The sequence below is a fragment of the Flectobacillus roseus genome, from assembly GCF_030056595.1.
Taxonomy (GTDB): Bacteria; Bacteroidota; Bacteroidia; order Cytophagales; family Spirosomataceae; genus Flectobacillus; species Flectobacillus roseus.
Window position 1 is genome coordinate 1 of record NZ_JASHIF010000012.1, and the last position, 115,343, is coordinate 115,343.

Sequence of the window (115,343 nt, forward strand, 5' to 3'; positions counted from 1 at the left end):
GATAATCCACGTTTCGATTGTATTTTTACTCAGTATTCCCATTATGTGATGTTTTATGATTTAGCAACACAAAATTCTCACTTATTTGGGAATACTTTTCAAAAGTTTAAACAGCTTCAATATCAAAAAGGGGGCAGAAAGTATTTTTCGCCCCCTTTTTAAACTTAGAGATTCCCCCTAGCTTCACATTTCATACTTAGCTAAAATACTGCCCAGTAGTTGTAGCAAGCAAATCTGCTAGAGGTATATCTTCTTGTTTGATAAAACCTGTTTGAGGGAGTTTACCATCAGCTACTAATTCGACCACTGCCACAATCGACGCTGCTGTTGTCCACGAAATCGCTCGCCAATGTTTCCCATCAATCTTGATTGGTGAATAGGCTCGATAAAACTCTTCACGCTCGATACGGTCGTTTTTCCAGCCTTCTACTACCGCATAAACATACACTACATCTTCCTGAACAGGAGGCTTTGCTTCTGTAAGAATTTCCTCTATCAACTCACGACGGTCTTTCAAGATTAACTCATACAATAAAAAACGCATCAATTTGCCATGCCCAGGATAGCGAATGGTCTTGTAATTGAGCGTATCTACCTTCCCTGCATAAGTTTCGCACATCGTACCCAAACCACCAGAAGTGCTAAAGGCTTCAAATTCCATACCTTCGATATTGATGGTTTCGAGACCATCGAGCGCAGGCACAAGCTTGACTTTACCATTATGAATCACCTCACAGTCATTGATATACTCATTGATTACCCCAGCAGGCGACCATGTAAATGAATATCCCAGTAAGCCATTAGGATATTTAGGCAAAGCACCAACTCGTAGCTCAATATCTCTCAAACGAGTAAAGCGATTGGCTAAGTCAGCACCTACAATACCAATAAAGCCAGGCGCCAAACCGCACTGGGGTGCCAAAACGGCACGACTCCCACGGGCTGCCATTGCACGAATCGCAGTCGTCGTAGGAACATCCTCAGTCAAGTCAAAATAATGTTTACCTGATTGATAGGCCGTTTCGGCTATGGCCAAATTCAGATTATAGGGCATACAAGATACCACTGCATCAAAATCTGGTATCAATTTTTCGAGTAATGCTCGATTCGTAACATCCCCTTTGATTGTTGGGAAACCAACTTCAGTGGCAGGTCCATTTTTGTCGAGACCAGTCACTTCAAATCTTTTGGAAAGTAAAACACCTACCAAGGAGCCTACTTTTCCCATTCCAATTACAAGTATTTTTTTCATAGTAAATTAATGTTTGAATGAGGGGAGGGATTAGTGATGAGTTGTGAATGATGAATTGTGAATGTAAATTTTAGATTACTAACACTTTTATCAAGGAAATCAAGACGAAAAGCATTGCGTCTCTACCATCCCCTAAACCCTCTCCCCTAGTGCCTAAAACCACTTTGTGCCTTTGTGACACTGTTCCCTAAATAAAAAACTCAACCCTAACCCCTCTCCCCTAGTGCCTAAAAAAACTATCTCTTCGTCATTTCAAAAAGGTTCGTAGCCTGTTCACCTAAGAAGCCATCAAACCAAACTTGTTGTCCATCTTGCTCGATATAATTACGCTCTGCTAGTTCGTAATAGGCATACGACCATTGCAATTGCCCTTCGCTTCCATCCTCTTCTATCACAGGACAAAGTTCGTCAACTGCTTGAGTCGAACTCTGACGAAGTTTGCTTCCTTTAGCACCTTCAATAGCAGGTTTGATTGGGATACCTGCATCTTCCAGCGCTTTCATGGTTGACTCAATATCATCCCATCCTTCTACTTTTTGATAATTGATATAAGCCGTAAAGTGGTTTACCGAATTGCCGTGCAACAAAGTCCACGCTGCAAACTGAGATACTTTATTTACCTCGAGAATGGTGCTTCTTTTGGCTGGCTTCCAAGGACGACCAAAGAATTTAACTAATGCCGCCACCAAAACTTCAGCTTTGTCATCGGATAACTCTTTGCTTTCGGCAAGTTCAGCCAGATAGTTACGTGCTTCTCCAGCAAGAGCATCTTCGCCAGAAGCCACTGCTTCATTAATCAGTGCTTGGGTATCTGATGGCAATTCTGCTACTTCAAGCTGGGTAACAAAGAATTTCGGAAAATTGATATTGGTTGGATGTTGATAATGAAATGAATTCAAATGTTTTGAAGGAAAAGAATAGGGTGCAATTTTTACATAACCCAAACTTTCTAATACTTCTGAAATAGCTACAATTCCTGCTTTTTGTTCTCCTGTAAAAGTATTAAATGTACGGAATGCACAGTGGTCATTTACTACCTGACCACCTTTTGCCAAAACCATGTCGGCATACGCATGCGCATAACTTACTCGTTGGCAGTAATTTTGCCAAAGCTGTTCCATCAAAGATTGGGTTATCGCTTCTTGATTTTTCATAAATGCTTAATTAATTAATAGTTTATTAGTTTGTTATCAAATATTGGAAAAAGACTAGAAAGAGTTTCGCCTGTTTTTATCCAATACTTTCCCATTTAAAAATCAAATTTTATTCCTTGAGCCAAAGGCAAAGTTGTGCCATAGTTAATGGTATTGGTTTGGCGGCGCATATAGGATTTCCATGCATCCGAGCCTGATTCTCTTCCTCCACCTGTTTCTTTTTCACCACCAAAAGCCCCTCCAATCTCTGCGCCTGACGTACCAATATTGACATTGGCAATACCACAATCTGAGCCATTAGCTGAAAGAAATTGTTCGGCCTCACGAAGATTTAGGGTAAAAATAGCAGATGAAAGTCCTTGTGGTACATTGTTCTGAATCGCAATAGCCTCATCTATTGTGCTATATGACAATAAATACAGAATTGGCGCAAATGTTTCGTGCTGCACTATAGCAAAATCGGGTTTGGCCTCGGCGATACATGGACGCACATAACACTCTGATTCAAAGCCTGCACCTTCCAAAACCTCTGCATCGATGAGCATTTTTCCGCCTTGTTCTACCACTTGGGCGGCGGCAGACAAATAGGCTTTTACAGCATCTTTATCAATCAGTGGGCCAACGTGATTGTGAGCATCAAGCGGATTTCCGATTCGTAACTGGGCATAAGCTTTAACCAAGCGCTCTTTTACTTGTTGATAAATTGAATCGTGGATAATCAATCGGCGAGTACTCGTACAACGCTGTCCAGCGGTACCTACTGCACCAAATACCACAGCAGGAATTGCGATGTTTAAATCAGCATTTTCAGTAATGATAATGGCATTGTTTCCGCCTAATTCTAGAAGACATTTACCAAAACGTTCGGCAACTTTAGTTCCTACCGAACGTCCCATGCGTGTAGAACCTGTCGCAGAAATCAAGGCTACACGTTTGTCTGATACCAACCAATCTCCTACCTGTGCCTTGCCCGTAATAATCGAAGACAATCCTTCAGGGAGATGATTTTGACGTAATACCTCCGAAATAATATGTTGACAGGCAATAGCAGTCAGTGGCGTTTTTTCGGAAGGTTTCCAAATACAAACATTACCACAAACCCATGCCAACATGGCGTTCCATGACCAAACGGCTACAGGAAAGTTAAAAGCAGAGATAATACCTACAATCCCAAGTGGATGCCATTGCTCATACATACGATGCGAGGGTCGCTCGGAATGCATGGTCAGTCCATACAACTGACGAGAAAGTCCAACGGCAAAATCGCAGATGTCGATAATTTCTTGAACTTCGCCCAAGCCTTCTTGTAGGCTTTTGCCCATTTCGTAAGAAACTAATTTTCCCAAATTTTCTTTGTGCTTGCGAAAAGCCTCTCCCATTTGGCGTACAATTTCACCACGCTTCGGGGCTGGGACATTACGCCATTCAATAGTGGCATTTTGTGCTTTGCTCAAAACCAACTCATAGTCCTCTTGAGTAGTCTGATATACTTGGGCTATCAATTCGGCATCAACAGGAGAAAAAGAATCAATCACTGTATCGCCCGACGACCATGATTTGAGTCCTGTGCTTGTACCATGATTCAACTGGGCAATACCCAGCGACTTGAGTAATTCATGCATAGTTTACAATAGTTTGTTGTAAAAGGGCAATAGCATTCAGCCCCAATTTTTCATTAGGATATAATAAAGATTGTCAAATGATTGACAGGAATGTCGTTGAATTGAATTTTTCGAAATCTAGGGGCTATTATTCAAATTTCCAAACATTTTCAAGCGTTTTGAACTCTAAATGATATACGCAATAAAAGTCAAAAAATATTACTTTTCTAAGTCTAAAAAATTTTAGGCTATCCTAAAATTTGGAAGTATGGTATTTAACTCAGATGAAAATTATCTTTGTGGCACGAAAAAAAAATTAAAAAAATATGCAAATATCTTATCGACAAGGATCCGTAGAGGATATTTTAAGCATTTCGGCAGGTATCCCCGAGTTTGAAAATCTCTATACCAAGGAAGTTTACCAAGAACGTTTTGAGCATTCGCCAAAACACCTCATCCTTGTGGCTTATGACGAAGACATACCTGTAGGCTTCAAAGCTGGCTATCAAAAAAGCAATGATGGTTCATTTTACAGCTGGATGGGTGCTGTTTTGCCTGCCTATCGAAAACAAAAAATTGCCAAGAATTTAGCAGATCAAATGGAAGATTGGGCAAAAAAAGAAGGATATTCGAGCATTATCTTCAAAACCAGAAATTACCTAAAAGCCATGCAGATTTTTGGCATTTCTAATGGTTTTCAGATTATCGATTTTGAAAAACGTGAGCCCATCGAGCAAAGTCGAATTTTATTACAGAAGTATTTATAAAACGGTATTTTAATGATAAGTTCGTGAGCAAAGTAAAACTTAATTACTGAGCTTTCGGCTCACCGCCATGTGCTTTGGGCAAGAGCATATCTTTGATTATTAAGAAACAGTTTAAAACTCTTTACCTTGCGCCTGTTGCCTTGTGCCTAATGTTGCGCTTAAAGCAAACAACTTAAATTTGATTGTCCTCACTCACTTATTGCTCAAAGATTGGGGGTAATATCATATTTCTCTTTCTCTATTTTTACGCTATTCAACTGTTTTTTCATTTTTACAAAAAGCTACAAACAGCTGATAATCAACACACAAACCACCATTTTGCTTCTTTTTTAAAAATAGTTGAAAAAATATTTCAGCTATCCTGCAACTTTCCTTCTACCAGCTGCATCTTATGGACAAATAGACCAACCATTCATCCAAACAGATTACCACTCATCCTGTTTTCTGGAATAAAAACGGTACTATGTATTGCATAATACTATACAAAACCTATAACTTTGAATTGTAATTAAAAATCGCCTTGTGCGACTAACGATTCAAAGCACTAAAAAACTTACAAGTCACATGAAAAAGCTCATAGTATTGACCTCTTTTGTAATTGCAACTTCGGTTAATTTCGAGTCGTTAGCTATTGGATTTCCTCATAACCTTTTAGCACCTAAAAAGACCGAAAAGAAGGTTGCTAAAGAAACTAAAACAAAAAATACCATTTCGATTGCTAAGCTTAAGGAAAAAAGTAAGCTTGTAGCGATGGGAGCTACTGTTTTAGGGACAGTTTTTCAACAAAATAAAGGTTAATTTTTACAAAGAAGATTTTAGAGAAGTCCTATTGGTTTTGTGTAAATATGCTATTTCACCAAAATCGCTATGGCTTTTCGTCAAGATATTGCGCCCATATTCAAACCAATTTGAATGTTTGGGTGCTCAAAATTTTAAATTTAGTTTTGGTTTAAGGATTCTTTTGTAGCGACTTCTAATAGAGGCCGCTACATTTGTTATGATGGCGTTGAGCTTTGAGCACTCGGCTTTCGGGATTTTTACTCAAAATATGTTTACAGCTATTGGCAGCTACTTACTATCGTATGGCACAGGTATATTGATTGTCTCTCCTTTATTATGATTTAACTCTGATAACTGATATACCATTATCATAACTTCCTTTTACAACATTACATTTTCAATGTATTTCACTATTTCTGCTTCTTGTTTTGGGTCAAACCATTGGAAATCATCTTGGTTTCGAAACCATGTCAATTGGCGTTTGGCATAGCGACGAGTATTTCTTTTAAGCAAACGCACCATTTCATCACGATCATACTGACCATCCCAATGCTCATAAATCTCTTTGTAGCCCACTGTTTTTAAGGCATAATGCTCTCGGTATGGTAAAGCGCTTCTTGCCTCCTCTTCTAGTCCTTGCGCCAGCATCAAATCCATTCGTAAATCAATACGAGCGTATAATTCTTCCCGTGGTCGTTCGAGTGCGATTTTGATACATTCAAATGGTCTTTCCTTTTTTTGTTTTTTACGAAAAGCCGAAAAAGGCTGTCCCGTAGCCAAGCAAACCTCCAAAGCTCTCACAATTCGTTGTGGATTCTGTTGATCTACTTCTTCAAAATAAACGGGGTCAAGTTCTCGGAGTTGAGTTGTCAAACTATCCAGTCCTTCGGTCTCCAAACGTGTCATTAATGATTCCCGTAGCTCCAAATCTGCTTCGGGCATTTCGTCGAGTCCATCGGTTACGATTTTGATAAACATCCCCGAACCTCCAGTCAAAATGGCTACATCTTTACGCATAAATATTTCGTCCAACACCGCCAAACAATCACGTTCGTAGTCGCCAACGGAGTAATAATCAGCAATGCTATGAGAGTCGATAAAGTGGTGTTTTACCCCTTGCATTTCCTCAGGCGTAGGCTTGGCTGTACCAATTGCCAATTCTTGATAAAACTGACGCGAATCTGCCGAAACCACTTCTGTATCGAAGTGTTTAGCAAGCCTGACACATAAGTCTGTTTTGCCAACGGCGGTTGGACCAGCAATGATAATTAAGTATTTTGACGAATTTGACATACTACAAATTTACAACAAAACATTTAGTGATTTACGATTGAGAGAATGAGTGATTATTTTAAATTTTTATTCTTGTTGAAGAAACGCAATACATTGCGTCTTCAACCATGCTATATCAAGCATTATAAAACCAAAAAGCGGTCGAAAAATAATTTTCGACCGCTTTTTTGATAAAATCAGTAGAATCATCCTAGTGTAAAAACTTCGGAAATACTTGAGAAGAATTGATAAGTTTTGATTACGAATATTTTATCTCATCAATCTATCAAACCTAATCCTACAAGATTCTATATAGGTTATTTCTATATAAAAACTACCAGAATACTGTGTAAAGAACCACAAGAATACCGACAATTACTGTAGCACCAACTGCAAATGCTGTATTGGTTTTGAACATAGAAGCATCAATCTGCAAGGCTTTTTCACCGCTCTTGGTTGATGAATCTGCCAAACCTAATACTACCATCATCAACACACAGATTAAGAACGTTAAGCCCATGCGGTCAAGGAATGGAATAATATGGTGTCCTTCGCCATCTAAGAATGATGAATAAAACACTGTATCGTACATACCAGTCATTTCTGGCAAATCTTTCAATACTAATGAAATTACTACTGAACCAATTGTTGCAGCCATCGCACCAGCTGAGTTAGCACGTTTCCAGAAGAAACCTAACAAAAATACCGCGAAGATACCTGGAGATACATAACCCGTCATTTCTTGGATAAAGTCAAAACCACCTTTTTTATCAATACCCAAGTATGGAGAAATCAAAATCGCAATCACCATTGCTACCACAATCACGATACGACCTGTTTTTACCAATTGTTCTTCTGAAGCATCCTTTTTAAAGAATTTTTGATAAATATCTAGGGTAAAAATCGTCGAAATAGAGTTCGCTTTACCAGCCAAAGATGCTACGATGGCCGCAGTCAAGGCTGCAAAAGACAAACCTTTCAAACCTGGTGTCAACAAGTTCAACAACACTGGGTAAGCGTGGTCAGCATTTACTGTACCATCTGCACCAAGCATTTCTTGTTGGAACATACCGTTTGCGTGCAATACGTAAGCCGCAATACCCGGCAATACTACGATGATTGGCATCAATAATTTTAAGAAACCTGCAAACAACAAACCTTCACGAGCTACTGGTAACGAAGCACCCAACGCACGCTGTGTAATATACTGGTTACATCCCCAATAGTTCAAGTTTACAATCCACATACCACCTACCAATACGGTCAAACCTGGTAAAGAGGTAAAATTAGGATTATCTCTTTTCAAAATCATGTGGAAATGATCATCTGCCTTATTGAAGATATGACTCAAACCTTCCATTGCACCTTGTGAACCAAATTGATCTGACACCAAAGTCAAGGCCAAATATGTAGTACACAAACCACCCAAAATCAAGAAAAATACCTGAATAACGTCTGTAAAACCAATTACTTTCATACCACCCAAAGTGATGATTACTGCAAAAATTGCCAATCCCCACATACACAAGGTAAAATCAAGACCTGAGATAGTCGAAACCGCCAATGCACCAAGATATAAGATCGATGTAAGGTTTACTACAACATATAGAATCAACCAGAAAATAGCCATAACCGTACTTACGGTCGAGTTATAGCGCTGTTTCAGGAATTGAGGCATTGTAAAGATTTTATTCTTCAAGTAAATTGGCATGAAGAACACCGCTACAATAATAAGCGTAGCTGCCGCCATCCACTCATACGTCGAAATTGCCAAACCCATTTTGTAGCCGTTACCAGCCATACCAATGAACTGTTCTGCTGAAATGTTTGAAGCAATCATCGATGCTCCAATTGCCCACCATGTAAGCGAACCTTCAGCTAAGAAGAAATCTGTAGAAGATGCTTCTTTTGATTTTTTCTTTTGATAAATCCAGTAGCCATAGCCAGCCACTACCACGAAATAAATGAGAAATACCAGATAATCAATAAGTTCCAGTCCTTTGTGCATGGGTTGAATTGATTTGAATAGTTTATAATCAGGGATAAATTAAATTTTGAATCTGAAAGTTACAATTTTAATGGCAAAACAAACAAGGCAATATGTATTTATTTACTGAATACATATGTTACTATTGCTATAAAAACTTGAAATTAATTCTGATTTTATAAGAATAATCCAAATTTTTTGGATGCTCAAATGATTGCACATTCTCTTATACAGTTCTACACTGTTCTATAAAGGCAAAAATACTTGAAGCAACACAACAATTGCAACTTTTTGATAAAAAAAATAATTTATTCAAGGCACAATATGTCTCATTTTGTATTTTTTGTAGAGACGTAATACTTTACGTCTTAAGCCAAGTCATATTTTGTGCTGCATCAAAAAAGCAGTTGGAAATTACTTTCCGACCGCTTTTTTGATGAAACTATGCTAGATTTTACTCAGCTTAAGACGCAATCATTGCGTCTCTACTGCCAGAATTCAAATTTTAAATTAATCACTCATTCAATCGCTAAATCACTAAATTAGGGATGACTCATGTTTGATACTACTATGTTATGCCTAACTGGACTTGAGACGTAAAGTATTACGTCTCTACGGGTAATTACAAACTTGGCTCAATCAACACAACCTCTTCTTTATCCACAATCACCTGACCTTCTAGCAAATCTTTGGTTTTGCGAACGTATTTTTTGGGCGTGACAATCACTGGGCAAAGTGTATCATTTTTTCGCTTAGAATAATAGGCGGCAATACCTGCTGCTTTTTCAATAACATTTACTGGAAACTTCTTTCCTGCTTGTCGACGAATCACCACGTGCGAACCTGATACATCACGTGCGTGAAGCCATAAGTCCTCCTTACGGGCATATCGCTGAGTAAGCAAATCGTTGTTTCTGGAATTTTTACCAATCAAAATTTCCCAGCCTTGATAATTCACATATTTGAATAAATCCTGCACGGTAAGCACTTGTTTGTCATTTTGCTCGCTAACATGATTCTTAATGTATTTGCGCAATTCTCGTAGACTTTCGATTGCTTCCACTTTGCTGATATGCCCCTGTAATTCTTGCATCAACTCCTCTTTGGCCTCGATATTCTCCATCAACTTTTGGATTTCAATCTTTTCATTTTTGGATTTTCGATAATAGTTCTCTGCATTTTTCTGCGGAGTCAAATCTGGCTTCAATCGTACTTTAATAGGCTTATCACGATAAAAATCATATAATTCTATTACTTCAGTTCGTTCAGGAATCGCATGCAAATTGGCCATAATGATATTGGCAATTTCTTCATGCTTTACATCCTCCTCCAAACTCGAAAGTTGGGTATATGATTTATCAATATAGGTTTGGGTACGAAGTATCTGCTTTTGCAAATGACGAATGCATTGCCCTTTCTCTTTGTCAAAAACATTGATTTTAGCAAAAGAATAGTATAGCTCATTACTTGCTAAAATGGGGTCTGTCAAGGTTTTTACCAATTCGCCACCCTCCTGTACCATCGACAACACAGGCTGGTAATCGACAGTCTTTACATAAAACTGAGTATCATTTAACTCATTGAGAATTTCTTGAACTATAGCCCATTGCTGTTCGAGTGAAGGCTGTTCCAAAGCCTTAATTTTTCCCTGAATTAGCTTTACGATTTCTTTTCCAAAAGTTGGGAATATGGCATTGAGTTGTCCATTAGACGCCACAAAAGCCTCAAAACTCTGATCGATAGGACGGTCGAGCGTTTGGAGAGATAGGTTATTATCGACTACCAATTTGTTATGAAACAAATCCAATACCTCGTCACCTTCAAACAATACAATATTCGAGCGATTGCCATACATTTTGAATAACAGGGTAAAATTGTTTTCAAAATACAGCGCAAAAGCTCTTTCGTTCAAGAATTGCTGAATTCTCTCAACCCTTAACCCATTAATTTCCTTGAACAAATCCACAGAGTTGCGCCCAGCACGACGAAAGTCATCAGGAAAATTCAAACAGGCAAAATCGGGATGCAAGACAGCTTTTATATAAAAATCACGCTTTTTTCTCCACTGTTTTCCATCGGTACAAAAGCCTAAGACCAATTCATCTTTTTCTTGCGAAAAACATTCGGCAAATACCAAACCTACCAACTCCTCCTCCAATCGCTTCGAAAGCTGTCGAAGAAAATAATAATTCGTTTGCATTATAATATCTGTTAATCGTACCATCAAATATTTGATACGATATGGGGTTTCAATCTCAAAACACAAAGTTACGCATAATTATGCTTTATGCTGTAGCTCCAAACTATTCAGCAACGAAGTCAAACACGTATCATCATTGTTTACATCATTTTCTCCAATTACTTGAGTAAATTTGTGGATATTATGCACAGCGCTATCAAAAGCCATGCAACTATCAAAAATGAGATTTTATGTTATTTGAAGATACTTACAAAACCATTACAGGCTCGGCTGAAGGGCTTTTTAAAGATAAGGGCAGTAAATTTTTTGCCTATGCCTATCCTATTGAAGACGAGTCGGAGGTAAAAGATTTAGTGGACCAACTCAAGAAGGAGCACTTCAAAGCAGTACATCATTGCTATGCCTATCGTTTGGGACAAGATCGAACCAATTTTAGGGTCAATGACGACGGGGAACCATCAGGCTCGGCTGGAAAGCCTATTTTAAATGTATTGTTGTCAAAAGACATAACGAATATTTTGGTAGTAGTGGTTCGCTATTTTGGGGGTACTTTATTAGGCGTTCCGGGTCTGATTAATGCCTACAAAACGGCTACTCAAGAAGCATTAGCTGAAGCAGAAATCATTGAAAAGACGGTTAATGAAATCTACGAAGTACGTTTTGAGTTTGTTCAAATGAATGATGTCATGAAAGTGGTAAAAGAATTTGGGCTAAAAGTCAAGAATCAACTTTTTGACAATCAATGTACGTTACAACTAGAATTTCGCAGAAATATGACCAATCAAATTATTGGCAAACTCGAAAAAATCGAACCAATTGAGATTGAGCATATAGCGACAGTCTGACGAAGATCTTTCAGCCATGAGCAATCAAAAGCAATTACTAAATTCAACACTCCGCACTCAAAACTCATCACTACCCCAAATATGCCTTTAATAGAGTCATCTTACAAAGCAAAACATATCTGGAGAAACCCACATTTCTCGACTATTTACCCTTCTACGCTTCGTAAGGTTGAGGGAGTGCACTATACACGTGAGCGCATAGAATTGCCTGATGGGGATTTTCTAGATTTGGATTGGAGTAAAAGTCCTGTTCCTAGCAAATCGCTTGTCATTTTTACACATGGATTTCTGGGAAACTCTACAAGACCCTATATTTTGGGAGCGGTAAAATTGTTTAATCAAAACCATTGGGATGCCGTTTGCTGGAATCACCGAGGGCTGAGTGGTGAAAATAATCGTTTGGAACGCCTAACCACTCATGGCGATTCTCAAGATTTGGCATACGTGGTCAATCATTGTTTAGCGATGCAACAATACACTCAAATTACCTTGGTGGGATATAGCAAAGGTGGAAATATATCCTTAAAATATACTGGAGAGCAAGGCGCAAACATAGCTCAAGAAATTAAATCCGTTGTAGCTATCTCTGTTCCTACCGATATTCAAGGAAGTGTAGATGCGATGGGTGCTGAAGGCTTTTATGCCAATCGTTTTAAAAGTAAACTTCATCGTTTTTTACAAAAAAGAACTGAGTTAATTGACCCAAAATGGTTTTCATTATTTGAAAAATACAAAACCTTAGATGATTTTACGGGAGAATATATAGCACCTTTGCACGGTCTCAAAAATGCTGCTGATTATTATGATTCATGTAGTGCGATTCATGTGGTAGACCAAATAAGGGTTCCTTCTTTGATCCTAAATGCCGCTAACGACCCTGTATTATCAGAAAGCTGCTCGATTTTGGATAAAGCTAAAAAATCAGATTATCTTTTCAGTGAATACCCTGCTCATGGCGGACATTGTGGCTTTTACGCTCCGAATCAAGATGGCATTTACTGGGGAGATTATAGGACTTGGGAGTTTGTGAAGGACAACCATAACAGATAATCATTTGACTTTAAATAGTTTAGTATTATACAAAACATATCTTTACTTTTACAAGAAAAATACATCTACTTATGAATAATAATATTCCTGGCTTAAAAATCAATGAAACTGATTTTAAGTCACCCAACGGAAAGATTGGTAAAATAGCGGTCTTGTTATACACAGGTTCAGGAGAACCTTCTAAGATACTAGACTTTGCTGTTCAACAATATGTTGGAACAAAACCTTATTATGAACTTATAGACGCTCATTTGGACAATCCATGGATGCGTGTTATTATCAGTGACCATCTCAATGAGCTGAGTCAGGAAGATTTTGACATTACTAAACATAAACTAGAAGCCTAAGAAGCTTTTCAATGTGAATCAAATACTCTATTTGAAATCTTCATTTCTACCCTATTATGATCATCAATAACACTCGCGAAAATGCCATCGTGGATGCAATATGTCTATGGATGGGCTACCAACTCCGAATTGGTAGAGAACAGTTAATTCACGAAGCAAGTCTCCGTTATCCCATTGCTGATACCATTACTGCCTTTGGTACTCACATCGAACGTGTGGCACTAGAAAAACTTCATCCTTTATTCAAAAGCAGGAAAATAGATTTAGTTATTTATGAAAAAGACTTGCATGAAATAGATGCTGGTTTGTCCGACATCGAAGAAGTGTTCGAATTTAAACTTGCCAAGAAAGATACCTCTAACATTAACACAGAAGAACCTCAGAGACTATTTGATGATATAATAAGACTTGCCTACTATAATCTTTGGACGGGGAAAAATACCTATTTTCTAATTTGTGGAAAATACGATGAGTTTAAAACCTACTTTGTCGGGCAATCTAATAATGTTATTTCCTATCAATCGAAATTCTTAATACCTCCACGTTATTCTGTGGCAAATTCTACTGACATATATCCGCAAACTGACAAATGGGAAGAAGCTGGGCTATATAAAGATTTGTTTAGTTTCAGCGTTGATGAGTCGAAAATTAAGGAGTTCACCATACAAGATGATTGGAGTTTGAACAGCTTTCAAAAGAGTTATTCGATACGAGAAGGGTTAGTTAATACTTTTCAATTTACAAAAAGCTTAACGGTAAAAACTACCTGTCTTGCTATTACTCCAGCTGGTGAGAAAAATAAAACTCATGCCGCTGGTATTTGGAGGATTGAAGGATTTTAAATCTCCTATCAGAAATAATTCTATCTTTGTGAAACGCTGACACCCCATTATTTCAGTATCCTATGCAACCTTACTCAACTCAATACAACGATATTATTCATCAAGCCATTAGCAAATATGTTTCGTTCTCAACAGAAGAATTAAGCATTTTGAATGACATATTGGCTTATAAAAAAGTACCCAAAAAAACCTTTCTCCTCAAGGCTGGGGATATTTGTGACATTGAAGCATTTATCGTAAAAGGCTGTGCTCGTACCTATTACTTAGACGACAAAGGGGCTGAGGTAATCTTACAATTTGCGGTTGAAGGCTGGTGGGTAAGCGACATTGCAAGTTTTCACGAACAAGTTCCAAGTAATATCTTTATCGAAACACTTGAGACTTGTGAGATTTTATACCTTGACCATAAAACCAAAGAAACACTTCTCGAAAAAGCTCCACGGTTCGAACGATTTTTCCGTTTGCTAGTACAACGGAATTTGTCCGTTACCCAAAACAGATTAATTAATACCATTGCCAAACCAGCGATGGAAAAATACCTTGATTTTCTCAATCGCTATCCAAGTATTCCACAGAGAGTTCCTCAGCATTATATTGCTTCGTATTTGGGTATTTCGGCCGAATTTCTCAGTAAAGTCCGTGCCAAATTGGCAAAACAGTTTTAGGCTGTAAAGCCGTATGCGTTAGGCTATAAGCAAAAAATACAGGTCATTTTCAAATCTTCAAATCACCACATCTTCAAATTTAACTCCATTTCCAAATCTTCAAATTAACAAATCTTCAAATTATCCCAAAATTCTTGTCCTAGTTCAATGTTTTGAGGTTTGCGCTTCGTGCATCTTTGTATTGTTCATTTAACAAAACGATTTACAACGATGGAACGCAAGGAATTTCTTAAGAAAGGTATATTGGGAACTGGCATGTATGTTAGTTCTAAGATAATTGGAAAAGAACTCAACAATCATCAAAATGATGAATTGCAACCTTTGGAAGTAATCGGTTTGAATCATTTACCCAATCCTCAGACAAAAATCATGGCAAATACAATATTGCATAAAGCCGATACTCGCGGCTATGCCAATCACGGATGGCTTAAAAGTCACCATACTTTTAGTTTCGCAAATTACTACAATCCTGAAAGAGTACATTTTGGTGTATTGCGTGTATTAAACGATGACCAAGTGGCAGCAGGTCGTGGCTTTGGTACGCACCCACATGACAACATGGAAATTATCTCAATTCCACTAGAAGGTGACCTTGAGCACAAAGACAGTATGAACAATGTGGCTGTTATCAAAAAAGGAGATATTCAGGTAATGAGTGCAGGTACAGGTGTATATCACAGCGAATACAACCGCAATAGCGATAAAGAAACGAAGTTTTTACAGATTTGGGTTTTCCCTAACAAGAAAAATGTAACGCCTCGTTATGACCAAATGTCTCTAGATATTGCCGACCGTCGCAACCGTTTACAGCAAATCCTTTCTCCTAATCCAGAAGATGCAGGTGTTTGGATTCATCAGGATGCATGGTTTAATATTGGTACTTTTGATACTGGCACAACCGCTAACTACGACATCAAACGTGAAGGAAATGGGGTGTATGCTTTTATATTAAAAGGTGATTTTGAAATCGATGGTCAAACCGTTAATCAACGTGATGGCTTGGGTATCTGGAATACAAAATCTATCGCTTTGAAAGCCCTAACACAAGATGCAGAAATCCTGTTGATGGATGTACCAATGACATTGTAAGAGGCAAAGAGGCAAAGTTATTTTATAACAACCTAACTAGCAACCAATTAGTGACACTTCTCTTACTTTTTTGCCTCTCTTTTATTGAAAAAACACTCATTCACAATTCATCATTCACTAATTCACAACTCATCATTCACTCATTCACAACTCACTCAACCACTCAATAAACATGGAGAATATCTTAGTCATCAGTCGCCACCCCGAAATATTGGGTGTAGTGGTACGCTTGATTAATCAACAGCCCGATTGGAATGCCATCGGAACATGTGTTGATCAGGAAGCGCTACAGATTTTTCAACAAGAAAATATTGCTTTAGTACTTTTAGGAAATGGCATTTTACCAGAAGAAGAGGAAAAGCTAAGAGCTGAATTATTAGCCATTAATCCAGCAGTTTTGATTATCCAGCACTATGGAGGAGGAAGCGGTTTATTGGTTTGCGAAATCCGCCAAGCCCTTGAGCATAGGGTTATCCTTGGATGATAGTTTAGTGATTGAGCAAATGAGTGATTATTTTAGTTGAGCTTTACAGGTAGAGACACAAAGTATTGCATCTCTACCTATAAAACTTGATTTGGGATAAATCATATTAATTTTGCCAATTTTACATAAAATGAAAATTGTAAGTCAACGAAGGTATTGGCGAACCAAAAATAGTTAACTGATACGCTTTTATTCCTGCTTCGGTACGTAAATATACTGAGTAGGCATTTTTGCGACCATATAAATTATACACAGTAAAAGTCCAACTTCCCTCCCATCGGCGTTTACGCATACTTGGATTTCGAATCGTCCAAGAAAAATCCAAACGGTGATAATCACTTATACGAGCATTATTGCGGTCTTGATAAAATGGATAGGTCACGCCATCAAAAACCACAATACCAGTCGGGACTGTAAACGGTCGTCCAGTATTATAGACCATCGTAAAGCCAAATTCATGATGCGCTCCTTGTCCAATAATCAAGCTGGCGTTGAAACTATGCGGTCGGTCAAAATTATTAGGATACCATTTTCCACCATTGACTTGCTCTTCATATCGGTCGCTTTGCCTGATTTGATTTAAACTTCTTGAATAAGTATATCCTAGCCAACCCGTCAAATCTCCTTTCTTTTTACTCAACATTACCTCCAAACCATACGCCATTCCTTTACCTTGCAAGACCTGTGTTTCGAGATTTGGTTTTAAGATAAAATCAGCCCCAGGTTTGTAATCAAGCACATTTTCATTACGACGATAATATCCTTCCATCGAAAACTCATAGATATTATCTTTAAAATTTTTGAAATAGCCCAAAGAAAACAAATGACTACTTTGTGGACGAATATAGTCGTTGCTAGTGGCCCAACGCGACGTTGGCAAAGGCGTTGTTGTATTGGAAACTACTTGTAAATACTGTCGAATAAAATTATAACCAAACTTCAATGAAGAGGAATTGGTTAGCGAATACTTTGCCGATATACGTGGTTCGAGCCCGCCATAAGAAGCAATGACTTGGCCAGAACCATATTTGGTAGAGTCTGTAACGGTAAAATCTGAAAGAGGAACGCCACTTTGATAACGTCTTACAGTTCCTGCTCCCATCGCCCAATATTGGGCATACCTTAAGCCAAAGGATACACTCAACTTAGAGTTTACAGTCATTTCATCTTCTCCGTAAATACCCGCTTCGATACTATTTTCATCAGGAATGGTAATAGGATTTACACTTGTTGACGCATTCGGCACCAAATTCCCTGGACTAATTTTGTACCAAATAGACGAAATCCCTCCCGTCAACTTATGTTTTTCATTCGGATTATAATGTAATTCTGATTTGAGCTGGCGATACAAAATTGCCGATGTAATATCTACAGTATTACTCGAATTTAACTGCGGCAACATAGTCTTAGGCTGATAATTTGTATAAATAGCCGACGTCTGCCAATCGAGTTGGCTACTAAACAAATGAAACCATTTCAATGACGCATTTAAAGATTTGTAATCATACTGCGTAGACGTTGCGTTGATATTGTTGACTGTACCCAACAAATCCGTCTGGAAAAAATCTTTACTAAAATATCCTGAAAAGGTAAAGGTATTTTTCTGATTAGGTTGAAAGAAAAACTTCGTGGCAATATCATAAAAGTTTGCTCGAATATTCTTAAGCCGCTCAGAACCCAACTGAAACAAAAAGTCGTTGAATGAACCTCTGGTGGACACCAACATGCTCAGTTTATTTTTAATCAAAGGCGTTTCGATACTCAAACGATTAGAAACCAAGCTTATTCCTCCGCTTAGCTTTGTCTGTGTAAGACTAGGATTTTGTAGTGTCACATCCAATACCGAGGCTGTTCTACCGCCAAATCTGGCAGGAATACCACCTTTGTACAATTCCACGCCGCTAACGGCATCGGGCGTAAAAACGGAAAATAATCCAAATAAGTGCGTAGGGTTAAAGATGGGGGTATCGTCCAACAAAATCAAGGTTTGATCGGTAGTACCTCCTCGGATATTTACTCCATTGGCGGCCTCCCCAACCGATGTCACGCCTGGCAACATTTGAATACCTCTGAGTACATCCACCTCTCCCATAATCGCAGGGATTTTTTTGATGGTTTTCATACTCATGGGCGTTACTCCCAAGAGAGTTCTATCTACATTTTTGGTAGCACCTTGTGTTGACACGACCACTTCATCAAGTTCTTTAGCAATGTTTAACAGACTAATATCCAGTCTCAATTCAGCTTTTTTAAAAGTTATCCTTCTTCGAAAAGTTCTATATCCTATCATACTGATTGTTACCGTATATTCGCCGTAAGGTACTAAGGAAGAAAAGCTTCCATCTGCTTGGGTATATACCCCTTGATTATCAATTTTGACGGCAGCACTTTCTATGGGCTTTCGATCCAAAGAATCTATGATTCTACCCGTAAATGATGTGTATTGCTTTTTATTACCGCTTTGCGAATAACCTCCTAGCGACAAAAGCATAAATATGATGAGTAAAAAGTGTTTCATGATCATTTTGGTAGGGTTCAACAATTATTGTTGCCAACCTTTAGGTTGAATTGGCGTTCGATTTGCACTTGGGACACAGCCAGCAGATGGCGGTCTTGTAGGAGGATTAGAAGGCTCCTCCACAATAGAATGCCCCAAAATCAAGGCCATTGGCCCTACAGCATCGCTTCGGTCAATCCAAAAACTATATTTTTGAACATTGGCTACACCAAAATACCCTACTACTTTTTCATCAGGATTCGACACGTTCTGAATATTTCCAACAATAGCAGAAGGAGGTGTGTCGGCTAAGCCTCCTGTACCTTGAGTAAGCTGACGAACCAGTTGGTAAAACTTATATACCTCCAGCGAAACACTAATTTGTTCAAGATTGACCAAGCAGCCGTAATCATTGTAAAAAGGAATTTGGGCAACCAATTTCTCTTTTATCAATTTCCCCTGAGAAGCTCTATCGTCCTGAATCATGACTTTCGAATTATGTAAAATAGCATAACAAGCAGACTCGCATGGATAATCATAATACGCCTTATTTAATCCACGAGGTGCGGTGACACACGATTGAGTTTTATAATCTAATACCGAATTATTACAAGTTTTACAAAATGCCAGTTTTTCGTAATGCGTGTATCTCCACAAATAGAAATTATTTGCAGTTGGATCGTCCTGAAAATCTACGTACAATTCGGTGGCAGAGGAATAATTTTTTCCGTCGTTTGATAGTACACTTTGTAAATTAAATTGCTTTTTGACATTCAAAATCGGCGGGGTAGTATTGATTTTCTCTGGAGTTGACTGGTATTTATCACCTGTTTTTAATTCAAATGCTAGCCGATAGGAATAATTAGGATTTAGTTTGAAGTCAGGGAAAGGAATTAGTCTGCCCGAAGCTAAGATTTTCATTGGAATTTCCTGCTTAGTTTCTTCCACAATTATGGAGGCTTTTACGACATCAGCATCTAAAATTTGAGCAAACTCATTGGAATAATTAGAATAGTAAATCTGAATGGTATCGGGAGCGGCTTGATTATCATTCAAAAAGCCTTCAACAACCAAATGTTTTCCGTCTTTTTCAAAATCAAACTCATAAGGGTCTACGCAGGAACATAGCCCCACGGCAATAAGGACGACCCAAAGGTATCGTCGTAAGTAGTTTCTTTTCATAGAATGATAGTTTCTGAAGGTATTAAATTGGCAATTGGGGGTTCTTGGGAAGTCCTTTACACCAAAAATTTTATTTTGCACCAAAGTGCAATCAATTGGATAGTTGGATACAAATGTACCCGAAAGGCTTATTTTATTTTTATTTTTTATTAAAAAATCACAAAAATTGTTTTTCAACGAGTTACCGACCAAGTTTTTCGATAAAGCCTCATTTGTGAGTCTTAAATAATTTCTATTTTTACAAGTTACATGGTATTGATGCGCCACTAAACCATTATGTCAGAAGTAAAGCATTGCGTATCTACAAGCAGAAATAATTTTACTTTTGCTAAAATCACTCAATTATTAACAGCACTCATCAACAATCCTATGAAAAAAATCACTTTACTACTTTTTTACCTTTTACCATTTGCCCTGTTTGCTCAAAAATTCAATAAAGTCGAAATTGCTCGATGGGAAAAGCAAGCACAGCAAGTGCAAATTATCCGTGACAATTGGGGAATTCCACATATTTATGGCAAAACCGATGCAGATGCGGTTTTTGGTTTGCTCTATGCGCAATGCGAGGACGATTTCAAGCGAGTTGAAATGAATTATATCGAAAAGTTAGGACGTCTTTCTGAAATAAAAGGAGAAAGTCAGCTTTATGAAGATTTACTCATCCGCATGGTTATTGACTCTTCGGAAGCAATGGCTGATTATCAAAAAGCTCCCATTTGGCTCAAAACCCTCCTCAATGCGCATGCCGATGCCATCAATTATTATCTTTATAAACACCCAGAAGTAAAACCTGCCTTGCTGACTCGTTTTCAACCTTGGTATTCTTTACTGTGGACAGATGGCAGTATTGGGGCTATTAATACCGCTGATGCTACAACCAACGACCTCAAAAGTTTATATGAAGGAAAAGACGCCTTAGGGTATTTTTACAAAAAACCTGTAGAAGAAGAAATCCTGACAGGCTCGAATGGCTTTGCCTTTTCACCCAAAATCACTGAATCAGGTAAGGCTATTTTGTATATCAATCCGCACGTAACCTTTTATTTCAGACCCGAAGTACACGTAATTAGCGAGCAAGGACTTAATGCCTACGGTGCAGTTACGTGGGGGCAGCTATTTGTCTATCAAGGTTTTAATGAAAAATGTGGCTGGATGCATACTTCTAGTTATACCGATATTGCGGATACATATCTTGAAAAAATCCAAAAGAAGGGTAACACTTGGGTATATCTTTATGAAGGCAAAGAGCGACCTGTAAAAATCAAAAAAGTAAAAATCGGCGTACTGAAAAATGGCAAAATTGAAAATAAAAACTTTGATGTCATGTACACACATCACGGTCCTGTGATGGCAAAACGCAACGGACAGTGGATTAGTATGAAAGCCAATAACCGCTCGATGACAGGCTTGATTCAAAGTTGGCAACGAACCAAAGCAAAAAGTTTTGCGGAGTATAAAAAAACGATGGATTTGTTGGCAAATACCTCCAATAATACCGTTTATGCCGATGCGGAAGGAAATATTGCTTATTGGCATGGTAACTATTTGCCAATTCGTGACAACAAATACGACTGGTCAAAACCAGTGGATGGCTCTATTGCAGCTACCGAATGGAAAGGTTTGCACCCAGTAAAAGAGTCATTGCATGTGTACAACCCTACCAATGGCTGGCTTCAAAACTGTAATGCCACACCTTATACAGTAGCAGGAAGTAATAGTCCCAAACGTGCCGATTATCCGAAATACATGGCGCCTGATGGTGAAAACTTTAGAGGAATTAATGCAGTAAGAGTTTTGAGTAGCATTCCAAAGTACAATTTAGACAAAGTTATCGAAGCGGGTTATGATACCTATTTGGCAGCCTTTGAAGTGCTAGTTCCTGCTTTGATAAAAGCGTATGAAAAAGAAGGTCAAAATTCAAAATATGCCTCTATTTCCGACCCTATTGAACAATTAAAACTTTGGGATTTTCGTACTAGCAAAAGCTCTATTCCTACGGCATTAGCCATCGAATGGGCAACAAGACTACAATCTGCCATCGCCAAAGTACAAGTAAAAGATGAACTAAAGGCGGATCAAGTTGGTCGTACAGAACAGTACGTAGCCACAGCATCTGCTCAAGAACTCCTAGACCCTATGCTCGAAACTATCCAAGATTTACGTAGCCGTTTTGGCACTTGGCAAGTTGCATGGGGCGAAATCAACCGATTCCAACGCATTTCGAGCGATATTGAACAAAAGTATGACGATAGCAAAGCGAGTATTCCTGTGCCATTTGCGTCTTCTGCTTGGGGAATGCTTCCTTCTTACACTGGTCGTTATTATGGAACCAAAAAACGTTATGGCGTAAATGGCAATAGCTTTATTTGTGCCGTAGAATTTGGAGAAAAAGTAAAAGCTAAATCATTATTAGCAGGCGGTCAAAGTGGTAATCCTAACTCTATACACTTCTTCGACCAAGCCGAAATGTACACCAACGGACAATTCAAAGAGGTACTTTACTACAAGGAAGACGTCATGAAGTTTGCAGATAAAATTTATAATCCAGGAAAATAATTAAGAATTATGAATGGTGAGTTGTGAATGGTGAACTAGAGCTGTACGAAGGATTTCAAACTATTTCAGATTTAGGATTGCGGATTTCAGAAATTAGATTAAATACCCTTATTTTTTAAAGAAATGTAAATGATTACCATTCCGAAATCCTACATCCGATATCCGAAGTAAACAGTTTTAGAATTCTGACTTAATTCCCAAACATTCACAATTCTTCATTCACAACTCACAATTAAATAAAAAAAGCATCAACAAAATTTGTCGATGCTTTTTGAAATCCCTAATACTTATCTCTCTCTATGAAACTACAATTAGATGGTAAATTTTACACCCCTATTGCTTAAATATGTGTAATAAACACAGGTACTTTCAGATTTTGTAAAAGCTCCTCTGAGGTACTTTTGTGTAAAATTCTTGACAATACATTTCTACCGTACGACCCCATGACTACAATAGACGTACGGTGTGTATTGATATAATTTGCTAGCATTTCGCCTGGATTACCGTGTGGCAATACCTCAAAATTGACGGTGCTTACTTGTTTTTTCAGAAAACTCATAAATGCTTCCTCACGAGGAATCGTCATGGAGCCCTCTTTTTCAGCTACCGAAACAACCGTAAATTCTTTGTAACGTTTAGCTGGTAACAAATACAAAAATTGTTTTATCGCAAAAACTGAAGACGCAGAACCATCATAAGTTAATGTAATATGATGAATTGGGTCTGGGTCTTCTGGTACCACAATGACAGGACATTCGGCATCTTTCAACAGCTCTTTTACAAACTGATTATTGGCTTTTTGCTTTTCTTCGGTAAACGACACCTCTCCACCCACAATTATTACATCCGCAAAACGACTTTCACGAACCAAATCATAATCAGGAATTCCCATATCTTTAACGACCTCATAATGGGGATAAAACTCTTTGCAATACCACTCAAACTGCTGTACACTCTTATTGAGTTCTACCTCTTCTTCCTCTGCCAATTTTAACAAGGGACTTGCATCAAAATAGGGTTGACCTTCCAACACGGTAGCCGAAGCACCGTAGCGATAGTACAAATCGTGTAGAAATACGCCCGTAATAACCGAGCCACTATCTTTGGCCAACTGAATGGCATAATTTACTGCTCCTTTCGAGAAATGAAGACCATCAAACGCTACGATAACTTTTTTCATGACCAATGCTGTTTAGGTTGAGTTTCTATGTCAAAACTACACAGCATTAACTTGTAACTAAATGACGCTAATCACTTCATTATGAGATAGAAATTAGTCGTATTTCTGAGAAAAATCAGACATGAAAAGATTGGTGCGGGGCAGGGATATATACCTCCACAAATCCTTTTTTGATAAGTCTTCTTTTAAAATGCTCTTGTACTTCAGGCTCACCATGCACGACAAAAAACTGCTTGACCAACTGTGGATCTTGGCAAGACAAAAACTGTGACAAATCTTCATAATCTGCGTGCGCAGAAAGACTTTTTATCTCAGCTGTTTCGGCTTTTACCTGATATTCTTCTCCAAAAATAGTGACATTCGAAGGACGTAATTTGAGTCGTCCCCCCAATGAATTGGGTTCACAATAACCTGCTAATAAAATGGTATTTCTGGAATTTTGAATAGAATTAGCAATATGGTGTTTTACACGTCCAGCCTCTGCCATGCCTGATGCCGAAATGATAATACAAGGCTCTTTTTTCTGGTTTAAATCTTGAGAAGATTCTTTATCAGTAATATATCTTAAAGTCGAAAAGTCAAATGGATTTTCATCATGCTCCATATATTTCAACAATTTTTTGTTAAAACATTCTGGATGATTGTAGGTAATTCGCGTCGCTTCTGTCGAAAGGGGACTATCCACATATACATTCAAAGAAGGAATCCTACCGCTTTCAATCAAACGGTTTAAAATATAAACTAGCTCCTGCGTACGCCCAACACTAAAGGCTGGAATAATCAATTTGCCTTCTCGTTCGAAACAAGTTCTCAAAATAACTTTAATAAATTCTTCTTCCGAAACTTGCGCATCGTCATGCAAAGAATCCCCATAAGTAGATTCACAAATAATAATGTCTGCCTGTGGAAAAGGAGCTGGTGATTTCAAAATCGAGTCGTTGTACCGACCTACATCGCCTGTAAATGTCAAATGCTTAATTTCCTCATCTTCCTTAATTTTAAGGTTTACAACGGCTGCCCCAAGAATATGTCCTGCTTCGGTAAATTTGAGCTGAATATCCTCATCGATTTGGTGCCACTCATCTAGCTCTTTGGGCGCAAATCGTATCAAACAACGCATAACATCCTGCGTTTCATAAAGGGGTTTTAAAGCTGATTTGTTGGCATCTCGGCGTTTTTTGTTGATAAACTTAGCATCTGTTTCTTGTATATGTGCAGAGTCTAACAAGAGAATTTGAGCTAAATCTTTGGTGGGATAGGTACAATAAACTTTGCCTTTGTAGCCCTCGTTAACCAGTTTAGGAATCAGACCAGAGTGGTCGATATGAGCATGAGAAAGCACCATGTAGTCAATTTCGGCAGGGTCAAATCCAAATTCTCTATTGAGCGAATCGGTTTCGTTTCCTCGCCCTTGAAACATGCCACAATCCAATAAGAGTTTCTTGCCGTTTTTTAGCGTAATTAAGTGCTTGCTTCCTGTAACAGTCTGAGCAGCACCGTGAAATGATAGTTTCATAGCTTTAGATAAGTTTGTTTTTGGATGAAAACTTTATATACTAAAGGTAGAACGAAACATCACATATTATTCTTAGCACCGTCAATAAAAAAGATGATATAAATCAAGTAGGAAGTCTGCTTGGGGAGGATAGGATTTGGGGTAGCATTAGGGTGATTAAGCCAAGTTTCACTCAAATCCCATATAAACTATTTTTTTTTGTTGAGTGATTTTCTCTCTAAAAAAAGGATTTTTGATTGCTTTTTCTTCAAGCAAATCAACAGGCTTTTGAAGGAGCGTTTGTAATGAATACTTTAAATCGAAATAATTATCAGCATAATCTTCTAATGCAATGTTCTCAAAATCTACGATTAAGTCTATATCACTATCTGAGTTAAAACGACTTGTCAAAACTGAGCCAAATACATACAATGATTTTACCTTATGTGATTTACAAAGGTTTACAATCGAATCTATATGTTTTTCTATTGGAGTCATCTCCTTCAAAGATAGTAAACTAAGGCAAATAAATAGACCAAATTTTATTTCTTATTTCACAACAGCTTTCACGATATATCCTTCTTTTCTCAATAAACTAATCACCCCATTTTCGCCAGGCAAGTGCCCTGCTCCTACGGCAAAAAAAGTAGATTTTTCATGAATTATTTTTTTGATTCTTGGTACCCAATTTTTATTTCGGTCATTCAATAAGTTCTTTTCAAACTCCACATCCATCGTTGACGATGAGGTCATATCTTTTAGCAAACCCTCTATGTTTTGTGATTTATAATCCTTGACCATTTGGCTAAAGGTATTTTTATCGGTATTCCAGTTTTTTACCATTTTGACCAACATCAAATCTGCTTGCTGCTCATATCCCATTTTATCAATGGCAGACATTTGTTCTTCTACCGTCTCTAGTCCTAACACTTCTTTTTTCTGAGCTTTTGCCATTTCTACAAAAGTCATTTCGTAACTTTTGATAGGACAGTTAAGCATTTTCATCACTGTCATCGAACTCAAAGCAAAGGGTTTTAACTTTTGTACTTTATCGACATTTACCCCTATCGAATCTTTAAAAAATTGCGCTACCAACTGATAATCGCCCTCTTTCATGAGTGACTTAAGGGTTGTTCCTTCTGGCATAAACATCATTTTTTGCATATCCATCATCATCGAAGGCTCGTCCATGTCTAGCTCCAAATACACTTGGGATGATTTTGTGACACTATGTTCAATGCTCTGGTTCATGACAAAATCCTTTGGGCAAATCGCATGAATAGTCCCAAAAAGATAAGAAGGCTTGGCAAGTCCATTTCCAGAAATTTCCCACAGCAAAGAATGCTGTTTTTCTTGTGCATACAAGCGCGGAAGCAACAATGCACTAAAACATAAAACTATCGTAAAACATTTAGCCAAATAAGTCATGTTGAGTTATGAATTTTGAGTGAGGAGTTTTGAGATTTTACTTTCTTTAATCATTATCTTAGTTTTTCTTCACGTTATTCAGAGAGGTATAATAGAAGAAAAAAGCAACAAAAAAACCGATTGGTAACCCGAGCCAAAAACTTTTAATAATCCACCCTAATACGATTCCAAAAAGTAAACCCACCAATAAATAAATCGTTGCCTTTGCTTCAGGATCATATTTGTACTCCATAAAGCAATGCTGGCGTAATGCTTGGTAACTACTCAAAAACTCGTCTGAAGGTTCAGGGTTTCGAGGAGATATAGCATCAATTGTTTTTTTCAAAAGCCTCAAAGCAGTTTGTTGCTGATCACTGTTTTTCAAGGACTTACTAAGTTTATTAATGATTTTATAAAGCTCAATTACCTTATATTGCTTTTTTTGCTCAGTCGAAAAACTTTCTACTTTTTGTGCGAGTAAATTTTTGAGTGTATCTGTTTGCATGATTGATGTTCTATTTGAATCACAAAACTAAAACTATTCATTCAATTCTTGCAAAACTCTTTCCAATCGTGTGAGGTGCTGCCCATAAAGACGATTGATATACCAGCGCATCAACCACCACATTGAGGGAGCCATGCCAACAGCTATCATCGCAGAAGTCTTTAGACCATCTTCCAAAGGACTAAAAATGAGATATGCTCCTAAAAAATTGGCAAATGGTATCAACAAAATATTCAGCCATGTGTAGGCTTTGATATAAAGTTTAAACTGTTTAATCAGTTGTGTCAAAGATTCCTTTAACGAAACATCAGCCATTGAAATAGACTTTAAGCGAAACAAACCCCACAGGTAAAATCCTAAACTTGCTATCATAAAAATACCCATCGTTAGCCCTCCTATTCTCCAATGTTCTTCAGCATGAAACAAGGTATAATAGAACCATGCGATGACCACGAAAATAGAAACCAACAGTTCATACCAGATATTTCGGACCAAACGTTCAATGATATTTTGAGAACGTTGTCGGGTTATCAGTAATAAGGCTTCAGCATTCATCGCAGGCTGAGATGCCTCTCCCGAATTTTGCCAAATATGTTTTAAATCATCTAGTTCCATATTGGATATTGTAATTTAAAATGGAGTGATTTAACGGAATAAATTACTATTTCCGACCTATTTCAGTTCTTAGTTTCTCTCTGATTCTCGTCATTTTCACCCTGACATTATTGGCTGTAATACCCATAATTTCGGCGATCTCTTCATTTTCTTTTTCTTCAAAATATAGCATCAACAAGGCTTTTTCTACAGAAGAAAGATGTTCCATTGCTTTGTATAATAGTTGTAATTTTTCCTCTTGACCTGTATCAGGTATCCAATCAGGAATGTCGTGATTAAGCTCGTCAAGTGATTGAGCAACAGGCTTTCGTTTTATTTTTCGTAAATCAGAAATGGCAACATTCAAAGCGATTTGATACACCCAAGTCGACACTTTTGATTCCTGTCTAAACTTGGGGAATGCCTTCCATAGCTGTATCACTATTTCTTGAAAAAGGTCTTTTCGATCGTCAAAGTCACGGCAATACATCCCACAAATTTTGTGGATAATAGCTTGATGAGCCTGTAATGCTGTAACAAATTGCTTTTCGATAGACACGTATGCGTTCTGAGTTTTGAGTTGAGAGTGATGAGTTGTCCTTTGTCCTTGCCTAAAATAGGTTGCCATCAAACTCATTTTAAGGAATTTATGACATTAGTCGTTACAACTACAATAGAATTACAGGAGTGGTCTATTTTTTTGTAAAATGGACAAAAAATACCCCGAAAGACTCAAATTCCTTCGGGGCATATCTCTATTTATTTTTAACCCTAACTAAAACACTCAATCAACAAAATACGAGTAGTTTTATCCGTTACCTTAAAACGGTCATCTACACGCTGGTTGACAACCCACATCGTTGAGCCATTGGAGGTAAGCAAATAGGTTTCTTTTTTCAGATTCAAAGGCACTTTTTGGTCTGTCAAGAAGTCGCTGATGAGCTTTTTCTTATTCATCCCAAGTGGACAAAACCAATCTCCTTCTTTGTATTTGCGCAGTTGCAAAGGAAAACGAACTTTGTCCGCATCCAAGCAAGCGTACTTTTTGGCTGTTGGTACTTTATAATCTTCTGGGCGGTCAAAAACCTCAAAATCTAATTGGAAACTATCTGTTCTAACCTTCGTGTCATTTGCTTCAATGACGCGACTTTCGAAGCTAGTCAAGTTTTTGAGCGTAATAACTAATTCGGTTCTATCCTTTACCAACTCATGCGTAGGCGATAAGAAAGTCCGACCAGGTTCTTTGTCAAAGCTAGCAAAAATCTCTTGACACTGTTGGTAAGTAAAGTTGAAAGGCTTGAGCAACTCCGTTAGTTTCACGATCGGTTGTGAAAGTGTCTGTATCGCTTTATAATTCACAAAAAATGCTTTGCCATCACTCCAAACGATTTGCTTACGAAGCATTTCGATTTCTTGGTAAAAAATTTCCTCTACCGCCGCAATACGCTCAACAGTTTGTTGAATCGTCTGCTCCAGATTTGGATTGATTTGCTTCAACAAAGGAACCACTTCATTACGAATCAAATTACGTTGGTATTTGTTAGACTCATTGGAAGAATCTTCACGCCAAATAATTTGATTTTCAACTACATAATCAAATATCTGCTCTTTTTCGGCAAACCAAATTGGGCGAATGATTACACCATTTTTAATTTGAATCCCGTGCATTCCTGCAATGCCTGTGCCTTTCGTCAGGTTCAAAAGTACCGTTTCAAGTACATCATTCTGATGGTGCGCTGTTGCGATATAGTCAAATTGGTGCTGCTTACGCAATTTTTCAAACCACTGATATCTCAAAATTCTTGCCGCCATTTGGATTGAAACCTTCTCATTTTCAGCAAATTCGGCTGTTTGAAAAGTGGTTACAAAGAATGGCACCTTGTATTTTATAGAAAGCTTTTTTACAAAAGTCTCATCTTCGTTTGATTCTTCACCACGAAGTCCAAAATTACAGTGCGCAATCGCAAAGTCTATTTTGGCTTTGCTAAATAAATCACACATTACTACTGAGTCCATTCCACCACTTACAGCCAAGAGGACTTTGTCGGAAGAATTAATCAGATTTTTGTTGTTAATAAACGTTAAAAACTCGTCAAGCATGGTTTTATTGGCTAATTTTGTAGCTCTAATATTATGCGACAAAGTTACTCTAAAATACAGCAAATCGGGTCATTTATTCGCTCGATTCCTTCATTTGAGACAAAGAAATCTTTTTTTGCCTCAAAACCGTATATCCTTTTGTTCATGATTTTCAGCCTCTTGGGCTTTCAATCAAACTCTTTTGGACAAAGTCAGGTCGAAATCATTAAAGCTGATAGCTTGGTGGGTCAAAATACGCCTTTCATGCAAATTCGGAAGCTTTTGGGCAACGTGGCACTACGTCAAGGCACTACTTTGGTGTATTGTACCCAAGCTATTTTGAACGAAACTACCAACGTTTTGGAGGCTTATGGTAAGGTAAAAATCATTCAGGCTGATACCGTAACTATTACTGGTGATACTGCCTATTACTTTGGTAACGACAGATTGGCAAAAATGAATGGACGCGTCAAGCTCGACGATGGCACCATTATTTTGACTACTAAACAAATGGACTACAACCTCAATTCACACGTGGCATATTACAATACCAACGGGAAAATTGTGGATAAAAAAAGTACTTTGACTAGTCGTGAGGGTTATTATAATACAGTAACGAAGCTTTTTGATTTTAAGCATAATGTAAAAGTAGTAGATAAAGATGGCTCACTTACCGCCGACTCTTTGCGCTACAGTACTTTATCAAAAGAAGCATTCTTTATTGCCCCAACCACGGTTGTCAACAAAAAAGATACAACCTACGCCAATCCTGGAAGTCAATATAATACCATTACCAAAATCGCGAATCTCAAAGGACGCTCAACCGTCAAGACGGATGACTATGTTATGACTGCCGATACGATGATTTATGACCCTCCTACCGAAATTGGGATTGCCAATGGTAATATCGTTTTTGTTTCGAAAAAAGATAAGGCCATTCTTACAGGAGAACATGGACGTTACGCCAAGAAAACAGGTGTAACGAGAGTCTTTGGTAGAGCTTTACTGAAAAATGTATTTGAAAATGATACGCTTTTTCTAACTGCCGATACGCTAGTTTCATTGGATAACAAAGAAACCAAGACTCGCAAGCTTTATGCCTACAAGAAGGTTCAAGTGTATAAATCTGACCTCTCGGCAAAATGCGACTCACTGAGTTATAACGTGTCTGATTCGACGATTTATTTTTATCAAAAACCTATTCTGTGGAATAATAAAAATCAATCTGAGGCCGATTCTATCAACATTTTGTTGAAAAACAATAAGGTACACGTCATGAACATGAAAGGTAAATCTTTTGTAGTCTCGGTAGATACCCTCAATAATTTCAACCAAGTGAAAGGTCGTAGGATTGTAGCCAATTTCACGAAGGATTCGAAAGTAGAAAAGGTAAGTGTCGATGGAAATGGTGAGAGTATTTATTTTGCCATAGATGATAAGAATAAGCTTACAGGGATGAATCGTGTTCAGTGTAGCAAAATGAATATGTATTTTGGGAAAAGTAAAATTAGCAAAATTGCTTTCTTAGCTAAACCTGACGGCAAGTTCATGCCTCCAAAAGAAATCAAAGAAGACGATAAAGAGCTAGATGGCTTTAGATGGAAAATTGCCGACAAGCCTAGTAAAGAAGGTATTTTGAAAAAAGTAGCCTACATCGCACCTATCGAGACTAAACCTGTGCCAAAAGATTCTGTCTCACAGAAGAAAAACACCGTTAAAACGCCTGCAAAGCCGTTAGCTAAAAAAAATATTAAAAAATAGTTAGTGATAGTATAATTGAAATATTTTACTATATTTTTGTGTAATAGTGATTGTATAAATTTATTGTGCAAATCATAAAAAAAATTTTACGTTTGGAGCAACCTTTTCATACATTTATCAGTCTATAGTATAAAGTTTGTATGATTATTGCTCGAAAATAGAAAACACCAAGCATCATTAAACTTATCGTTGTAAACTTCCTTATTTTTTGTTTTAAAAATTTATTAATACCAACTAGATGAAATGAAACTTCTACAAAAATACATATTGGGTAGTTTGTTAATGCTCACAGCAGTGATGTCGAGCATTGATGCTAACGCCCAAACTGAAAATAAATATAAAAGCCGTTTGGATATTAAGCCTAAGCAAAAAACTAGCACTTCAACATCCACGGTTTCATCTTTAAGAAAATCAACCTTTTCTTATTTTCAACCTTATTCGAATACACTTGACCGTGTTGATCGTGGTATTCATATACAGCGCTCTACTGCCATTAATCAATATTTTTCTAACTCATTAATGTCTCAACAATCAGTTAAGACTGTAGCAAAAAATGAGGTTACGAATAATAACGCTATAGCAGAAACAGTTCGTACAGAAGAAGCAGTAAGCTCAGAAGAACATTTGTTCTCTAACGATAAACTTTGGGTATCTAATATTTTCCCGAATCCAGCAGACGATCATGCAGATATCAATTTCAATATCTCGTCGCAGGTAAGTGAAGCAAAAATTACTTTCTATAATATTTTGGGTAGTGAAGTAAAAGAAGAGATTTTAGAAAAAGATCAACGTAAGTCTAGAATTTCGACAAAAGATTGGCCTAACGGCATTTACTTGTATCAATTGACAGCAGACGGACGCTCATTGGTTACCAAAAAATTACTAGTGAGACACCAATAAAATATTGTAGTGTTAAAAGGTTTAAAAAGAGGCTACCCTATCGGATAGTCTCTTTTTTTGTACTTTCCGAAAAAGAGAACAATCTTATCATTTGAGCAAACTTTGATGAATCTGCAAAATCTGAGGAATCACTGGAGTCTTGTCGTCATTTTGAATAAGCCAATCCGAAAACTTGATTCGTTCAGCATCTGGAAGTTGCCTTTCGATAATCGCTCTTATTTCTTCCTCCGTACGATTATCTCTCAATTTGACACGTTTTACCCTTAAATCAATCGGAGCTATAACACTAATCATTTTATCACAAAGATTACCATCACCTGCGCCCTTTAGTAAAGCCGCTTCATATAACACATAAGGGACATCCTGATGTTGTATTACCCAGTCTTGCGCATCTTTTCGTACAGCAGGATGCACAAGAGCATTGAGCTTTTGAAGCAATGCAGGTTGGCCAAAAACTTGTGAGGCTACCCATGCACGATTATAGCTACCATCAGGTAAATATGCCTCAGAACCCAACAAAGCAATAATTTCCCTTTTCAGCTCTTGATTTTGGATAATAATCCATTTCGCTCTCGAATCGGCTTCGTAAACAGGTACACCCAATAGCGAAAATACCTTGGCTACGGTACTCTTACCTGAGCCAATACCACCTGTAATGCCAACAACAACGGGTTTTGTTTTCATGTGATAAAAAGACAAAAAAATAGCCGATAGAAAACTATCGGCCACTAATTTATGAATTACTTCAATAATTCTGCAACTTCAAAACTCACCGAAACACGTTCTTTATTGGCTTTGAGATAAGAATTTTTAGGAAGTGGAATTCTTATTTCATCGTCATAATTATCTTGAATTCGGCGACCTGGCACTTTGACATTAAGTGTCTCTCCTAGCTCATTTAAGGTACTTTCAGGACCTTCCACTTCAATTGTACTAGGATTAAGATTAATCACACTAGAAACAATGTAGCGTTCCTGTAAAGGAATACTAAGGCTATCGACACGCAACCTGATGATACGTTTTACTTTTTTGTCAAACTCCAATTCAAAGCGGTCGGTAACAACATAATTTACACGAACATCTTTGATATAATCTGAAAGAGAGTCGGCTAATGAACCTGTATTTAAAAACTTAGTTTTTAAGGGCTTATTAATCGAGTAATATACGGGTGCTACATCTAAAGCTAAGGCCTTTCGTAGCAAACTCCATCCGTTACCTGTTACATGAACTGTAATTTTTTCGGGTAATGGCTGAGTCGGGATATACAGAGAATCGTTGTACGTAAAACGAAGCGGAAACGAAATCTTTTGGGAATAACCGTCTTTATTCAACGCATTCATGATCCAAAAAACTGTTGCAGCCAAAATGCTTAGAAAAAACGCACGATAGTCTGTTTTTGAAGTATTTGGTTTCATCGAAAATAAGATTTCAGTCAGAAAAGAGAAATGTAAATCTTCACACCCACTCTATTTCCTTAGATGAATGGCTCTCAACTACTTATTCAGCAGTTAATTGAGAAGAAGCATCTTTAGAAATGGCTGTCTTTAGAAATACAATACGTACACCTTTGCTAGCATCAACTTCAACTACAACTGTTTTTTCACGAACCGAAACGATTGTTCCATGTGCACCACCAATTGTAACTACTTTGTCACCAGCTTTAAGTGAATCTACATAAGCTTGTTGCTCTTTTTGTTTCTTTTGTTGAGGACGAATCATGAAGAAATACATGATAACAAACATCCCAACAATCAAAAACAATGATGACATATTACTACCTGCTACTTGTAAAAGAATTGAATTCAACATAAAATTTTTACCAATTTGAAGATTTAACATTTGAAAATATTCCCAAATATGGGAATTATTGGGATTCTTTTGTGCTTAGAAATTCTTATTTTCTTTTAAACACTTCTACTTTAAAGCTAAATGTATTTTCGGAAGGCACCGTATTAGCATAAGCCGTAATGGTCTTATTTTGCTTGCCTTCTTTATTTTTACTATTAAACTTTACCGTAATAAAGCCTTGTTCACCCGGAGCTACTGGCTGTGTTGAATAAGAAGGTGTAGTACAACCACAAGAAGTACTAACATTACTAATTACCAACGGCATGTTACCAGTATTTTTGAATTTGTAGGTATGAACGACAGAATCGCCTTCGGTAAGTGTGCCAAGATCGACAAATGGTGTATCGATTTGCATCACTGGGAAGCTGTCGGCTGTAGGGCGAAGACCTGCCAATGAATCGGCTAAAGCTTCGCTAGGTGATTTTTGTTTGTTTTGGCAGGCCGCCAATGTTACGATTGCCGCAACAACGATAAGAATCTTTTTCATGATGATAAAGGCAAAAAGAAGAACAGACGATTGGGGTGTGTATTGACCAACCGTCTGTATTTTTGAGTTCTATTAAGCTTTTGCTTTGATTTGATTCATCATATTCTCAACATCTTCAAGTAGTCTCTCAGCTTTTTCACGAGCCTCGTTTACTACTTTTTTCCCTTCTGATTTTGCCATAGTTTCAGGAATTTCTTTTCCTTCGATCAAATCAGTAATAAGGTTTTGTAGTTGATCACGATATTTTTGCAATTGGAACAACAATTTGCTACGAGTATTTTCTCCTTTATCTGGAGCATACAAGATGCCCAACACCGCACCAACAGCAGCACCTGTCATAAATGCCCAAAAGGTCTTTGATGATTTGCTCATGAGTTGTTTTCGTTAATTAGATTTATAACTGAACCAAGTGTTAAGACGTTAGAAAAGCGGTAGACTATGGCAAAATAGGTTTGATGTCAGCTAACACGTTATCATCTAATTTTCAAACATTCATTGTAAACATTGCTGTTTACAATCCATTTCGAACCATAACTAGGCTACTAATCGCCTATTTTTATTATTCAATGAGTTGCGAATATATACATCAACATCCACAACTCATCAATCAAAAATTATTTATTATCAATCAAACCACGACCAGACTTACGAACGATACCGTCCTCAGCAAGTTTTTGAGAAAGTACATCTAACAAACCGTTCACAAATTGTCCCGATTTTGGTGTCGAGTAATTTTTAGCAAGCTCGATATATTCGTTGATAGATACTTTTACTGGAATACTTGAGAAATGAATCATTTCGGCCAAGCCCATTTTCAAGATAATCATGTCGGTCATTGCCAAACGGTCAGCTTCCCAGTTTTTGGTTTGCTCAATGATGATTTTTTCATATTCATCGTCATTGTTGAGCGTTTGGTCAAATAGGTCTGTAAAATAAAATTTATCGTCGTCCCAATTCAAAGCTAATGGCTGTAACACCAATTCAGCGATGTTTTGGATTTTGAAAGTCTTCGTTGTTAAGCTTTTCAAAACATCTTTATTTTCGCCCCAATTTAAGTCTTTTTCTTCAAAATATGCCACCACAGAGTGATGTTTCAAGATGAAAGTCTTAAGAAGGTGGACAACAATGGCTAAATCTTCTTCAAAATTATGCTTTGATGTACGAAGGTACGATTGGAATTGCGTATCTGGCAAAACCGCATCCAAGAAAAGTTTACGGATAAAGTTTTGGTCATCTTCTGTCCAACGAAGATCACGTCTGATGATTTCGTTTTCGAAGTTAGGAAGATTACGAAGGGCAAGAATTACTTGGTTTTCGCCAAAACGAGAAGTTTTGTGTTCACTTTCCAAAAGGCGACGTTGTTCGTCCCAAACTGCCACGTCAGCAAGTTCGACCAACAACAAAAGTAATTTCAAGTAATTATCATAGATTTTTTCTACTTCTTCAATCATAGCGTGCTTGATACGCACACGGTCGCGTTTTACCGCATCGCGATAAATGGCCAATGCTTGTCTTCCTGCATTTTTTGAATCAGCAGGAATATCTTCAGCTTTAACCTCACCCTTGAATAATTCTTCGAAATAGAGTTCAGCCAGCTTGCGTAAACCTTCAAGTTTAGGCATCTGTTCTTCTTTCGGAATCATTAAATCAAGATTTGGTAAAAATTGCTCGGCAATATAATCGAAGGCTAATTGATAATTGGCACGTTCCACTGTGCGGAAGGCATAGATAGTTTGGAATGCTTTTGTACGGAGTAAGCGTCGGTTGACCATTGGATATGCAAAGAACGTTTTTGTAAATTTTTAACTGCACCATACCTTGGCGCTGAAAATCAGTGTGCAAAATTAGTATTTTTTTTAGAAACATACATTAGTAAAAAGAAAAAAAGCTTCGATTTTAAAGCGATACTTTTCGATTTCTGAAGCAAGGGCTTGAAATTGTCCATTCTTTTCGCAATTCTTTCTAAATCAACCCAAAACCTCAAGAAGTGCATGACCAATAATGACTTGTAAGCAAAAAATTAAAATCAAATATCCAAAATCCACAATCATCTAATTATGTTTGTGGAAGATTGTACAATAGACCCAAAAACATATCAATGTATCGACATCGCTGGAAACTATTGCGAATGTACATTGGTTAATTATACATGAAAGCATTAAAACATCTCAATAAGTATTTCTTCCAATATAAGTGGTATTTGATTCTGGGTACGCTATTTACATTTATCTCCAATTTGTTTGGAGTGGTACCTGCCCAAATTGTTCGTTACGCTTTAGATTTAGTAAAAGAAACTATTTCTCTTTATTTTCTATATGATGGATTTGGTGCGCAAACCGTTGTATACGAAATCTTTGCTTTCTCGATTTTGCTCTATGGCTCATTGATTCTAATTATGGCTTTACTCAAAGGGATTTTCTTATTTTTTGTAAGACAAACCCTCATTGTAATGTCACGCCATATTGAGTACGACCTCAAAAACGAAATTTATCATCATTACCAAACCTTGCCTTTGAGCTTTTACCGTAAAAACAATACTGGCGATTTGATGGCTCGTATTTCGGAAGATGTTGGCAAAGTGAGAATGTACGTAGGGCCGAGTTTGATGTATGGACTCAACCTTATTTCGGTATTTGTTTTGGTGGTTGGATATATGCTTTCGGTAAATGCTAAGTTGACTTGGTATGTATTATTGCCTGTGCCATTCTTGTCAGGAAGTATCTATTTTGTTAATACCATTATCATTCGTAAATCAGAAGAGATACAAGCAAACCTTTCCAAAATATCCACATTTGTTCAGGAAGCTTTTTCAGGAATTAGAGTGCTAAAAGCTTTTGTACAGGAAGAGCCATCTACTGTGGCTTTTACCAAACAATCGAATATTTATCGTGAAAAATCATTAGACTTGGTAAAAGTAGATTCTCTCTTTACACCGCTGGTTTCTATTTTGGCAGGGTTAAGTTCGGTTTTGGTTGTATATATTGGTGGACAAGAAGTAATGTCAGGCAGACTAACGCCTGGTAGTATTACCGAATTTATCATGTATGTGTACATGCTCACATGGCCAATGATTGCCTTGGGTTGGACTACCTCTCAAATTCAGCGTGCAGCAGCTTCGCAGCAACGTATCAATGAATTTTTGAATATCAAAACAGATATCGTTTCAACAAAAGATATCTCTCAGACCATCAAAGGAGCTATTGATATTAACCGTGTACGATTTGTATATCCAGACTCAGGAATTGAAGCGCTACATGATTTTAGTATGCACGTAAAAGCAGGTGAATCTGTAGCGATTTTAGGCACTACAGGCTCGGGTAAAAGTACCGTAGCCAACTTGCTTTGTAGAATGTACGATACCACAGAAGGACAAATCAAAGTGGATGGTTTTGAGTTGAAAGAATGGAATGTACAAAGTCTCCGAGGTCAAATCGGCTATGTGCCTCAAGATGTATTTTTATTCTCTGATTCTATCAAAAACAATGTACGTTTTGGTAGCTTGGATATGTCTGACGAACAGGTAATTCAAGCCACGAAAGATGCCGATTTATACAATAACATCATGGACTTCCCTGAACAATTTGATACCGTGTTGGGCGAAAGAGGCGTTACTTTATCGGGTGGTCAAAAACAGCGTTTGTCTATAGCAAGAGCCATTGCAAAAAGTCCGAAGATTCTTATTTTGGACGACTGTCTTTCGGCTGTAGACACCAAAACAGAGCATCAGATTTTGAATAACTTACAAGAAATTATGAAAGGCAGAACATCTGTCGTAATTTCTCATAGAGTATCTTCAGCAAAGCTAGCTGATAAAATTATCATGCTTGATGGCGGTCATGTTATCGAGCAAGGAACGCATGATGAACTTATGGCTAAGGAAGGCGCCTATAAAGAACTTTTTGAGAAACAACTTCAAACAGAAGAAACTAATTCGTAAATTGGAGCTAACCTTTATAAAATTTTGGAGTGACGATTTAGCTTTAATATATTCAGCAAAACGCTCTGCTTGTAAAGGCAGGGCGTTTTTTGCGTTTGTGCATTTTAATTTATTCAAATCAGATTCCTAATCAGTCATTATATTCTTGAAAACGATAAGTGCTTATGCAGCATACATTCAAACACAAAGTATATCACGTCTTAGAGGTAGCGCGGGGGAAAAAAAATGGGGTCAATTGGCTAGTCAATATCCTTATTATGAGCATTATTGCACTCAATACCGTGGCCATTATTCTCCATTCTGTCCGAAGTATTAGACGCGAATTTGATGAAGTTTTTGTTGATTTTGAATATTTTTCAGCTGTATTTTTCACTATCGAATACTGCTTACGATTATGGGTTTGCACCGAAAACGAGAAATATAAACATCCTATTTGGGGGCGTTTACGGTATATGACCTCAACAGGCGGTATTATTGATTTGCTGGCTATTCTACCGTTTTACGTATCTCACTTTACTTCGGATACTGGACTAATCCGTATTTTGAGATTATTCAGGGTATTTAGACTATTCAAATTTTCTCGATATGTTCATGCCTTAAGAGTTATTGAAGGTGTGATTAAGGAAAAAAGAGAAGAATTAGTATTGAGTTTAGTTTTTCTAATTTTCCTACTACTCATTGCATCTTCGGTCATGTATTATCTTGAGAGTCCAGCCCAGCCAAGAGTTTTTTCGAGTATTCCTGCAACTTTATGGTGGGGTATAACCACCATAACATCAATTGGTTATGGCGATATTTACCCAGTTACTATTTTGGGAAAAGTATTCGGCGGGATAATCGCAATTTCGGGAATTGCTATCATTGCACTACCAACAGGTATTTTAGCGTCAGGATTTGCAGAACATATCAATATTCACAAAAAAGAGCGAGAAAAACATAGGTTTTGTCCACATTGCGGCAAAGAACTACCATAAACTCTTAACAAAAGTCAATATTTTGATTTTCTATGCCTGAAAACTACGTATAGTATGTATCTTTCTGAAAGATTTATGGAAGAATAATCGCTTTTATAAGTTATTGAAATCAAAGGCATTCAAACTTTTTGATAGCCCTCAAAGAAAGAGTAGCAGTAGTACCAAAATAGAAGAACAATTCAATAATTTTTACTTTGATAAACCATAATTAATTGCGACTGTGCGGGTAAATTTTTGCTAGAAAGTTAATAAAACTTCATATTATCGAGCTAGTTTAGTCTAAAAGCTTCAAAATTTGTGTATTTTTGACAATTACTAATATTGAATTTACCATCCTAATCCAAACGAACCAGTTCGCCAGAAAATTTACAATCTGCCTATGGCAAAACTATTAATAATCGACGATGAAAAAGCCATCCGTGGCGCCTTACGTGATATTCTTGAATATGAAGGGTATAGCGTAGAAGAAGCAAGCGATGGAGAACAGGGACTAGAAATGGTCAAAAACAATGACTATGATGTAGTTCTTTGTGACATACGAATGCCCAAAATCGAAGGTTTGGATTTGTTGCTACGAGCCACAGAAATGGGCAAAGGGACTCAATTCATTATGATTTCGGCTTTTGGTAATGTGGAAACAGCCGTTGAAGCAACCAAACGTGGGGCCTTTGATTTTATTTCGAAGCCACCAGATTTGAACCGCCTATTGGTGACAGTACGAAATGCCTTGGAAAGAGGAAAAATGATCACTGAAACTAAAGTACTCAAAAAGAGAGTATATAAACTCAATGAAATTGTTGGAGACTCGGATGCTATTCGCCGAGTAATTGACACTTCTGACCGTGTAGGACCTACCGAAGCTCGTGTATTAATTACAGGACCAAATGGTTCAGGAAAAGAAATGGTTGCCAAACGTCTTCACGAAAGAAGTAATCGTGCCCACATGCCTTTAATCGAGGTAAACTGCGCGGCTATTCCTTCTGAACTGATTGAGTCAGAACTGTTCGGACATGAAAAAGGAGCCTTTACTTCTGCCATCAAACAACGAATCGGGAAGTTTGAGCAAGCAGATGGTGGGACTTTATTTTTGGACGAAATTGGCGATATGAGTCTTTCGGCTCAAGCAAAAGTACTTCGTGCTTTACAAGAAAATAAAATCACACGCGTAGGTGGCGATAAAGAAATCAAAATCAATGTACGTGTTTTTGCCGCTACCAATAAAAATTTACAATTGGAAATAGCAGAAGGACGTTTCCGTGAAGACTTATTCCACCGTCTGAACGTAATTCCTATCCACGTTCCTGCTTTGAATCAGCGCCCTACTGACGTACCATTATTGGTAGATAAATTCTTACAAGATATCGCCGATGAATACGGTCAGCCAACCAAAGAAGTAACCGATGATGCCATGAAGTATCTTCAGTCTCTTCCATGGACGGGTAATGTTCGTGAACTACGCAACGTAGTGGAACGCTTGGTCATCATGTGTGGTGATATCATTAATCTCGATGACGTAAAACTCTTCGCTATGCCAGTCATTTAGATTGGAGATTGTGGATGCTGGAATTCGGATTTTCTATATACAAAAAGAGATGGTCTTTCGACCATCTCATTTGTATTACATGCTATCTTATTTAAGTTTTAATATACTCTTCGATATTAAAATCTGTAAACCCTGAAGCATAGGGTGCATAAAGAGGATGACGAGGATGCCCTATTTTTGTTAACTCTCCTATTTTATTCCACCTTATATTATAATCTTTGGATAGTATATAAATAGCTTTAATACAATCAGTAAAGTATTTGCGTAGCTTTATCTTTTCGCTCCAGCTTGCCAAAATCACAAATGACTCTCTACTATTTAATAATTTTGAGATTTCTTCAATATTCTGAGAAAATAAATTTTCATCCATTTCTAAATGTAAATCATTAGGATATGTAGCTCTTTGTGGATAAAGATTTAGCATAATAAAGCTATCAAAACCATTCCCCTCTGCAAAGCCCATTACTCTATTAATAGTACGGTCAGGAGTTTTTTCATCAGCCGTACTTGGATTTAACCCAACAACAATTCAAGGTTTTTCTAACATACTTCCCAATATGAAACGTGCTGTATTATCACTAGTCTTTTCATAAATCTCAATATTATATTTTATCTTTTAAATGTTTGAACTTTTTGACAATATACAGTTCAATATTGTAATCATTAGATGATTAATAAGTTAGAAATTCTCCTAAGCAATTTTTGAAATCCCGAAACTCGCCTTCGGCTCAAACAGCGGGATTTCTTGACTTTCTTTTGTTACTTTTCTTGCGTCAAGGCAAGAAAAGTAACAAGTGGCGAATAGAAATATAGTTACTATTACACAACCCTATTTAGTTTAACATTTGATCAACTTTTACTCTATTTATCCTCTCATTTACATTCTCTTAGACCAAAAATACGTTATTGCCCCAACCAACAAAATCCCTAAGCCAATAAAGCTTTCTTGAGGTTTATCATAAATGATAAATAATAAAACAATCATACTAAAACCCACATACAAATACTGAATATAAGGGCTTAAAGGACTTCTGAAACGGTCGCCCTCGTGAGGAATTTTCAAGAAACTTGCCACAGCGATTGTTCCCATCAATTGCAATACAAAGGACGAATAGAGTAAAATCTGCTGCAAACTTCCAGACAACAACAATATCAAAATCACTGCACATAATAGCCATATTGCTCGAATTGGCACATCGTGCTTGTTAGTTGGACGAATCCATTTCCATAAAGTGTAATGTTGTGCCATCGAGTGTACTATTCTAGAACCTATCCAAATATAAGAACTCATTGTAGCTATCAATTGAAATCCAATCCCTGCACTAATCCACTTATTGGCGGTAGGACCTAGTATATTTTGAGTTGCTAAAATCGCTACCTCGGCTTGTCCTTTCAACTGTGCATAAGTTCCAAATTTCAAGAATACCAGCTGCAAAAGTACGTACACTACAATGACGCCCAAGGTGCCAAAAATCAAAGCCTTGGGTAAATCTTTGCTAGGATTGCGTATTTCTCCTACGATATACGCTGCTGCATTCCAGCCTGTGTAGGCATACGTTACATATAATAGTGAAACAGCAAAACCTGTCTTGGTAATTTCATTCCAAATTGGCACTTGGACATTAATAGCATTTTGAGGAATAGGTGCATACCAAATGCCTATTCCTAATAAAAAACCGATAAATAGTACTTTTACCACAGTGGTAATATTCTGAAAAACGCTACTATGCTTGAGTGAAAAGGAGTGCAATAAACTGATCAAAATAATCAATAAAACGATATACCAACGCAAATTAGGTATGTCAAACGGGCTCAAATAGGCTTCCATGGCAAGCGCTGCAATGGCTACGGGCGACGAAAAACCTACAATCAAAGAAGCCCAAGCGGTGAGATAACCCCAGAAAGGGTGAAAACCCTTACTAACAAAAATATAATCACCCCCAGATTCATTGTAATGCGTTCCTAGTTCGGCGAATGTAAATGCGCCAATCAATGCTAAAACACCTCCTAACACCCACAGCAATACAATACTCCAAACATTTTGTACATCGACTAATTGATATCCCAAACTGGTAAAAACACCCGTTCCAACCATATTGGAAATAACTAACATAGTGGCGGTTTTCCATCCTATTTTGTGCGACATAGGGCTTTTCTTTAAATAATTGCGAATATTTCTTCAAATATAAAGGCACAAAGCGTTTTACACTTTGTGCCTTTATTCCTTTTTCTAAATACTTTTTACAAAGTAAAATTCAGTCTTGCAAAAACATATCTGCCTATTGTACCCATCAGTGGCTGAGACTATTACTGTTTCTTTTCTGACTTAGCTGAGGGCTTTTTATCTTTTTCAGGAATCGGTAATTCTTCTTTGACAGAACTTGTTGAGGCTGGCATACTGGTATGATTTACCATTTTCCATTCGCCTTTAATCAACTCTACAATTCTTAACTCTTGAGAAGTTTCTTTTTTACCATCTAAGGTTTTTATTTGTTTAAAAGTCACCCACACATAGGTAGGATTTACTTTTCTGAAATTTGTTTTTTCTCTAGCAAACGTAGGCTTTGCCCCTTTTTTGCCCTCATTAAACCAAGTAGTTGCCCAAGTGCTCAAGGCATCCCAACCATCTTTCACAATTAATTGACCTTTTTCGTATTGAGCAAAGTAAGTTTGTGGCGTTTGGCGATAAAGCGTCATCCATGTTTCATAATCTTTAGCATAAAAAGCTTTGGTCTCGTCAGCTATCAATTGTTTGATTTTGCTTTGGTCTTCGGGACTAACGGTGTTTTGAGCTGTAACAGTACTGACAAAAAGTAGTAAAGTAACGCAAAGGAATCCTAGTGTTTTCATAAGTAAGAATGAGTAAAATGAAACTTTAATCGTGAGGCTTTAGAATAAAGGTAATAGGTTTTAAGTAAAAAAAACATCCTTTTGTTTGCCAAAACCTGAATCGTTTAGTTTGAAATTAAAAATTAATATCATCTAACTAGAAACGATTGATTCTCAAAAATGTCATTCTTAACATCTATTTTTTCTTACAAACATGAAACATAACTAATGTAGCGATTTAGTGATTAAGCGAGTGAGTGATTATGTGAAAATTTGTATTCCATCAGTAGAGAAGCAATGATTGCGTCTTAAGCCATTCATATCTAGCTTAATAGCATCAAAAAAGCGGTCGAAAAATATGTTTTCGACCGCTTTTTGATATCACTATGCCAATTTTAGAAAAATCACTCATGCACTCAATCACCAATCACTAAATTAGGGATGACTCATGCTTACTTTCTATAATCCAAGGCAGGTTTTCTGTCTCCGAGTAATGCTTCATATTTAAAGTCAGCTCCTCCACGTTTTTCTAGCCACTCAGCTTTCGCTTTATCAATAGTCGCTTGGTCATTCATCAAGTCAAGCGCTGTGATTGCTAGTGTTTTTGCGGCTACAATCATCCCTTTCTGTCCAATCGACATACCACTTGCAGCAGTAGATTGCCAGCTATGCGCCGACGAGCCTGGCACCCAAGTCGCAGTACCTAAACCAACCGTTGGTACTACCCAACTTACATCCCCTACGTCGGTCGAACCTCCTGATGTGGCACTTTCTGATGCATCAGTAAAATTTTTAATCTTAGCAGCATTGTTGATATCCTGCTTTTGCTCCCCTAATGTTTCTGCAATTTTCTCTGCAAACTTTTTCTCTTCGTCATTATACATAACCCCTCCTACTTTCTGCATATTTTGATGAACAAGCGTTGCTAATGTTACATTGGGTAAAAGGTTGTAAACACCCCCTAACACTTCCCATTCAACTTTTGTGCCTGTACCTAAAGCTGCACCTTGAGCTGCATTTTCGATACGTTTCCAAATACTTTGTAAGATTGCTCTGTCTTTATGACGCGCATAATAATATACCTCGGCATAGGCTGGCACTACGTTAGGAGCCTCACCTCCTTTGGTGATTACATAATGAATACGCGTATCCTGAGGGATATGCTCACGCATCATATTAATCATATAGTTCATCGACTCTACGCCATCGAGTGCCGAACGACCACGCTCAGGTGCGGCCGCTGCGTGCGATGCGATGCCTTTAAAACGGAATTTAGCATTTTTATTCGCCAATGACGTACTTGCATCCGCCGCATTCGCAGAACTTGGGTGCCAGTGCAATACCACGTCTACATCGTTGAAATACCCTTCACGAACCATATATACTTTGCCTGAACCACCCTCTTCGGCTGGACAGCCATAAATTTTGATGGTTCCTGGCTTACCTGATTTTTGCAACCAATTCTTTACTTCAATAGCCGCCGCCACCGACGCCGTACCAAAAAGGTTATGTCCACAACCATGTCCTCCTTTTTGATTAGGAATAGGTTTTATTTCGGGAGTAGCTTCTTGTGCCAAGCCTGGTAAAGCATCATATTCGCCTAAAATACCTATTACAGGTTTCCCTGCACCATAAGTTGCTACAAAGGCCGTTGGTATCCCTGCAATACCTGCTTGTACCTGAAAGCCCTCTTTTTTCAATTGCTCTTGCAATAAAAGAGAACTCTTTTCTTCCATGTAGCCAAGCTCTGCATAATCCCAAATTTGTTTTGAAATCTTGGCATATTCATCGAATCGTTTGTCAAGATTACCAATCATCGCTTGCTTCTCAGCTTCCAAAGGACTTGCTGTAGCAGCTTTCTTTTTTTGTGCCATACTTGCGAATGATAACATCGAAAGCACTAGCAAAACGCATTTCTTCATAAATAAAGGTAAGTTTTAGTTTTAGTAAAGTGAATATTGTGGACTTTGGTATTAAGTGCGTGGCAAAATAAAATTTAAGATTGTACTTTGGGCTTGCAGGTATCGGCTTTCGGCGGTGGGCTTGGGAAAAATGCATGTCTGTGGTCATTAAAAACATTTTAACACTCTTTGCCTTGTGCCTGTTGCCTAGTGCCTAAAACACAAAACTTAGCTCTAATTTTTGCCCACTAACATACTATATTTTCCGAATGATCTCCTCTGATAGCACTCTTGTTCTGGCTGCATAGACGCCATCGTCTGCTCCCTTTCCACAAGCTACAATCATACACACCTCGGCTCCTGCTGGAGCGTCAATCAATTTTTTGACCAAACGACTATCAAAACCTTCCATCGGACAGGTATCATATTGATGCGAGGCCATACTTAGCATAAATGTTTGTGCAGCCAAAGCACATGACTTATGCACCATCACTCGTTGGTCGGCATGGGACGAAACTCTCAAAAACGGTCGATTAAATCCTTTGACTAAAATGATAAGTTTGCGAAGTAAAGTCATAAAGCCAAACCAGTCATTGCGGTAAAACAAGGGCATCAGTTTGCCATAATAATCCATAGCTCGCTTGTCACGACCCGTGAGTTCTTTTCCCTGAAATTGTTTTTTGATATTGTCCAAGTTCCATTGAGCCATATTTTTCCAACGGTCTTGGCGGGTTAAAAATATGATAAGATGAGGGGCTGTTCGAGCAGCAGACTGATTGAAACAAGCCTTGGCTATAGCCTCCTTTTTCTCTGGACTACTCACCCACACAAATTCCCAAAGTTGCATATTACTGCTATTGGGCGAAAGTGTGGCTAACTCCAAACTTTTTTGGATAACCTGCTCGTCTATTTCGGCTTGAGCATCATATACTCGAACCGAACGGCGATAGTTAACAATCTTGGCAAAAAAATCTTGCTGCATGAGTCGTGTGTTGATGAATCAAATTGGGCTGGTTTTACAAAGTTAAAATTCTCAGCCAAAAATCAAAGCAGAAAGGCAGGGAATACCAAGGAATAAATCATTTTGATACAATTAAGTTTATGCTTCAAACTTTGTTTTCTTCTGACTTTTAGGCGAATAAGCATTGACAAATATATTTTTTAGTCTATATTTGTTTAAATTTTTAGATTAACCTAAAAATTTAATAAACCAAAACTAAACTATTGTCAATAGTTAGATCTATCTAAGCCCTACAAAACTCTTGTTTCACTCTCATGAAAAAATTATTACTACTTTTAGGACTATTGTACTCTGTGATGTGCCAAGCACAGGTACAAATTCAAGGAAAGGTTATTTCCTCCGATAATCAAGAAGAAATCATCGGGGCTAATCTCTACCTTGTTGAATTGCGTCGCGGAAATTTGAGTCAACAGCATGGTAAATTTTACTTCAGTGACCTTAAAAAAGGCACCTATACTCTACAAATAAGTCATATTGGGTATAAAACCTATACTCAAAAAATCGATCTTCACACTGACACTACGCTACATATTAAGCTTACGCCAAGTGCAGTTTCGCTCGAAGAAGTTATTGTTTCTGGCTCGGCAAGTAAGACGGTCGTTAAAGAAAGTCCTATTCCTATTGCGGCACTCTCCAAAACACAATGGCTACAATCGGGTAGTACCAACCTTGTCGATGCAATTAGTAAACTCCCTGGCATGTCGCAAATTACCACTGGCGCTACGTTGTCGAAGCCTATTATTCGTGGACTGGGTTTTAATCGAGTAATTACGATGCATGATGGAGTACGGCAAGAGGATAATCAATGGGGCGAAGAACATTCATTACATATCGACGAATATTCAATCGATCGATATGAGATTATTCGAGGAGCTGGTTCGTTGATGTACGGCTCGGATGGTATTGGAGGGGTCATGTCCGTCATTTCTATTTTACCACCAGAAAATACCTCATTAGCTGGAAATATTTTATATAATTATCAGACTAATCAAGGATTTCATGGAGTATCTGGCACTTTGGCACACAACCAAAATGGCTTACTCTGGCAGGCAAGATTTAGCCTAAAAGATGCTCAAAACTATCAAAATAAGTATGATGGTCGAGTTTGGGGTTCAAACTTCAATGAACTTAATTTTTCAGGAATAGTAGGTGTACAAAAGAAATGGGGATACTCTCGTTTGTACTTTTCAAAGTTTGGACAAAATATCAATATCATCGATGGACAGCGCGATACACAAGGACGTTTTGTAAAAGCTATTTTAGAAAATGGAGAAGAAAAATTGATTCCTGTATCTCCTCAAGAACTTGAAGGCAGAACCATTAACCCTAGTAACTCACAAGCATTGAGTAATTACAAATTAACCAGTAACTCTTTATTTCAACTAGGGGCATCTTCATTGAGTTTTACATTCTCATATGCCCAAAATCATCGTCGTGAATATGGGAATATCTACAAGCCTTTTGAGCCAGATTTGTATTTCTTTTTGCAAAACTATTACTATGATATTCGCTTACATTTGCCCGAGCGAAATCAATGGGAAACTAGCTTTGGAAGTAATGGTTTATGGCAAAACATGAATAATAAAGGCAATGAAACGCTATATCCCAATTTTGATTTAGCAGATAAAGGAGTTTTTATTTTTTCGAAAAAGAAATGGAATAATTTGATTGTGAGCGGAGGACTTCGCTATGACTATCGTCAATTAAATATCGCACAACTTTACGTAGATGCGGATGGCAAATTTCAGACCTCTCCTAACGGTGCAATCGAAGAACGTTTTAGTGGTTTAAGTAGCTCTTACAGTAACATAACTGGTAGCTTGGGACTAGTATTTAAATTCAACTCCAATCTAAGTATGCGTAGCAATATGGCGAGAGGATTTCGGGCGCCATCTGTTCCCGAATTATCATCCAACGGCGAACACGCAGGGACTTTTCGTTATGAAATTGGGAATAGCAATCAAAAATCAGAAGTTTCGCTACAGACAGATATTGGTTTTACATGGGAAAACCGTCAATGGTATATTGATGTAAGCTGGTTTAGAAACCAAATTCAACATTATACTTATTCTGAAAGAGTTCAGGCGCCAAATGGCAAAGATTCCTTGGTCAATCAAGTGCCCGTGTTTAGATATGTACAAGGCAATGCTCTACTGCAAGGTTTGGAAGCAACTGTCAACTTTACTCCTGTACCTTGGTTAAGTCTCAACCAAAGTTATTCGATGGTAAAAGGTATTAACCAACAAGCTACTAATGATTCGTCAAAATATCTACCGTTTATGCCACCTGCACGATGGATTAGTCAAGTAAAATGGAATAAAAAAACTTGGGGGAAATATGTAGAAAATGTGTATTTCTTAGCAGAATTAGAACATCATCAAACCCAAAATCAGGTCCTGTTGGCTTACAATACCGAAACGATTACGCCAGCTTATTCCCTGGTAAATTTAGGAACAGGTATGACTTGGCGGAACAAAGATAAAAAGACTATTGCTTCTCTCTATATCAATGTCAACAACCTCTTTGACTTAGCCTACCAAAACCATCAAAGCCGACTCAAATACCTCGACACCAACCCCACTACACAACGACGTGGAGTTTATAACATGGGAAGGAATGTCAGTATAAAATTGGTAGTACCGATTCATTAATTGTGAATTTTGAATGAGTGAATTGTGAATTATTTTTTGAATTAGCATAAACCTTCTACCATTTTCTAGTCTTGTTAAAATAATTCACAATTCTTCACTCACAACTCACAATTCCACTAACGCCACTGCAAGGTATTAATCAAGCGAATGACGTCGGTTTTGAGATAGTCAATGACAGGAGCTAAAGAATCACTTTTGGTGGCAGTATTGAAATATAAAGCACCACGTAAGTAATGCTTTGTTGAATCAGTCGTATAAAACTGCACATACGTTGGTACCTCTCCTTCTAATTCTATCAATTTAGCCGTTTTGCCCGACTTGGTTTTCATCACCAAATCTTTGATAGAATAGGCCTTAATATTATGTCTTGCAGCCAAACGGTGAGCATCATCAATCAGTTTAGCCAGCTTTTGTTGGTCGCCATCCAAAGATTTATAGGTCAACTGAATCATTGCTTTCATCTCTGGATAATAAATATAAATCCAGTGTGGCTCCGCCCATCGAACAGTATCGGGTTTTATGATTGCATGTTTAGAATATTCAAAGCTATATGGATGCTTTTCGGTTAGCATTTGATATTCAGCTTTGGGCAAATCAATACGATTATAGCCTTTAGGTTTGGGCGTAAAACCATCATCCTCCTTCTTTTGACGACAAGCCGATATGCTCATCAAAAGGAGTACTAACAAAGCAGAAAACCTCACAGCCATCAGACCATGAGGTTTTCTTTGAATCGTATATGTATGAATTTTTTTGAGATTCATTACAAAAGTAGTTATTGGTGAGTGTGCCCTATTCCAAATAGCTAGACGCTTCAGACAGGCTGATAATACTTGCAAAACTACATCATTCAAGTATAAAATCTAAGAGGAAACGTTCTTATGTAAACTTTATTGCAAAATTTACACTTACGATTAATCTTCGAATAAATTACCTAATCCACCCAATACCGAGCCACCTTCCTTATTAGTATTTTGACCATAAGGCGAAAGTGTACGAATTAATTTAGAAAGTGGCATTGATTGAATCCAAACACGCCCTGTACCACGCATTGTAGCTAAAAATAGCCCTTCTCCACCAAAAACCATTGATTTCAAATTACCTGCACGTTGAATGTCATAACTCAAAGTTGGCTCAAAAGCTACGATACAACCTGTATCAATTCTTAAGGTTTCGTTGTTCAAGTACTTTTCTACAATTGTACCGCCAGCGTGTACAAACGCCAAACCATCGCCTTGTAATTTTTCAAGAATAAAACCTTCGCCTCCAAAGAAACCAGAGCCAATACGTTGGTTGAAAGTAATAGATACTTTTGTACCCAATGCTGCACACAAGAAACTATCCTTCTGAGCAATTAAAGTATTGCCTGGCATAGTTGCCAAATTAATAGGAACGATTGTACCTGGGTGTGGTGCAGCAAAAGCTACCTTACGTTTACCGTAACCACGGTTAGTAAAGTGCGTCATAAACAAGGATTCTCCTGTCAACAAACGACTACCAGCTTGGAAGATTTTACCCAAAACAGAGTTGTCAGCGTTAGAGCCATCACCCATTTTAGTTTCAAAAGTAATACCATCTTCCATATAAACCATGGCGCCTGCTTCGGCTATCACGGTTTCGTTAGGGTCTAATTCAATCTCTACAATTTGGATATCTTCACCAATAATCTTGTAATCAATTTCGTGTGAGTACATAGTTTGTTTTAGTTTTTAGATTCAGTAAAACGCTAATCTTATGTTGCAAATTAAGATAAAGAATTAGTTCTAAAAATAACATTTGTGGATAATTGGCAAATTTGTTGAGTAATCGGTGCTAAAAACGGACGACCTTGTCTCATTCAAATATCCGTACTTCAAAAACTAATGAATATTATGTGTTGTATGCCAAAAGCGTACTTTGAATTACTTGAAATACTTCTTCTTTCAAGGCCTCAATATCTTCCTGAGTTTTTCCAACCGTTGAAATAGGCTCATGCACAACCACACGCAAAGGCATACGAGTCAACGAAGGATTACTATCGAACATGATTTTGTAGTTATTCACAAACGTCACAGGCACAATAGGAACCTGCTGCTGCACTGCCATCACAAAAGCTCCATCTTTCAAAGGTTTGTGCATCAATGGTGGCGTTTTAGATTTAATGCCACCTTCAGGGAAAATCACGATACTTCTACCATTTTGCAAAGCTCTTACCGAACGAGTCATCGATTTGGCACGACTACTACGGTCTTCTCTGTCTACCTGAATATGCAGTTTTGAAAACATATACCCAAAAAGAGGCACCTTCTTAATAGCACTTTTACCCACAAATGCGTAGTAGTTTTTCAACACAACTCCCATAGCGGCAATATCCAAATATGAAAAGTGATTAGCACAAAAAACATAAGCTTGTTGTGTATCAGGTTGAAAACGATATTCAACACGAATAGGCACTCCAATCATTGGGAAATACAGTTTTCCCCACAAACGATTTAGATAGTGAGCTTTAGGTTTCCATGATTCTTTTTGAAGAAATAACCAGAAAAACGGAAACAGAAGCAAGAAAATAAATAGCAACCAAAACGCTGCCCAGATATTGTAAAGAGTTTTAAAAATACGCATAGAGACAAAATTAGAGAAAAGTCTTCAGTTGTGAGAAGATAATTGTCAGGAAAGAATTGAGAAAACAATAAAAAAGCTTGATAGCAATAGCTACCAAGCTCTGGAAATATTGTATTGCAAGAATCACATTTAGTCTCTGTATATTGCTATAATCATAGATGTGAGTTGTCAATATTAAACTTAGATTCCCATCATTTCTTTGAAGGCTACTGAGTTTCTGGTCGAAATTTCTAATTCGATACCATTATTCAACACCACTTTCATACCACCTTTGTAGTAAGAATCTATATCGTGGATATACTCAGTATTAATAATTTGCTGACGATTTGCTCTAAAGAAAATCGTAGGATCGAGGCGTTCTTGGATTTTATTTAATGAACGGTGAATCATCGGGCGATTGTTGCCAAAATGGAAGCGACAATAGTTACCAACAGATTCAATCATGAACACTTCAGACAATCTCACGAAATAGCACTTTTCGCCATCTTTCAAGAAAATACGTTTATCTGGTGACAATCGACCTTCTGAAACAGCTGCTGTAGCTCTTTCTTGCTGAATTTCTGAGCGTACTTTCTCAATCGTTTTAGCCAAACGTTCAGTTTTTGTAGGCTTCAGAATATAGTCCATAGCCTCAGATTCAAATGCTTGAATCGCATATTGATTGTAGGCTGTTACAAACACCACTTTCGGAACAAACTCTAATTCTTCTAGCAAATCAAAGCCATTTTTTTCTGGCATTTCAATGTCTAGAAAAATCAAATCAGGTTGAAGACGGTGTATTTTCTCCAAAGCCTCATCTACGTTCTCAGCTTCATCAATGATTTGAATGTCTGAAAACTCTTGTAATAAGTACTTTAGCTCTTGGCGCGCGAGTCTCTCGTCATCTACCAAGATAGTTTTAATTTTCTTACTCATCGGTTGTAAATTTAACAAGTCGTGATAATGGCGGTTACCAGCTCTTGGAGAATAAGGCAGTCTATTAGCCATACCTGAGTAACTGATTTTCAATTAATTAACAACAACAGTTCAACACCTGTGAACTAATCAGGATTGATATTTTAGTAAATACCTCGGATTTATTGCTAATATAGCAAATTCTATTGCATTTTGTTTGTGTCCTCATTGATTATTTCGAAAAACTCAGCCCTATTTTTAGTCAAATAGATTCGAAAAATCGTCTTTGCTCAAAATGTTAATTTTTTCTTCAAATGATTAAAAATTAACACTAAAAACCATGAGGATTGCTAAGGAAGTTTTACCAAGTTGTATCAGGAATAACTGTGTTAAATCCCATTTCTCACGACTATCATGTATTTTATGGATAAAATTAACAACTTTCTTGCCAACTATACCTACCGTCTAATAAGAAATAACGACAGTCTCTTTATTTCCCCTCTTACAACTGATTTTTTACAAGACTCAATTTTTAATAGTATATTCTCATAAAAATACAATCATTACCTCCTCATCTCCTAATAAGCTCCATAAATATTAGATTTACGGCTTAAAAATTACCATTTGGTAATTCAAAAATCTGTTATTTTGAAGGAGATAATAATAAAAAAGACGTACCCGAAGGATACGCCTTTTTTATTATGGGAGGGTAATATTACTCAACTACACCTAATTGTACGGTGTTAGTTTTCAAATCTTTATTTGAAGGAACGCTCAAAGTAGTTACATATGTATCTCCTTTTGCAAGTAATCCTTTCGCCACCAAGATGTCAGTCATACCATTTACAGTAGCTTCTACATCTTTTCCGTCAGCTTCGTAATAGAACACTTTAGCACCCCACAACAATCCCATCACAGTCATGATAGCTTTGTTTGATGTGAATACATAAAGATTAGCTTTAGGACGGTGAGCAGACAAACGGAACGCTGTGTAACCACTGTTTGTGATGCAAAGAATCGCTTCAGCTTTCGTATCACGAGCCAAACGACATGCACTAGCAATCATTCGGTCGTTCAAAGCGTATTTAGAATCATTGTTAGCCAACGAGTGATTTTTGAAGTAGATAGCAGCCTCGTCACCTTTTACGATTTCGATTTTGTTTTGTTGCTCTTCAACCACCTCTTGGATGTGTGCCATTGTTTCTACCGACTTCACAGGGTAAGTACCTGAAGCAGACTCAGCACTCAACATCGTTGCCGAAGCACCTTGTAACACTGCGTTCGCAACGTCAGAAGTTTCTGCACGGGTAGGAACTGGATTAGTAATCATTGATTCCAACATTTGAGTTGCAACGATTACTGGCTTACCAGCTTGAGTACACTTCTCTACCATTACGCGTTGTAGGTGTGGTACTTCAGCACCATCCATCTCAACACCCAAGTCACCACGCGCTACCATGATCGCATCAGTAGCAGCAATGATTTCGTCTAGGTTATCGATAGCTTCTGGTTTCTCGATTTTAGCGATAACTTTAGTATCTTTTCCGTAAGCAGCGATTTTTTGTTTGATATCATAAATATCATCTGCCTTACGTACGAATGAAAGCGCAACCCAGTCAACACCATTGTCCAAACCGAAGTACAAATCCGCTTCGTCTTTTGGAGTCAAACATGGCAATGAAACTTTTGTACCTGGAAGGTTAATACCTTTTTTAGACTTCAAGATACCACCATAAATTACTTCGGTAACTACCTCTTTTTTCTCTTTGTCTACTGCTAATACTTTTACTTCTAAGTTACCATCATCCATCAAGATACGCTCTCCTGGATTCACGTCTAAGTACATTGAAGTGTAAGTAGTACCTACTCTTTCTGATGTACCTACCACATTTTCGTCCATCACGAAAGTAAGCGTTTTACCAGCAATCAATTCTACGCCGTTGTTTTCAACAAGCTGAGTACGAATTTTCGGACCTTGTAAATCTTGAAGAATCGTTAGGTTTGTACCTAATGCTTCAGAGACAGCTCTGATGTTCTTTACTCTCTGAAGGTGGTCTTCATGAGTACCATGCGAGAAATTAAGTCTGAATATGTTTGCACCTGCTTGGGCAAGCTTGGTCAACATCTCTGGTGATTCTGATGCTGGGCCAATCGTAGCTACAATCTTGGTCTTTCTTTGATAAGACATCTTTCGGTTACAGTTTAAGGGATATGATTGGGGAAAGTTATCGAATTCTTCTACTTTTTACAGCTATTGAGCTCTCGACAACTCGACAAAAAATTCAAATGATGTTGCAATTTACAATTTATGAATCGAAAATAGAATCTTATTTTGAGTATTTATTACGAACCCTAGCTTTAGGCATCATAAATTGCATCTAAATTAGGCAAATTTGGAATAATATGCACCAAACCGAAGAAAGTTTGCAGTTTATTTCTTTTTGGTTAACATGATTCCGAATGTATTCTTACAAAAAGAATATATTTTGGTTAGATCTATCCTTGTTTCTCTACTAGCGTTTTTTCGCTTTTTACTTCACTGACCTTTATAAGCATTTTTTTTGTATCTTGCCAAGTTGCCTTTTTGGCGACAAGGAGGTATTACTGTCTACGAGCTGGCAGTTTTTTAGCGCTCAAGCAGATATTTATTTAGCATAAATATCCATTCATTCCCTTACTAATTTCATTAAACAAACTCTTTAGATTTTATGCAAAAAGAAAAATTTATGCAGGAAGCTATCATGCTTTCTTTGAAAGGTTCGGCTGGTGGAAAAGGTGGTCCATTCGGTGCGGTTGTGGTCAAAAATGGAGAAATTGTGGGTAGAGGTTTTAACCAAGTAACTTCTTCAAATGACCCAACGGCGCACGCTGAAGTAGTAGCCATCAGAGATGCTTGTAACAACTTAGGAACATTTCAATTAGAAGATTGTGAAATTTATACCTCATGCGAACCCTGCCCAATGTGCCTTGGTGCTATCTATTGGGCTCGACCTCGTAAGGTATATTACGCCAACACACGCGAGGATGCCGCAGAAATTGGATTTGACGATGCCTTTATCTATCAGGAAATTCCTTTACCACTACATCAACGCAAAATCGAAATGATTCCGCTCGGTCGTGAAGAAGCACAAAAAGCTTTTCAATTCTGGAAAGATAAAAGTGATAAAACAGAATACTAAGCTAAGTGTAAATTCTGAATCATTAAAACTGTTTATTTCGGATATCGGATGTTGGATTTCGGAATTGTAATCTTTTATGTTTTGTAAAAAATAGAGGTATTTTACTTTATTTCCGAAATCAAAAATCCCAAATCTGAAATAGTTTAGAATCCTTCGTACAGCACTAATATCGGATGTTGGATTTCGGAAGTATAAGCTTCTCTATTTTGTAAAAAATAAAGGTATTTTACTTTTAAACTTTCAGTCGTTAGCTATAGGCATTCGGCAAAATATTCTTTGGGCAACCATAAAACACTTTGCCGAATGCCTATAGCTAATTTCCGATAGCCTAATAATTCAATCTTGTTTTGCATTAATTTCTAAAACAAGAAAAGTAGTTAATTGTATTTCAGTACTATTAGTCATTGTGCTTCTTGTACCTTCAATTTTCAACTCTTCAACCTTTCAAATTCTTTTAATTCTCCCTCATTACAAGTATATTCGAAGCTACTATCCAATTTTTTCTAATCAACTATGTTTAAGTCAACTTACCTCGCTTGCGCTATCGCAGCTATTGGACTTTCTTCTTGTAGTCCCAAAACTTTATTTCAAGCACAAGATTTCACGAAGGAAAATCTTTTTACTCAAAACATCGAAGGCCCCAACTTTGACTCCAAAGGACAATTGTATGTGGTAAACTTCCAAAAAGATGGTACTATCGCTAAGGTAATGCCTGATGGCTCTTGTGAATTATTTCTTACTTTACCACAAGGAAGCACTGCAAATGCTATTCAATTCGATGATAAAGGTGCTATGTATTTGGCAGATTTCTCAGGGCATAATGTATTGAAGGTAAATATGCAGACCAAAGAAGTATCGGTATTTAGCCATAATGACCGTTTTAATCAACCAAATGATATTTGTATTACTCGTAAAAATGTACTTTTTGCAAGTGATCCCAATTGGAAACAAAGCACAGGTCAAATCTGGAGAATAGATACAGATGGCTCTTCACATTTGTTGTCGTCAGACATGGGTACAACCAATGGTATTTGTTTGAGTCCCGATGAAAAAACGTTATATGTCAATGAAAGTATCCAGCGAAATATCTGGGCATTTGATGTGGATGCACAAGGAAATATCAGTAATAAACGTCTTTTTACCTCATTCAATGACGGCGGTTTGGATGGTATGAAATGTGATAAATCAGGGAAACTGTATGTAACTCGTTGGGGATTAGGTAAAATTCTTATTTTCAACCCTTCGGGACAACTGATAAAAGAAGTCACTACCAAAGGCAAACAAACGAGTAATCTGGTATTCAGTCCAAATCAAAAAGAAGCATTCGTGACTTTACAAGATCGTAAAGGCATGGAGAAGTTTAAGATAAGATAAATAATTCTTTTAAGTAATCGAGCAGAATAATTTTTAAGTTATGTGTTTAGGGACAAGGCAACAGGCACAAGGCACAGAGTGTTAAAATGTTTTTATTAACCACAGCCATGCTTTTTTCCAAAGCCCACCCCCTGCTGTTTCAAGTTTACCAACTTGGAACAATAAATCAAGTGCAGTCTGCGACTGCACCACTAGCATATTCAATACCAAAGATTGAATACTTTAGGATATTCGGTTTGAGCAAGGTCGCAGTCAGAGACTGCTTTTTATTGGGCGTTCCAAGTTCTTAAACTTGAAACAGCTAACATATCTATTGTTACTAAAAATAGATATATTTTTGCCGAATGCTAAAAGCCGAAAGCTAAAGAAATATAAGATACTTTAACGACTTTTTACCTAATAGTACAGCTTACTGATAGCCGTAAGCCAAAAACCAACAGCTATAACAAAACAAAACCCAAGAAAAAGATGATTATTAGAATGGTAAGAATGACTTTTCAGGAAGATAAAGTAGATGATTTTCTTGAAATTTTTAATACGTCCAAAAATAAGATTAGGCATTTTGAAGGCTGCCATCATCTCGAATTTCTCAAAGATGCCAACCAACCTAATGTCTTTATGACGTACAGTTATTGGGAAAGCGAAAAACATTTGAATCAATATCGTGATTCAGAACTTTTCCAAAAAACTTGGGTGGCCACAAAGGCGTTGTTCAAGGAAAAGCCTATTGCTTTTTCTTCAGAAAGAGTGGAAATCATTGAGTGATTTGCGATTAAGTGAATGAGTGATTATTATTTGAATATAGATAAAAATCACTCATTTACTCAATCATCAATCACTCAATTTTGAATAACTCATGTTATATCGTTACTCGAAACGTTTATTCGAAAATCGATTTTAATTCGACAGCATCCTGAGCTTTCATACGTCCAGCCAATACCAAACGCAATTGACGACGACGTAAAGCTCCTTCGTACAAAGCAATTTCATCTTCTGTTTCAGGAACAGCCTGAGGCACATCAATAGGGCGACCAGATTGATCTACTGCTACAAAAGTAAAAAAGGCTTTATTGGTCGAAACTCTTTCTTTTGCTGGGATATTTTCGGCCCACACATCAATCACCACTTCCATCGAAGAACTAAATGCACGAGTCACTTTGGCTTGTAGTGTTACTACACTTCCAAGTGGAATAGACTCCTTGAACGACACGTTGTCAACAGAAGCTGTTACTACGATTCGGTTCGAATGTTTTTGTGCACAAATAGCCCCTACTACGTCCATCATTCTCATGAGGTTTCCACCCATCAAATTTCCGAGCGTATTGGTATCGTTTGGAAAAATCATTTCGGTCATGGTAGTAAGCGATTCTGATACTGGTTTGCTCTTTGCCATTGTTTAAATAAAAGTAATTTCTACCTATTACTAGATTGATGAAGTTATATATACCAGACCTGGGCAGACAGGCTTGAATGCAAAGGAGAAAAGGACAATTGAAAGAATCTATTTCTTTAACTCATTTATCTCGTCGAGATTAACGGTTTTGAAATGTTCATAAACCTTCAAAACAATCGCCAAAGCAATGACTGCTTCACAAGCTGCCACAACGATTACGAACAAAGAAAATATTTGTCCCTGAAGACTAGGGTCATTTTTACTAAAAGCCACCAAATTAACATTGACAGCATTGAGCATTAATTCGATACCCATCAGTACCACAATAATGTTTCGTTTGACAACTACCAAAGCAAGTCCTATGCTAAACAACAAGGCACTTGTGAGTAAGTAGTAAGGCAAAAAGCTGTTATCCATGGATTGATTAGTTTTTAGTTTTGGTACTTAAATAAGCTGCTCCAATCAGTACTGCCATCAATAATATACCTGAAACTTCAAAGGGTAATACATAGTTGGTCATTAGCTCTACTCCTATCGTTTGAGTAGTAGAAGTAGGTTCTACAGCCTCAAATAGGTTATCTTGAATGGTCAAAAATCTTGCTCTACCAAAGGTGTATAGCAAAGTAGCACTAAAACCCAACATCACAAATACCCCAAGAACTCGGTTGGAACTTTCGGTGGTAATATCATTGCGTCCACGGCTTTTATTTCCTTGTTGATTGGTTAGCATTACCCCAAAAATAAGGAGTACTAATACCCCTCCAACGTAAACTAAGATTTGGGCTACAGCCAAAAAATCTGCCCCTGCCAATACATACAATGCCGATACTCCTAAAAATGTACCAAGCAAACTAAAGGCCGCATACAAGACATTTTTGGTAAGTAATACGACCAAAGCCGAAGCTAAGGTCAGTACCATGAAAGCTATAAATACAAATTGTATCAAAACTCTTGAGATTTATGGTTGGTCAAATATCTAGTTCAAAAACCTTATTCTGGTCTTTTAAATTTTGGTCGAAAAACAGGACGAGGCTTGGGCGCTTCTTCACTTGTAGTGCTATCCTCCTGCTTGGCTTCTTCTGTTTTTATCTCTTCTTGTTCGACTTTAGCAACAGGCTCAGATGTTTCCTCTTCTGCTTTTGCTGGAACTTTAAACTTCGGTCTAAAAGCTGGACGAGCAGGCTTGACTTCCTCCGATGGTGTTTCAACTTCTGTCGATACCTCTGCGCTAGCTTCTACAACAGGCTCAGATACCTCATCGGCTGGCTTTGAAGCTGGCTTAAACTTCGGTCGAAAAGCTGGACGAGCAGGCTTGACTTCCTCCGATGGTGCTTCAACTTCTGGTGATACCTCATCGGCTGGCTTTGAAGCTGGCTTAAACTTAGGTCTGAAGGCTGGACGAGCGGGCTTGACTTCCTCCGATGGAGCTTCAACTTCTGGCGATACCTCTGTGCTAGCTTCTACAACTGGCTCAGTTACCTCATCGGCTGGTTTTGAGGCTGATTTAAACTTCGGCCTAAAAGCTGGACGAGCTGCTGGCTTGACTTCATCAACCGCCGTTGTAGCATTTTCATCGGTACCTTCTGTCGTATTTTCAACAGGCGATTCGGTTGAAGGTGAAACCTTCATTTTTGGCTTAAATGCTGGACGAGCTGCTGGTTTTGGCGTGTCTTCCGTAGAAGTTTCGTCTGTAATAGGTTTAGGCTCATCGCTTTCAACCTTCATTTTTGGTTTAAAAGCAGGTCTTGGTGCTGGTTTTGGGGCTTCGGCAGTATCATCCGCTGAAGACTCAGCAGGAGTCTCGGTATTGGCTACAGGACGAGCAGCAGGCTTAAATGCTGGTTTTGACGCAACTTTCGGTTCTGCTTTTTGAGCAGCTGTTTCTTTTTTGAATGCTTCTTTCTCAAGCATATACTGCTCATATAATTTTTTCTTTTCGTCAGCTTGTTCCTCTGTAAGGTTGCCAAAAGCAAAATTGTGTTCAGTGATGTCAAATACTGAAAAATCATACTCCTTTTTCATGGTAAGACATTCGGTAGGACATACCGTCGTACACAAGCCACAGAAACAACATTTTGACATATCGATATCAAACTTGGCAGCATACAAACGAATTGCCGAGCCATCCGAAGCATAACTCACCACACCAGTTGCTTTGATGGGCTCAATTTCGATACAATCAACAGGACAGATTTTTGCACATTTATCACATACAATACAATCATCCATTTCGTTGTGCAATTGATAACGTCCATTGTCAGGTACGGGTAATTGCTCATAAGGATATTGTGTAGTGACAATCCCTGTTTTTTGATCGAAATACTGTGGGTCATCTACAAATATCGGTTTGCGACTTTGACGAGCATCTTTAAAGTGCTTAAACGACAAAGACAAACCTTTCAGAGAAGATTTAATGCCCTCTTTGATATTTCCCCAATATGTACTGTTTGCTCCTTTTTGCATAATTTGGTACCGAATAATATCATTTGGAGAGTTTTTGATAAAATTTTATCCTTGAAATTTTACCTCTCCAGACAATTACCACAAAACTACTCTATAAAATACTGATTTTATAGAGTAAACCATTTTTTTTGGAAAATGAATCCGAGGGGACGGTTTTTAGTAACAAGTTGAGCCTGTGAAGCGGGTATTTGCTATAAACATGACTCATCCCTAATTTAGTGAGTTGAGATTGAGTGAATGAGTGATTATTTTTAAAATCTCTATTCCTATACCTTGCGCCTAAAGCTGAATCAGCTAGCAATTAGTATCAAAAAAAGCGGTCGGAAATTGTTTTTTCGACCGCTTTTTTGATGAAACGTTGGAGAATAATCCTAAAATTCGGAATAACTCATACTACCATTGATATTTTTTCCAAAATGTAATCCCTAATATAAATCAGGAAAACGACTTGGTTGAGCTTCAGACATCATTTCATAAACGGCATCGAAAACTGTGTCAACATTAGGCTTTGAGAAATAATCGCCATCAGATGTATAAGCAGGACGATGCGGTTGGGCAGCAATACAAACTGGTTTTGAATCGAGCCAACGATAGGCATTTTGTTTGTCTAATACCTCGCCCATCATATAACCTGTACCTCCGCCTGGCATATCTTCGTCAGCAAAAATTACTCGATTCGTTTTCTTGATTGACTCTACGATTTTATGTCCTAAATCAAATGGCAACAAGGTTTGAATATCTACAACTTCCACCGAAATACCTACTTGCGCCAATTGAGCTGCTGCTTCCATCACAATACGACACATAGAACCATACGTAACAATAGTAACATCGCTACCTTCAAGAAGGATATCAGGAACACCCAGAGAAACACGCGTATCATACAAGTTTGTAGGTAATTTTTCTTTGAGACGATAGCCATTCAAGCATTCAATTACCACAGCAGGGTCGTCGCTTTGAAGCAATGTATTGTACATACCTGCCGCTTGGGTCATGTTGCGAGGTACACATAAATGAACCCCTCTCAAACCATTTAATAACACTCCCATTGGCGAACCTGAGTGCCAGATACCCTCTAAGCGGTGTCCACGAGTACGCACAATCATCGGAGACTTTTGTCCACCTTTTGTACGGTAATGCAAACAAGCCAAATCGTCTGAAAGTGTTGCAAATGGATAAAATATATAATCTAAATATTGAATTTCAACAATCGGACGCAGTCCACGCATTGCAGCACCAATTCCCTGACCTACAATGGTCATTTCACGGATACCAGTATCGGTAATTCTCAACTCCCCAAACTTATCTTGCAAGCCTGAAAGAGTTTGGTTAACGTCACCGATTTTTCCAACGTCTTCACCAATGATAAAAACACGTGGGTCTGTAGCTAACCAATGATCAAAGTTTTTATTTAAAATTTCACGACCATCTACCAGTGGCGCACCTTCTTCGTAAATAGCTGGTTGTGCTGAAACTTTGAAAGCCGATTCGTCTGAATTCGAAAATTGGAACGAGTTAAAGCGATCAAAATTAGCCTCTTTTGACTTTTCAAGCCATTCTATTAAACCACGTTTAGCAGGAAACTCTTCGAACCTTAACAAACGTAAGGCTTTCTTTACTGCCACTACGCTATCACGGTGGATAGGATTCATGGTTTTACGAAGTTCTTCTACTATTTGTTTAATGGTAGAGCCATTTTTACTTTCTGCTGCTGCTTGGTTCATCAAAGATAGAGCATCCTCCTTCTCAGGCTTAATTGAATCCATATAGGCCTGCCAAGCATCTTTCTGTGATTTACGAGCAATTTTTACAGCTTCCTGATCTATGGCTAATAACTCTTCTTCTGTGGCAAACTCGTTATCAAGAATCCATTTTCTGAAGTGAGTATTACAGTCAAAGTCTATTTCGAATTGTAAACGTTCGGGAGATTTATAGCGCTCATGCGAGCCAGAAGCCGAGTGTCCTTGTTGTTGGGTCACCTCTTCTACGTGAATCAAGGAAGGAATATGGTTTTCACGAGCCAACTGAGCTGCCTTGTGAAAAGCCTCCATCAAGCCTACATAATCATAAGCTTTTACGGAAATAATTTCAAGACCAGCTTCATCTTCTGTGCGTTGATAACCTGCTAGCGCCTTTGAAATAGAATGTTTAGTAGTTTGATATTGAGTTGGCACCGAAATACCATAACCATCATCCCAAACTGCCATCACTAGTGGTATTTGTAAAACGCCTGCGGCATTGATGCACTCTAGGAACATACCTTCCGAAGTAGAAGCATCACCAATCGTCGAAAAGCATACTTCATTGCCTTGTTTCGAAAACTTTTCAGCGATTTCACCCTGAAGTTCAGGTACATTTCGATAGAGCTTCGAAGCATAGGCAATACCAATAGCTCTTGGTACTTGTCCAGCGGTAGAAGATATACCAGCAACCGAATTAAATAATTTTGTTTGGTCTACCCAATGCCCATTTTCATCTAGCCATTGTGTAGCGTGGTGGTTGTTCATGGTACGTCCGCCAGTGTGGGGGTCGTGTGCTTTATCAGGATGACCATATAGCTGTGCAAAGTACTGTTGCCAAGTCATATCGCCGACGGCTGCCACAATCGTTTGGTCACGATAATACCCAGAAATAAAGTCACCTGCCTTCATAGCTCTTGCAAGAGCAATTTGGGCGAGCTCTTTGCCGTCACCATAAATACCAAACTTGGCACGTCCAGCAAATACTTCTTTCCTTACTAATAAAGAGCATTCGCGGCTAATACGTGCAAGACGGTAATCCTCGATAACCGACTCTTTTTTAAATAAAATTGTTTCTGACAGTAGTTCGTTTTCCAACACGGCAATTTCGGGCTGATAAAAATAGAATTAAAGATACAGTTGATGGTGTGTTTAAGTTTTCTAAGTTAGAATCAAAATCATCTACCCCCCAACTTAAAGCTGTATCAAAAATAAGATAATTTAATTAGTATAACAAACAGTAGAAATTTTGGAGAGTTGTTAATAATTTGTTAAAGGTTCTCAAAGATTTTGCCAACCTTTTGATGTAGTATACTTTTGTTTTGGAATAAATCAATTCACTCAAGAAAAACTGAAGTATTATTTTGATTCTGTATTATTTTATACTTTTTTCAAAAAAATATAATTTTTCAGCTTTTTTTTAGAATAAAATCCGCTTAAAGCTCATTAGTTTGGTCCTTTAAATAAGTTTTGCGGAAACAAATTCCTTACTTTTTCGTATATTTATTACGAAAGCTTGTAAAGCTATTTAATAACAACTAAACATTCTGTTCAAATGAAAAAACTATTTTTCTTTTTCGCATTTTTGTTCACTGCGACATTGGCAAATGCACAAGGAGTAATCAAATTCAAAACTGAAAGTCACGATTTTGGTAAAATCGAAGAAGGAACACAGGCTACTTACACATTTGAATTTACTAACACTGGTACTGCACCTGTAGTAATTTCTAATGCTCAACCTTCTTGCGGATGTACAACTCCAGATTGGACTAGAGAACCAGTACTTCCAGGAAAAACAGGTAAAGTAACTGCTTCTTTTAACTCAACTGGTCGCCCTGGTGCTTTTAACAAAACTGTTACAGTTATCAGTAACTCAGAAACTCCAACAATCGCTTTGACAATCAAAGGTGAAGTAGCTCCAAAAGGAACTGCAACTGAAGCTGCTCCTGCAGTGGCTCCAGTACCAACAGTAACTAAAAATGCTGCTCCTGCTGCTCCAGCAAAGCCTGCTAAGAAAAAATCTGGTAAATAATCGGAAGATTCTTTAGCTGAGGCTCCATCGGTTTTCTAGAAAATATTTGATAGAAATCCCTTTTAGCCTCTTAATCATACAATAAGGGTGTCGAATTTTCGACGCCTTTTTTGTTTTATAGAAGTAGTTTGAAAAAAGGCAACAGGCACAAGGCAAAGAGTGTTAACATGTTTTTAATAACCCAAGACATGCTTTTTTCAAAGCCCTCCGCCGAAAGCCGATACCTGAAAGCTTAAAGCACAATCTTAAATTTTATGTCTATGCAACAGGCACAAAGCAAGGAGTGTTAGCATGTTTTTAATGACCATAGACATGCTTTTTTACAAAGCCCTCCGCCGAAAGCCGATACCTGAAAGCTTAAAGCACAATCTTAAATTTTATGTCTATGCAACAGGCACAAAGCAAAGAGTGTTAGCATGTTTTTAATGACCATAGACATGCTTTTTTACAAAGCCCACCGCCGAAAGCCGATACCTGAAAGCCTTGAGCATATTTTAGGCAAGCACAAAGCACAACTCCTCACTCAGCACTCACAACTCCAAACTCCACTAGTCTCCATATCGTTGTTTGATGCGTAATCCCATTTGGAAACCATACCAAAGTGTAAATCTTTCTGTAGAACGAATCGCCTGATAAGTTGGCATATTTTTGAAGGGTTTGCCATTGGCATACGATGAATTGGCAGGGTCGATTACCAGCGCCTTGATGGATGGACCAAAGGTAAGCGTTGAATTACGTGCTAAGAATTTTTCAAAGCCTAAATCAAAGCGCCATAAAACCCCTTGGTTAACCTCTCCGTACTGATTGTACTCAACCATCAACCCACCTGTAACGTCAGTATTCATCATCCACCTACCTCCTAGTTTATAGGCTCGTCCGAAACCATAGCCAATATTTACCAGTTCGTAGGCACGCACAAAATTGGAACCAAGGGTCAAGATATTATAAAAGGCAGGAACGCCCGTTTTGAAAGTGATATTAGCGGATTGTATCTCATCTATAGCCACTTCAAATCGTTTATAGCCATTTCCTTTACCAACAAAACTCAAAAAGCCGATTGGTGCTGTGGCGGATGAATCACTAAAGTTCAAAAAACCAATTTGATGTCCTCCTTTCGAGATTTTATGGGAAAAGTTGAGAAGCCCAACTTGCCATCCTTTTGACTCTTTTAACACCACATTCAAGACTGGCGCCATTTGAAGTCCTTTAGAGAGCTTCCCTGTCACATTTAACACACCTGATAATTGTGCACCTTTGGTTTCTTTATGAGTAATATTGATAAGACCAGCGGCTTGTAAACCCCTCATATTTTTCCATGTATGGTTCCAACCAAGTGTCATAGCCACACCTTGGGTTTCGCCCAAAACCGTATTGAACACCCCACCCATCTGTACACCTGTTACATTCTTTCCAACAATATTTCCTACACCAGCAAATTGAAAACCGTTGACATTTCGGCGTACACCATTCAGACCACCCCCAAATTCCATTTTGCGTACTCCTGCCGAATAACCCATCACAATATTGACCGAAACTCTGTTCTCGATACTTCCAGAAAGAAGCTTATTGGTTCCTAAAAATGGTAATACTGATAGTTGAAAAGGACGAGATAAGGTATCTGTTACGTTTTTATCGTGAATTCTTTGGGTACGAGCAATCATCATTCTACTAAATCTCGACTTGATTTCTTCCCAAAATCGAAACAAGCGATTAGAGTCTTTTCGATAAATCGGGAAAATATTATCCGTAGTATCTGCCACGCTATATTCAGAAAGTAGCAAACCTGTCATAGGCACTCTAGGTACCAAAATAGGAACCTCCTTTGGCACCGCAATGGTATCTATCAAGTTAGGAAAATGAGGTGAATTGTCATCAAAAGGTAATTCTGGCTGTTTGACTTTAGGCTGAAGTGCCCAATCTTTAGATTCTGACTGTAAAATCTTGATAGTCAAGGTCTGTGATTCATATTGAGGACTCGATACCGATAACTTAAAAATCGTTTTTGTATGATTGAGCTTTATGCGATAATAACCATTTTGGTTGGTAATGGTGGAGGCTAAACTGTTACGTTCATAAATACTGACATTGGGAAGTTTTTTGCCAGACACAGCGTCATATACCACGCCACTGATATACACAGGGTCGCGTTCGGCTTTGAGCAATATCACATATTGACCTTGCACCTTGTAACGAATCGTTCCTTTGAACAACAAACCAATGGCTTCGCGAATCGTCTTATTAACAAGAATTAATTCAACCGATTTGTCTTCGTCGATCAATGAAGAATTGTATGAAAACTTAAAATTGCCCTGAACAGACAAATAGGACAGTACTTCCTCTACAGAAGCATCCGAAAAACGAGCAGTTACTACTCGCTCAAGATTAGCAGATTGTGCAAGGGTATTGGAGTGTACCAACAAGCATACAGACAAAGTCCAAAACGCTATTATGCTTCGTACACTAAAGGACATAGATTCAAATTGTTTAAAGAGAGTTTTGAGGTTCCAAAATTAGGAAATTATTGGCAACCTTTTCCCTCTAAAACGAAATTTTGACCTTGCTTTTGTACATTTATGTCGAAAGTTGTAGCAATTACGGCAAGAATATTTTCCAACGACTCCTTTTCAAAATTTACGGTCAATTTACAATGGCTCATCGCCTCGTTGGCTAAGGTTACCTTTACGCCATACACTTGACTTAGGGTGTTTACAACAGAAGATAATTCGGTATTTTCAAAATTGAAGCTTTGAGAAAAATAGGCAGCTTGATTAGCATCCACATACGTCGAACGCACCACCTCGTCGCCCTGTACTTCTGCTTGTTCGCCTGGGAGTAATTGTATAACTGAAGAGGATTTTTTGACTTGAACTTTACCTGTTTTCACCCACACTTTTACCTGTTTCGAATAAGCATTAACATTGAACGACGTTCCCAATACTTTTATAGCTGCGCCTTGTGCATGAATAATAAAAGGGTGTTGGGCATCGTGCGCGACATCAAAAAAGGCTTCTCCTTGCAAAGTAATCTCACGTGTTTGTCCTTCGAAGGTAGAAGGGTACGAAATTTTTGAACCACGATTTAGGGTTACTTTAGTGCCATCGGGCAAAGTGTAGTTGAGAACTTTTTCCTGTGCAACTGACTCTTGCAGTGGAGCTGACTCAGATGTTGGTTTCCAAAAGAGAAAAAGCATTAGTCCCATCAATACAATTACACTTGCTGCAATACTTATCACTCTCTTGAAAGGAATTACTCGTTTTTCGGATAATGGACGAATAATAGTTGACGCTTCGTTGAGATGAACAATTGGCGTATGATCCTCCAATTTGGAAGGACAGGACATTTGCTTTTTAACTTTTTGCCAAGCAGCATTTATATCACAAGGCTTTTTTTGTTGAAATGCAGCGCTTGCATCCCAAATGATTTTGGAATGTTCAAAGACGGTATTTCCATCAGGAAGCTCGTTCAGATGGTTTTGGATTTCGGGGAAATCCTCCTCTGGGCTTTCTTCTGCCAAATACTTTGCTAAAAGTTCGTCTATGTTTTGATGCTCTGCCATATTTATTCAAAGCCAAGTGTACGCTTGGCACAAGTAAGAATCTTTTTATCAGTGGTGAAATAACAAAAGTCCGAGCCAAAGAATACTTGGCAAATACTCGGCTAGCTCTTGTCTTAATATCTTGAGTGCTTTTCCAATTTGATTTTCAACAGTCTTTACCGACAGCTGAAGTTCATTGGCAATTTCTTGGTATTTTAGTTCTTCAAAACGACTCATCCGAAAAATCAATCTACATTGCTCTGGAAGTTTTTCGATGGCCTCGGCTATACGCGCTTCTAATTCTGCTTTATATAGTTCATCGGTAGCTGACACGTGGTTATTTTCCATAAAATCCCCCACATGCTGGCGATAGGTATCTTGAATTTTGAGGTGCTTAATACGATTTAAGCAAGTATTATGCACAGCTCGATATAAATAGGACTTCAGCGAAACAGTGATTTCTAAGTCCTGACGCTGATCCCATACCTTCAGGAACATCCCTTGTACAATCTCCTCGGCATCGTCCATATCTTTGAGAAGGCCAAAGGCATAATTACACAAGGCTTGATAGTATTTTCGAAAGACTACTTCAAAAACACGTTCATTTCCTTGTCGAATTGCTTCGAGTATGTCGGTATCAGTAAGTTGCAAGGCCAAGAGCTTGTGATGGATTTAAGTTTAAAGAAAATCAATTTGATTAAAAAAAACAATTTTAATCAAGACATCACAAAGTTACACAGCTTCAGTTTTTAATCTTAAGCAATTAGTTTTAAACGGCATCTATTAATTATAAAAGGTATAGTGTATTTTAAAAAAGCCCTAGGTTTTGAAATGATGTACAAAAATAATATTCTCATTAACTAACCTTAATTACTTCTATGACAACTATTTAGTATATATCCCCTATCTTTTTTCAATTTTTTTAAAAATACGCTATTGATTTACCTTTGTAGCATTGCAAGCATTTTGAGTACAACATACATCACAGCTCTTTGCTGCGATTTCATCAGGTACCTACTATTCCGATATTTCTCTACCTTTTACAATCAAATATTGGGCAACGATATAGGTTAGCATCACGCAAAAGCCACTGTAGGCAAAATCTGAACCAAATTTGGTAATAGCAATCAAACTATCGGATACCATAAACAAGACCGCACCAAGAGCAATCATTAGAGCATTTGGCACCTCTCCTATTCGATTGATAGCCGCTAAAACCATGATACTTATGACGATGGAGTATACCAATACTGGAATCTGCATAGCTCCTAAATAAGGCCAAACAGGCAACATAATCATCAAATGATAGCCTACCAATAACAACAAAATCCACAGATGACGAAAAACAAAACCCTTTCGAGGGGTTACACAATCTTGCCAGAAAATCTTACTATATAATACCTGCATCACCAAAAATGCCAGTAGGCCGGGCACAAAAGCATTGGGTAACATCAGAAGTACATCGCCAAGCCATGCAAAGGCAAGGGCAATTCGAAATGTAGAGAGGAATGGCTTTCTATCTTGTTGGCTTAGATAATCATAGAATATCAACAAAGGCAAAAGTAGAGGTTTGGTAAAATACCAAATGGGAAAGTTTTCAGTTGGAAAAATTAAGAAGAATAATTCGAGAATAGATATGATACCAAAGAGTATCAGTATCCTTTGGGCATAATGGTTTTTCATAGTCAAATATAGGAATCAAGTATTTTGTGAAGTTGCGATTTATTCGCTATTCAAACAAAAACCTCGCAAGAATTTTCCTGCGAGGTTTTTACACTCAATTTATTTTCAACTTTAAACCTATACATTTCCAAGTACAAAGATTTCGCCTTTTGGTCCTGCTTCGGTAGTACTACCACCTTTAGCTTCTAGCGAAATCGCAAATGCCTGAGCATTGCCTAATGACTTCATTTTTTCAAAAGTCTCTGGATTATCCAGCAAACCTGCATCTACAGGTTTTCCATCTACAATTGCCCAAAGCTGATATTGTTTTCCTTCAGGAGCAACAGGCAATTTTACCGATGACAAATACACTTCTTGCGTAGCAGAGTTCCAATAAACAATTGCTTGAGCATCTGGCGCTGTTTTTTGGCCGCCCAACTGCACTCGTTTTGTTTCTGGATTCAACAAGATGTTAATATTTTCCTGATAACTAGCTTTTAAGGCACGTTCGCTACTTGCCAAAATCTGTGTTTGTGACTCCAGAGCAACCACCTTATCTTCAGATTTTTGCCAATTGCTATACAAAAACCAGTTAGCGGCTATACTCAATGCGAGTAACGCCCATGAGGCTGCATAACTAAAAGTGAAAGGCGACTTTTTACTTTCAGGAGTAAAACTTACCACCTTTGTCTCTGGTGCAATGGCCTGCGTATTTACTTTTTCAGCTTCCTCCAATTCCAATAGTGCGTTCATCACTCTTGATTTTAGCTCTGGAGGAGGTGTTTTAGCAAATTTTAGGGCATATTCTTCAATACTGTCTCGGACAGCGTCTATTTCTAGCTGAATGATTGGGTAGGATTGGGCTAGACGCTCTACCTCTGCTGATTCTTCGGCAGTGGTAGTTCCGAGAACATAGCTTTCCAAAACACCTGATGCTATATATTCTTGAATATTCATTTTTAAAAAAATTTTATAGTGGGAAAGATCCAACTTTTAATACTAACTGAAATGGCTGTTTCGATTTTCTCTATATAAGCCACGTCAGAAGCATCAATGAAAAACTTACAAAGTAATCTCTCAAATGATTGATAGCTGACTTAACACGTGTTTTCACTGTTCCTAATGGAATTCCGTACTCTTTTGAAACCTCTTCTTGTGTGTAGCCTTTGAAATACAACAAATCAATTACTTGACGATGCTCTGGTTTTAATTTTTCTACAACTTTGCCTAAGCCAATGGCATCTATATCAAACTGACTAGAGCCCTGACTGTCAATCAAATTTATGGTTGAATCTAAGTCTTGGTTTCGCTGAGAGTTTTGATACTCTTGAGAGCGAATTCTATCAATGGCAGTATTGCGCGCTACATTCAGAATCCAAGTAAATAATGTACCTTTCGCCTGATTGTAACCATCGATATTTTTCCAAATTTTCACAAAGGAATCCTGCATAACATCTGCAGCTATTTCATCGGAGTGTACAATTTTGTGTATAACTCCAAACAAAGCAGTCGAATAGTTATCATACAGAATCGAAAAACCACGCTGGTCTTTATTTCGCAATAAAGCCACCAATGAGTCTTCAGATATGACTGTTTTTCGCTTTGACATAGGGGTGTGTTTAATGGTCTCTAAATTAATAATGGGACGGAGATATATAGTAAGATTGTCAATGATATGGAATAATAGAGTATTTGATAGGGTCAAAACAAAGATAGAAAAATGTCTTTGAATTAACTATCTAAAAACAAAGGACTTTCAGATTTGAAAGCCCTTTGCACATTACCCATTATTAAACCACACCTATTTATTTGGTGAGATGGAATCTTACAATTTTTTCAAAATGTAGTATTCTGATAGTCATTGGATTATTCCATCTCTCCAAATCTCACAAATATCTGTGGACACTGGCAAGCAGGCCTATATATTTTACAATTACTTAGAATCAAGGTTATTCGAAAAATTATACTATTGCAAATGTTCAATTTGATTGCTCAACTACTCAAATGAAGTTTCTCATTAATACGTTCATTTCAGAATTACGACCGATTAGGTAGCTTGCCTTTTCGGGATTGGTTGCCTGCTTACATTTCCTGATAGCAGGATTTTCGTTCGGCCAAAAACTGCAGTATTTTGAGTCTGAGCAGAAAATACAGCATGTGTTCGTGACAAAACCGTGGAGAACATAAGCTGTTTCATAAATAATTATTATTGATTGATGTCTTTAAACAGACTTACGAGAACGGTTTAGGTTTGGATTGTTTGAAACTACTATTTTTTACATTTATTTTACAAACTAACATTTGCACACTACCTATAAACAAACCACATCACCTTTTTACATACCTTATATAATACGAGTATATCAACTTTTATGACCTGCTTACAAACACGATAGTCCTATGAAAAAAAATGTTTTATCCTTTCTATTAGTATCCCTTATTCAGACCGTCATCTTTGCTCAATCTAAAATTGATTCCTCTAGCTATCCAGTTCAAGTTTTTCAATTATTAACCAAATACAATTGGGAGAAAAACTATGTGGATATGCAGGATGGTAGCATTTTGCAAGACCCAGCAGCCGAACGCAAAACAGTGATGTGCTTGATGTTTCGAAAAAATGGCACTGGCTCATTTATTCAGGGTGAACAAGCGTCTTCGTTTCGTTTTCGTATCATCGATTCGCTGGTTACCATCAATGAGGCTATTTATAAAATTGACAAAATCAATGATTATGAAATGACATTTAGTGTATATGCAACAAACTTGGATGGAGACGAAAAGTTTAGATTTCACTATTTGGCAACAAAAGATACTCCAAGTGACATTTATTTACGAAAATTAATCAAGCCTAATATCGTTTTTGATGCTCCCAAAAAGGATACTATATTTTTATTTAACCAAGAAGTATATCCAAAATTTAGAGGTAACTCCGAATGGTTACGCAATGTGCCAGATTTTGAACAGGCGTTTGATGATACTTATGGGGTTTCTTACAATTTTATTGAGGATGAGTTTGTATCGCATATACCCAAAAATATCAATACTCGCTTTGAAGTTTCATTTGACGTGACGACTAGAGGACTCGTTGAAAATATTGTAATTACCTCAAGTACAAATCCAGAATATAATCCTTATCTAATTGCAGCCATACAAAACACTAGCAGAAAATGGCTTCCTGCCAGATGGAAAGAGAAAAATTATAAATCAAGAATCCAATATGCATTTCAAACCGAAAAAGAAGATCCCAACGCCATAGCCTACGACCCAGAGATTTACGACAATTTCTATAACCGAGCTATGGGTCTTATGGCTCGCAAAAAATATGATAAAGCTGTTGGGCTATTAAGTAAGTGTATCTTGATGACCGAAGATTCCATCGATGCACTCTACAAACGTGCCGAGTGCTACCAAGCCGCAGGAATCATGAAATATGCTTGTATGGATTGGAGTTTCTTGTCATCTAAAGGTCTCAAACGTGCTGAGAAATTGTATTGGCAAAATTGTAAGCAATAGAGTTACACCAACTTGAAAGCCGAAAAAGTTAATGAGTCTTTCGTTCTTCCGACTTACACCTTTACCTAATTAAGCATATTATTTCTCAAAAATATTCAAATTTTCGAGAAATGTCCTTTATCTTTACCAATATAGAACAGTGTAGAACTCTACAAAACCATGGCTATATTTGGTTATTAGAAATAATATAAATATAAATCCAACAATCCTCAACCGTCAAAAGGCTCATCGGAATACGTTCTTTGTGCCTTGAACTAACTAGCAAAACTACTATCCACCCTAATGTTGAAGCGACTATTTTTTCTCCTATTCCCAGTTTCGGTGTATGCACAAACCGAAATACCGCTCAATGATTTGAGCCAATTCCAAAAACCTAGTGCCAACTGGTCTATCGAAGGACAAATCGTAGGAACACCACAAGGCGAAGCACTGGTGACCACCCCAGGAAAAGGGATATTGGTCAATACCTTGAAAGCAGCCAAATACCAACGCACCGATGACTTGGTATTTGCCTTGGAGCATGGCGACATTCGTTTGTCATTGGATTATATGATTCCGAAAGGTTCAAATTCGGGGATTTATTTGCAAAGCCGTTACGAAATTCAAATTTTGGATAGCTGGCTAAAGCTTCGTCCAAGCGATGGCGATGCAGGTGCTATTTACCACCGTTGGGACGAATCACGTGGCGCAGGAAAAGAGGGTTATGAAGGACATCCTCCACGCCAAAATGCTATCAAAGCTCCAGGGTTATGGAATCATATCGAGATTGATTTCCAAGCGCCAAAGTTTGATGCAAATGGCAAAAAAATTGCCAATGCTAAGTTTGTCAAAATCACGTTAAATGGTGTTCTTCTTCACGAAAATGTAGAACTTTTAGGGGTAACTCGTGGTGCTGTTTCGACTCAAGAAACAAGCAAAGCGCCATTGATGATTCAAGGAGACCATGGACAAGTTGCTTTCAAAAACATTCGTTATGAGGTTTTTGATAAACCATTAGTGCAAATGGGTACTGCCGAATATGCCTATTACAAAGGCAAATTGGCTGACCTTAAAGTAAAAGACCAAAAGCCAGAAGTAACAGGAACTACCAAAGAACCATCTATGAAACTAGCTCAAGCAAAATCTGACTTTTTGCTGAGATTTGATGGAACAATTACTATTCCAGAAAAAGATACATATACTTTCACAACCAACTGGACAGGAACAGGTGCTTTGTTGGTAGACAACGATACAATTACTACAGGTAGTCACTGGTATAACGAAGATGTGCAAGGCAAGAGAACCTTATCGGCTGGGGTTCATAAATATACCTTATATTATGCTAAGGACTTCGGTTGGGGACCTAGAGCTCTAGGCTGTTTTGTTGAACGTGTAGGTACACATCGTCAGTCTATCACTGAGCGTACGTCATTGCCAGAACCAGAAGCTACTCCATTGGTAGAAATCACGATTGACCAAGAGCCAAAACTACAGCGCTCATTTGTGGTTTATAACAATCGCAAAAAAACACATGCTATTAGTGTAGGCTTACCGGGAGGATTAAACTTCTCTTATGACCTAAATCAAGGAGGTTTCTTAGAATGTTGGAGAGGAAAATTCTTGGATGCAACACAGATGTGGCATGACCGTGGTGAGCCTCAAACAGCGGCACCAATGGGTGTTACGGTACAATCAAATGGTAAATTCCCTCTAGCATTTATTGCAAGTGCCAATGCTTCTTTTCCAGATTCTTTGAATAAAACTGAATTGAAATACAAAGGTTACCAACTCGTAAAACAAGAAAATGGCGTGGCATATCCTGTATTTACTTATGAATACAATGGTTTGTCTATTAAAGATCAAACGATTGGTTCTGCGAAAAACGAAGGCTTGGTTCGCCGTTTACAAATTGGAGGCAATGCCATCAGCTCACAGCCATTATATGCGCTTGTGGCGGAAGGCGAGGTTATTAAGAATGTTGGTAAAAATTTGTATGCCATCAATAACCAAACGTATTATGTAGAGCTTCTGGGCGAAACTGCCAATCAGCAAGCTGTGGTTCGTCAATCAAATGGCAAAACCCAATTATTGATTCCTGTGAGTGGATTAAAAGAGGTAAGTTATCAAGTTACTTTCTAAGCAATCATTGTATTCACAGATTTTTCAACATTTCTATTTAAGCATTCAATATTTATGAAAAGATATTATCAATTACTCCTCAGCCTAGGACTCTTGGGACTTGGAGCATCTTCGGGGATAGCACAAAACAAACCAAAGCCTTTAACAGAAGATGATTTTTATGAAATAAAGACCGTTGCCATTCCTGATGGTATTCGCCTAGAAGCAGGCGGTTTGGCACCAATGCCAGACGGTCGCTTGGGTGTTTGTACCCGTCGTGGTGAAGTTTGGATTATCGAAAACCCTTACCAAACCAACGGTACTAAGCCTAGCTACAAACTCTTTGCAAGTGGCTTACACGAATCTTTGGGTTTGGCTTATCGCGACGGTTCTTTTTACTGCACACAACGTGGTGAATTGACCAAATTGACAGATACTGATGGTGACGACAAAGCTGATTTGTACGAAAATGTAGCCAATTGGGACTTATCTGGTAACTACCATGAGTACTCTTATGGACCAGTTTTTGATAAAAACGGCGATATGTATCTTACTTTCAACGTAGCATGGGTAGGTTATGGAGAAGGTAAATTAGCCAAATGGCGTGGCTGGTTGGTAAAAGTTACCAAAGAAGGTAAACTAGAGCCAGTTGCAACAGGATTACGCTCACCAGCAGGCTTTACAGTAAACTCTAATGGTGATGTTTTATTTGGCGAAAACCAAGGTGACTGGGTTGGTTCAGGACGTGTGACACATCTTGAAAAAGGAGATTTTGCAGGAAATGCAGGTGGTTTGTATTGGACTAAAGAACCAGATTCTCCTTTAAAATTAACCAGAGAAGACCTTCCTGATACTGGCGAGCCAATGTATGAAGCTGCCAAGAAAGTAAAGGCTTTGAAATTACCAGCAGTATGGTTCCCTCATGCAATCATGGGTATTTCTACTGCCGATATGATTGAGGATGAAACTAATGGCAAGTTTGGTCCATTCCAAGGACAATACATTGTATTTGACCAAGGACAGTCAAAAGCCATGCGCATGAGTTTGGAAAAAGTAAATGGCAAATACCAAGGTGCTTGTTATCCATTCCGTGAGGGTTTTCAATCAGGTACGGTACGTGCACGATGGGGTAACGATGGATCTATTTTCGTCGGTATGACTTCACGTGGATGGGGATCTACTGGAAAAGATTTATACGGTTTACAGCGCCTAGTTTGGAACGGTCGTTTGCCTTTCGAAATGAAAACAATTAGCGCAAGACCCGATGGTTTTGAGATTGAATTTACACAACCTGTAGATGCTAAAACTGCCGCTGATGCAGCAAATTATGAACTAAAAAGCTTCACATACAAATATCACCACAATTACGGTAGTCCGATTATTAATCAAGAAAAGACACCATTGAAAGGGATTATTGTTTCGGCAGACCGTAAGAAAGTTCGTTTGGTGATAGACAACTTGCGTAAAGGATATATCCATGAAGTTCGCCCGTCGGGTATTTTGAACGAGGAAGGACAGCCGCTTTTACATGAAGTGGGGTATTACACACTCAACAATATTCCTGATGGCGAAGCAGCACAACTGACAGAAGCACAGAAAGTAAAAGCTAGCACTACACCAGCGCCTAGCACAAGCACACCTGCCAAAAAGACGACTCCTGTTAATGGTACTAAAAAGTTAGCAGATGCAGGTTTGATTGATAGCAAACAGGTAGCAGCTCTATTGAAAAAACACGCTTGTACAAGTTGTCATGCAGAAGCTACACGTGTGGTAGGGCCTCCTTTCACGGAGGTGGCAAAAAGAAATTATACTAATGAGCAAATTTTGGAATTAGTGTATCATCCAAAACCAGAAAACTGGCCAGATTATGCTACAGAAATGGCTTCGATGACACACGTGCCAAAGGCTGATGTACTAAAAATTGCGGCTTGGATTAATGCGCTTGGAAAGAAGAAGGCTCAAGCAGATTTGAATAAGTTGGAGAATCACGATTAAATAATGTAAAATGGTGAATTATGAATTGTGAATGAAAGAATTTATTCACAATTCGTAATTCACCATTCTAAAATTAAACCTCACTACTCTCCCGCGACAGCTTTACTGGTATCTTGTAGCGCGATGGTAGATTTTTTTACTTTCTTGGTATATGGCATTTTGTAGTTAATAGGCTCCGTCGACGACGTTTTCTCTATTACTAAACCACTTTCTACCGTTTTACTTCCTAAACTCTGCTTGTAATTCCTGTTCGAAACTACCTGCTCTGTCTGTGTAATGTATTTTGCTTTTTTGGCTACTGCGGCCGCCTTGTTTGGATGCTTGTAGTTGCCAGTGTTGTAACCAGGGTCACCCGCTGGGATTTCTTGGGCGAGTGCTCCAAAGCTTGCCATCAACAACAAACTCGCCCCAAAAACTGATACTTTCATGATTCAATAAATTTTAATTGTATGTGATTTGTTTCAGAAAATTCACATCAAGAAAAACTTATGCAGCCATTCCATAATCATCTACATCAAAACGTTTTTTGTATAATGCTCTGAATGTAGGAACCATACCCAACATCTCGTCAAGTTTGTACTGAGCCTTGCGATAAGTATAGTTATTTTTATTAGACGCTACTAAGTTTCTGAAAAGATGAGACATCATATAGAGCTCTTGTTCGTGCATAGTAAAATCTAATATTTCATACATTAAGAAACCCTTCTGTCCATCTTCGCGTACCATAAATAGTACTAGGTAAAAATTCTCATCTTTTACAAATGAGATCACTTGGTTTTGGCTGAATTCTTTTGGCATATATCCAAAGTCAATCAAACAATCTAATATCTCTACCTCGTTTATGCTTGTATATAAATTAGGAGTCAAAAACTGATTTGCTTTCATCGTCGCTTCCATATCTTTCCTTATTTTATTGTGGTTTTATTTTGTTTCGTTTGTTGTTCTAGTAAGAATTACGACCGAAAGTTTACAATAAAAAAAATCAATGTCAAGCGACCCTTTTTTTAGTAAAAAGTTGATTTTTAGCCCTTTTTTAGGTGATTTTAGGCTTTTTTTTCATACAAATACTACTTTTAAAATACCCTTTATCAACAAAAATCACTTTTTATTTCAAAACCAGCATTTTTTGAATGCCTTCTTCTCAAAAAAGATAAAAACTAAATTTTTCAAATATTTTTTTGTACTTTAATTTCTTGGAAGTTGATATTTAGCACTCTTTCAACTGAATTTTATTTCTTTTTTCAAAAAGTAGATATAAAAACTATTGTCATGGCAATTATTTATCTAAAAAATGACAAATGTAGGTATAATTGAGGGTACTTTAGTCAAAAAACAAATAAGCATTTTTACTTATAAATATTTTAATATTTTTTTGCACCAAACAAAAATCCCCTGCATAGTCTAGCTACACAGGGGACTTTGGAGCATTTGAATTACTAATATTTACTTGCTTCAAATTTAGTTATCCGACCTTTCTTTCTGCTAATAATATATAGATTGTCATACTCGGTATCTGGTAAAATTTTAGTTTCAAAATTTACCCCAAATTTTCGAATGATGTCAGGCACGGTATTGCTATGACCAACAATCAAAACAGTCTTATTTTGAACACCTGCTTTTTCTAAATTGTCTGACAAAACAGCATCTTTGGCGCTATACCAAAGTGTATCTATTTGGTTTTTGATACGAAGCGAATCGGCAGTCTGTTGTACACGCAAATATTCGGTCACAAAGATTTTTTGAATACCTGCTTTTGCCAGTCGTTTATTTAATGCCCCAGCTCGTTGATGACCTTGAGCATTGAGTGGACGCATACGGTCATTTCCCTGAAAAGCCACATCCTTTTCGGCATGACGAACCACATAAATCTTTTGGGTAGTCTGACAAGCCGTCAAACTCAACATTCCCAAAAATAGAGAAGCGAAAATGATTTTTGGTAGCATAGTATTTTAAAAGGGAACAGGCACTGAGGGACAAAGGCACAAAGGGTATAAGATGTGTTTATATATCCTCGAAACCCACTTTATATCTCTGCACTTTATCAATGATTTTAAAAAAAGGGTACAGGTACTTAGGGACAAAGGCGCAAAGGGTAAATACTAATCCTTAAAACTCACTTTGTGCCTCTGTGCCTTTGCCCCTTTGTCACTGAATTACAACTTCTTCGGAACGAAGCCCATGTTATAAAACAAAAATGCGTAAATATCTGCTGTTTGTTCGATGCTTTTGGCAGTATTACTTGCCCCGTGACCAGAGTTTACATCTACACGAATCAACAAAGGATTACTGGATACAGCCCCTGCTTTTGCTTGAAGCTCGGCAGTGTATTTGAATGAATGCGCTGGAACAACACGGTCGTCATGGTCGGCAGTCGTTACCATAGTGGCTGGGTATGCCACTGATTTGATATTATGCAAAGGAGAATATTGGTACAGATTTTTGAAATCAGTCGCATCGTCTGAGTTACCGTATTCAGGCGACCAGTTCCAGCCAATCGTAAATTTATGATAACGCAACATATCCATTACTCCCACTTGTGGGAATGCCACTTTACATAATTCTGGACGTTGATTAATTACTGCGCCTACCAACAAGCCTCCGTTTGAGCCTCCTCTTAGAGCCAAATGCTGATTGTCGCAATATTTCTGAGCAATTAGGTATTCGCCTGCGGCAATAAAATCATCATACACATTTTGCTTTTTAAGCTTCATACCTGCCTCATGCCATTTTTCACCATATTCAGCTCCACCACGAATATTCGCCAAAGCATATACTCCACCCTGCTCCAAGAAAGGAATTAAAGTAGCACTAAAAGCTGGTAACGAACTTACATTGAAACCTCCGTAGGCATATAATAGCGTCGGATTTTGACTATTGAGTTGAAGCCCTTTTTTGTAGGTAATAAACATAGGAACTTTGGTTCCGTCTTTACTGGTATAAAAAATTTGCTTCGTTTCAAATGCTGAAGGATCAAAACTTAACTCTGGTTTGGTAAACACCGTACTTTTCTTGGTAGCAATATCATAACGGTATATTGTCGGAGGAAAAGTGAATGATGTGAAGGTATAAAACACAAACTTATCGTCGGCATTACCTCCAAAGCCTGAACAAGTGCCCAAGCCTGGCAATTTCACTTCGTTTTCTAATTTACCATCCATCGAGTGCACATATACACGAGTAGTTACATCCTTGAGATAAGAAAGGAATAATTTTCCACCAGCAGTACGAGCTCCCTGAAGCGGTTCAGCCTTTTCAGGAATAACTACTTTCCAAGATTTATTGGCAGGATTAAAACGAAGAATTTTAGAATTTTGAGCATTTTCATTGGTTTCTATCAAAAACTCATCGCCAATATTATCAATTACTGAATAACTAAATTTATCCACTTCTGCCACAATAGGTTGGAAAGACTCCTGTCCTGCTTTTTTGTAGAAAAGTGCATTGCCTTCTTTGCCTTTGCCACGGTCAGAGACAATCAAAATGGCAAACTTTTCGTCTTCTGTTACTTGTAAATAATGGAAGCGTTGTAAGTTTTTCAAATCTTGATAAACTAGTTGGTCATCCGACTGAGAAGTTCCTACACGGTGAAACCACACTTGGTGATTTTCATTTTTGGCAGCCAATGCACTTCCTTCTGGCTTAGGATAACGGCTGTAATAAAAGCCATTGCCTTGCCAAGATATGGTAGAAACCTTAATCCATTCGATTTTTTCAGACAAATTAGTTTTTGTCGTCAAGTCCATTACATAGCCATCTTGCCAGTCTGAACCACCTTTTGAAAGTGTATAGGCAGCGTATTTGCCATCTTTCGAAATCACAAAGCTTTGCAAACGAGTAGTACCGTCGGGCGATAATTGGTTGGGGTCAAGCACTACTTCAGGAGCACCATTCAACCCTTTTTGACGATACAAAACTGATTGATTTTGTAAGCCATTGTTTTTGTAGAAATAAAACCATTCACCCTTGCGAGAAGGAGCCGAAAGCTTTTGGTAGTTGAAAACTTGCTCGATACGTTTTTTGAGGGCGTTTCGGTAAGGGATTTTTTCAAGGTAGTCAAAAGTCAACGTGTTTTGAGCTTTTACCCATTGTGCCGTTTCGGCAGAACGGTCATCTTCGAGCCAACGATACGGGTCAGCTACTTCTGTACCATGATAATTGTCGACTTGATTAACTTTTGCTGTTTCGGGGTATTTCCACTGCGCCATACTTAACATTGGAGCCAGTACCAAGGCTGATACTAGCGAAAGGGATTTGTTCATTTTCGATGAAGAATTAGGTTTGTTGAATAAGCGTTTTCCGAAAATACGGATAAATTTTGAGTTTTGGATAGCGGTAGCTTAATTGTGAATGCTGAATGGTGAGTTAGGACTGTACAACTATTGCGGATTTTGGATCTGGGATTTCGGAAGTGTCGCCAGTCTTATTAAGTGACTTTTACATGTAGAGACGTGGTACAATAAGAATTATCAATGAGTGCATCAGCTACGGTCTAGCTACTCCCATATTTAATTATGATTTTGCTAGTGTAACCCTCGAAATCAAACAAAAGGAAATAATTGTGTCGGAGAAAATGTCGGAGAAGGTTCTTAAACTAATTAATCTCAACCCTCATATTACCACAGTAGCCTTAGCAAAAGAATTAGGAAAAAGCCAAAGAACTATTGAAAGAGCCATTAAACGCTTGAAAACAGAAAACAAAATCGAAAGAGTTGGTGGCGATAACGGTGGTTATTGGGAAGTCATTGTCTTAGGATAATCTAACAAACATATTTACACATCTCTCCCCTAGTTATAGCTTCATTAAAATGAGCATCTGATCCTTTTGTTGTCTCGAAAAAAAACATTTTCGTCGTTGAAATACAATACTTTACACTTCTCTTTTGGGAGGGAAGTGTAAAGTACTTATGTTTGTAAAAAAAACGAAGTGTGACTATTTCTATCAAAAATATCAACAAACAACAAGTGCTTTTCCACATTATTGGGTGGATCTGCTTCTTGTCATTGCCTTATTTATTAAGAGGAACGACTCCAGATCCTCCCAAAATTAATCCTAACCTGCCTCCTCCCAACGCAAATGCCACTTTGTATTTTACGTTGCTGAGTATGCTTAATATCCCTTTCTTCTATCTTAATTCGCAGATTTTGATTCCAAAAATTTGGACAAAACGTAATAACGTGTGGTTGTATATCATTGCGCTACTTGTGGCAATGACAACACTTTTTTACTTGAATGGCTTAGGAAAGGTATTATTATTTGGACCAAATGCAACAAGATTCCCTCGTTTGGGTACTATATTCCAAACATTGTTTGTCTTGGCAATTAGCACCAGCTACCGCATTATGGCCGATAATATTCATAAAGAAGAAGTCCGTAAAGAACAAGAAAACGAAAGACTTAAATCTGAGCTTTCGTTCTTGCGTTCTCAGATAAGTCCACATTTTATGTTCAATGTACTCAACAGCATTGTCTCTTTATCAAGACGCAAGCCTGATATGGTTGAACCTGTGGTAATTAAGCTCTCCGAACTCATGCGTTACATGTTATATGAGTCTGAGGGCACAAAGGTTTTATTAAGTAAAGAAGTACAATATTTACAGAGTTATATCGATTTACAAATGATCCGTTTCGGGGATGATGTAGTTGTTTCTTTCCATAAACCTGAGAAAGAATCGACTATCTTACTCGAACCCATGCTCATTATTCCATTCGTCGAAAATGCCTTCAAACATGGTATTGGTATGATTCTTAGCCCAGAGATTCATATTGCTATGGAGGTAGATGATAAAGGCTTGGTATTTTCGGTAAAAAATAAAATCAATCCAAAACCAGAAGCCAAAGACCACGCTTCAGGTATAGGTCTCAGTAATGTAAAACGTCGTTTAGCATTATTATATCCAGAACAACACCAACTCATCATCACACAGGACAGTCATTGGTATGACGTTCGTCTACACATTCAGGTATAAGTCGGAGGATTCTTGTATTTTAGCCTAATCTTGCTGTTGTTAGGCTATAAATGTATTGTGTCTAGGTCACACAAGGCTAATAAACTGCCGTACTTTTTATACTTTCGCAAAGCTTAAGGCAACTCTTTTCGGTAACTAACAGTCTTAATGCAATAGGCAATTAGCAGTAAGCATTAGGCTAAAAGTAGGTATTGTTTCAACAGAAATTAGGCTCAACTTTTGGTCAATGGTATAACGCTTATAGCCTAATGCGGGCAAAATCAATGTCATTTTGCCCATTAGCCTATTAGTTGCTTTTTGATTTTCAAATACTTCTCAAAAATATGATAAAACTAAACTGTCTAGCGGTGGATGACGAGAGCCTAGCCCTAGATTTACTGGAAGATAATATCAACAAAGTTCCCTTTCTAAACTTAGTAAAACGTTGTAAAAATGCCTTTGATGCTATTGAAACACTACAAAATGAGTCTATTGACCTAGTTTTCTTGGATATTCAAATGCCTGGAATTACGGGAGTTCAATTCTTACAAAGTGTCAAAGAGCCTCCTATGGTAATTTTTATTACGGCTTATCAGCAATACGCATTAGAGGGCTTTGATTTGGATGTGGTAGACTATCTGCTTAAACCTGTTTCTTTTGATAGGTTCCTAAAAGCGGTAAACAAAGCTTACGATTTACATAACCTGAAATTAAAAAGCGCTCAGGTTACAGAAGTTGAGGAAAAAGAAAAAGGGCTTATTTATGAAACAGATTCTCTTTTTGTCAATGCTGACTATTCTTTGGTAAAGGTCAAAATCTCAGATATTACGTATATCGAGGGACTAAAAGATTATATCAAGATTCATTTGGAAGGCTCTACCAAGCCCATCGTGACTCGCATGACCATGAAGGCTATTGAAGAGAAGCTTCCGACGGAACATTTCTTCCGTATTCATAAGTCATATATCGTTGCCATGCCTAAAATTGAGTCTATTCGTAATCTCAAAATCAAAATAGGCAATATGCAAATTCCTGTAAGCGAGCATTATTCTGAAGAATTCTTCAAAAGAATAGGGCAAAGCTAAAAAGTGCTGAATTGTGAGTTGTGAATTGTGAGTATACCCAAAAGCGCCGTAGGAGAGAGAAAATTCAATCTAACCGATATTCTTTCTCACCTACAGCGCTCTTTTTTTACAATAAGTATACTTTTCTCCATAAATAGCCTTCTAAACTTTGGAAAATTGCGGAAGGTAAGGCAACCTATGTTGGACAAGTATAACTACTTCTTACCAAAATAACTTGCCTACCCAAAAACACCCTCTGTGCCTTTGCCACTCTGTCACTTTGTGCCTCTAATAACAATATCGCCGAAATTCCCACTTCCATCTACAAACCTATGCGATAGAGCGATTTCTTATATTGAAATGGCAACGTTTAACGGTTCTTCTTTAGTCCCTGATATTGGGAAAATGCAAAAACTGCATCATAAAAGCTTAACCAATTTTATTCGTTACACTATCAAGCATGAGAAAAATACTATTACTGTTCGCATTGATTTGCATTCAATGGTCTTTTCAAGCATGGGGTCAACAGACACCCATTCCAGTCAATACGACAGGAATTACCATTGCCGATGAATTCTACAATAATGCTCTTCTTTCTGAAATTTGTCAGGATTTAACTAAAAAAACAGGGCTAAAAATAGATGCAGACCCTACCCTTCTGAGTAAATACCGTATAAGTTATTGGTTTCAGAAGATCAAAGCAGAAACTGGCTTTAGTAATGCGCTAAAAAATACAGATTTAAAAATATATGTCGACGAAAATAGTGTCCTTCATATCGTACCAAAATCACAAAAAGTTACTGTAGCCAAAGCTATTACCGAACAACAGTACAAAGGCAAATCAGAAAAAACAAACTTTAGTATTTCTGGTAAAATCGTAGATGCGCTCACTGGCGAATCACTGGCTTTTACCACTGTTACTGTAAAAGGTAGAAAAACTGGTGTGCAGACCAACGTGGATGGGCTTTTTACAATACAAAAAATACCTTCCGATACCAGCGCCTTGGTGATTAGCTATATAGGTTACAGAACCTTGACTTATTACCTGAACCCCCAAACACCAACTAGCAACCTTCGTATTGATCTAGTACCCGCCAACGAGGAATTAGACGAAGTAAAAGTAACAGGTGAAAAAACCGAAATCATGAAGGTAAACGAAACCGTTGGGATGTTTATGATGACGCCTAAAAACATCGCGAAGCTCCCCAATGTCGGTGAAAAAGATATTTTTCGAGGTTTCCAGCTAATGCCAGGGATTAGTGCAGCCAATCAATCGTCCTCGGGCTTGTATGTACGTGGTGGTACGCCAGACCAAAATCTTGTATTGTACGATGGTTTTACGGTGTACTATGTCGACCACCTTTATGGCTTTTTTAGTGCCTTCAACTCCAATGCCATCAAAGACGTGCGTTTGTTCAAAGGTGGTTTTGAAGCAAAATATGGTGGACGTGTATCCAGTGTGGTTGATATAACCAGTAAAGACGGTAATCAAAAAGAGTTTAACGCCACCGCTGATGTTGGTTTGTTGAGTGCCAATATTTTGGCGGAAGGCCCTATTACAAAAAAAATGACCTTCGTAGTAGCAGCTCGCCACTCATGGGCTGGACCGATTTACAACAAAATCTTTAATACTTTTAAAGCCCAACAAGCGGCAAATAGTAGCAACAATGCAGGCTTTACAGGCGGATTCGCTCGTAGATTTCAGTCTGGTCAAACGGTGTCTTCTTATTTTTATGACCTCAATGGTAAAGTAACCTACCGTCCAACCCAACGAGATAATATTACACTGAGTTTTTATAATGGTGAAGACTTTTTGGACAATTCTCAGAACCTTTCGCTTCCATTTGGTGGCGGTCGTGGAGGTGGTTTTGCCAATACCGATGTCTCAAATTGGGGCAATACAGGCTCAAGCTTGAAATGGTCACGTCAATGGACTGAGCGTTTTTATACCAATACATTATTTAGTTTTTCAAACTATTACAGTAACAGAGATAACACCAACCAAAATACCATTACTCGTACTGACGGCACTACCCAAAATGTCAAATTTGGTTCTTTGGAAAACAATGATTTGAAAGACATTTCTTTTAAATCAGATTTTGAATACCGTCTATCTGCGCACCAATTGATAGAAATGGGAGTTCAGGCTAGTCATTTGCAAATAGATTATACATATAGTCAAAATGATACCACGGTGATTCTTGGCAAAAATGACAGAGGAAATTTGATTTCGGCCTATCTCCAAGACCAAATCAAATTCGGTGATAGCAAATTGGTTTTAAAACCAAGTTTAAGAACCACTTATTACGATGTAACCAAAAAGAACTATTTAGAACCTCGACTTTCTGCGACTTTTTCTTTAACCAAAAAACTCATGCTGAAAGGTGCATTGGGTCAATACTATCAGTTTGCCAAACAAGTGGAGCGTGAGGATATCACTAATGGTAGCCGTAGTTTCTGGTTGTTGGCCAATGACAGCTACTTACCTGTCACATCTTCTAAGCACTATATTATTGGGGCTAGTTATGAAATAGACGATTATGTATTTGACGTAGAAGCCTATTACAAAGATATCGACAATGATACACGCTATACACTGCGCTTTGTGCCTACGGTAGGTAGAGGTTTATCTGCTAGCGAAACTTTCTTTACAGGTACAGGAAAAGTAAGAGGGATTGACTTTTTGATTCAGAAAAAGTTTGGGGATTACACAGGTTGGGTAGGCTACACTTTAGCCAAGTCAGAAAAGAGCATTGCGCAGTTTTCAGCAACGCCATTTCCTTCAAATTACGACGTTCGTAATGAATTCAAAAGTGTCAATATGTACAAAATGGGGCACTGGGATTTTTCACTTACATGGATATATGCCTCTGGTATGCCATATACCTCTATTACAGGTGGCTACATCATCAAGTTATTGGATGGTACAGAAAAGGATTATACAAGCCCATCTACGACCAATGCCAATCGTTTGCCAGACTCACACCGCATGGATGTGGCAGCCACTTACAACTTCAAACACGGCAGTATTGGGCTATCTATTTATAATTTATATGGTCGCCAGAATGTTTGGTACAAAAAATTCCAAACCATTACCGACAGCGATACCAACGAAAAGTATTTGTCTGTGACCAATGTGAATTACTTGGGCTTTACACCAAACATCACCTTTACTTATAAATTGAAATAATCCGTAAAAGCATTTACATATCATGAAAATATATTATTTCGTAATAGCCCTTTTGCTAGGTGCTTTTTTATCGAGCTGTAGTAATGAAGGTTCTGTCGAAGTTACCGACAATGCAGTAATAGAAGCTTATCTTGTGGCAGGTCAATACATTAGTATGCACGTCAAAAAAGAAATCCCTTATAGTGACCAAAGTATCAGCTCAGAAGAACCAATAGATGGATTGAAGATTACTGTCACTGGGGATGGAAAAACTTATACCCTTGAATCTTTGGGTAATGGCGACTATCGTTCAGATACAACGGTAAAACTCAAGGTTGGCGTGAGTTATAGTATGAGCTTTGTTTATAACGGAAAAACCATTTCGGCAACGACAATCATTCCGACCAAACCCGAAAATTATGCCCTTGACCAAAGTTCGATTTATTTATCGCAAATTGATTTGAGTAGTGGCGGTAGACCTATGGGTGGCATGGGCGGAACCAACATTCAGGTGACATGGGACAATACCACGAGCGACTATTATTTTGTAGTGGTCGACAATATCGAGACAGACCCAACACCCATTTACATTTTGGCCGACGATGCTGACTCTACTATGTTTACACGACGTTTTAGAAGTCAACCCGTTCAAGGAACCTCTACAAGTGTAAACCCTAACGAGTTTCAATACTTTGGTATGCACAATGTGATATTGATGCACGTAAACCCTGATTATGCTGCCTTGTATCGCAGTTCTGGCTCAACCTCACAAAATATCAGCACCCCTCCTACGAGTATTACAAATGGGCTAGGTGTGTTTACAGGAGTTAATGCCGATACACTCAAATTTGAGGTAAAACAACGATAATAATCTGAGCTAGCATTACAGTATTAAAAAGGGGGGCGAAAAACAATTTTCGTCCCCCTTTTTCTTATTAGATATTAGCACTACTTTACTTTTCCAAATTGGTATCCTACGCCCAACCAAGAACGAATAATGCCACTTGTACCTTGAATGTTATTGATGTAAGGTGAAATTTCATAATTAACACTCAATTGAGGAAGTTTTTCTAAAGGATATATACGAGTACCAACAGAGCCAAAGTATCCTTTTATCAAATCATCCTTATTAACAATAGCGCCAACAAATCCAAAATTCACGCCACCTCCAACATAAAAATTAGCTTTCCCTGCCTTTGCTACATTCAGCATCAAAGCTGGTTCTGTATTCAATGATGAAGAGAAGGAATTTAATTGAAAACGACAGTCTACCCACAACCTTTTGGTAGCATTGCTCGATACCGAAAGGATATTATTCCAAGGGTAATAACTAACAGCTTGCGCCTGAAGCTTTATCGTACTTGATAAAGCTAACATCAAACCTAATAACAAGAGGCTTTTCCTCATAATTTTGTTTTTTAGTATAAATAAAATGATTCCTATAAGTCAACAAACTAGGGTGACAGCTCGAAATAAACGAGCCGATTTGTGTCAAAGATAAAAGAAGTCTTACGGCGAACCAACAATAAATCCTCAACTCTCTGTAACTTTGCCCCATTGATAAAAAATACACTGAACTCTCTCTGATATGTCAGTTTTAAAAAAATTGGCGGGCGAAACCGCATCTTATGGAATTTCTACCATTTTGGGGCGTTCGCTCAATTTCCTGTTAGTATTTATTCATACAGCAGCATTTTTACCTGAAGATTTAGGGATCAATGTCAAGCTATACAGTTATGTGGCCGTAGCCAATATTCTTTACACTTATGGCATGGAAACGGCTTTCTTTCGCTTTGCCGCCGAAGACAAGACTCGTTACTACAATCTCATACAAACAGCTTTATTGGTTACCAGTACCATTTTTTCAGGAGTATTAATTCTGTTTTCGTCCTCAATCATCTCAAGTTTAGGCTATCCACATCGTGAGTTAGACCTGATTTGTTTGGCTGTACTTATTTGGATTGACTCAATTACTGCCATTCCGTTTGCACGCTTACGATTAGAAAAAGCCACTAAAAAATTTGTTACTGCCAAGATTATCAACATCCTACTCAATGTTGGGCTCAACATATTTTTCTTATTAGGTCTGAAAAAAATCTCAGAGGGAGACTATCTAACATTTTTACAGCCTCTAGCTCAAATGCTATATATTGCCTCGATTGGTGCAGGCTATATCATTATTGCCAACCTTTTGGCCAATATGTCGTATATCTGGTTATTAAGAAAAGAAATCTTTGATTACAAATTTGAATTTGAGTGGCCACTTTTCAAAGAACTTTTGGTATATGCTTACCCTATTATGATTATGGGCTTGGCAGGAATGGTCAATCAGGTTTTTGACAGAATTCTGTTAGAGCAATTTTTACCCGAAAACTTTTATCCAGGCCGTACCTCGCGCCAAGCCTTAGGAATTTATGGCAATGCTTATAAACTTTCTATTTTTATGGCTTTGTCTACACAAGCCTTCAGATATGCAGCCGAGCCTTTTTTCTTATCAAAAAATAAAGATAAAAACTCTACTGAAACTTTGGCTGAAGCTACCAAATGGTTCACCATCGTTTGTATTTTTATCTGGCTGGGCGTATGTCTTAACCTTGACTGGCTCAAAAAGTTATTCTTACGCAAGGCCATTTATCAAGAAGGCATTACGGTTGTTCCTTTGTTGCTCTTGGCAAATTTATTCTTAGGAGTATATTACAATATTTCTGTTTGGTTTAAGTTAAATAACAAGACCTATTTTGGCACGATTATTACTTTTATAGGTTTGGCAGTCACGGTGATTTTAAACATTGTTCTAATTCCCAAACTTGGATACATGGGATGTGCATGGGCTTTTTTGATTTCATGCTTTACAATGACCCTGCTATGTTATTATTGGGGACAAAAGTATTACCCTGTTCCATATAGAATCAAATCGGCAGTTGGGTATATTGTCAGTGCGGGGGCGCTAATTTATTTTACATTATCAATACCAATCGCAAACCTTTGGATTTCTATCCCCTATCACGCCTTGCTATTGGTTTTATATACAATTGGAGTAATTGTTGTGGAGCGTAAAACTGTACTTCCTGAAAAATGGCAAAAACGCTTTAATTTGAATTAAAATGGTCATTTTACCTAGAGATTTTGGGCATTCAACCCAAAGAAAAACCATTCAATAAAAAAAGGCTGATAATTGCTCAATTATTTAAGAGAAAATTAAGAAATTTGTATTAGTTTTAGTTTTTTGTAATACATAAGACTATTTTCTTCATACAACCCGATTAACACAGTAATTCTTACTTTATTCAAAATCCATTTTGCACATGACCGAATTTCAGATAAGAACCATTATTGATTCCTTAGAAGTAAAGCTAAGGAAATTGGTCATGGCCTACACTGAACTCAAGGATCAGTTGAAAGAGTCGCAAAAGGAAAAAGAATTACTCAAAAAGAAGATAATTGAGATGGAAAGAGATCATTTGGAATTACAGAAAAAATTAAACGAACAGTCTAAAAACTTTAAAAATTCAGATAAATTTACTAAGATTGTAGCAAACAATCTCAAAAACGCAGGTGACCCTGCCGAATTGAAGGAAAAAATCGACGAATATATTTTGGAAATAGATAAGTGTATTAGTCAACTAAGCGTTTAAAAATCTCTAGGTAACTGGATATAGCATATATCAATTTTATAGCTCAGACAAAGCCGAGACGGTATGAGTCATTAAAAATCCTAAACCAATGGCAGATAAAATCCCTTGCAATATCAATGTAGGTCTTAAGGAGTTCAACCTAATGGTAGGACGAGAGGAGGAAGAGTACGTTCGCAAGGCGGCAAAGTTGATTAATGAAAGAATGGATTTTGTGAGAGAAAAAGTTGGTCTCTCTGAATCATACGAACTACTCGCTTTTGTGGCATTAGATTACGCCATCGACAATCTAAAGTTTGACAATAAGCACTCTGATCTCCAAAAAACTGTAATGACCAAAATGTCAGAAATGGATACTCTTGTTGATTCCATTTTAAAGTAAAGTCTTAAAGTATATTCGTGTGCACTAAATGTTTTTGCTTTTATATACCTAATATTTCAAAAAGTATCCTTAAGCCAAAACATCAAGATAGATTATTTAATTAGAATATTTTGATACATTACCTTGCTTTACAGTCAGGGAATCAAGATATATTGTATTTTAATATCCCTATTTCATGGATATTGACTAATCTTCAGCTTTGATATTCCCCATCTTCGGTAATTTGCCTGTTTTAGTATTTTTTTTCACAATCGTTATTTAACTATTGATTAATGCTCGTTACTGAGCTTGATCCTCTAAGAAAGCGATTCTAAAACGGTATTCTAAAATGTTAACTCCAATCATTGCTGCTGTAGTTTCTCTTGTGGCAGGTATATTTCTTGGCAAAGTGATTTTTGCAAAAAATACACAAAAAATCGAAGATGAAGCTATCGCCAAAGCTTCAGATATTGTAAAAAATGCTGAGTCTCAAGCTGAAAATATTAAAAAAGATCGTATCCTCGAAGCAAAAGAGAAGTTCCTTAAGTTGAGAGCTGAGTTTGAAGATGACTCTAACAAAAAGAAACAAATTCTTATTCAAAACGAGCAAAAACTTAAAGAAAAAGAGCGTAGCATCCAACAATCAATGGAGCAAACTAAACGCCTCGAATCTGAATTGAGTAGTCAACGTCAATCGTTGAACGCAAAAGATGAGAACTTGAAGCGTAAGTTGGAAGAAGCAGATCGTAAGCGTGATGAAGCTGAAAAAATGTTGGCTTCACAAGTAGCTCAATTAGAGAAAATCGCTGGGCTTTCTGCCGATGAGGCTCGTCAACAATTGATTGATGCTTTACGCGGAGAAGCCGAAACAAAGGCCTCTTCTATTATCAAAAATACCATTGAAGAAGCGAAGCTGACAGCTACAAAAGAAGCTAAAAAGGTTGTTATTGAAACGATTCAACGTACTGCTGCCGAAAATGCAATTGAGAACTGTGTATCAGTATTCAATATTGAGTCTGACGATGTCAAAGGTAAAATCATTGGTCGTGAAGGTCGTAATATTCGTGCATTAGAATCGGCTACAGGTGTTGAATTTATTGTAGACGATACTCCAGAAGCGATTATCATTTCAGGTTTTGATCCTGTTCGTCGTGAAATTGCTCGTTTGTCACTACACCGTTTGGTACAAGATGGTCGTATTCACCCAGCTCGTATTGAAGAAGTTGTAGCTAAAACGAAGAAAAATATTGAGGAAGAAATCATCGAAATCGGTGAACGTACTGTAATCGATTTGGGTATCCACGGTTTGCATCCAGAGTTAATCAAGATGGTTGGTCGTATGCGTTTCCGTTCTTCTTACGGTCAGAACTTATTGCAACACTCACGTGAAGTAGCCAAACTTTGTGCAACCATGGCAGCTGAGTTAGGCTTAAATGCGAAGTTGGCTAAACGTGCAGGTTTGTTACACGATATTGGTAAAGTATGGCCAGAAGAAGCCGAATTGCCACACGCTATTTTGGGTATGCAATTGGCTGAAAAATATAAAGAGAACGTAGAAGTTTGCAACGCTATTGGTGCTCACCACGATGAAATCGAAATGACGTCGATGATCTCACCAATCGTTCAGGTATGTGATGCTATCTCTGGCTCTCGCCCAGGTGCTCGTCGTGAAATGATGGAATCTTATATGCGTCGTTTGAAAGAACTTGAAGAATTGGCAACAAGCTTCAACGGTGTTCAAAAATGTTATGCTATCCAAGCTGGTCGTGAACTACGTGTATTAGTGGATTCTGAAAATGTATCGGATGAAAAAGCAAGCATGTTGTCTTACGATATTTCTCAAAAAATCGAAAAAGAAATGCAGTACCCTGGTCAAATCAAGGTCACTGTAATTCGTGAAATGCGTGCTGTAAATTACGCAAAATAATTTCACACAATAAATTCATAAAAGCCTCATTAAACTATAAGTTTGATGAGGCTTTTTTATGCTAAACGACTTCACCCCAAATCCATGTAATTATTACTTCCTATGAAAACACACTTTCAATCATTATTTAAAAACCTAACCATTTTCATTGCTAGTTCGTGGTTGTTCTATTCATGTGTGAGTGTTTACACACCAAACAATACGAATACCAACACAAATACCAATACCAACAAGACCACTAATGTAGTTAAGGTGGTTAGTAATTTTCCAGAAAACTTTGACCAAGTAAGTAAAAACAAATATGAAACTGCAACCATTACTACCAACTCTGGTGACTGGTATTTTGAAAATGCCATGATGGGCAGTACTGATAATGACATCAAAAATGGAGCAAAAGCGATTCGTATCAAAGAGGATGGTTTGGTTCGTTTTGATACAGACTTGACATCAGGTATTTACCAAATTAAGCTCAAAGCTGGTCTTTATCAGTCGGACAAAACTGCTGCTTTTGAAGTTCGTATTTCAACCAACCGAGGAAATACTTGGAACAAAATCGGTAACACTATTACACTCGCTGATAAATTCCTCAAAGACTTTACCTTTACAGTAAACACTACTATTCCAACCAGATTTGAAATAGTAAAGGTGGATGGAACAAGTGGAAGATTAAACATCGACGATGTAAGCGTTTCAGCTTATTCGGGTAGTGTTACTCCTACTCCCAACCCATCACCTACTCCTACTCCAACGCCCAATCCGAGTCCAAAACCTAATCCAAAACCAGCTCCAAACAACGTAGCGACAAAGGACAACAATTTGTTGCTGGGCAACCCAAGCAATGCCATCAGCAATACCAGCTATTCGAATAATTTCTTGATGTTGAAAAACTCATATGCTTTATCTTACAACAAATCGAAAGCAACAGCCAATTGGGTAAGCTGGCATGTAAGTGCGGCATGGAAAGGCGACGCTCAAAGACAAAATGATTTCAGACCAGACAGTTCCCTTCCACAAGGTTGGTCTGCAGTCAATACCAGAGATTATACAGATTCGGGGTTTGATAGAGGACATATTTGTCCGTCAGATGATAGAGATGGAAGTGTAGAAGAAAATCAAGAAACATTTTTGATGACCAATATGATGCCTCAAGCACCAGATAATAATCGTGGCGTTTGGAAAAACTTAGAAGAATATGGACGCAGACTCGTAGAGCAAGGTTATGAATTATATGTCATTGCGGGTCCTTATGGACAAGGTGGCTCTGGTTCAAATGGTGAAGCTCAAACCATTGGAAATAAAAATACCATTGTAGTACCCAAATCAGTCTGGAAAATCATTGTAGTACTACCTGTAGGTCAAAACGATTTGTATCGAATTGGCACGGATACTCGTGTGATTGCTGTGAATATCCCAAATACCAACCAAGCTGGTGCTACTAATTGGCGTGACTATCGTGTATCGGTAGATGCCTTGGAAAAACTCACAGGTTTTGATTTCCTTTCAGACGTACCAAAAGATATTCAAAGTGTAATTGAAGCGAAAGTAGATAATAACTAAGCTGGCTTTAGGCTGTTTAAAGGCATGAGTGCTGATTACTGGACAAAACGAGAAAGTGTCATTCAGGTGTTTGTGCTTTTTCAATGATTTTTTAAACAGTTTCAAACTGTTTAAAAAATGAGTCCAAGACAAAGTCTTGAACTAGTAAATTCAATGTTGTTCAGTTAACAGGCATGAGTGATTTCTTTTAACCTAAGGTAATCACTCATGCACTCAATCACAAATCACTCAATAACAACGCTCTTCTCCCCCTCTCTTCCAAAAAATACAGGGAAATACATAAGCTCTATTTTGGCAGGATTCAGACTAAATTTGCCTGCAAAAGTGCTGGTTAGTTCTATCTCGTAGCGATATTTTCCTGCACGGATTTTGGTAAAATAATAGTTCTGCTTATTCTTATATTGCTCGATATAATAGCTGTTGTTAAACCAATAATTTTGCACTTCTTTAGTATAAATACAACCTGCAGGAATAGGCACTTCGAGCATGACATAGTCGGCATCTTTCTTAACTTCTATCTCTACAATCAACTTGGTTTTTTGAGCCGTTTTTAGTCTGGTTTTATTCCCTTCAAAATAGGTATTTACCACAAAATCAGATTCAACCTTTTGGGGATGAGTATTTTGTTTTTGCTCAAATACACTCACAAATACTGGTGCTGACGACAAACTCTTCACTTTGACTTTATCTTTTACCAGCATCTCTTTTTGGTATGGAAAAGTAGTTTCTACAGTTGTTTTTCCATCTATTTCTATTTGTAAGCTTGGCTTTGAAACCGTACCATCCACTTTTACATCTTTGCCCAAAATATCAAGTACCAAAGCACTCTCATACGTATTACGCCAGTAGCCTGTGTTATTTCGCACCTCATAAAAATACTGGCGAATCTTATTGAGTTTGCTTTCGTATCCACCTATTTGTCTGAGTATTTGATATACTTTTAAGGTATTCAAAAATTCATTTTCGTAAACAAATACTTCTCTTATACCGTAATAAATACCTCCCAAAATAGTCGTTTTTTCTTCTTTGAAAATATCCACCAAGTCTACTTTTTGACCTTGTGAAAGTAATAGCAGTTTGTAGTTAATTTTATCGGTCAGTATTTTTACAGAGTCGTATTTAGGTAAAAAAGCATTTACTTTCAGCAAGGTGTCAAGTTTTCTGAGTAAAAGAAGATTCTTTAGTTTTTCAGAAATAGACTTGTTATCTACTTGATATAATTCTTTTTGTGCATATAACTTAAAGTCAAACTTGACCTCAAACCCTTGTTTTTGCGCCTGATATAGTGTTTCTACTACGTGCTCAGAAATCCATAAAGACGTTGGTGCAATACCCCACCAACCCCATTTTTGCTCGGTATTGACATTGTTTAGTAGCTGAAAAACAATCTTCCTTACATCTTTTTCATAACTAAAAGCCTTTCCTTTTTGTATGTCTATGCGTTGCTGAAGCAAATAAGCTTTGAGCTTCGAAGCCAGTTGTTCATTGCAATAGTATTGGTAATTATGCAAATGCTTGATTTCTTGCTCATACACTTCCAGCGAAGTTGCCAAAGCCGAAATCTTCAGGCTAGATTGTTTGGTATTATAAGTCAAACTAGAGTCCTTTTCCAGTACCTTGAAAGTTCCTGTGGTTTCAATCGTTCCTTGTGCATATACGGGAACTTTGCGTTCCTCCGCATCTTGGATATTAGTTTGGGTTTTGATACCAAAATATAATGCAAGGGTATCTTTGGTAAATGCCTTTACAAATACTGAGTCCATTTTTGAACCTAGTACACTTATTTCGCTTGACTTGAGGGCTACTTCTTTTTGTTTAAACTGCGTTTTAACTTTCAAAGAGTCCGTCCTATAGTTTTTTACTTTTCCATAAACCTGCACGGAATCACCCTCTACCAAAAATCTAGGTACAGTAAGATTGGCTGAAACCGCCCTAAAACTTTTAATGACAGTCTGCTTCATCCCTGTTTGTCGATTGGCGCTTGTGGCAGCTATATGTGTGTTCCAAGTGGTAAGGTCATCAGGAAATTTCACTTTAAAATGAGCCTTTCCTTGTTGGTCAGTGGTTAGTTTAGGTTGCCAAAAGGCATCATCTTTAAAGTTTTTACGGATAGCTGGTGTTGCTTCTACTGCACCTTTTTTCTGTAATACATATACGCCTCCTTGGGCTCGTGAGCCATATAAAGCGGTAGCCGTTTGTCCTTTTAATACTTCTGATACTTCATATTCTCGATCATCATATTCATTAACTAGTTTGCCGTTGAGTACATACACAGGCGGAAAAGCTTGCATATCGCCATCAGTTTTAATTTCAGGGGGTAAAAATTTAAGACTTGAAGTACCTCGGATAGATATTCCAACTACCGCAGCCGTGAGTGCTTTTTTTAACTGAGCACCATACCCCACTACAACAACCTCATCTAAGTGTGTTTCACTCTCGAGAAGAGTAATATTATTCAAAATAGCATTTTTGACAATATATTCGGTAGAACCGTAGCCAATCGCAGATACCACTAAAACAGAGTTACGAGGACATATTAATCGATACTGGCCATGCTGATCTGTCATTACACCTTTTGTAGTACCTTTTATATTAATCGAAACTCCTGGGATAGGTTGGTTTTCTGAATCTGTTATGGTTCCAAAAATTGAATATTCTACTGTGTCAAATCTGTAATTAATGGGTGTCTCTAATTGATATATCTGCTTTAGTTGGTTAAGCTTATTGGTTTCAAATCCGTATAAACTTTGTAATACCAGACCATTCATTTTCTCTGATTTCTCGTTAGATTTTTGAATATCGTTATCTGAGATAAGTATAGCGTTCAGACCTCCTAAGTGCAGTTTTCGTACGGGTATTTCAGAAAAATCATTATTATTCCAAAGTAAGTAAAGTGTATATTCACACTGTTCTAGCTCATGCATCACCGATGTGCTTGCAGGATAAACACGAATAAAATTGGGTTCGTTATCTTTGAAAAGAATAATATGTTTTAGATATCGATTTTCTCTAAACGCTTTGTATAAGAGGTTTAGCTTCGTATGATTTTCAGTCGTTGTGGAGGGAACTTTGTATTGAGCTACAGGTTTAGCCTCTTTTTCCTTCTCTATTTTGTCTGTCAATAAAATTTCTTCTTCGGTCCATGCCACTTCGTCAAAATCTATATGAGTAGGTACGTCTTGAGCTTGATTAATATTTTCAGAAGAGTTAAAATTATAGCTTGTATAACTTTCATTTGGTTTCATTTTGATAATAGGAGCTAATACTTCATAGCGATATCCTTTTTCAAATTTGAACTCTAGTGAAGAAATGTTAGGTGCTAAAAAGTCAACTTGGGTTTCAAATACGGGACCTATGATTTGTTCCTCAGGTTGTCTCTTATCAATATAAAATACTCTTTCTTTTTGTTTGATATAGCTATTTTTAGGCAATGAAACCGTTTTTCTGATTGGCATCAACAAATCATTCAGCATAGCTAGCTCAGGTGGCGTGGCCATCGAACTCAAAGGCGTAACTTCTATATTTGGATGACCTTTAGTAGGGTCTATTCCTAAAATCGTTTTATGATTGGGTTTAAAGACCACATTGTTTAGCTCAACAATTTTGGTTGAGGTACGAATCAAAAGGTTGTGAGGCTGGTTGTCTGTCTGAAAGCTATATCTCTGTGACTGGGCAGCTAAACCCAAATACACGGGAACGTGGTCAACTACCAAATACTTGATGTCTTGGTATTCTCCATTTTCTATGATATATGGTGCAAACTCCGTTCGGTTTTCGGCAGGAATAGTAGCTGTAAACAAGCCATTTTGGGGAAATAAAAATTGGTAAAACAAGCTATCTCTCACAGCAAAGCGCTCCAGCCAATCTGGCTTTTTGATAATAGTGTTACGATACTGGACTCTATTATCCTTGGTAAAAAAATTATTAAAGACTTTCCGAGCTTTATAAGTTTTGCTATAATTCTTCAAATAGGTATCCGATGACTCCTTAAACTTATTCGTGAAAGCAAAGGCGGTAAGGTCAACATTAGGTTGTGGCTTGTCAAAAGCATCTTTAACCGAAACAGTCATATCCACCTCCTGCCCAGGCGAAATCACAGAGGAGGCGTCTAAGTCAAGTTGGAGTAATTTGTCTGAGAACCTGAAAACATCACTGGCTGTTTTGACTTTATCATTTGCGAGATAGTGATAAGCAATAGAGTAATCCCTTTTTCTTTTAGCATGAAAAGAGATACTTTTAGATGTCGTGTCGAAGCGTTCTTCCAGCTTTCGATTTTTGTAGTACAAAGCGTACCAATATGGCTTATGCTCAGGGTTTTGAATAGTTACTTGTAAAGAGTCTATATTTCTTGAGGCCGTAACACTAAAAGGTATTGCTGCTTGCCTTTGTTGTTTACTGCGAAGCTCTTCAGGAGTCCTATTACGAGAATAATAGTTTAAATAGGCTGTTTTGGAAAATACCTTATTATCTGCCGTTGTAAAATCGACTATGATTTGAAAACTTCCAGAAAAGTTTTTCTTCAAAGAATCAGGAAAAGTGATAGTTTCTTTGCCAGAAGCGGGCATATTTCCCGATTTTGTCCAATACAAGGTAGGGACAAATACCTGTTGAGTATCTATTTTAAAGATATGTTGCGTCTGAACTTTTAAGCTGTAGCGGGCGTCACTTATGGCGATACCATTTTCATCAAAAGCCGAAAGAGCCAATTGAATCGTATCGCTTTGATAATACGCATTTTCATCAATCTTTATCTCAAATAACTCAGCATTAAGAGCATAATCTGCAAATTGAAAGGATGTTGAAGCTAACTCATCTTCATCATCCATAAATCGTAAATATTGACTTTGGTCTAGTTTAAGCTTGAGACTATCTGCCAATACAAAGTATCCTTCAAACAAACCTTTGCTATAGGGCTTAAGATTAGTAATAACCTTTTTTGAATCCCCCCCGATTTTTACGTCCAAAAAGGGCTTATTGAGATAGCGCCCTTTTTTATCCATCAACACCACCTTAAAGCGAACAGTATCTTTGGGTAGGTATTTGGGTTTGTTCAGAAACACTACAGCGTTTTGTTGCCACTCTTCATATTTTCGCGCTAGCTTTTGCTCTTTTTTCTCCTCAAAATAGTCACTAAATCCCTCACGAAACATTGCCTTGATGTTTCGAACAAAAGTGGGTGGATTATGATACTTTATCCAATTGACAAGTGGAACGGTAAGATATTTCAGAGGAAAAGAATAGATTATACGATTTTTGAGTTTTTTGGCATAAGAAGGATAGTTTGTTGTTATGATTTCATAATAACTTTCACCTTCATAATCAATTTGTAATAAGCCTTTATTATGGCGTTTGGGAAGCTGATAAAGCCCTTTTTCAGTTGAAAATTTCACTTTTTTACCTTCCAAAAATACCTGCGCATTATTGAGAAAACGATTATTATCCTCAATCAATACCACATTAAAATCAGATTGATTGTTGAGTATTTGTAGCTTAAAAGGGCGATTTTCTAGGAGCTCTAATCTCAATCGATCGTGGTCGAGTGAAGCAATGAGGTAGTTTCCTGATTTCTTAAAAGATTCATCCAGAGCTACGGTATCTACACAATTGTTGAAATAAGATGAATCTACTGTACCCAAGCCATTGAGGGTGATATTCTTGATTTGCAAGCTATTGAGCGCATAAACCAGCCGATAATGACTTTCTTTCGAAGTCTTGTGAAGTAATTGAGCCAGTCCAATCTGAGAAAATGATAGGATTAGACATAGAACTGTCAGGTGTTTTTTCATAGAGATTTTGGTATATTGTATGTGTTTTCAAAGATAATCAAAACGAACAAATAGGTTTAAAATCGTTTTTTTGATAAACTATTTGAATTTAAAGGCTTGCTTTTAGAATGCAAAAAATAAAGATATTTTAGCAATATAAGTTATTTAGGGAGTGTAAGCTATCAAAAATAGAAATAGATTTTTCAATAAACATTCATCAACTATGATTGAAATAAAGGTGCCTCAGAGTGCAGAACAGTGGGAAAAATATTATGATTTGCGTTTTAAAATCTTACGTGAACCATGGGGACAGCCCAAAGGCAGCGAGGTGCTCAAGGACGAAGACGAAGCAACTCATGCTATGGCTGTAGATACTGAAAGTGGGCAAATTTTGGGCGTAGCTCGTTTGCAAAAAAATAGCCCGACCGAAGGACAAGTTCGTTGTGTGGCAGTATCCAACGAAGCCCAAGGCAAAGGAGTTGGTAAACTTTTGATGGCTTATTTGGAAGAAGCTGCTCGTCAACAAGCCATGACGCAGATTGTACTGGATGCCCGTCAAAATGCCGTTGCTTTCTACAAAGCCATTGGTTATACCATTATTGCAGATTCGTATTTGCTTTTTGGTGAAATACCTCATTTTAAGATGACAAAGGATATTTAGTATTATTGAAGTCCATAAAGACGCAATATATCAACGCCAACAAGTGGTATCTATTCTGTAATTTTTCAAACTAAACCAAAAACTAGTTAACTGAAAATCAAAACAATAGCAATTATATTTTTAGACTATTTCCAAGAAATAATCTTCACTCAGAATAGCTTTTTACCAAAGATATATCGTAACTTTGTAAAAATTAGTACTTCATAGCTCGGCCAAGGTCGAGCTATCGACTTTTACAACCATGACATTCGAAGATTTAAATATCAATACGTTCTTATTAAATGCCCTCAATGATCTAGGGCTCACAGAACCCACTCCCATTCAAGAGCAGGTTTTCTCGGTAGTAATGTCGGGAAGAGATGTTTGTGGAATTGCCCAAACTGGTACGGGAAAAACCTACGCTTATTTGTTGCCCGCTCTACGACTTTATCAATTCTCCAAAGAAAAACACCCTCAGATTATCATTTTGGTGCCTACTCGTGAGTTGGTTGTGCAAGTGATGGAATCTGTAAAAGCGCTTACCACTTATATGACGGTGCGTACTGTGGGGATTTTTGGTGGGGTAAATACCAAACCTCAAACGGCAGAATTACTCCAAGGAGTAGATATCTTGGTAGCAACACCAGGGCGTTTGGTGGACTTTTTGATGAATGGAACCATTAATCCAAAAAATGTAAAACGTTTGATTATTGATGAGTTTGATGAAATGCTTAACTTGGGTTTCCGTGCTCAATTGACAGTAATTTTTGACAAATTACCTTCAAAACGTCAAAACTTGCTTTTCTCAGCTACGCTTACCAAAGATGTTGAAACCTTGGTCGAAACGTTCTTTAACTCCCCTGTTCGTATTGAAACAGAAGCGGTTGGCACGCCACATCAGAACATTACACAGTCTTATTACTTTGTTCAGAGCTTTTACACGAAAGTAAACCTTTTGAATCTTTTGTTAAAAAATGAAAAAAGCATGACGAAGGTATTGGTATTTGTGGCCACCAAAAAGTTAGCAGACACTTTGTATGAACAATTGGAAAAAACCCTTCAACACAAGGTAGATGTCATTCACTCAAACAAGAATCAAAACCACCGTTTCAATAGCGTTGGCTTATTTGAGTTGGGCTATTGCCAAGTATTGATTGCAACTGATATTATTGCCAGAGGTTTGGATATTGATGAAGTTACGCACGTAATCAACTTTGATATGCCAGATATGCCTGAAAACTATATTCACCGCATCGGACGTACAGGTCGTTATGACAAAAAAGGGATTGCGATTTCTTTTGTTACTAAAAATGAGGTTGAATACTTGAAACAGGTAGAAACGCTCATGAACACAGAGTTGCCTATTTTAGATTCGCCAGAAGGTTTAATGATTTCAGAAAAATTGCTAGAAGAGGAAATACCAAAGGCAAAAATGAAGTTTATTACCAAACTTCCTGAGATTTCTGACAATAGTGCTTATCATGACAAGACGGATAAAAATAAAAAGGTAAACGTAAGAAGAGACCACAAAGCCGAAATGAAGCGCAAATACGGTAAGTCTTACGAAAACCGTTCTCGTAAATCGTAAGAGAGAGAGCGTTTTATTCTCCAAGTTTTTAATCAAAAAAGGGTTCGGAAAATATTTTCCGAACCCTTTTTTGATTAATAGCCAATGAACTTCTATTGCTTAAAGCAGGCAGTTCTATTTTTGAATTTTTACGTCAAAAACTACTTTTCCTTGGGCGTAAGCCGCTGTCCCTTTCGTGATTGACTTTACGCGAATCAAGCCTTTCTTCACTTTGGTTCCTGAGCCTTTTGAGTAAGCGTAAATTTTACCTTCTTTTACCAAAACTGATTGTTTGGTTGAAGAAATACTTAAAGCTTGTAAAGTAGTGTTATTTGCTGCATCGAAGTCGATTCCTACAGGAGCTTCTTGGAAATAAGTAGCATTGCCACCCGCTGTCGAAGAGCCTCCACAATCAGTATTTGATGCAGGTACAGTGGTCGAATATCCTTGTAAAACTCTTTCTGGATTTGACAAAAATTGTGGTTCATCGGCAGTACGAGTCGAAGCATAAGTAATATCCACAAATTTGATATTTGAATCAATGTCACACACTTTGTACACAACGCCTGTTGAAGAAGCAAAACGTGAGCCTAAATCATTGCTTTGTGCACCGAGCTCGATATTATTCCAAGAAGCAATTTGTTCTTCTGCTCCAATAGAAATTTTAAGGGTTTTACGAGAAATTGCACCACTATTATCTTGTACATCAAAATGAATATAGTTTACACCAGTACTCGCCGAAACGGTATATTCAAACGTTTGTGTTTGTTCGTCTACATTTTTCAATTTTACCTCAAATAAAGGTTGGTCGGTAGTACCACGATAGTTAGCTTTGTCGGCTACATATACACGTGCTACACGAGGCTTACCACCATCTGGTGATTTTTTGATTAATAGCGTTACGGTTACGTTATCGCCCGAGCCTGCCAATACTTCTGGATTCGCATTGAGTGTTGGGTCGGTAAAGCTTACATCCAATTTACCTGTAGCCGCAGGTAGTTCATTGTTTGGGCCAGGTGCTACCACATCAGGAATGGTATTACATGAATAAAGAACGGCAAAAGAGGCTAAGAATAGAATTAAGAAAGCAATTTTTTTCATGATTTTTGAATTGTGTTTTGAATGAGATTGCTGAATAATCACAGCAGTATGTAAACGGAAAATTTTCAATGTAGACAACTATATAACTGCAAGGTCACGGGCAAATGCATAGATAGTTGATTAAACGGCAAAAAAAATAGGACTTTCCTTAAAAAGTCCTATTCATTACTAAGTTTATTTCAATCTTGATTTTGAGTAAATATGGGCTTTACAATAGCACAAGGCTATTTCGAAGTTTTTTTTACTCATTATCAATATTAAGAAATTACAACTTCTTCAATACCCAAAGCTTTTCCTGCTGTTGGAGTTACTTGGAATTCAACTGGAGCTTTTTTCTCATCTTTGAATGCTTTGCGAGGCTTGATACTCAAGATTTGGAATAACTCTTTATCCGAATTCACATTAGGGTTTGGCGTTGTCAACAACACGTCTCCAGAGAAAACTGAGTTAGCACCAGCCATGAAACAGAAAGCTTGCCCTTCGTAAGAAAGCTCCAAACGACCAGCCGACAAACGAACCATTGATTTTGGCATGATAATACGAGCCGTAGCGATTGTACGAACCATATCCCAAACCGAAGCAGGATCTTGTCCTTCAAGTGGTGTACCAGCAACTGGTACAAGGTTGTTGATAGGTACTGAATCTGGATGTTTTGGTAAGTTAGCTAATGTCTGAAGCATACCAACACGGTCTTTAGACGATTCGCCCAAACCAATGATACCACCCGAACAAACGGAAAGATTTGCTTTACGCACGTTTTCTAGCGTATTCAAACGATCGTCGTAAGTTCTAGTAGAAATAATATCATCATAATGTTCTTCTGAAGTATCTACGTTGTGGTTGTACGCGTACAAGCCTGCATCTTTCAACTTTTGAGCTTGTTCTTCTGACAACATACCCAAAGTACAGCATACTTCCATACCCAAAGCATTTACGCCTTTCACCATTTCCAACACTTTGTCGAAATCACGGTTGTCACGTACTTCACGCCAAGCCGCACCCATACAGAAGCGAGAGCTACCTGCATCTTGTGCTCGTTCAGCAGCAGCCATTACCTCCTCAACTTCCATCAATTTCTGAACTTTTACGTTCGTGTGGTAGCGAGCCGCTTGCGAGCAGTAAGAACAATCTTCTGGACATCCACCAGTTTTGATTGACAACAATGTACTTACTTGTACTTCTTGTGGGTCATGGTGTTGACGGTGTACAGTAGCTGCACGATATACTAAGTCTAAAAAAGGAAGGTTATAGATTTCTTCAATCTCTTCTCTTGTCCAGTTATTTCTAATCATATCCATATTGTTTGCAAATTGATACGATGCGACACATCGCAATCGTGTTACACAATACCAAAATTAAAAAGGACTTCCCGTTCCACCAAACGAGAAGCCCTTTTGTGTAGCATATTTAGCAAAATAACTATTTGAATTCAATTGCAAAAGGCATCAAAGCCAAATAGCCTTCTTGTGTCTTAACTTTCTGAACCTGTTTTACATAAGATGCCATTTCACCAAATTGTGCTTTCAAGAATTTAGCTTCCATTTCATCTTCTTTCTTATCCATAAGTTCTTCGAAGAATGATTTTGGTGTTGGATAATATCTTACTTTGTAGTCATCTGTTTTCACTTTAGCCATTTTGGCAGCAATTTCGATAGCCTTGTTTAAGTCTCCCAAAACATCCACCAAACCATTGGCTTTGGCTTGCTCGCCTGTCCAAACACGACCTCCTGCCAAAGATTTCAATTTGTCGATATTCATGTGACGACCTTGAGCCGCTTTTGAAGTAAAGGTTTCATAACCTGCATTTACACGAGCTTGGAACCAGTTTTTCTCGAAATCAGTCAATTCTCTTGTTACCGTAGGAAAATCTGAATGCGCATTGGTATTCACACGATCGTGAGTGATTCCTAATTTATTTTTAAAGAAGTTTTCAAAATTGAAGAACTGCGCAAAAATACCGATTGAACCCGTAATCGTAGTTGGCAATGCCACGATAGTATCAGCGCCCATAGCCATGTAATATCCACCCGAAGCAGCATAATCGCCCATAGACGCCACTACAGGTTTTACTTTTTTGGCTAACTGCACTTCATGCCACATCACATCCGAAGCCAATGAGGAACCACCTGGGCTATCAATACGCAATACAATCGCTTTTACTTTTTTATCGTCACGTGCTTTGCGCAATTCGGCTATAAAATCATCTGAGCCAATATTACCCGAACTTGCTTTAGCTCCTTCAATCGTACCTTCCGACACGATTACGGCAATACGGTTTTCTGAATCGTTGAAAGGAATGGCAGATTCAGCTTTCATGAATTTACCTAAACCAACATAAGTCAATTTGTCGTCGGCATCGATATTCAACTTCTTTTTCAAGGCTGTTTCAAATTCATCCAAGTAGCCAACATTAGTCACTAGCTTAGACTGCAATGCACCTTTAGGTTCGTAAGCCGTTAGTTCATCCGCTACTTTCTTCAATGCCTCAGCACTAATTCCTCTCGACGTAGCAATTTGAGACATGATTTGATCATTGATAGAACCCAATAACTCATTGTATTGAGCACGGTTTTCCTCACTCATATTTTCACGAATGAATGGCTCAACCGCTGACTTAAATTGTCCTACACGAAATACTACTGGCTTGATATCTAGTTTATCTAGTGTACCTTTAAAAAAGGATATCTCGGCACTAATACCATTAAAATCTAACCCACCAGCAGGATTCAAGAAGATTTTGTCTGCCACCGAAGTAAGGTAATAGCCTTTTTCAGTAAAAGACTCTCCGTAAGCATAGATAAACTTCCCTGATTTTTTGAAGGCCAACAAAGCATCTCTAATTTCTTGTAACTGAGCATATCCACCCATAGGATAATGCGCTTGAAGAGAAATCCCTTTGATATGTGTATCGACTGCCGCACGCTTAAGCGCTTCACGAATTTGTACCAAACCGATTTCGTCGCTATTATCGGCAAAAGGACCACCTAAGTTCTTCAAAGGATTTTCGTCCTCTGCTACATTTTCAACGATAGGATGATTAAGGTCTAATTTTAAGACAGTATTCTCTTTCAAGGCTGTTTTGTCCTCGCTACCGCCAATGGCTGCTGCGATGCCTATCAAAATAAAAAAGCCAAAAAGGAAGAAGAGAAAAAGACCAACAATGGTCGCAAATACATTTTTGAGGAATCCTAGCATACTTTTAAAAGATGTTAAAGAAATACCTTACAAGTAATTCTTTGAAAATGTGTTATTACGTTTTGGTTTTGTTTTGTATTAGCGGTCAACTTCAGAGTAAGGTAAAATTAAAAATCTCTGAAAACCTTTTTAAGTCAAGAACTGCAAAGTTAATTTTTATACGAATTGTTACACGCTTTTGTTTAAACTATTGAGTAAGCGACATTCTTGGACTTAATCATTCAAAAATAAAATAGAGCTAAGGTATCTCTAGTAATTTGTGTTGTGTGGAAAAAGACAGGGATAAAAGGTGTAGGTAAAATTTAAAAATAAAAGCCCAAGCAACAGTGTTGCTTAGGCTTTCAGGATATTAGTTTTGAGACATAAAGTACTCAATCAATTTCGATGCGCTATTAACGTCTTTTTCAAGCACCTGTAACTCAAACTGAGCATCTTTCGAAACTTCCGATTTGATACCTGCCAACGACAAGCGCGACTGAATATCTTCGGCAGAACCGAGTGTTTCAAACTCAGCAATTGTTACAAGCTCTAAGCTTCACCCGAACATGTTACGGTAATCTTCACGAGATTTCAAGATTACTTGGTGAGCCACTTCGCTACCATAAACATCGTCGATATCTACAGCTACTTTTTCTTCACCTGGGATATTTTTGTAAGTCAAGAAGTAGTGAACCAAACGGTCGATGATGCTTTTTGGACAATCTTTGATGTCTTTCCATTTACCGTACATTGAGTCGTCTTTCAATACAGCAATGATTTTGTCATCAGCTTCACCTTTGTCAATCATACGGATACCACCGATAGGGATAGCTTCGCAAATGATGTCACCATGCGTGATAGCACGTTCAGAAAGAACCAAAATATCAAGAGGGTCACCATCTCCTTTTTCGATTTCTTTACCAGATGCGCTACGAGCCAAATCAGCCGTCAATTCACCACAGTATGTTTGAGGCACAAAGCCGTACAAAGCAGGTACAATGTTAGAGAATTTTTGAGGACGGTCGATTTTCAAATACCCTGTTTCCTTGTCGATTTCGTATTTTACTGTATCAGTTGATACGATTTCGATAAATGAGTTCACAACTTTTGGCATATCCTTTCCGATTTGGATACCATGCCAAGGATGGGCTTTATAAAAATTACGTTGCATAAGTAATAATTGCAGTCTCCACTGCGGGTTGTTGGTGAGATTACTCACGGTCTTTCATCAAGGATAGAGGGCAAGGAGTTTCCTCCGCTTGTTACTAATTGATAGCCTTGATGTTAGACTATTAGTTTAAAATTAGCGTATATTTTTTCTTGTAAATATTCAACTTCAACCTCTAATTGCTTAGAAGCAGCCACAAAGATACTTGATATTGTGCAATTCTTATCGTCTGTCTCAAGAAATAACTGCTTAATTGGGATAGATGTGATTAAACGGACAGCATTTGATTTATCTTGTAAAAGCGCCGCTCCCAAAGATATATACATTTGATGATGAAGAAGTTGCTTTAAAATTTGCTCATTATTATTAAAGCCATGAATCAACCAAGGGAACTTGGGACGTAACAATTTTTTAATTTGGATTATTTCCGAAAAAGCTCGCACACAATGAATCACCATAGGCTTCTGGAATTCTTCAGCGATTTGGATTTGTGTTTTAAAGACATTTATTTGAAAAGTCCAATCTGTTTGACAGATTTTGTCCAAGCCACATTCACCTAAAAACAAGACTTTGGGATGGGATAAAATCCTTTTTAACAAAGCTAAATCCGCTTCTAATTGAGTTTCTTTCAAATACCAAGGATGTAAACCCGCCGAAAAATATTGATTGGGTAATGAACTCTCAAGCTGTTTTATCCAAACTTCGTCAGGTATCGCCGAATCTATTATCAGATTTTGCACCTGAGTAATAGATTCGTCTGGCTCGAAATGATGCGTGTGGATATTGAGAAACATGTTTTTATTGAGTGATTGGAGATTGAGTGCTTGAGTGATTTTTCCAAAAATCTATCTTGGTGATTCGCGAAACATGGCGTCTCATCACTTCAAAATTAAAACAATTCTTCCACAAATTGATTTATCATAGACGGGTTACCGTATTCGGCAATGAGCTATGGTTTATGCTTTTCACTCATTTGCCCATGTTAACAATGAAATATTATTTAGGATGTCATCTATATCGGTTATTTGGTTCAAAAGAGATTTACGTTTGCTCGATCATCTACCTTTGCAAAAAGCAATTGAATCGGGGAAGCCACTTTTACTTTTGTATATCTTCGAACCAAGTTTAATCCAAGATGTACATTATAGTCCTCGGCATTGGCAGTTTGTATGGGAATCCTTAATAGATTTACAGAAAAGACTGTCCCAAATACACCCCAACGCCAAACTTTGGGTAGTTCGAGAAGAAGCCTTATCCTTTTTTGAAAAACACCTTTCCTCCTATCCCATTCATTCGCTTTACTCTTACCAAGAAACAGGAATTTCAAAAACTTTTGAAAGAGATAAAAATCTTTCAAAATATCTACAATTACAACATATTCCTTGGCACGAATATCAGAGCAATGGAGTCAGAAGAGGACTTATGCACCGAGGAGATTGGATGAAATCGTGGTATGCTTTTATGCACGAAGCACAGGCAATGCCCAACTGGTCAAAAGCAATTTTCTCAGACCTAGATTTGTCTGCTTTTGAAATAAACAGTTTTCAAGCCATTTGCCCTGATTATACTCCTACGCACCCTATGCAACCCGGAGGAGAATCGTTTGCTCAAAAATATATGCAGAGTTTTTGGAAAGAACGGTGCAGATTTTACTCCAAACATATCTCAAAACCACTCGAAGCGCGCAAATCTTGTAGCAGGCTTTCACCTTATATTGCTTGGGGAAACCTTTCTATCAAACAAGTGTATCAGGGATGTTTACAACAAAGTAAGAAAAGTCCTTCCCTAAAAAGGCCTCTCGAAAACTTTAGCTCAAGACTGCGTTGGCATTGTCATTTTATCCAAAAATTTGAGTCGGAGGATCGTATTGAGTTTGAAAACCTCAATCGTGGCTATGATGATTTATTTTTTTCTGATAATCATCAACATTTCGAAGCTTGGACTAAAGGACGAACAGGCTATCCGCTGGTAGATGCTTGTATGCGCTGTTTGGTAAGCACAGGATATCTCAATTTTAGGATGCGTGCTATGCTGGTTTCGTTTTTGACTCATAATCTAGCCTATCATTGGAAGCCAGCAGCCTTGTTTTTGGCTCAACAATTTCTAGACTTTGAGCCTGGCATTCACTATCCACAAATTCAAATGCAAGCTGGGGTAACTGGCATCAATACCGTCAGAATTTATAATCCTACCAAGCAAGCCCAAGATCATGACCCTGAGGGGGTTTTTATCAAACAATGGGTTCCAGAACTAACCAATTGTCCCGTAGCTTTGATTCATGAGCCTTGGAAATTAACCCCTATGGAACAGCATTTATATCAAATAGAAATCGGGAAAACATATCCTTTTCCATTGATGGACATAGAAAAGGAACATCAAAAAGTAAAGGAGCGGATTTGGGGACACAAAGCCAAATCGGAAGTTAAGCAACACAAAAAGGCTATTTTGACAAAACATGCGATACCTTTTCAACAAAAGTCTTGATTTAGGCTCAGGTAGATTGCAAAGAAGTGTAGTGCAAAGCTGGTTTTTTCCGTACCTTTGCAACCAAATTCTGAAATAACAAAGAAGTCCTCAAGATAGGACCTATACACAAAGCAAATTAGCACAATGATTTATCCGATTATACCTTACGGCGACCCCGTTCTCAGAAAAGAAGCTGAAGATATTGAAAAAGGCTCGATTGATGTTAAACAATTAGCCGAAGATATGTTCGAAACCATGTATGCGGCTTCTGGCGTAGGTTTGGCTGCTCCACAAATTGGTATGAGCATCCGTATGTTTGTCGTAGATGGTCGCCCATTCAATGAAGGCGAAGACCTTGACGAAAGAGATAAAGACCCTTCTGTGGTAGATTTCAAAAAGGTATTCATCAATGCTGAAATCTTAGAAGAAGATGGCGACGAGTGGGGTTTTGAAGAAGGATGTTTGTCTATCCCAGGTATTCGTGCAGATGTTTACAGACCAGAATTTGTAAAAATCCATTATTACGATACCGACTGGAACGAACACACAGAAGTATATGAAGGTTTGGCAGCTCGTATTATCCAACACGAATACGACCATATCGATGGCATTTTGTTTACTGACCACCTTAGTCCCGTGAAAAAACGTATGCTTAAAAATAAGCTCAGCGACATTTCGAAAGGCAAGGTAAAAGTTGACTATAAAATGAAATTCAAATAACATCTATCCCAAATCTAGTAATGCAGATTTGGGATTTTTTGTAGATACTCATGAAAAATATACTTGCAGGATTATTCTTTGCGATGTTGTGGGCTTCAGCATCGGCTGCTACCAAAATTGGACTATTAGATGCCCAACCATTCGTAATTGGTAATTGCCGATTCTTTATTGCTGGATTCATCATGTTGAGCGCTAGTTTGATTCTTCAAAAATCTCGACTCCCACAAGGCAAAGAGTGGAAACAACTAGCCATTTATGGCTTTTTGAATGTAACCCTCTATTTGGGTTGTTTCGTCTTGGCTATGAAAAAAGTTTCTGCTGGCATTGGCTCGCTTTCTACGGCTACCAATCCTTTAATTATCAGTGTCATTTCTGCAATTTGGATGAAACGTGCTATCAAAAAAGGAGAACTCACTGGGTTAATTCTTGGGATTTTAGGGGTAGCTATTGCAACTTATCCATTATTAGTAAAAAGTTATGCCAGCGTCGATGGACTATTGATTTTGGCTACTAGTATGATTTCCTATTCGGTGGGCACGATTTACTATTCTCAACAAAAATGGGATTTACCATTGTTGACAATCAATGGTTGGCAAGTACTTATAGGAGGTATTATGTTGTTACCTGTTACATTCTTCATGACAGACTGGGAAAATAATCACTATACAGTACGCTTCTGGAGTTCGGTATTTTGGTTGGTTGTTCCTGTGTCTATTGCAGCAGTACAGCTTTGGTTGTATTTGCTTAAAACAGATGCAGTCAAGGCTTCACTTTGGTTATTCTTGTGCCCTATTTTTGGTTTCTTATATGCCTCTGTCCTTCTCGACGAGCCTATTACCACTTATACTTACATAGGAACGGCATTGGTAATTTTGGGTCTTTATGTAGCACAACGAGAAAAATTTCAGTCTAAATCATCAACCTAGGCTCGAATTGAATTAATTTGGCTAAAGAAATAATGTTGAATGGTGAACTAGTATTGTACCAAGGGTTTTAAACAATTTCAGATTGGAAATTTCTGATTTCGGAAATAAAGTAAAATACCTTAATTTTTTACAAAATAGAGGAGTTTACATTTCCAAAATCTCCAAAAGTAGTTAATTCATCCACAATCTAGTCCCCAAAACAGATATTTTTTGTCGAATACTTACAGCCTAATGCACATAAAAAACCGAAAGCCCATTATAATCCCGATACACTATTTATGTTAAGAATCCCTAAACTATTATTGCCTTTACTATCTCTTTCATTACTTGCCTGTAGTTTTTTAAAAGATTCTGTAGAAGATGCCACATGGCAAGACCTTGGCTGTGATACCACACAAAAGGTCAGTACTTTGGCTATTTATGACATGGTACATCCTTTTTATGAATCCGATACTTTTTTACAACTCAATATCAAACCCACTGCTATTTACGTAGCTACGGTGGGGGTACGTCAAGAGGTGGAAATGACCGCCTACAAGCTTGACTCGCTCAATCAAATAACGTCGATACCTAATCCTGCAGGAACAATCGGAGTAACACCTACTTGGGTCGAGCAGGCTTATTTAGGTTCGCTTATTCATACGCCTCATTATTTGTACGACCGTTGGACAAGGATTCTTGAAAATGACCGCGCAACCTTTCTGGCCAAACGAGATTCTATCAAAACCACAATGGCCGAAAAGCACAGTAGTATCAAGGTTATTTCTGATTTACGCTCTATTGCCAACCAACGCAAATATCTATCTCGCAAACGTACTGCCTCGCCTGTATCTATGCATAACTTTGGTTTAGCTGCAGATTTTGCCATTTTTAGAGGTCACCGAATCTCGAATACGCTTGCGAGCTACAAACCTTTGGATACACTCACTGCTCATTATGGACTCACTTGGGGAGGTAACTTTGTCGGTTTTATGGACCCTGGCCATATTCAGTATTTCAAAAATGGAGCAACTTTGGTTCAAAAATATCCTGTATTAAGATTTGAATTTGAACCCTACCGAGAGTTTTATCTCAATACAGTCGAAAAAGCAGTGAAAGCAGGAAGAATTAATCGAGTAGTTGATACAGCGGATTTATTGACCTTACTTAATGAGCTTCGCAGAAATCAACCCTGTACTTGTGGAAAAATCAAAAAGCAAATAAATACCAACACCTTAGAAAAGGTAAGGGCATTGCTTCAAAAAACGCCATATAACGCATTAAACGATATTGTATTGATTGGAGATTTGGGTTATCAAACGCTTTCACTTATATCAGCAAAAGGCATTATTACCCTAGAACTAGGAAAATGGAGATAACAGAATGGCTTTGCAACTTTGTCAAAGACTACACTTTGACAAAGTTGAGCCTAGTGTAATTAGGTATTTATCGCTAAAATTAGTGAATTAAGCAGAGGAAAAATCCTCAAAGTTATGCTTGCATAACTTTATCTCTTGCAAATGTAAGACGCTTTATCACCGTAAACAATCTTTTTAAGAGAAAACTTTTGTTAACTATTTATATAACAGCATACTTACAACTTATACCCTCTCAAGAAATCTTGGATACCCATACGCTTCTTCATTTCTAATTGAAGTTCCTCAATCGCTAACCACCCTTCGGCGCATTTAAAGTATAGATAGCTTTTATGATCACTTACCCACTGCCCTACAGGAATATCCTCATTGGATTCAAAACTGGTCACAATACTTGTTTTGTATACCTTACAAGACTTGTCACCAAGGAAAGTCCATGCTGCAGGATAAGGCGACAAACCACGCACAAAATCGTACACTACTTTAGCGGGTTTTTCCCAATCAATTTGACAAGTTTCCTTAAAAATCTTTGGTGCATGATGTAGTACCTGATTTTCGTTTTGCGGGTCTTGCGGATAACTCCCCGATTCGATGGCACGTACCGTTTTGAGAACCAGTTTTGCACCTAGATTCATCAATCTTTCAT

The 115,343-nt window shown here is 37.7% G+C and carries 94 protein-coding genes (1 of these 94 running past the window's edge); 39 read left to right on the forward strand and 55 right to left on the reverse strand.

Annotation, left to right across the window (positions count from 1 at the left end):
* Window positions 1–196 precede the first annotated feature (196 nt).
* The 3 genes from QM524_RS15300 to amaB form a co-directional block, all read right to left on the reverse strand.
* Window positions 197–1,252 carry a saccharopine dehydrogenase family protein gene (locus QM524_RS15300; protein WP_283345244.1) on the reverse strand — a complete coding sequence of 352 codons (1,056 nt, stop codon included), beginning with the start codon at window positions 1,250–1,252 and terminating at the stop codon, window positions 197–199.
* A gap of 236 nt (window positions 1,253–1,488) precedes the next feature.
* Window positions 1,489–2,406: a DUF1338 domain-containing protein gene (locus tag QM524_RS15305; protein WP_283345245.1), complete on the reverse strand. Its 918-nt coding sequence runs from the start codon at window positions 2,404–2,406 to the stop codon at window positions 1,489–1,491.
* Between the two features lie 95 nt (window positions 2,407–2,501).
* Entirely contained in the window at window positions 2,502–4,028 is a 1,527-nt protein-coding gene (gene amaB / locus QM524_RS15310) for an L-piperidine-6-carboxylate dehydrogenase (RefSeq protein WP_283345246.1), read from the reverse strand.
* 305 nt (window positions 4,029–4,333) lie between these two features.
* Here amaB and QM524_RS15315 point away from each other — a divergent pair, with 305 nt between their 5' ends.
* Both QM524_RS15315 and QM524_RS15320 read left to right on the forward strand, forming a co-directional pair.
* Complete coding sequence (locus QM524_RS15315; RefSeq protein WP_283345247.1) at window positions 4,334–4,774, forward strand: GNAT family N-acetyltransferase; 441 nt, start codon at window positions 4,334–4,336, stop codon at window positions 4,772–4,774.
* A 564-nt stretch (window positions 4,775–5,338) separates the two neighbouring features.
* Window positions 5,339–5,572, forward strand: a complete 234-nt coding sequence (locus tag QM524_RS15320; protein WP_283345248.1) for a hypothetical protein — start codon at window positions 5,339–5,341, stop codon at window positions 5,570–5,572.
* 363 nt (window positions 5,573–5,935) lie between these two features.
* Here QM524_RS15320 and miaA read toward each other — a convergent pair whose 3' ends face one another.
* The 3 genes from miaA to QM524_RS15335 form a co-directional block, all read right to left on the reverse strand.
* On the reverse strand, window positions 5,936–6,847 hold the full coding sequence (miaA, locus tag QM524_RS15325; RefSeq protein ID WP_283345249.1) for a tRNA (adenosine(37)-N6)-dimethylallyltransferase MiaA: 912 nt from the start codon (window positions 6,845–6,847) through the stop codon (window positions 5,936–5,938).
* A gap of 313 nt (window positions 6,848–7,160) precedes the next feature.
* Window positions 7,161–8,834 (reverse strand): sodium/sugar symporter, encoded by a 1,674-nt coding sequence (locus tag QM524_RS15330; protein ID WP_095166983.1) that lies wholly within the window; start codon window positions 8,832–8,834, stop codon window positions 7,161–7,163.
* Window positions 8,835–9,435: 601 nt separating this feature from the next.
* Complete coding sequence (locus QM524_RS15335) at window positions 9,436–11,013, reverse strand: NFACT RNA binding domain-containing protein (protein ID WP_283345250.1); 1,578 nt, start codon at window positions 11,011–11,013, stop codon at window positions 9,436–9,438.
* A 230-nt stretch (window positions 11,014–11,243) separates the two neighbouring features.
* Here QM524_RS15335 and QM524_RS15340 point away from each other — a divergent pair, with 230 nt between their 5' ends.
* The 7 genes from QM524_RS15340 to QM524_RS15370 all read left to right on the forward strand — a co-directional run bounded on the left by QM524_RS15340 (window position 11,244) and on the right by QM524_RS15370 (window position 16,335).
* Complete coding sequence (locus tag QM524_RS15340; RefSeq protein ID WP_095166981.1) at window positions 11,244–11,858, forward strand: IMPACT family protein; 615 nt, start codon at window positions 11,244–11,246, stop codon at window positions 11,856–11,858.
* Window positions 11,859–11,939: 81 nt separating this feature from the next.
* Window positions 11,940–12,908: a YheT family hydrolase gene (locus QM524_RS15345; protein ID WP_283345251.1), complete on the forward strand. Its 969-nt coding sequence runs from the start codon at window positions 11,940–11,942 to the stop codon at window positions 12,906–12,908.
* Between the two features lie 71 nt (window positions 12,909–12,979).
* Window positions 12,980–13,255: a hypothetical protein gene (locus tag QM524_RS15350; protein WP_095166977.1), complete on the forward strand. Its 276-nt coding sequence runs from the start codon at window positions 12,980–12,982 to the stop codon at window positions 13,253–13,255.
* 56 nt (window positions 13,256–13,311) lie between these two features.
* Window positions 13,312–14,097 carry a hypothetical protein gene (locus QM524_RS15355; protein ID WP_283345252.1) on the forward strand — a complete coding sequence of 262 codons (786 nt, stop codon included), beginning with the start codon at window positions 13,312–13,314 and terminating at the stop codon, window positions 14,095–14,097.
* A 62-nt stretch (window positions 14,098–14,159) separates the two neighbouring features.
* Window positions 14,160–14,762, forward strand: coding sequence for a Crp/Fnr family transcriptional regulator (locus tag QM524_RS15360; protein WP_283345253.1), 603 nt, complete (start codon window positions 14,160–14,162; stop codon window positions 14,760–14,762).
* 369 nt (window positions 14,763–15,131) lie between these two features.
* Window positions 15,132–15,851: a pirin family protein gene (locus QM524_RS15365; RefSeq protein ID WP_445451911.1), complete on the forward strand. Its 720-nt coding sequence runs from the start codon at window positions 15,132–15,134 to the stop codon at window positions 15,849–15,851.
* 172 nt (window positions 15,852–16,023) lie between these two features.
* The gene (locus QM524_RS15370) at window positions 16,024–16,335 is read left to right on the forward strand and encodes a response regulator (RefSeq protein WP_095160152.1); all 312 of its coding nucleotides are present in this window, start codon (window positions 16,024–16,026) and stop codon (window positions 16,333–16,335) included.
* A 121-nt stretch (window positions 16,336–16,456) separates the two neighbouring features.
* On the opposite strand, the gene QM524_RS15375 is transcribed toward QM524_RS15370, so the two are convergent.
* Together QM524_RS15375 and QM524_RS15380 are read right to left on the reverse strand one after the other, a co-directional pair.
* On the reverse strand, window positions 16,457–18,853 hold the full coding sequence (locus QM524_RS15375; RefSeq protein WP_283345254.1) for a TonB-dependent receptor: 2,397 nt from the start codon (window positions 18,851–18,853) through the stop codon (window positions 16,457–16,459).
* Window positions 18,854–18,877: 24 nt separating this feature from the next.
* Complete coding sequence (locus QM524_RS15380) at window positions 18,878–20,014, reverse strand: DUF4249 domain-containing protein (protein ID WP_283345255.1); 1,137 nt, start codon at window positions 20,012–20,014, stop codon at window positions 18,878–18,880.
* 276 nt (window positions 20,015–20,290) lie between these two features.
* Between QM524_RS15380 and QM524_RS15385 the strand changes: the two genes are divergently transcribed.
* Window positions 20,291–22,570 carry a penicillin acylase family protein gene (locus QM524_RS15385; protein ID WP_283345256.1) on the forward strand — a complete coding sequence of 760 codons (2,280 nt, stop codon included), beginning with the start codon at window positions 20,291–20,293 and terminating at the stop codon, window positions 22,568–22,570.
* Window positions 22,571–22,910: 340 nt separating this feature from the next.
* Here QM524_RS15385 and QM524_RS15390 read toward each other — a convergent pair whose 3' ends face one another.
* From QM524_RS15390 to tilS, 8 genes are all read right to left on the reverse strand, one after another.
* A complete protein-coding gene (locus QM524_RS15390) occupies window positions 22,911–23,750 on the reverse strand; it encodes a universal stress protein (protein WP_283345257.1) in 840 nt (279 codons plus the stop codon).
* A gap of 115 nt (window positions 23,751–23,865) precedes the next feature.
* On the reverse strand, window positions 23,866–25,266 hold the full coding sequence (locus QM524_RS15395) for an MBL fold metallo-hydrolase RNA specificity domain-containing protein (RefSeq protein WP_283345258.1): 1,401 nt from the start codon (window positions 25,264–25,266) through the stop codon (window positions 23,866–23,868).
* Window positions 25,267–25,434: 168 nt separating this feature from the next.
* On the reverse strand, window positions 25,435–25,743 hold the full coding sequence (locus QM524_RS15400; RefSeq protein ID WP_283345259.1) for a nucleotidyltransferase family protein: 309 nt from the start codon (window positions 25,741–25,743) through the stop codon (window positions 25,435–25,437).
* A 51-nt stretch (window positions 25,744–25,794) separates the two neighbouring features.
* On the reverse strand, window positions 25,795–26,673 hold the full coding sequence (locus QM524_RS15405) for a TraB/GumN family protein (protein WP_283345260.1): 879 nt from the start codon (window positions 26,671–26,673) through the stop codon (window positions 25,795–25,797).
* Window positions 26,674–26,731: 58 nt separating this feature from the next.
* On the reverse strand, window positions 26,732–27,157 hold the full coding sequence (locus tag QM524_RS15410; protein ID WP_283345261.1) for a hypothetical protein: 426 nt from the start codon (window positions 27,155–27,157) through the stop codon (window positions 26,732–26,734).
* Window positions 27,158–27,190: 33 nt separating this feature from the next.
* Complete coding sequence (locus QM524_RS15415) at window positions 27,191–27,772, reverse strand: hypothetical protein (protein ID WP_283345262.1); 582 nt, start codon at window positions 27,770–27,772, stop codon at window positions 27,191–27,193.
* A gap of 46 nt (window positions 27,773–27,818) precedes the next feature.
* Entirely contained in the window at window positions 27,819–28,379 is a 561-nt protein-coding gene (locus QM524_RS15420; protein ID WP_283345263.1) for an RNA polymerase sigma factor, read from the reverse strand.
* 143 nt (window positions 28,380–28,522) lie between these two features.
* Window positions 28,523–29,851, reverse strand: a complete 1,329-nt coding sequence (gene tilS / locus QM524_RS15425; RefSeq protein WP_283345264.1) for a tRNA lysidine(34) synthetase TilS — start codon at window positions 29,849–29,851, stop codon at window positions 28,523–28,525.
* A gap of 144 nt (window positions 29,852–29,995) precedes the next feature.
* Here tilS and QM524_RS15430 point away from each other — a divergent pair, with 144 nt between their 5' ends.
* Both QM524_RS15430 and QM524_RS15435 read left to right on the forward strand, forming a co-directional pair.
* Window positions 29,996–31,591 carry an OstA-like protein gene (locus tag QM524_RS15430; RefSeq protein WP_283345265.1) on the forward strand — a complete coding sequence of 532 codons (1,596 nt, stop codon included), beginning with the start codon at window positions 29,996–29,998 and terminating at the stop codon, window positions 31,589–31,591.
* Between the two features lie 243 nt (window positions 31,592–31,834).
* On the forward strand, window positions 31,835–32,491 hold the full coding sequence (locus QM524_RS15435; protein ID WP_095160165.1) for a T9SS type A sorting domain-containing protein: 657 nt from the start codon (window positions 31,835–31,837) through the stop codon (window positions 32,489–32,491).
* A gap of 87 nt (window positions 32,492–32,578) precedes the next feature.
* On the opposite strand, the gene coaE is transcribed toward QM524_RS15435, so the two are convergent.
* The 6 genes from coaE to nusB form a co-directional block, all read right to left on the reverse strand.
* The gene (gene coaE, locus QM524_RS15440) at window positions 32,579–33,175 is read right to left on the reverse strand and encodes a dephospho-CoA kinase (RefSeq protein ID WP_283345266.1); all 597 of its coding nucleotides are present in this window, start codon (window positions 33,173–33,175) and stop codon (window positions 32,579–32,581) included.
* A 56-nt stretch (window positions 33,176–33,231) separates the two neighbouring features.
* On the reverse strand, window positions 33,232–33,906 hold the full coding sequence (locus tag QM524_RS15445; protein WP_095160169.1) for a YbbR-like domain-containing protein: 675 nt from the start codon (window positions 33,904–33,906) through the stop codon (window positions 33,232–33,234).
* A gap of 82 nt (window positions 33,907–33,988) precedes the next feature.
* Window positions 33,989–34,300, reverse strand: a complete 312-nt coding sequence (gene yajC / locus QM524_RS15450) for a preprotein translocase subunit YajC (protein ID WP_176464326.1) — start codon at window positions 34,298–34,300, stop codon at window positions 33,989–33,991.
* Between the two features lie 85 nt (window positions 34,301–34,385).
* Entirely contained in the window at window positions 34,386–34,826 is a 441-nt protein-coding gene (locus QM524_RS15455; protein ID WP_205749701.1) for a DUF1573 domain-containing protein, read from the reverse strand.
* A gap of 72 nt (window positions 34,827–34,898) precedes the next feature.
* Window positions 34,899–35,198, reverse strand: a complete 300-nt coding sequence (locus QM524_RS15460) for a YtxH domain-containing protein (RefSeq protein ID WP_095160170.1) — start codon at window positions 35,196–35,198, stop codon at window positions 34,899–34,901.
* A 242-nt stretch (window positions 35,199–35,440) separates the two neighbouring features.
* Window positions 35,441–36,598: a transcription antitermination factor NusB gene (gene nusB / locus QM524_RS15465; RefSeq protein ID WP_283345267.1), complete on the reverse strand. Its 1,158-nt coding sequence runs from the start codon at window positions 36,596–36,598 to the stop codon at window positions 35,441–35,443.
* A gap of 377 nt (window positions 36,599–36,975) precedes the next feature.
* Between nusB and QM524_RS15470 the strand changes: the two genes are divergently transcribed.
* The 3 genes from QM524_RS15470 to QM524_RS15480 all read left to right on the forward strand — a co-directional run bounded on the left by QM524_RS15470 (window position 36,976) and on the right by QM524_RS15480 (window position 41,280).
* Window positions 36,976–38,763 carry an ABC transporter ATP-binding protein gene (locus QM524_RS15470; RefSeq protein WP_283345268.1) on the forward strand — a complete coding sequence of 596 codons (1,788 nt, stop codon included), beginning with the start codon at window positions 36,976–36,978 and terminating at the stop codon, window positions 38,761–38,763.
* Window positions 38,764–38,927: 164 nt separating this feature from the next.
* Window positions 38,928–39,737, forward strand: coding sequence for an ion transporter (locus tag QM524_RS15475; protein ID WP_166580364.1), 810 nt, complete (start codon window positions 38,928–38,930; stop codon window positions 39,735–39,737).
* Window positions 39,738–40,116: 379 nt separating this feature from the next.
* Entirely contained in the window at window positions 40,117–41,280 is a 1,164-nt protein-coding gene (locus tag QM524_RS15480; protein WP_095160173.1) for a sigma-54-dependent transcriptional regulator, read from the forward strand.
* Window positions 41,281–41,371: 91 nt separating this feature from the next.
* On the opposite strand, the gene QM524_RS15485 is transcribed toward QM524_RS15480, so the two are convergent.
* The 5 genes from QM524_RS15485 to QM524_RS15505 form a co-directional block, all read right to left on the reverse strand.
* A complete protein-coding gene (locus tag QM524_RS15485) occupies window positions 41,372–41,809 on the reverse strand; it encodes a DUF1643 domain-containing protein (RefSeq protein ID WP_283345400.1) in 438 nt (145 codons plus the stop codon).
* Window positions 41,810–42,157: 348 nt separating this feature from the next.
* Window positions 42,158–43,426 (reverse strand): APC family permease, encoded by a 1,269-nt coding sequence (locus tag QM524_RS15490; RefSeq protein WP_283345269.1) that lies wholly within the window; start codon window positions 43,424–43,426, stop codon window positions 42,158–42,160.
* Between the two features lie 161 nt (window positions 43,427–43,587).
* Window positions 43,588–44,130 (reverse strand): nuclear transport factor 2 family protein, encoded by a 543-nt coding sequence (locus tag QM524_RS15495; RefSeq protein ID WP_283345270.1) that lies wholly within the window; start codon window positions 44,128–44,130, stop codon window positions 43,588–43,590.
* Window positions 44,131–44,561: 431 nt separating this feature from the next.
* A complete protein-coding gene (locus tag QM524_RS15500; RefSeq protein ID WP_283345271.1) occupies window positions 44,562–46,031 on the reverse strand; it encodes an amidohydrolase in 1,470 nt (489 codons plus the stop codon).
* A gap of 235 nt (window positions 46,032–46,266) precedes the next feature.
* Window positions 46,267–46,992: a nitroreductase family protein gene (locus tag QM524_RS15505; protein ID WP_283345272.1), complete on the reverse strand. Its 726-nt coding sequence runs from the start codon at window positions 46,990–46,992 to the stop codon at window positions 46,267–46,269.
* A 293-nt stretch (window positions 46,993–47,285) separates the two neighbouring features.
* On the opposite strand from QM524_RS15505, the gene QM524_RS15510 reads away from it, so the two are divergent.
* A complete protein-coding gene (locus tag QM524_RS15510) occupies window positions 47,286–49,682 on the forward strand; it encodes a TonB-dependent receptor (protein WP_283345273.1) in 2,397 nt (798 codons plus the stop codon).
* 116 nt (window positions 49,683–49,798) lie between these two features.
* Here the strand turns inward: QM524_RS15510 and gldD are convergent, their stop codons facing one another.
* The 5 genes from gldD to pyk form a co-directional block, all read right to left on the reverse strand.
* A complete protein-coding gene (gene gldD, locus QM524_RS15515; protein ID WP_449757798.1) occupies window positions 49,799–50,392 on the reverse strand; it encodes a gliding motility lipoprotein GldD in 594 nt (197 codons plus the stop codon).
* A 204-nt stretch (window positions 50,393–50,596) separates the two neighbouring features.
* Entirely contained in the window at window positions 50,597–51,376 is a 780-nt protein-coding gene (locus QM524_RS15520) for a TIGR00266 family protein (RefSeq protein WP_095160179.1), read from the reverse strand.
* A gap of 175 nt (window positions 51,377–51,551) precedes the next feature.
* Window positions 51,552–52,283, reverse strand: a complete 732-nt coding sequence (locus tag QM524_RS15525) for a lysophospholipid acyltransferase family protein (protein ID WP_283345275.1) — start codon at window positions 52,281–52,283, stop codon at window positions 51,552–51,554.
* A 180-nt stretch (window positions 52,284–52,463) separates the two neighbouring features.
* Entirely contained in the window at window positions 52,464–53,270 is an 807-nt protein-coding gene (locus QM524_RS15530) for a LytR/AlgR family response regulator transcription factor (RefSeq protein WP_229241890.1), read from the reverse strand.
* A gap of 622 nt (window positions 53,271–53,892) precedes the next feature.
* Window positions 53,893–55,365, reverse strand: coding sequence for a pyruvate kinase (gene pyk / locus QM524_RS15535; RefSeq protein WP_095160181.1), 1,473 nt, complete (start codon window positions 55,363–55,365; stop codon window positions 53,893–53,895).
* Between the two features lie 520 nt (window positions 55,366–55,885).
* On the opposite strand from pyk, the gene QM524_RS15540 reads away from it, so the two are divergent.
* The 3 genes from QM524_RS15540 to QM524_RS15550 all read left to right on the forward strand — a co-directional run bounded on the left by QM524_RS15540 (window position 55,886) and on the right by QM524_RS15550 (window position 58,495).
* The gene (locus QM524_RS15540; RefSeq protein WP_095160182.1) at window positions 55,886–56,356 is read left to right on the forward strand and encodes a nucleoside deaminase; all 471 of its coding nucleotides are present in this window, start codon (window positions 55,886–55,888) and stop codon (window positions 56,354–56,356) included.
* Window positions 56,357–56,869: 513 nt separating this feature from the next.
* Window positions 56,870–57,730, forward strand: coding sequence for an SMP-30/gluconolactonase/LRE family protein (locus tag QM524_RS15545; protein WP_283345276.1), 861 nt, complete (start codon window positions 56,870–56,872; stop codon window positions 57,728–57,730).
* A 468-nt stretch (window positions 57,731–58,198) separates the two neighbouring features.
* Window positions 58,199–58,495 carry a putative quinol monooxygenase gene (locus tag QM524_RS15550; RefSeq protein ID WP_283345277.1) on the forward strand — a complete coding sequence of 99 codons (297 nt, stop codon included), beginning with the start codon at window positions 58,199–58,201 and terminating at the stop codon, window positions 58,493–58,495.
* 115 nt (window positions 58,496–58,610) lie between these two features.
* On the opposite strand, the gene QM524_RS15555 is transcribed toward QM524_RS15550, so the two are convergent.
* The 5 genes from QM524_RS15555 to QM524_RS15575 all read right to left on the reverse strand — a co-directional run bounded on the left by QM524_RS15555 (window position 58,611) and on the right by QM524_RS15575 (window position 64,426).
* Window positions 58,611–59,123 carry an acyl-CoA thioesterase gene (locus QM524_RS15555; protein WP_095160185.1) on the reverse strand — a complete coding sequence of 171 codons (513 nt, stop codon included), beginning with the start codon at window positions 59,121–59,123 and terminating at the stop codon, window positions 58,611–58,613.
* 108 nt (window positions 59,124–59,231) lie between these two features.
* Window positions 59,232–59,540: an NADH-quinone oxidoreductase subunit NuoK gene (nuoK, locus tag QM524_RS15560; protein WP_095160186.1), complete on the reverse strand. Its 309-nt coding sequence runs from the start codon at window positions 59,538–59,540 to the stop codon at window positions 59,232–59,234.
* Between the two features lie 7 nt (window positions 59,541–59,547).
* The gene (locus tag QM524_RS15565) at window positions 59,548–60,042 is read right to left on the reverse strand and encodes an NADH-quinone oxidoreductase subunit J family protein (RefSeq protein ID WP_095160187.1); all 495 of its coding nucleotides are present in this window, start codon (window positions 60,040–60,042) and stop codon (window positions 59,548–59,550) included.
* Window positions 60,043–60,113: 71 nt separating this feature from the next.
* A complete protein-coding gene (locus tag QM524_RS15570) occupies window positions 60,114–61,586 on the reverse strand; it encodes a 4Fe-4S binding protein (RefSeq protein ID WP_283345278.1) in 1,473 nt (490 codons plus the stop codon).
* Between the two features lie 425 nt (window positions 61,587–62,011).
* Window positions 62,012–64,426, reverse strand: a complete 2,415-nt coding sequence (locus QM524_RS15575; RefSeq protein ID WP_283345279.1) for an alpha-ketoacid dehydrogenase subunit alpha/beta — start codon at window positions 64,424–64,426, stop codon at window positions 62,012–62,014.
* 454 nt (window positions 64,427–64,880) lie between these two features.
* On the opposite strand from QM524_RS15575, the gene QM524_RS15580 reads away from it, so the two are divergent.
* Window positions 64,881–65,357, forward strand: a complete 477-nt coding sequence (locus tag QM524_RS15580) for a DUF1573 domain-containing protein (RefSeq protein ID WP_095160190.1) — start codon at window positions 64,881–64,883, stop codon at window positions 65,355–65,357.
* A gap of 548 nt (window positions 65,358–65,905) precedes the next feature.
* On the opposite strand, the gene QM524_RS15585 is transcribed toward QM524_RS15580, so the two are convergent.
* The 6 genes from QM524_RS15585 to QM524_RS15610 all read right to left on the reverse strand — a co-directional run bounded on the left by QM524_RS15585 (window position 65,906) and on the right by QM524_RS15610 (window position 72,163).
* Window positions 65,906–67,828 (reverse strand): STN and carboxypeptidase regulatory-like domain-containing protein, encoded by a 1,923-nt coding sequence (locus QM524_RS15585; protein WP_283345280.1) that lies wholly within the window; start codon window positions 67,826–67,828, stop codon window positions 65,906–65,908.
* Window positions 67,829–67,875: 47 nt separating this feature from the next.
* Entirely contained in the window at window positions 67,876–68,913 is a 1,038-nt protein-coding gene (locus tag QM524_RS15590) for a FecR family protein (protein ID WP_283345281.1), read from the reverse strand.
* A gap of 48 nt (window positions 68,914–68,961) precedes the next feature.
* Window positions 68,962–69,543: an RNA polymerase sigma-70 factor gene (locus QM524_RS15595; protein ID WP_095160236.1), complete on the reverse strand. Its 582-nt coding sequence runs from the start codon at window positions 69,541–69,543 to the stop codon at window positions 68,962–68,964.
* Window positions 69,544–69,909: 366 nt separating this feature from the next.
* Window positions 69,910–70,575, reverse strand: a complete 666-nt coding sequence (locus QM524_RS15600; protein WP_283345282.1) for a lysoplasmalogenase — start codon at window positions 70,573–70,575, stop codon at window positions 69,910–69,912.
* 117 nt (window positions 70,576–70,692) lie between these two features.
* Window positions 70,693–71,511 carry an anti-sigma factor gene (locus QM524_RS15605; protein WP_283345283.1) on the reverse strand — a complete coding sequence of 273 codons (819 nt, stop codon included), beginning with the start codon at window positions 71,509–71,511 and terminating at the stop codon, window positions 70,693–70,695.
* 70 nt (window positions 71,512–71,581) lie between these two features.
* Window positions 71,582–72,163, reverse strand: coding sequence for an RNA polymerase sigma factor (locus QM524_RS15610; protein ID WP_217903369.1), 582 nt, complete (start codon window positions 72,161–72,163; stop codon window positions 71,582–71,584).
* 791 nt (window positions 72,164–72,954) lie between these two features.
* Here QM524_RS15610 and QM524_RS15615 point away from each other — a divergent pair.
* The 3 genes from QM524_RS15615 (at window position 72,955) to QM524_RS15625 (ending at window position 78,159) form a co-directional block, all read left to right on the forward strand.
* Window positions 72,955–74,067 carry a hypothetical protein gene (locus QM524_RS15615; RefSeq protein ID WP_283345284.1) on the forward strand — a complete coding sequence of 371 codons (1,113 nt, stop codon included), beginning with the start codon at window positions 72,955–72,957 and terminating at the stop codon, window positions 74,065–74,067.
* A gap of 282 nt (window positions 74,068–74,349) precedes the next feature.
* Window positions 74,350–76,185 carry a family 16 glycoside hydrolase gene (locus QM524_RS15620; RefSeq protein WP_283345285.1) on the forward strand — a complete coding sequence of 612 codons (1,836 nt, stop codon included), beginning with the start codon at window positions 74,350–74,352 and terminating at the stop codon, window positions 76,183–76,185.
* A 54-nt stretch (window positions 76,186–76,239) separates the two neighbouring features.
* Window positions 76,240–78,159, forward strand: a complete 1,920-nt coding sequence (locus QM524_RS15625; protein ID WP_283345286.1) for a hypothetical protein — start codon at window positions 76,240–76,242, stop codon at window positions 78,157–78,159.
* A gap of 83 nt (window positions 78,160–78,242) precedes the next feature.
* On the opposite strand, the gene QM524_RS15630 is transcribed toward QM524_RS15625, so the two are convergent.
* The 4 genes from QM524_RS15630 to QM524_RS15645 all read right to left on the reverse strand — a co-directional run bounded on the left by QM524_RS15630 (window position 78,243) and on the right by QM524_RS15645 (window position 82,418).
* On the reverse strand, window positions 78,243–78,587 hold the full coding sequence (locus QM524_RS15630) for a hypothetical protein (RefSeq protein ID WP_283345287.1): 345 nt from the start codon (window positions 78,585–78,587) through the stop codon (window positions 78,243–78,245).
* A gap of 58 nt (window positions 78,588–78,645) precedes the next feature.
* Entirely contained in the window at window positions 78,646–79,056 is a 411-nt protein-coding gene (locus tag QM524_RS15635) for a hypothetical protein (protein ID WP_283345288.1), read from the reverse strand.
* Window positions 79,057–79,595: 539 nt separating this feature from the next.
* Window positions 79,596–80,102 (reverse strand): SixA phosphatase family protein, encoded by a 507-nt coding sequence (locus QM524_RS15640; RefSeq protein WP_283345289.1) that lies wholly within the window; start codon window positions 80,100–80,102, stop codon window positions 79,596–79,598.
* A gap of 210 nt (window positions 80,103–80,312) precedes the next feature.
* The gene (locus QM524_RS15645) at window positions 80,313–82,418 is read right to left on the reverse strand and encodes a prolyl oligopeptidase family serine peptidase (RefSeq protein ID WP_283345290.1); all 2,106 of its coding nucleotides are present in this window, start codon (window positions 82,416–82,418) and stop codon (window positions 80,313–80,315) included.
* Window positions 82,419–82,729: 311 nt separating this feature from the next.
* Here QM524_RS15645 and QM524_RS15650 point away from each other — a divergent pair, with 311 nt between their 5' ends.
* The 5 genes from QM524_RS15650 (at window position 82,730) to QM524_RS15670 (ending at window position 89,206) form a co-directional block, all read left to right on the forward strand.
* On the forward strand, window positions 82,730–82,915 hold the full coding sequence (locus QM524_RS15650; RefSeq protein ID WP_283345291.1) for a winged helix-turn-helix domain-containing protein: 186 nt from the start codon (window positions 82,730–82,732) through the stop codon (window positions 82,913–82,915).
* Between the two features lie 170 nt (window positions 82,916–83,085).
* A complete protein-coding gene (locus tag QM524_RS15655) occupies window positions 83,086–84,126 on the forward strand; it encodes a sensor histidine kinase (RefSeq protein ID WP_283345292.1) in 1,041 nt (346 codons plus the stop codon).
* 323 nt (window positions 84,127–84,449) lie between these two features.
* Entirely contained in the window at window positions 84,450–85,190 is a 741-nt protein-coding gene (locus QM524_RS15660; protein ID WP_166577178.1) for a LytR/AlgR family response regulator transcription factor, read from the forward strand.
* A gap of 439 nt (window positions 85,191–85,629) precedes the next feature.
* A complete protein-coding gene (locus QM524_RS15665) occupies window positions 85,630–88,359 on the forward strand; it encodes a TonB-dependent receptor (protein ID WP_283345293.1) in 2,730 nt (909 codons plus the stop codon).
* Between the two features lie 22 nt (window positions 88,360–88,381).
* Complete coding sequence (locus QM524_RS15670) at window positions 88,382–89,206, forward strand: DUF4249 family protein (RefSeq protein WP_283345294.1); 825 nt, start codon at window positions 88,382–88,384, stop codon at window positions 89,204–89,206.
* A gap of 80 nt (window positions 89,207–89,286) precedes the next feature.
* On the opposite strand, the gene QM524_RS15675 is transcribed toward QM524_RS15670, so the two are convergent.
* Window positions 89,287–89,745 (reverse strand): hypothetical protein, encoded by a 459-nt coding sequence (locus QM524_RS15675; RefSeq protein WP_095160208.1) that lies wholly within the window; start codon window positions 89,743–89,745, stop codon window positions 89,287–89,289.
* A gap of 181 nt (window positions 89,746–89,926) precedes the next feature.
* Here QM524_RS15675 and QM524_RS15680 point away from each other — a divergent pair, with 181 nt between their 5' ends.
* From QM524_RS15680 to QM524_RS15700, 5 genes are all read left to right on the forward strand, one after another.
* Window positions 89,927–91,441 (forward strand): oligosaccharide flippase family protein, encoded by a 1,515-nt coding sequence (locus QM524_RS15680; RefSeq protein ID WP_283345295.1) that lies wholly within the window; start codon window positions 89,927–89,929, stop codon window positions 91,439–91,441.
* Window positions 91,442–91,643: 202 nt separating this feature from the next.
* Complete coding sequence (locus QM524_RS15685; protein WP_095160210.1) at window positions 91,644–91,973, forward strand: hypothetical protein; 330 nt, start codon at window positions 91,644–91,646, stop codon at window positions 91,971–91,973.
* An 88-nt stretch (window positions 91,974–92,061) separates the two neighbouring features.
* Window positions 92,062–92,352 (forward strand): cell division protein ZapA, encoded by a 291-nt coding sequence (locus QM524_RS15690; RefSeq protein WP_095160211.1) that lies wholly within the window; start codon window positions 92,062–92,064, stop codon window positions 92,350–92,352.
* Between the two features lie 328 nt (window positions 92,353–92,680).
* Window positions 92,681–94,258, forward strand: coding sequence for a ribonuclease Y (gene rny / locus QM524_RS15695; RefSeq protein ID WP_095160212.1), 1,578 nt, complete (start codon window positions 92,681–92,683; stop codon window positions 94,256–94,258).
* 102 nt (window positions 94,259–94,360) lie between these two features.
* Entirely contained in the window at window positions 94,361–95,815 is a 1,455-nt protein-coding gene (locus QM524_RS15700; RefSeq protein ID WP_283345296.1) for a DNA/RNA non-specific endonuclease, read from the forward strand.
* 224 nt (window positions 95,816–96,039) lie between these two features.
* Here the strand turns inward: QM524_RS15700 and QM524_RS15705 are convergent, their stop codons facing one another.
* Window positions 96,040–101,601, reverse strand: coding sequence for a carboxypeptidase-like regulatory domain-containing protein (locus QM524_RS15705; RefSeq protein ID WP_283345297.1), 5,562 nt, complete (start codon window positions 101,599–101,601; stop codon window positions 96,040–96,042).
* Window positions 101,602–101,803: 202 nt separating this feature from the next.
* On the opposite strand from QM524_RS15705, the gene QM524_RS15710 reads away from it, so the two are divergent.
* Both QM524_RS15710 and QM524_RS15715 read left to right on the forward strand, forming a co-directional pair.
* Entirely contained in the window at window positions 101,804–102,241 is a 438-nt protein-coding gene (locus QM524_RS15710; protein WP_283345298.1) for a GNAT family N-acetyltransferase, read from the forward strand.
* 241 nt (window positions 102,242–102,482) lie between these two features.
* Window positions 102,483–103,808, forward strand: a complete 1,326-nt coding sequence (locus QM524_RS15715) for a DEAD/DEAH box helicase (protein ID WP_283345299.1) — start codon at window positions 102,483–102,485, stop codon at window positions 103,806–103,808.
* 114 nt (window positions 103,809–103,922) lie between these two features.
* On the opposite strand, the gene QM524_RS15720 is transcribed toward QM524_RS15715, so the two are convergent.
* The 5 genes from QM524_RS15720 to QM524_RS15740 all read right to left on the reverse strand — a co-directional run bounded on the left by QM524_RS15720 (window position 103,923) and on the right by QM524_RS15740 (window position 110,024).
* Window positions 103,923–104,888 (reverse strand): hypothetical protein, encoded by a 966-nt coding sequence (locus tag QM524_RS15720; RefSeq protein ID WP_095160217.1) that lies wholly within the window; start codon window positions 104,886–104,888, stop codon window positions 103,923–103,925.
* Between the two features lie 257 nt (window positions 104,889–105,145).
* Window positions 105,146–106,186 (reverse strand): biotin synthase BioB, encoded by a 1,041-nt coding sequence (gene bioB, locus QM524_RS15725; RefSeq protein ID WP_166577170.1) that lies wholly within the window; start codon window positions 106,184–106,186, stop codon window positions 105,146–105,148.
* A 121-nt stretch (window positions 106,187–106,307) separates the two neighbouring features.
* Window positions 106,308–108,083: a signal peptide peptidase SppA gene (sppA, locus tag QM524_RS15730; RefSeq protein ID WP_283345300.1), complete on the reverse strand. Its 1,776-nt coding sequence runs from the start codon at window positions 108,081–108,083 to the stop codon at window positions 106,308–106,310.
* 535 nt (window positions 108,084–108,618) lie between these two features.
* On the reverse strand, window positions 108,619–109,233 hold the full coding sequence (locus tag QM524_RS15735) for an inorganic pyrophosphatase (protein ID WP_095160220.1): 615 nt from the start codon (window positions 109,231–109,233) through the stop codon (window positions 108,619–108,621).
* A gap of 113 nt (window positions 109,234–109,346) precedes the next feature.
* Window positions 109,347–110,024 (reverse strand): TatD family hydrolase, encoded by a 678-nt coding sequence (locus QM524_RS15740; RefSeq protein WP_283345301.1) that lies wholly within the window; start codon window positions 110,022–110,024, stop codon window positions 109,347–109,349.
* 211 nt (window positions 110,025–110,235) lie between these two features.
* Here QM524_RS15740 and QM524_RS15745 point away from each other — a divergent pair, with 211 nt between their 5' ends.
* The 4 genes from QM524_RS15745 (at window position 110,236) to QM524_RS15760 (ending at window position 114,700) form a co-directional block, all read left to right on the forward strand.
* Window positions 110,236–111,714: a cryptochrome/deoxyribodipyrimidine photo-lyase family protein gene (locus tag QM524_RS15745; RefSeq protein ID WP_283345302.1), complete on the forward strand. Its 1,479-nt coding sequence runs from the start codon at window positions 110,236–110,238 to the stop codon at window positions 111,712–111,714.
* A 126-nt stretch (window positions 111,715–111,840) separates the two neighbouring features.
* Window positions 111,841–112,416 carry a peptide deformylase gene (def, locus tag QM524_RS15750; RefSeq protein WP_095160223.1) on the forward strand — a complete coding sequence of 192 codons (576 nt, stop codon included), beginning with the start codon at window positions 111,841–111,843 and terminating at the stop codon, window positions 112,414–112,416.
* Window positions 112,417–112,466: 50 nt separating this feature from the next.
* Window positions 112,467–113,342 (forward strand): DMT family transporter, encoded by an 876-nt coding sequence (locus QM524_RS15755; protein ID WP_283345303.1) that lies wholly within the window; start codon window positions 112,467–112,469, stop codon window positions 113,340–113,342.
* A 278-nt stretch (window positions 113,343–113,620) separates the two neighbouring features.
* Window positions 113,621–114,700: a M15 family metallopeptidase gene (locus QM524_RS15760; RefSeq protein WP_283345304.1), complete on the forward strand. Its 1,080-nt coding sequence runs from the start codon at window positions 113,621–113,623 to the stop codon at window positions 114,698–114,700.
* Window positions 114,701–114,915: 215 nt separating this feature from the next.
* Here the strand turns inward: QM524_RS15760 and fmt are convergent, their stop codons facing one another.
* Window positions 114,916–115,343, reverse strand: partial view of a methionyl-tRNA formyltransferase gene (gene fmt, locus QM524_RS15765; RefSeq protein WP_283345305.1) — the 3' end only. 496 nt of this gene lie beyond the right edge of the window; the window shows 428 of its 924 coding nt (coding positions 497–924); its start codon lies beyond the right edge, outside the window; it ends in the stop codon at window positions 114,916–114,918.

Coding starts and splice junctions, on each gene's coding strand:
- tilS (WP_283345264.1), bottom strand. CDS start 29,851: ATGCTTGACGAGTTTTTAACGTTTATTAACAACAAAAATCTGATTAAT.
- QM524_RS15300 (WP_283345244.1), bottom strand. CDS start 1,252: ATGAAAAAAATACTTGTAATTGGAATGGGAAAAGTAGGCTCCTTGGTA.
- QM524_RS15680 (WP_283345295.1), top strand. CDS start 89,927: ATGTCAGTTTTAAAAAAATTGGCGGGCGAAACCGCATCTTATGGAATT.
- QM524_RS15415 (WP_283345262.1), bottom strand. CDS start 27,772: ATGGAACTAGATGATTTAAAACATATTTGGCAAAATTCGGGAGAGGCA.
- QM524_RS15555 (WP_095160185.1), bottom strand. CDS start 59,123: ATGGCAAAGAGCAAACCAGTATCAGAATCGCTTACTACCATGACCGAA.
- QM524_RS15445 (WP_095160169.1), bottom strand. CDS start 33,906: ATGAAACCAAATACTTCAAAAACAGACTATCGTGCGTTTTTTCTAAGC.
- QM524_RS15430 (WP_283345265.1), top strand. CDS start 29,996: ATGATTTTCAGCCTCTTGGGCTTTCAATCAAACTCTTTTGGACAAAGT.
- QM524_RS15745 (WP_283345302.1), top strand. CDS start 110,236: ATGTCATCTATATCGGTTATTTGGTTCAAAAGAGATTTACGTTTGCTC.
- def (WP_095160223.1), top strand. CDS start 111,841: ATGATTTATCCGATTATACCTTACGGCGACCCCGTTCTCAGAAAAGAA.
- nuoK (WP_095160186.1), bottom strand. CDS start 59,540: ATGGATAACAGCTTTTTGCCTTACTACTTACTCACAAGTGCCTTGTTG.
- QM524_RS15675 (WP_095160208.1), bottom strand. CDS start 89,745: ATGAGGAAAAGCCTCTTGTTATTAGGTTTGATGTTAGCTTTATCAAGT.
- QM524_RS15480 (WP_095160173.1), top strand. CDS start 40,117: ATGGCAAAACTATTAATAATCGACGATGAAAAAGCCATCCGTGGCGCC.
- QM524_RS15470 (WP_283345268.1), top strand. CDS start 36,976: ATGAAAGCATTAAAACATCTCAATAAGTATTTCTTCCAATATAAGTGG.
- QM524_RS15540 (WP_095160182.1), top strand. CDS start 55,886: ATGCAAAAAGAAAAATTTATGCAGGAAGCTATCATGCTTTCTTTGAAA.
- sppA (WP_283345300.1), bottom strand. CDS start 108,083: ATGCTAGGATTCCTCAAAAATGTATTTGCGACCATTGTTGGTCTTTTT.
- QM524_RS15305 (WP_283345245.1), bottom strand. CDS start 2,406: ATGAAAAATCAAGAAGCGATAACCCAATCTTTGATGGAACAGCTTTGG.
- QM524_RS15635 (WP_283345288.1), bottom strand. CDS start 79,056: ATGGAAGCGACGATGAAAGCAAATCAGTTTTTGACTCCTAATTTATAT.
- coaE (WP_283345266.1), bottom strand. CDS start 33,175: ATGAAAACAAAACCCGTTGTTGTTGGCATTACAGGTGGTATTGGCTCA.
- QM524_RS15645 (WP_283345290.1), bottom strand. CDS start 82,418: ATGAACAAATCCCTTTCGCTAGTATCAGCCTTGGTACTGGCTCCAATG.
- QM524_RS15545 (WP_283345276.1), top strand. CDS start 56,870: ATGTTTAAGTCAACTTACCTCGCTTGCGCTATCGCAGCTATTGGACTT.
- QM524_RS15650 (WP_283345291.1), top strand. CDS start 82,730: ATGTCGGAGAAGGTTCTTAAACTAATTAATCTCAACCCTCATATTACC.
- QM524_RS15670 (WP_283345294.1), top strand. CDS start 88,382: ATGAAAATATATTATTTCGTAATAGCCCTTTTGCTAGGTGCTTTTTTA.
- QM524_RS15625 (WP_283345286.1), top strand. CDS start 76,240: ATGAAAAGATATTATCAATTACTCCTCAGCCTAGGACTCTTGGGACTT.
- QM524_RS15495 (WP_283345270.1), bottom strand. CDS start 44,130: ATGAAAACACTAGGATTCCTTTGCGTTACTTTACTACTTTTTGTCAGT.
- QM524_RS15355 (WP_283345252.1), top strand. CDS start 13,312: ATGATCATCAATAACACTCGCGAAAATGCCATCGTGGATGCAATATGT.
- QM524_RS15520 (WP_095160179.1), bottom strand. CDS start 51,376: ATGTACTCACACGAAATTGATTACAAGATTATTGGTGAAGATATCCAA.
- QM524_RS15395 (WP_283345258.1), bottom strand. CDS start 25,266: ATGAAACTATCATTTCACGGTGCTGCTCAGACTGTTACAGGAAGCAAG.
- QM524_RS15740 (WP_283345301.1), bottom strand. CDS start 110,024: ATGTTTCTCAATATCCACACGCATCATTTCGAGCCAGACGAATCTATT.
- QM524_RS15340 (WP_095166981.1), top strand. CDS start 11,244: ATGTTATTTGAAGATACTTACAAAACCATTACAGGCTCGGCTGAAGGG.
- miaA (WP_283345249.1), bottom strand. CDS start 6,847: ATGTCAAATTCGTCAAAATACTTAATTATCATTGCTGGTCCAACCGCC.
- QM524_RS15600 (WP_283345282.1), bottom strand. CDS start 70,575: ATGAAAAACCATTATGCCCAAAGGATACTGATACTCTTTGGTATCATA.
- amaB (WP_283345246.1), bottom strand. CDS start 4,028: ATGCATGAATTACTCAAGTCGCTGGGTATTGCCCAGTTGAATCATGGT.
- QM524_RS15585 (WP_283345280.1), bottom strand. CDS start 67,828: ATGTCCTTTAGTGTACGAAGCATAATAGCGTTTTGGACTTTGTCTGTA.
- QM524_RS15590 (WP_283345281.1), bottom strand. CDS start 68,913: ATGGCAGAGCATCAAAACATAGACGAACTTTTAGCAAAGTATTTGGCA.
- QM524_RS15760 (WP_283345304.1), top strand. CDS start 113,621: ATGTTAAGAATCCCTAAACTATTATTGCCTTTACTATCTCTTTCATTA.
- QM524_RS15610 (WP_217903369.1), bottom strand. CDS start 72,163: ATGTCAAAGCGAAAAACAGTCATATCTGAAGACTCATTGGTGGCTTTA.
- QM524_RS15565 (WP_095160187.1), bottom strand. CDS start 60,042: ATGGTACTGACCTTAGCTTCGGCTTTGGTCGTATTACTTACCAAAAAT.
- gldD (WP_449757798.1), bottom strand. CDS start 50,392: ATGGCTGTGAGGTTTTCTGCTTTGTTAGTACTCCTTTTGATGAGCATA.
- QM524_RS15530 (WP_229241890.1), bottom strand. CDS start 53,270: ATGGCTAATAGACTGCCTTATTCTCCAAGAGCTGGTAACCGCCATTAT.
- QM524_RS15410 (WP_283345261.1), bottom strand. CDS start 27,157: ATGCAAACAGATACACTCAAAAATTTACTCGCACAAAAAGTAGAAAGT.
- QM524_RS15685 (WP_095160210.1), top strand. CDS start 91,644: ATGACCGAATTTCAGATAAGAACCATTATTGATTCCTTAGAAGTAAAG.
- QM524_RS15345 (WP_283345251.1), top strand. CDS start 11,940: ATGCCTTTAATAGAGTCATCTTACAAAGCAAAACATATCTGGAGAAAC.
- QM524_RS15710 (WP_283345298.1), top strand. CDS start 101,804: ATGATTGAAATAAAGGTGCCTCAGAGTGCAGAACAGTGGGAAAAATAT.
- QM524_RS15375 (WP_283345254.1), bottom strand. CDS start 18,853: ATGAAACACTTTTTACTCATCATATTTATGCTTTTGTCGCTAGGAGGT.
- QM524_RS15330 (WP_095166983.1), bottom strand. CDS start 8,834: ATGCACAAAGGACTGGAACTTATTGATTATCTGGTATTTCTCATTTAT.
- QM524_RS15690 (WP_095160211.1), top strand. CDS start 92,062: ATGGCAGATAAAATCCCTTGCAATATCAATGTAGGTCTTAAGGAGTTC.
- QM524_RS15605 (WP_283345283.1), bottom strand. CDS start 71,511: ATGAATATTCAAGAATATATAGCATCAGGTGTTTTGGAAAGCTATGTT.
- QM524_RS15490 (WP_283345269.1), bottom strand. CDS start 43,426: ATGTCGCACAAAATAGGATGGAAAACCGCCACTATGTTAGTTATTTCC.
- QM524_RS15505 (WP_283345272.1), bottom strand. CDS start 46,992: ATGCAGCAAGATTTTTTTGCCAAGATTGTTAACTATCGCCGTTCGGTT.
- QM524_RS15630 (WP_283345287.1), bottom strand. CDS start 78,587: ATGAAAGTATCAGTTTTTGGGGCGAGTTTGTTGTTGATGGCAAGCTTT.
- QM524_RS15400 (WP_283345259.1), bottom strand. CDS start 25,743: ATGACTCCAATAGAAAAACATATAGATTCGATTGTAAACCTTTGTAAA.
- QM524_RS15360 (WP_283345253.1), top strand. CDS start 14,160: ATGCAACCTTACTCAACTCAATACAACGATATTATTCATCAAGCCATT.
- rny (WP_095160212.1), top strand. CDS start 92,681: ATGTTAACTCCAATCATTGCTGCTGTAGTTTCTCTTGTGGCAGGTATA.
- pyk (WP_095160181.1), bottom strand. CDS start 55,365: ATGTCTTATCAAAGAAAGACCAAGATTGTAGCTACGATTGGCCCAGCA.
- QM524_RS15435 (WP_095160165.1), top strand. CDS start 31,835: ATGAAACTTCTACAAAAATACATATTGGGTAGTTTGTTAATGCTCACA.
- nusB (WP_283345267.1), bottom strand. CDS start 36,598: ATGGTCAACCGACGCTTACTCCGTACAAAAGCATTCCAAACTATCTAT.
- QM524_RS15755 (WP_283345303.1), top strand. CDS start 112,467: ATGAAAAATATACTTGCAGGATTATTCTTTGCGATGTTGTGGGCTTCA.
- QM524_RS15620 (WP_283345285.1), top strand. CDS start 74,350: ATGTTGAAGCGACTATTTTTTCTCCTATTCCCAGTTTCGGTGTATGCA.
- QM524_RS15615 (WP_283345284.1), top strand. CDS start 72,955: ATGAAAAAAAATGTTTTATCCTTTCTATTAGTATCCCTTATTCAGACC.
- QM524_RS15315 (WP_283345247.1), top strand. CDS start 4,334: ATGCAAATATCTTATCGACAAGGATCCGTAGAGGATATTTTAAGCATT.
- QM524_RS15390 (WP_283345257.1), bottom strand. CDS start 23,750: ATGAAAAAAGTTATCGTAGCGTTTGATGGTCTTCATTTCTCGAAAGGA.
- QM524_RS15380 (WP_283345255.1), bottom strand. CDS start 20,014: ATGAAAAGAAACTACTTACGACGATACCTTTGGGTCGTCCTTATTGCC.
- QM524_RS15700 (WP_283345296.1), top strand. CDS start 94,361: ATGAAAACACACTTTCAATCATTATTTAAAAACCTAACCATTTTCATT.
- QM524_RS15320 (WP_283345248.1), top strand. CDS start 5,339: ATGAAAAAGCTCATAGTATTGACCTCTTTTGTAATTGCAACTTCGGTT.
- QM524_RS15500 (WP_283345271.1), bottom strand. CDS start 46,031: ATGAAGAAATGCGTTTTGCTAGTGCTTTCGATGTTATCATTCGCAAGT.
- bioB (WP_166577170.1), bottom strand. CDS start 106,186: ATGGATATGATTAGAAATAACTGGACAAGAGAAGAGATTGAAGAAATC.
- QM524_RS15715 (WP_283345299.1), top strand. CDS start 102,483: ATGACATTCGAAGATTTAAATATCAATACGTTCTTATTAAATGCCCTC.
- QM524_RS15550 (WP_283345277.1), top strand. CDS start 58,199: ATGATTATTAGAATGGTAAGAATGACTTTTCAGGAAGATAAAGTAGAT.
- QM524_RS15525 (WP_283345275.1), bottom strand. CDS start 52,283: ATGCGTATTTTTAAAACTCTTTACAATATCTGGGCAGCGTTTTGGTTG.
- QM524_RS15370 (WP_095160152.1), top strand. CDS start 16,024: ATGGAGAATATCTTAGTCATCAGTCGCCACCCCGAAATATTGGGTGTA.
- QM524_RS15580 (WP_095160190.1), top strand. CDS start 64,881: ATGAAAAAACTATTTTTCTTTTTCGCATTTTTGTTCACTGCGACATTG.
- QM524_RS15735 (WP_095160220.1), bottom strand. CDS start 109,233: ATGCAACGTAATTTTTATAAAGCCCATCCTTGGCATGGTATCCAAATC.
- QM524_RS15640 (WP_283345289.1), bottom strand. CDS start 80,102: ATGCTACCAAAAATCATTTTCGCTTCTCTATTTTTGGGAATGTTGAGT.
- QM524_RS15335 (WP_283345250.1), bottom strand. CDS start 11,013: ATGCAAACGAATTATTATTTTCTTCGACAGCTTTCGAAGCGATTGGAG.
- QM524_RS15475 (WP_166580364.1), top strand. CDS start 38,928: ATGCAGCATACATTCAAACACAAAGTATATCACGTCTTAGAGGTAGCG.
- QM524_RS15665 (WP_283345293.1), top strand. CDS start 85,630: ATGAGAAAAATACTATTACTGTTCGCATTGATTTGCATTCAATGGTCT.
- QM524_RS15660 (WP_166577178.1), top strand. CDS start 84,450: ATGATAAAACTAAACTGTCTAGCGGTGGATGACGAGAGCCTAGCCCTA.
- QM524_RS15420 (WP_283345263.1), bottom strand. CDS start 28,379: ATGGCAACCTATTTTAGGCAAGGACAAAGGACAACTCATCACTCTCAA.
- QM524_RS15720 (WP_095160217.1), bottom strand. CDS start 104,888: ATGAAAAAAATTGCTTTCTTAATTCTATTCTTAGCCTCTTTTGCCGTT.
- QM524_RS15365 (WP_445451911.1), top strand. CDS start 15,132: ATGGCAAATACAATATTGCATAAAGCCGATACTCGCGGCTATGCCAAT.
- QM524_RS15510 (WP_283345273.1), top strand. CDS start 47,286: ATGAAAAAATTATTACTACTTTTAGGACTATTGTACTCTGTGATGTGC.
- QM524_RS15460 (WP_095160170.1), bottom strand. CDS start 35,198: ATGAGCAAATCATCAAAGACCTTTTGGGCATTTATGACAGGTGCTGCT.
- QM524_RS15405 (WP_283345260.1), bottom strand. CDS start 26,673: ATGACTTATTTGGCTAAATGTTTTACGATAGTTTTATGTTTTAGTGCA.
- QM524_RS15705 (WP_283345297.1), bottom strand. CDS start 101,601: ATGAAAAAACACCTGACAGTTCTATGTCTAATCCTATCATTTTCTCAG.
- yajC (WP_176464326.1), bottom strand. CDS start 34,300: ATGTTGAATTCAATTCTTTTACAAGTAGCAGGTAGTAATATGTCATCA.
- QM524_RS15350 (WP_095166977.1), top strand. CDS start 12,980: ATGAATAATAATATTCCTGGCTTAAAAATCAATGAAACTGATTTTAAG.
- QM524_RS15385 (WP_283345256.1), top strand. CDS start 20,291: ATGTCAGAAGTAAAGCATTGCGTATCTACAAGCAGAAATAATTTTACT.
- QM524_RS15455 (WP_205749701.1), bottom strand. CDS start 34,826: ATGAAAAAGATTCTTATCGTTGTTGCGGCAATCGTAACATTGGCGGCC.
- QM524_RS15570 (WP_283345278.1), bottom strand. CDS start 61,586: ATGCAAAAAGGAGCAAACAGTACATATTGGGGAAATATCAAAGAGGGC.